We start from the raw sequence: 115,343 nt of genomic DNA, 5'->3' as shown, positions 1-115,343 counted from the left end.
GAGAAAATACTCGCCACTCCCGAAGTGTTTGTAGCTTTCGTTGTCCGCGGGAAGATTCACGGTAGGGTACAACAGCAGTTGTGCATCGATGGCTGCACCGCCGCGCTCGCGGGTCATCAGGCTGACTGACGCGCACAGGCAAGCGCCGGCGCTGTCGCCGGCAAGCAGCAGGGAGGCATCCGCTGATGCAAACTCGGCGCGGTTTTGCGCAGCCCACTGCACCGCTGCGTAGCAGTCCTCCGGTGCGGCGGGGAACGGGTGTTCTGGTGCAAGGCGGTACGCCACGGAAATGACCGCGCTGTCCAGCGTTTGGCACAGGCGGCGGCACAGGCCGTCATGGGAATCCAGCGTGCCCACTACAAAGCCGCCGCCGTGAAAGAAAACGGTCAAGCGGTTGCTGTGCTGGGACTGGGGCAGGTAGAGCCGCGCTTCCAGCGGGCTCTCGGCACCGGGAACCTGCAGCTCGCGGATTTCGCCGATCTCGACAGGTTCAACCGGTAGCGGGGTGTCGAAGATGCTCCGCATGGTGGCCGCATCCATGGAGCTGACGGGCGGGAGGGGCAAATCCCTGAACGCGGCAATGAAAGCCTGAATGGCGGGATGTAGCTGCGATGCCATGGTGATTTCCTTTTCTCAATTTCGGGTGATCCAACAGTCACTGCAGTCAAACAAGGTCTTTGCGGTAGGTCAGCGGCGTTACTCCCGTCCACATTTTAAATGCCCGGATGAAGGCGCTGGCTTCTGAAAATCCGGTTTTTTGCGCGATATATTCAATCGAATATTTTTTTCTGGCTAGGTGGTTGATGGCGATATCCCTGCGGAGCTGTAGTTTCAGGTCACTGTAGGTGAGGCCTTCATCATTCAGTAGCCGGCGAAGGCGTTTGGGGTTCTGCTCAAGTGTGCTGGCGATTTCTTCAAACGTGGGCAGTTTGCTCAGGTCACTGCCGATCAGCGCCTTTATGCGCTGGTGCCAACTGGTGGCCTGAAAGCTGTTCACCAGGAAGTTGTACAGTGGCTTGCGCAGAAACTCGGCCAGTGTGTCGGGTGTTTGCGCTACCGGCATTTGCAGCAACTTCCGGCTGAATACCAGCTGGCATTCCTGCGCGCCAAATTTGGCGGGCGCGCCGGCGAGCAGCGCACTGTATTCGCCAATATGCTCCGGCTCGGGATAGGGGAGGGCGACCCGTTGCAGCGGTATGTTCGACTTGGTCAGCCAGCACAGCTGCCGATGCAGGCTAAAAGCAAAGAGTTCATAGGCGAACGGGGCAGGGGGGGTAGCGTTTCCTGCTGCCGGGCGTATGGCCAGTATTGCCTCTTCATCGGCAATGGTCAGTTCCAGCAGGAAACTCTTCTCCACAATGGCGAAAAACAAGCTGCATCTCTTCAGCACCTGCCCAAGGTTCCGGCAGCGTATAAGCCAGTGGCACAGGGCTGACCACTGCCCGATGCGGCTTGGCTGGGGGCAGTAGCCGAGCATTTCATCACCCATCTCGCGCATGGTCAGCGTCTGCAGCCTTGCGTATTGCTCGGCGCTGACCCTGGCCTGGCTTCCCTGTAAAAGCCTCGGTGATATCCGGCTGCGGCGCAACAGCTGGCTGCTGTCCAGGCCGTATTGTTTCGCGTGCCTGATTACCGATTTGACGAAATACAGTGGTATTGAAATGTCCGCCATATTTTTTTCCGGTTTGGCTCAGATTACGCCTGGCTGGGCTTTAGGTTTTGCACATTTACCGCACCGTTTATCTTCGGAAACTACCTTGTACCCAAAATATCTATTTCTGTCCATTATCGTCATTGTTTTGCTGGTGGACGTGCAAGTTAATAGGTAAAAATGTTGAGTGCACCTGCCCGATAACAGGATCAGGAAAACACTTGATGAATGGCATGATGGTCTCGTTTTTCATTAAAGACCATGCAGGAGAAGGTTCTTTTTCAGGGGTCAACTTCATAGCCTTATGGCTAGGTAAATGTTGGCAATTAAGTGTTGTGTCTGCGTGCATGGAGCGTTGTTTCGGTCAGGTTGCTGGCCATTTTTTTTATGTGTCACTGTTGCCCGTTACTGTCAAAAAATCCCAACTCACCGTCGGAGTGGAGTCAGGCCAATGAGAACATTTGAAACCGTCGATTACCGCGTAGAAGAACGTGTGGCTTTGATCACCTTGAATCGCCCCCAGTCAAGAAATGCGTTGAACGCACAGTTGCGGGCCGAGCTGTATCAGGCCGTAACGCGAGCGAACAATGACCGGGACGTAAGGGTTGTTATTCTCGCTGGCGCCGGCCCGGGCTTTTGTGCCGGCGCAGATCTGGCGGAGCAGTACCCGGACGCCGACCAGGATGGGTTTATCACACAGCAGCTCAGAACCGAGTATCACCCCATTTTGCAGGGCATTATTGAATCGCCCAAGCCGTTCATCTGCGCCGTCAACGGTGCCGCGGCGGGCATTGGTGCGGCCATTGCCCTTTGTTGCGATTTGGCGGTGATGGCTGAAGACGCCTTTTTCTATTCTGCATTCGCGGCAATCGGGCTGGTCCCGGATGGCGGCAGCCACTGGTTCCTGAGCCGCTACCTGGGGGGCAAGCGGGCCTTCGAGATGATCGCCGAATCCCGCCGCCTGAGCGCATCGCGCTGCCTCGAGCTCGGACTGGTAAATCGGGTAGTTGCATCGCCGCACCTGCTTGAAGAAACCCTCGGTTGGGCAAAATCACTTGCGGAAAAGGCGCCGTTGGCAATGCAGTACAGCAAGCAGTTGTTGCGCGAGGTACCAGGTCTCAGCCTGGCCCAGACGATGGACCGGGAGGCACAGGTGCAAAATATTCACTACCGCAGTGAGGACTTCAAGGAAGGCGCCACGGCATTCTTTGAAAAACGGCAGCCGCGCTTTACCGGCAAGTAAGGCTCTCCCCACAGGAAGTTAACGCAAGGGCGTGACATGAAGACACGAATTACGGAACTCTTTGGCATTCGCTATCCCATTATCCAGGGAGGCATGATGTGGGTGGGGCGCGCGGAGCTGGCCGCGGCCGTGTCCAACGCCGGCGGGCTCGGGATATTGACCGCACTTACCCAGCCCACACCGGAAGCACTCAGGCAGGAGATAGCGCGCTGCAGGTCAATGACGGACAAACCGTTCGGGGTCAACCTGACACTTCTGCCCTCGATAAAGCCGGTTCCGGTTGATGAGTACGTTGCGGCGATCATCGACAGCGGTGTGACGATTGTCGAGACCGCGGGCCGCAGCCCCGAGCCGTATATGGCCGCATTCAAGCGCGCCGGAGTCCGTGTCATTCATAAATGTACTTCGGTTCGCCATGCACTCAAGGCTGAGCGGATCGGGTGCGATGCGGTGAGTGTCGATGGGTTTGAGTGTGCGGGTCATCCAGGTGAAGACGACATACCAAACCTGGTCCTGTTGCCGGTGGCATTCTCCCGGCTGAAGATTCCCATGGTGGCTTCTGGCGGTATCGGTACGGGGGCGCAGATGGCAGCCGTGATGGCGCTTGGTGCTGAGGGAATCAACATGGGCAGCCGCTTTGTGGCTACTGTGGAGGCGCCGGTTCACGAAAATATGAAGCGCGCGATGGTGGACGCGGACGAGAACCAGACCACGCTGATGCTGCGCAGCCTGAACAACACCTGCCGGGTCTTCAAAAACCCGATCTCGGCCGAGGTTACCAGTATCGAGGCGCGGCCGGGGCAGACAGATTTCTCTGATCTGCAGCCGCTGGTTTCTGGCCAGCGCGGGCGCGAGCGCTGCATTGAAGCGGGTGAAATCGACGATGGGATCTGGACCGTGGGCATGGTCATGGGCCTGATCGACGATATTCCCACCTGTGCCGAGCTGATTGAGCGTATGGTAGCGGAAGCGCGCGCCGCCTCAGCCAGGATTACTGAGGCGTTGCGCTGAGTTAGACGATTGATTTTTTGCGCCGGGGTGTCACGTCATCAATGGTGGTGACACCCGGGCGAGGAAGTCCTGTTCTTTTGTGCATTCTCCCGTCAGCGCGAAGCCCGCGATTTCGCCGTCCGTCTTTCTGAAGACCGCCTTTACTCCGGTTGGAGTGCTTTGTTCAATAACCCACTCACCAATGACCTGCTGCTCCGGCGGGCTTGTTACCACCGGGTAGAGCGTCGTTTTGATCGCGACCGGCATGGCGCCATAGCGAACTACCGTTGGTTCACCTGTGAGTGTGTGTGCAAGGGCGCGTGCACAGGCCATCAGCGGTGCCACATAGAGCCTGAGCTGCCCATCGACCTCGGCACAATCGCCGAGCGCAAAAATATCGGCATCGCTGGTCTGCAGCGTTCGGTCTACGCAGATGCCCCGGCGGGTCGCGAGCCCTGCCGCTGCGGCGAGCTCGACCCGTGGCCGCAAGCCGATCGCCGACAGCACAATATCGGCCTCAAGCAACTGACCGTTTGCCAGTCGGGCAAGCACGCCGCCACCATACGCGGGGCTCAACTTCTTCACGGTGGTGTTGAAGTGGAAGTGAGCACCGGCCGCTTCCATGGCGGCCTGCACCGACAACGCTGCCGTGGCTGGCAGCAGCCCGGACAGCAGGCCGGGCATTGGATCGACCACGTCAACCTCATAATCCGCAAGAGTCAGGTCATTGGCGTATTCGCACCCGATCAGGCCGGCACCGATGATGAGTACTTTCCTGGCACCCTTGATAGCCGCGTGAAAGTGACGGTAGTCCGTCAGGTCGTTGATCTGGTAAATACTGCCGATGGATTTTGCCGGCAGCGGCACCTCGACGGCAGCGGCACCTGTGGCCAGTACCAGCTTGCCGTAGGGGATGGATCTCGAACCGGCGACCACCAACCTCTGTTCGCGGTCGATAGCAATGACCTTGGTGAATGGCAGAACTTCGATATTCAGCTGCCGCGCCATCTCGTCTGCGGTGGCGGTGACCAATTCTGCGGGACTTTTGCCTTTGTGGAATGCGGTGGAAAGCTGTGGCTTATAGTAGAAACTGCCGTCGTCTGCGGTGATCAGCACAACCGGCAGCGCATTGTCGAGCTTGCGGATTTCCTTGGCCAGGTTGTACCCGGCGAGGCCGGAGCCGATGATGACAACGGGGCGTGCGGCTTCCGCTGCCTGGGCCTGGGCAGAAGTCTCCTGCTCGGTGGGTAGTGCTTCTGCTGGTGCGGAAGTGGCCACGATCACCATCTCGAAGTCCTGTTTACCGACACCGCAGTCCGGGCACAGCCAGTCATCGGGCACCTGTTCCCAGCGTGTTCCCGGCTCAATCCCATCCTCGGGCGAGCCTTTCGCCTCGTCGTAGACCCAGCCGCACACCAGGCACTCCCAAACCTTGTAATTCTCCATAGCGTCGCTCCGTCCTGTGCAATGTCGTACCGGGTTAGCCCTTCAGCATCTGTGCAATGGTTTTTTCGGTTTTTGCGTTAAACGGCGGGCTCATGCCGGTCATGGAAGCAACATCGAGCTTGGTCTGTTTGTAAATGGATCGGGCGTGGCTGAAACTCTTGAAACCATCAAAGCCGTGGTAGGCACCCATGCCGCTGGGGCCGACACCGCCGAATGGCAAGTCTTCCTGGGCTACGTGCATCAACACGTCGTTGATGGTCACACCGCCGGAATGGGTGCGATCGAGAATCGCTCTCTCTTCAGCGGCGTCATCGCCGAAATAGTACAGACCCAGCGGACGCGGTTTGCTGTTGATATAGCTGATGGCCTCGCCGAGCTGGCGATAGGTTTTCACCGGCATCAGGGGGCCAAAGATTTCTTCCTGCATGATCAGCATGTCATCGGTGGCGTCCAGTACCAGGGTCGGCGGGATTTTGCGGGCGGGCTGGTTGGCGAAGTCCTCTTCTGCCGGGTTGATTTCCACCAGGGTCGCGCCCTTGTCTACTGCATCCGCCATATATCCCTGCAAGCGCTGGTAGTGACGTTCGTTGATTACTGACGTGTAATCCGGGTTATCCAGTAATGTTGGCAGCATCCTGGTGGCCGCCGCGCGGAACCCATCGACGTACTCCTGCAGTTGCTCTTCCGGTACCAGGCAATAATCGGGGGCCAGGCAGATTTGTCCGGCATTGGTGATCTTCCCCCACATAATCCGGTCGCAGACCATTTGCGGGTCGGCACTGCGGCCAACGATCACCGGGGATTTTCCACCCAGCTCCAGGGTCACCGGTACCAGGTTTTTGGCCGCCGCGGCCATTACGTGACGGGCGATTGATGTGGCTCCGGTAAACACCAGGTGATCAAAGGGCAGGGCGCTGAAGGCCTGGCCGACATCCGCGCCGCCAGTAATCACGCAGATTTCTTCAGGCGCGAACGCTTCACTGATCAGCTGGCGCATTATCTCGGAAGTGGCCGGGGTAAATTCCGATGGCTTGATCATGGCCCGGTTGCCGGCGGCCAGTACCTGGGCCAGCGGGGCAAAGGCGAGATTCACCGGGAAGTTCCATGGGCTGATGATCCCGACCACGCCGAGTGGCTGGTATTCAATTCTGGAGCGCGCCCCGAACAGATTGAGCGGGAACATCGTGCGACGTCGCTCGGGCTGCATCCACTTGCGCAGGTGCTTTTTCGCATGTTGCAGCGGGCCAACGGCTGCGGCCACATCCATCAGCTTGCTTTGCTGGCAGGAGCGGTGGCCGAAGTCGGCGTGCATGGCTTCCACTAGGTCATCCTGGTAGTCCAGCAGCTGGCGGATCGCCCGATCAATACGCTCGATCCGGGTTTCAGCGCTGACGGGCCCTTCCTCGTTGAATGCCGCGCGCTGTGCGGCGAGGATCTTCTCGAGTTCAACGGCGAGGGTGGTTGTCCCGAGGTCAGTGGCGTTCATGGTGATATCCATCGAAGTTCCTCTCCCGTATCTGCGCTCAGGCGCGGCTCTTGTGAAGGGCGCCGAATGGTGCGCTTTGGCTGTTTTCAATCGTGGTACGACAGTCTATGGGAATTTAAAAATTAATAAAACAGGATGTACGGATTGTTTTATGCGGGGGCTTTTGGTAGCGTGAGATCGGGGCCGAAAATATGGCGCCTAATTGAACCTGGATGGGTTCTTATCAGAATAATGGGACGCAACGGTGCGGCTCCAGGGTCGAAATGCTTTGCACTACAACGACTGAAACGATTGAACGGAAGAGCTTGCTATGGACTTTTCATTGACCGAAGAGCAGGTACTGTTGCGCGACAGCATAGAAAAGTTTATTCGGGAACACTGCGACGTCGAGCGGCACCGCAGGCTGCTCAGGTCATCTCCGGGTTATGACCCGGAAACCTGGCGCACGTTTGCCGAGCTGGGCTGGCTGTGCATGCCATTCAGTGAGGCGCAGGGCGGCTTCGGCGGCGGCGCGGTAGACATCATGGTGATGGCGGAGGCCATGGGCAAGGGCCTGATTCGCGAGCCATTCCTGCCCACGGTGGTGACCTGCGGGGGCTTTTTGCAGTGTGCTGGGGATGAGGCGCAACAGGACCGCTATATATCGGGCATTATCTCGGGGCAGTCCCAGTGGGCCTTTGCGTTTGCGGAGCACGGTAGCGGTTACGATATGTCGCGGCCCGGTGTCAGGGCCGAATCGGGCAGCCCCGGCTATATCCTGAGTGGCACCAAGCTTTCGGTGCTGAATGGCGCCAGCGCTGACTTCCTGATTGTGACGGCGGCCACCGAGGCCGGGCCCAGCCTGTTTGTTGTCGATGCCAGCCAGCCCGGCGTGAGGCGTGAAAGCTTTATGGCGGTGGACGGCAGCTACGCCGCGCATGTCCATTTTGACCAGGTAGCGCTTGCACCGGAGCAGTTACTGGGGGTGGCGGGCGAGGCGAATAGCTATATCGACCAGGTGCTGGCGCGCACGATGGTCGCCATGGGGGCCGAAGCTCTGGGTGCGATGCAGGTGCTGCTGGATACCACGGTGGAATACACCCGAACCCGCGAGCAGTTTGGGCAGCCAATCGGCAAATTCCAGGCCCTGCAGCACCGCATGGCGGATATGCACCTGAAAATCGAGGAAACCCGTTCGCTGTTACTGAACGCCGCGATCCTGTTGGATGAGGGTAGCGAGGAAGCCGTCGCAGCCTGCCTGGCACTCAAGGTGAAGTTTGCGGAAACCGGGCGCCTGGTGTCGCAGGAGGCCGTACAGTTGCACGGCGGTATCGGTATGACCGACGAGTTGAGCGTGGGCCATTACTTCAAGCGCTTGATGTTGCTCGGTTTGCTGTACGGTGACGAGGATCACTGCCTGGAACGCTATATGGCGCTCACCGCGTAGGTCACCAGGGTTGGCCTGCGTAGGGCCTGGGAGTTGCCGTTTGCGGTGTTTGCCCGGCGGCAATGCCAAATAAAAAGGCCACCCTTGGGGTGGCCTTTTTGTGTTGGGGATAAATGACACTCAACGACTTTTCGAGTGCTGGGCAATGGCGCTCGGCCCGGTATCCGAAAAAATCTCTTCGAGGCGGTCGCCAAGGTAATCCAGCAGTCGCTTGACGCGCTTGTCGCGGTTCATGCCGAACTGGCCCACGGCCATACCTTCCATCAGGAATTTGGTGAGATCCATCGCCAGCAGGTAGAGCTCGCCGCGGTCCTCCCACTCGGCAAACATCTCTTTGTTGGAGTTGCGCACGTGCTCCTCGAAGCGGATGGTGGAGTCCTCAAGAATGGCGCGCAATTCCTCGTCGGTTCTGCCGGCGACGCACAGCTCGTGGTAGGCCACAAACAGGTCGCTGGTGAGGTGCTCCCAGTAGGCGTCGAGGCCGGCGCGGCGACGGTTCTTGCCCTTTAAGCGCGGCGAGATCTTGGAGACCCGCTCAGAGTAATCCGCCAGCAGTTTACCGTGCAGGTATTCCACCGCAGCCTGGATCAGCTCGTTCTTGGAGGGGAAGTGGTGCAACATGGCCCCGCGGGAAACACCGGCGAAATCGGCAATTTTCGCGGTGGTTACGTTGGTGTAACCAAGATTGATAAAGCAATCAATGGCGGCGTCGAGGATGCGGTCACGGGTAAGCGCACTCTTCTGCGACTGCCAGCTGGTGCCTTCCTCGGGTTTCGCCTTGGCCTTGCTCGTTTTTCTGGATTTGACCGCTACCATTTTATCTCTGGTGTCCTTCCTGAAATATAAAACAGTACTCACTGTTTTTTGAATGTAGGGGCGCATTATAGAAAAAACGCGCAACATGGAAAGGCCGATTTGCCCCGTGGTCGACGATTAAATCTCACCGAGGCTGTGCGGCTGCTCATTTCCGCCGGTGCTGCGCGCAATAAAATGCTCGAAAACGGGCGCGGTTCTCAAAATTCTTGGGCCTATTTTTGGCCCTATTCTTGGCTCAGAGTTAACGGTTTACGCCACCCAGGCACACATATTTAATTTCCAGATAGTCTTCGATGCCATATTTCGAACCTTCGCGGCCGATACCGGACTCCTTCATGCCCCCAAATGGCGCAACCTCTGTGGAAATGATGCCCTCGTTCACACCGACAATGCCGTAGTCCAAGGCTTCGCTGACACGCGACACTCGGCCGATATCACGTGCATAGAAATAGGCGGCCAGGCCATAGGGCGTAGCATTGGCGATACGTATGGCTTCTTCCTCGGTATGGAAGGTAAGTAGCGGGGCCACCGGGCCAAAAATTTCCTCGTGGCAAATATCCATCGCTTCATTCACATTGGCCAGTACGGTGGGGTAGTAATAGTTTTCCTCTGCACCGCGCGAACCTTCCCTGCCAATTAGTACCTCCGCACCATTTTCGACGGCGCAGTTGACGATGCTGCTCACCTTGTCGAGGGCGGCGCGATTGATCAGCGGACCGATGGTGACGCCGTCGTCCGCACCATTGCCGACCTTCAGTTCTGCGACCGCCTGTACAAGTTTTTGCGCGAAGGCTTCATATACCGACTCCTGCACCAGGATGCGGTTGGCGCAGACACAGGTTTGGCCGGCGTTGCGATATTTCGAGGCCATGGCCCCGCGCACGGCTTCATCCAGGTCGGCATCGTCAAACACGATAAACGGCGCATTGCCACCGAGTTCCATGGATGTTTTCTTGATGGTCTCGGCGCACTGCGCCAGCAGTGTTTTACCGATGGCGGTGGAGCCGGTGAAGGTCAATTTGCGCACGCTGGGATTGCCGGTCAGCTCCGCGCCGATTTCACTGGCCCTGCTGCCGGTCACCACACTGAATACGCCCGGGGGAATACCTGCGGCCTCGCCCAGTGCCGCCAGCGCCAGTGCGCACAGTGGGGTTTCCTTTGCTGGCTTCAGCACGATAGTGCAGCCCGCAGCGAGCGCCGGCGCCACTTTGCGGGTAATCATGGCGATGGGGAAGTTCCACGGGGTAATCGCTGCGACCACACCAACCGGCTGCTTGCGTGTGATGATGCGCTGGTTCGGATCGTTGGCATCAATGGTATCGCCATAGATGCGCCGGCCCTCTTCGGCAAACCACTCCACAAACGCCGCGCCGTAGTTGACCTCTCCCCGTGACTCGGCCAGCGGTTTGCCCTGTTCTGCTGTCATCAGCTGGGCCAGGTCTTCGCGGTGCTCGATGATCAGCTGGTACCAGCGCTTCAGTGTTGCCGAGCGCTCCTTGGCCGTCACCTTGCGCCAGGAGTCAAAGGCGGTTTCCGCTGCGGCGATGGCGCGCCGGGTTTCAACCGCGCCGCCATCGGCGATGTCGATGATTTTCGTGCCATCTGCCGGGTTGGTTACCGCAAACGTTTTGCCGCAGTCGGCGGCCACCCATTGGCCGTCGATATACAGTTGTGCGCGCAGCAAGTCGGTGTTGGCCAGTGTCGGCATGATCTTTTTCCCAGGGTTAGTCGAGTTGGGGCGGCGTGGCCGCCGAACGATTCAGTTTTCTGTGGCTTTGCGAATGGCGATGGGGACCGCACTCTGTTGGGCCATGCCGGAATACCTTTCCGGGCGATCCAGGTTGTTGATGAGGCGATTGGTGTTGGCGCCAATCTCGCGAACCCGATCATCCCCGGAGCCGTCCGGTGCCGCCCCCCAGCAGTGGGCCATGGATACCACGCCGCGCTTGATATCGGGGCTGGCCTGAACCACCGCCGGTATTTCGCCGTGTGCGGATGAAAGCAGTACGATTTCCCCATCCTTCACCTGCAGCGATTCGAGGTCGTCGGGGTGAATATAAGCGGGGTTGGTGGTGCCCTTGGAGGCGAGAAAACTCAGTTCCGGGCCGGTGGAATTGAAGGTGTTTTTCATCCGCCGGCTGATCAGCAGGAAGGGGTATTGGCGGCCCTGTTCCAGACTGGCATCGGCGTCCCGCGCTGTACCCTGCAGCTCATCGGCGAGGCCTTCCGGAAACAGGTCGAGGCGGCCGCGAGTGGCCGGATCCGCCGGCTGCACGATTACATCGGGGGCATCGAATACCCCACCGCCATCGCGCTGGTATATCTCCGCCAACGGCACGCGGGATCCCTTGGTCATCTTTTCCAGGATGTCGTACTTCTTGGGCTTGTTGACCATGTCCAGCGGCTGCTCGCGAATGCTCAGTTCCAGCCCCAGGCGTTTGCCGAGTTCCCAGAACAGCTCCCACTCCTCGATTACGTCGCCTTCGGCCTCGACAACGGTCTTGGTGTAGTGGCTGTACGGCTGCTCGTACCAGATGTCTGTGAGTACGGTCAGGTCGTCTCTTTCCAGGCACAGCTTGGAGCCGATTACATAGTCCGCGAGTTCGGCGGTTGCCGACATTTTGTAGTCGAGGCAGATCAGCAGATCGAGGTTTTTCAGCGCCTTGAACGCCTTTTCCTGTCCGGGCCACGCCAGCAGCGGGTTGCCGCCAACGCAGATCAGCGCACGGATCTGGCCGTCGCCCTCCATCAGGATTTCATCGGCGCAGACTGCTGTGGGCATTTCCTTGGTGGGGCCATTGGCGGTGAGCACGGTTACTTCGCCGATATCGTCAGACACCCGGCTGCGTACACCGGTGAGCCACTCGGGCTGAGGTGGGATCGCCTGCGCCGGGCGTGGCGTCGGCGGCGACAGCACGCCCGGGTTGGGAACCTTCTCGCCGGCGCGGTAGTGGCGCCCGCAAATGGCATTCAGCGTCTGTGCCAGGTGTTGTACCAGGTTGGGGTAGGGGCCCATTTCCGGTCCGGTACCAGTGGTGGCAGAGCCGCGCGGGCCTGCGGCAAACAGCCGCGCCGCGTCGATAATGTCCTGTTTGTCGATGTCTGTGCGCGCAGCGACGTAGTCCGGGGTAAACCCTGCGATGGCCGCTTTGAGCGCGTCTAGGTTGTGAATATTCTCCGCGCAAAACTCCGCGTCATGCAGGTTTTCCGCGAGGATGATATGGGCGAGGCCCGCCAGTAACACAGCATCCTGGCCGGGTTTCACCTGCAGGTGTATGTCTGCGCGCGCAGCGACTTCGGAGCGACGTGGATCCACACAGATGATCTTCAGGCCTCGTTTCTTGCCTTCGCGCAGCGCATTGCTGGGACTGAACGATGGGATACCGCCGGGGATCGAGAAGTGCGACACCAGGGTGTTGTTGCCGACGATCAGCGCCACGTTCGAATCCTGCCAGGTATGGTTGCCGGCCGCCCAGAAACCCATGCGCGCCTGACCGATGCCGACTTTGGCGGGCTGGTCGATGGTGATGCTGGTGTAGTAGGACGGCGAGCCCAGAGCTGTGTGCCAGGCCTTGGCCACCGGGTGGGTGGCGGAGTTCTGGAATGACACGGTGCCGTTATAGCTGGCGATACTGCGCGGCCCGTACTTCTGGAGAATTTCCCTGAGCTTTTCTGCGATCTCATCCAGTGCCTGGGCACTGCTGATTTCACTGTGGGAGCCGTCGGCATTCTTTTTCAGCGACGCCTGAATGCGCTCTGGCAGGTACAGCTGCTCGGGCATCTGCCGGCCCTTCAGGCACGTGTAACCGCCAAAAAGGGTGTTGTTGGTATCCGGTGCCAGGGCGATTACCCGGTTATCCCTGACCGTTACTTCCATCGGGCAGGTGGCATGGCAGAAACGACAGTAGGTTTTTACCTTTTTCTCGACGCTCTTCTCAGTCATGGGCCTGGCTCAGTTTTGAAGTGGAGGGGAATCAGCTGGTTGCCAGCGCTTCGGTGAAGAAATCTCCGCGCGGGTTACCTTCAGGGTCAAAAATCGGCTCCTCGAGCGCCACTTTGTACTTGGTAATTGAGGTGTCCAGGATGTCGTACTGGCCGAGGATTCCGAGCATGCGGCCGAAGCAGGGGCCTGCCAGATGTGCGCTCAGGTCGTCGGATGACACCCAGTTTTCATACACATAGATGCGGGTGGGGGAGGTGGGGTCGGCGGTCCAGGCATAGTGACGGCAGCCTTTTTGCGCGCGTATTTCATCCAGCGCTGCAGTTGCCGCGGCCAGGGCGGCATCGCGGTGATTGGCTGATACCTCGACGATTCCATTGATCAATACGGTCATGCTGGCCTCCTGGCAAAGGGCACTGCGCGCGGCGCATTAACACTGGGGGCCTGCAGTGCGGGGATTGGTTTTCGCCATCGACGTTAGCAAAGTTGCCACCTCAAAACAATCAGGTTGTACGGATTTTAATTACCCTGGGAGCGTACAGGCTGAAACGTGTCGTGGAGGCAGGGTGACGCAGTAATCAACCAAAAACAAACAAGGTTGACTGATTTTTATTGGGTGGATATATTCATTTCATAGCGATGGTTTCTGGCAAGGCGTTTCTGCGGAGATTGTCCAGGCGGGCGTTGTCCAGCCCCATATGAACAGCCTTTTATCCAGGCGTTGCAGCGCTGGGAATGGCGTCACAATACAGGGGGCCCTGCCACATGCGTGACCTTACCAACCGCCAGTACTACCTGGCATTCCGTCCCGATTCCTTACCCGGCCCCGAGCATGTGCCATGCCGCGATGTGCCGGTGCAGTTGCCTGGCGAGGGCGAGGCACTGCTGCGCAATATCTATATTTCGCTCGACCCGGCCATTCGTGGCTGGATGAGCGATGCCCATAACTATATTGCGCCAATCCCCATTGGTGCGCCCGTGCGCAGCACCGTTATCGGCCGGGTGATCCAGTCAAACTGTCGCTCCCTTGAAGAGGGGGATGTGGTGATGGCTGTGGGCGGTTGGGAGCAGTACACCACCGGGCCTGCCGCAGCCATGACCAAACTGGATGAGCACGCTGGCATTCCACTGAGCAGTTTTCTCGGGGCGCTGGGGCCGACCGGGCTTACGGCCCTGTTTGGCCTGATGGAAGTTGGCAAGCCCAGGCCGGGAGAGACCGTGCTGGTGAGCGCTGCGGCGGGCGCGGTCGGTTCGGTTGTGGGCCAGATTGCGAAGATGCAGGGATGCCGTGTGGTCGGCATTGCCGGTTCCGAAGAAAAATGCCGCTGGATCAAGGAGGACCTCGGGTTCGACGAGGCAATTAATTACAAAGCCTGCGGCGACCTCGAAGCCGCGATCCGCCAGGCCTGCCCGGGCGGCGTGGATGTCTATTTCGACAACGTGGGCGGGGAAATTCTTGATGCCGCGCTGTTGTGTCTGAACAAGTACGCGCGCGTTGCGGTGTGCGGTTGGATTTCCACTTACAACGAAAACGGGGCACCGGGCCCGCGCAACCTCTGGCAGCTGGTGGCGGAGAGCGTGACCATGCAGGGGTTTGTGGTGATCGATTACATGGATCGCTTCGCAGAAGGGGTCGACAAGCTGGCGCAGTGGCTGCTCGCAGGAAAATTGCAGTACCGCGAAGAGATCGTCGATGGCCTCGACAATATCCTGCCGGCATTCCTCAAGCTGTTTGATGGATCCAACCAGGGCAAATTGATCATTCGCATTCCCGAGTGAGGTGTTTGCCCGGGATCCCGGGTTGTCGCCAAAAACAAACCATCGGGATTGTTTTGTTTGTGCTGGAGTTGCTAGTATGGGCTCAGGTTCAGACCTCAGCGATGTACAGGCCTCCGGAAAATAACAAAGACGCAAGGAGTGTCACATGGATTTAAGTGCTTTTCCCTATCTGCAGGGGAATTACGCGCCAGTGTCCGAAGAGCGCGATTTCGGTCCTGATGAACTCAGGGTCGAAGGTGAGATCCCCGCAAACCTCGTCGGCGCATTCATGCGCGATGGCGCCAATACCGCATTCCAGCCCAATCACTACGTTTATCCGCTCGATGGCGATGGCATGATCCACGCTGTCTATCTCAAGGACGGCAAAGCGAACTACAAAAATCGCTGGGTCGAAACCAGTCACCTGAAAACCGAGCGAAAATTTGGCCGCACCATTTATGGCAGTGTCGGCAAGCTGCTGGAAGTGCCACAGGAAGTAATCGAAGCCGGTGGCGAACCGAATCCGGTGCGCAATACCGCCAATACCAATGTGCTCTACCACGGCGGCAAGCTGCTGGCGATGTGGGAGGGCGGCTTCCCGCATCTTCTGAACAATGATCTCAGCACCGTCGGCCTGTACGATTACGATGGCGCGCTGAAGCCGGGCGATGCCCTCACTGCACACCCGAAAATTTGCCCGGACTCCGGCGACCTGATCAGCTGTACCCAGCGCTGGGACAGCCCGAATTACTGGGTGCAGATATTCGACAAGCACGTGCGGCACAAGAAGACCATTCCGGTTGCCTTTGATCGCAAGGCGATCATCCACGACCTGCAGATTACCGAGAATTATGTACTGATTTTCCACGCGCCGGCGTTCCATGACGTGACCCGGGCCATGCGCGGGGAAAACCCGTTTTCCTGGGAAGCGGATCTCGGAACCCGGATCCTTGCCATCCCCCGTAACGGCTCAGATCCAATCATCACCTTCGAGACCGATGCGTTCTTCTCCTGGCATTTCTGCAATGGCTTCGAACGCGGCGGCCAGATCGTACTCGACTATGTATGGATCAATTCCATGCCGTTCACGCAGGCCCAGGGAACCGGCATTGAAAAGCAGCCCCGTCGCATGTACCGCATGACGCTGGATATCAACACCAAAACCGTTACCAACGAAAAATTCTCTGATGTCTTCTGCGAGTTTTCCCGCGTCGATGAGCGTCGCATGGGTAAGCCTTACCGCTTTGGTTTTGCGGCGTCCAGCAATCGCTCCTGGGGTGATGCCCATGGCTATAACTGCAGCGGCCGCTATGACTTCGATACCGGTGAAACCCTGCTGTGCGATTACGGACCGGAAGCGAGCGCGGGCGAACCAGTGTATGTACCGAACCCCGACAGCCCCAATGAAAAGGATGGCTGGCTCATGTGCTTCGTGCACAACCCCGGAGAGGGACAGTATCTCTCGATTGTTTCGGCCGGTGACTTTACCGCTGGGCCTGTCGCGAAGGTGTATGTACCGACGCGTATCCCCAACGGGTTCCACGGCAACTGGATGCAGGGACTTACCCTGTAAACAAAACTATTTAGCGGGCCTGCGGGCCCACCGCATCATCACTGAAAAAAATCGAGGCAGACCATGTCCATGGAAACCGATCAACTGCTCGAAGCCGGAACGGAACTGGAGCGCGGTGCGGCTACGCTCGATGCCGACCAGTTTCTCAAGGCCTACAAGACCATGCGCATGATCCGCTCTTTCGAGGAGCGGGTCAGCGAAGAATTCATGAAGGGAAATATTCCCGGATTTATCCACCTGTACTCAGGCCAGGAAGCCGTGGCTGCGGGTATATGCCTGTTGCTCGACGACAATGACTTTGTGGTGAGTACCCACCGTGGCCACGGCCATTGCATTGCCAAAGGCGCGGATGTCGGCGCCATGATGAAGGAAATCATGGCCCGCCAGGGCGGGCTCTGTGACGGCAAGGGCGGTTCCATGCACATCGCCGACATTGAGCGCGGCATGCTCGGAGCCAATGCCATTGTGGGCGGCGGGCCGCCCCTGATTGTGGGCGCGGCGCTGTCGGCCAAGACGCTGGGCACGGATCGGGTTGGTGTCGCATTTGGTGGCGATGGCTCGTCCAACCAGGGCACCACATTCGAGGCCATGAACATGGCAGTGGTGCTGAAGTTGCCGGCCATTTTCCTGTTTGAAAACAACGGTTACGGCGAAGGCACCCATGCCAGCTATGCGGTGGGTTCAAAAGATATCGCCGGGCGTGCGCAAGGGTTTGGGATGCCCGCCTACAAGGTGGACGGTACCGATCTCTTTGCCGTGTATGAAACCTGTAAAAAAGCCGTGGAGCACTGCCGCGCAGGCAAGGGCCCGGTCACCATTGAAGCGGAAGTGCCGCGTTTCCGCGGCCATTTTGAGGGCGACCCGCAGGCCTATCGCGGTGAAGGAGAGATCGAAAAACTGCAGGCGGAGAAAGACTGCCTGAAGATTGCCCGCGCCGCGGCGATCAAGATGAAGCTGGTGAAAGCAAAAGCGCTCGATGACATCGATCGTGAGGTAGCCGAAACCATCGCTGAAGTCACGGCGGCGGCACTGGCGGCACCTGCGCCGGCCGACGCGGAATTGTTAACGAATGTCTATAGCTCTGAATACTAGGAGCTGAACTGCCCGATTAATAAAGTTTGGAGTTTATAGCATGCCTGTCAAAACCTATCGAGAAGCGATCAACGAGGCTCTGCACCAGGCGATGCGGGAAGATTCCCGGGTCATCGTACTGGGTGAGGAAGTCTCCGGCGGTGCCGGCTGTGATGGTTCCCGCGACGCCTACGGCGGCGTAATGGGGGTAACCCGCGGTCTGTTGCCGGCCTACGGCGAAGAGCGGGTGATCGACACTCCGATCACGGAGTCCGCGATTATCGGTGCTGCGGCTGGCGCTGCGCAGACCGGTCTGCGGCCGGTGGCGGAACTGATGTTCATGGATTTTTTTGGGGTCTGCTTTGACCAGATCTACAACCAGGCCGCCAAGTTCCACTACATGTTTGGTGGCAAGGCAAAGTGCCCGATGGTGATTCGCTGTACCACCGGCGCAGGCTGGCGGGCGGGTGCGCAGCACTCCCAGAACCTTACCCAGATGGTGACCATGGTGCCGGGCCTGAAGGTGGTTTGCCCCACCAATGCCTACGATGCCAAGGGTTTGATGCTGCAGGCGATCAAGGACGACGACTGTGTCATCTTCGTTGAGGACAAGATTCTCTACGACACCAAATGCGAAGTGCCGGACGAAATGTACACCGTGCCTTTCGGCGAGGCGAAATTCTATCGGGAAGGCAGTGATGTCACCGTGGTGGCCATTTCCAACCCGATTACCAAAGTACTGGCTGTGGTTGATCGCCTGGCGAAGGAAGGCATTACCTGTGATGTGATCGACCCGCGCACAACCTCGCCCCTGGACGATGAAGCGATTCTGGAAAGTGTGGAATCCACCGGACGTCTTGTGGTGGTGGACGAAATGACACCGCGCTGTGGTCTCGCGGCGGATATTGCCAGTATCGCGGCAGAAAAGGCCTTCGGTTACCTGCGTGCGCCCATTCGCAAGGTCACCGCGGCACACTCCCCAGTACCTTTCGCCCCCAACCTCGAAGATGCATGGATGCCGCAGGAAGCGGATATCGAGGGGGCGATCCGTGAAGTGATGGAGTACGCCCTATGAGCAATTTACAAGCGTTGACCGTACCCAAGTGGGGTATGGAAATGGAAGAGGGTGAGATCACCGAGTGGCGTGTTGGCGTCGGCGATCAGGTTTCAAAGGGCGACGAGGTCGTCGATATCGAAACCTCGAAGATCATCAATACCGTGGAAAGTAGCTGCACCGGCACATTGGTGCGTATCGTTGCGCAGCCCGGGGAAATTCACCGGGTGGCCACGTTGCTCGGCGTTGTCGCGGTCGGCGACGCGAGCGACGAGGACATCGACGCGTTTATTGCGAACTTCAAGCCGGATGCGGCGGCCCTGTTGAACCGCTCGGGCAAGGACGAGCCCTCAAAGGCCAGTCCCGCCCCGGCGGTGAATACGCAAGCTGCTGAAGCGCCGCAAACCTCCGGGCAGCCGGCACCGGCGCGCGTGTCTCTCGCCGAAGGCCCTGACGATTCGGAAGTTAATGCATCCGTGGTCGCACGGCGGCTGGCCAGGGAAAACAACCTCAACCTGCACAATGTACGCGCTACCGGCCGACATGGCCGTGTTTCCAAGCGCGATGTGGAGCAGGCACTGGGGCTGAATTCGCAGCCGCGTCGTATGGCCATCTCCTCCGCTGCCGCGTCGGCAAGCGCCACCAGGTCCATCCAGGATGATTCGCGCATCGCGGCCACGCCAGTGGCGCGCAGGCTGGCGAAAAAACTCAACATCAACCTGCACGATATCCAGCCCACTGGCCGGCGCAATCGCGTCAGCAAAGAGGACGTTGAGCTGGCGGCGCGGGCGATCGCCGGTGCGGTGGATTATCACGAGGAAAGCCTGAGCAGTATGCGGCGCACCATTGCCGCGCGGCTCACGGAAACCAAACAGGCGGTGCCGCATTACCGCGTCAGTGTCGATATCGAAATCGACAGCCTGCTGTCGCAGCGCCGCTATATGAACACGGCGCTGGGCCAGCGGATCTCCGTCAACGATTTCATCATCAAGGCCTGTGGCGGTGCACTGTCTCGGGTGCCCCAGCTGAACGTGCAGTTTGCCGGCGACCGCGTCCGGCATTTTGCACAGGCCGACATCGCCGTTGCGGTGGCGGTGCCCGGTGGGCTGATCACACCGGTGATCCGCAACGTGGGAGGCAAAGGCCTGCCGCAGATCGCCGCAGAAGCCCGTGACCTTGCGGAACGCGCACGCGCGGGCAGGGTGGCCGCGGATGAGGTTCAGGGTGGCACCTTCACCATTTCCAATCTGGGCATGCATGAGGTCGATCAGTTCGACGCGATCATCAACGCGCCGCAGGCGGCCATTCTGGCGGTTGCCGCCGGGCGGGAAAAGCCGGTGGTGCGCGATGGGAAAATCGAGGTGGCAACGGTGATGCGGGTTTCGCTGTCCTGCGATCATCGCCTGATTGATGGTTCGGTCGCGGCTGAGTTTCTCGGTGCACTCAAAGGACTGCTGGAAAATCCGGCGTCCATGTTGATTTGATCGACGTTGATCTGAAAGAGGAAAAGCGCTTGGTAGCTCAGTCAGGACAACAGCAATTCGACCTGGTGGTGGTAGGCGCAGGCCCCGGCGGTTATGTGGCGGCGATCCGCGCCGCGCAATTGGGGATGCGCACGGCGATTGTCGAGCGGGAACATCTGGGAGGCGTTTGCCTGAACTGGGGCTGTATTCCCACCAAGAGCCTGCTCAAAAGTGCCGAGGTGTACCAGACACTGCTGAATGCCGATGCTTATGGCCTGGCATTCAGCGGTGCAGGGTTTGACCTGAAGCAGGTGGTGCAGCGCAGTCGCGACGTAGCGGCGCGCCTGCGCAGCGGGGTCGAAGGACTGATGGCGAAAAACCGGGTCCAGGTGTTCACCGGCAATGGCTGGCTGCAATCGCCCGGTGTTGTCGAAGTGACGCACGCCGATGACACCCGAAGCGTGCTGCAGGCCCCGCATATTATTTTCGCTACTGGCGCCAGCCCCCGGGAAATTCCCGGCGTTCGTGCGGATGGCAAGGTTATCTGGACCGCGCGCGAGGCGATGACACCGGAAGCTCTCCCTGAGTCCCTGCTGGTAATTGGTGCCGGTGCCATCGGCATCGAGTTTGCCAGCTTTTATCGCACTTTCGGTACCGCTGTTACCGTCATTGAATCACTGGACGCGATCCTGCCGCAGGAAGATGCGGATATCTCGGCGGCGGCACAGCGCTCGCTGAAAAAGCGCGGCATTTCCTTTCACACCGGTGCCCGGGTCGAAAGCGTGGACGTCTCGGATACGTCCGCAACCGTGTGCTGGACCGATTCAAGTGGCGAGTCCAGATCTGAACAATTTGACCGCGTGATTCTCGCGGTTGGCGTCGCGGCCAATACGCAGGGCCTGGGCCTGGTCGAGCAGGGCGTGAAACTCGAGCGTGGTCAGGTGGTCGTCGACGAGTGGTGCCGCACATCGGTGGATGGTGTGTATGCCATCGGTGATATGACTGCGCCGCCATTGCTCGCCCACAAGGCCAGCCACGAAGCGGTGATCTGCGTGGAAAAAATTGCTGGCGTCGCCGGCGTGGAACCACTGGATCCGATGAGCGTACCGCGCTGCACCTATAGCTCGCCGCAGGTTGCGAGCGTCGGTCTTACCGAGGAGCAGGCGCGCGCACAGGGCCTGTCGGTGAGGGTCGGCAAATTTGATCTCAGGGGGCTGGGAAAAGCCCACGCGGTAGGCGAAATGGACGGGCTGGTAAAGACCGTTTTTGACGACGACAGCGGGGAGCTGCTCGGGGCCCACATGATAGGCCCCGCCGTTACAGAACTTATTCAGGGCTATGTGGTGGCGAAGAATCTCGAAACCACCGAGCAGGAACTGATGGACACCGTGTTTGCGCACCCGACCCTGTCGGAAGCCATGCACGAGTCGGTGCTGGATGCCTTCGATCAGGCGATCCACGCCTGATGGCACTCCCGAACAATGGAGACAAACATGTCGGAAAGGAAACCTATTTGTCCAGGCCTGTTTACTTGGCCGTCCGCTGAACCCGCGCTGCTGGGAAGTCGCTGTCGCCAGTGCGGCGTTGCGGAATTCCCGCAGAAACTGAGCTGTCCTGCCTGTGGCAGCGAAGATGTCGGTGTGGAAGAACTGCCGCGGCGGGGCAAACTGTGGAGCTGGACCATCCAGGGGTTTATGCCGAAAACGCCTTACCGCTCAGATGAAACCCCGGAGACGTTCAAACCGTACGGTGTTGGCTATATCGAATTGCCGGGCGCGGTGTGCGTGGAAAGCCGGCTGCTGGAAAACACCCCGGAAGCCTTGCAGATCGGCATGGAAATGGAACTGGTGGTCGACACCTTCCGCCATGACGAGGCGGGCAATGAAATAGTCGGCTTTGCCTTCAAGGCGGTTTGAATTTAACGAAAAACTCGCGCGGGAAACTTGCTGGCAGCAGTGCCGGGCCAGTGACGCCGGGGAGGAGCACGAAATGGATGTAGCGATTGTTGGAATAGGGATTCACCCCTTTGGCCGCACTCCGGGCCGCAGCGGCCTGCAACAGGGCGCCTACGCCGCGCGCCAGGCGCTCAAGGATGCCGGGGTCGAGTGGAAGGACATGCAGTTTGGTTTTGGTGGCAGCGCCAGTGCCGGCAGCGCCGATGCGCTGGTGAACGAGCTGGGCCTGACCGGGATGCCGTTCATGAATGTGGCCAATGGCTGTGCCACCGGTGGCAGTGCCCTGATCTCCGCCTACAACGCGATCAAGTCCGGCGCTTACGACATCGGCATGGTCGCGGGGTTCGATAAGCATGACCGCGGCGCCTTCAATGCGGATCCGACCCAGCTCGGCCTCGGCGCCTGGTACGGTGAAACCGGGCTGATGCTCACCACGCAGTTTTTTGCCATGAAGATCCAGCGCTACATGCACCGCTACGGCATCAGTACTTCCACCCTGGCGAAGGTGGCGGAAAAGGCCTATCGCAATGGGGTGGACAACCCCAATGCCTGGCGGCGCGAGGCGTTGTCGGAAGCGGAGATAGCCAATTCGCTGATGATCAGCAATCCGCTCACCAAGTTCATGTTCTGTTCCCCGGGTGAGGGTGGCGTGGCTCTGATACTGTGCCGCGGCGACCGTGCCCGTGAATTCACCAGCAAGCCGATTTATTTGAAGTCCGCGGTGATGCGCTCGCGGCGCTACGGATCCTTCGAGGTGTTTGCGCCTTCCCAGGCGCTCGAAGAGGTCGCGGGCCCAACCATTGACGCTTCGCGCGCGGCGTTTGAAATGGCCGGTGTCGGTCCTAGGGATATCGACGTGATCCAGCTGCAGGATACCGAGTCCGGTGCCGAAATCATGCACATGGCTGAGAACGGTTTCTGTGAACACGGTGAGCAGGAGCAGTTGATACAGGCGGGCGAAACCGGCATTGGCGGCAAATTGCCGATCAATACCGACGGTGGCTGTATTGCCAGCGGCGAACCGATTGGTGCTACCGGTTTGCGGCAGGTGTATGAAACCTGCCTGCAACTGCGCGGTGATGCGGGCGTTCGACAGGTGCCGGGCAAGCCGCGCCTGGGTTACACCCATGTATACGGCGCACCGGGTGTGAGTGCGGTGACAATTCTACAAGGATAATCCAATAACCACAGGGCTTTGCTTATGACAGATCAGGTAAAAGATGCTCCGGAAAAGGTTGGCGCTCGCGCACCGGCGGACTCCTTCCAGGACTTGCTGAAAATCGAAACTGTCGAGGTGCCAGCGGCCTTGCTGGAAAGCACCGAGACCTATCTGGGATCGGAGGATATTTCGGTTGACCGCTATACCTCGCGGGAATTTTTTGATCTGGAGGTGGAGAAAGTCTGGCGCAAGACCTGGCAGGTTGCCTGTCGGGAGAACCGCCTGAAAAACCCTGGCGATTACTATGTGTATGACATCGTCAACGATTCCATCGTCCTTACGCGTACCCAGTCCGGAGAATTGAAAGGGTTTTACAACTCCTGCCTGCACCGCGGTCGCGCGCTGAAGCGCGGCGCCGGCAACTGCGACACCCTGCGCTGCCCCTACCACGGCTGGCAGTGGGAACTGGATGGCGAATTCAAGAGTGCCCCGTGCAAGTGGGACTTTCCCCATGTCGACAAGCAAAACGCCAGGCTGCCTGAAGTGCGGGTGGATACCTGGGGCGGCTGGGTGTTTATCAATATGGACGAGCGGGCCCCCTCGCTGAAGGAGTACATGGGGGTTTTGCCATCCCACATGGATCAGTGGAAGCACGAACAGCGCTACGTGTCCCTGCACATTGAAAAAGTAATCGCGTGCAACTGGAAAGTGGCCTTCGAGGCCTTCATCGAGTCCTACCACGCGATTGCCACCCATCCGCAATTGATGCCGTTCCAGGGCATCGACAATTCCCAGTACGACGTGTGGGGCGATCACGTGAGTCGCACCATCAGTGCCTACGGGGTTGCCAACCCGAGTCATGCGGATCTGTACACGGAGCAGCAGACACTGGATGCGATGATGGCACTGATTGGCGTTGAGAACGGGCCCAAGCTGGCTCCGGGGCAGACCGCGCGGGAAATGTACGCGGCGCTGAACCTGCCGGTGGCCAATGAGCAGGCTGGCGAGGACTTCGCCGGCCGCGCCACCATGTCGGAGCTTATGGACTCGACCCTTTACTCGCTGTTCCCGAACTTCGCGCCCTGGGCCGGTCATGGCACGGTGATCACCTACCGGCACCGGCCGAACGGTGACGACGTGGACAGCTGCATCATGGAAATTTTCCTGCTGACCCGCTATCCGGAGGGCAGCGAATCGCCGCCCGACGCGGCCACTTTCCGCCTCGGTATCGACCAGCCCTTCAGCGAGGCGGCCGAGGTCATGGGGGCCGGTTTTGCCAATGTGTTCAACCAGGATGGCGCCAACCTGCCGCAAGTGCAAAAAGGCCTGAAGGCTTCCAAAAAAGGTGCCGTCACCCTCGGCAATTACCAGGAAGTGCGCATACGCCACTTCCACCAGACCCTGGACAAGTACATCTACGCGCGCTGATACAGCGCAATGACAGCGCGCAATGGAATTCACGGAGAGGGAAGTATGAACACAAGTACACAGCCATTTTCCGTCGCAGGGAAAGTCGTTCTGGTTACCGGTGCATCGAGTGGTTTCGGCCAGCATTTCGCCGAGGTATTTGCCGAGGCCGGTGCCCGGGTCGTACTGGGGGCGCGGCGTGCTGAGCAGTTGCAGTCGGTGTGTGACGGGATTGTGGATCGCGGTGGTGAGGCGATTGCGGTGCCCATGGATGTCACCGACAGCCAGAGTATCAGGTCCGCGTTCGACGCCGCCGAAACACGTTTCGGCACGGTGGATGTGGTGGTCAACAATGCCGGGATCTCAATCCCGAAACTACTGCTCGACCTCACTGATGATGACTGGCGCGGGGTGGTCGATACCAATCTGAATGGGGTGGCCTTCGTAACCCGCGAGGCGGCGAGACGGTTGGTGGCTGCAGGTCGCCCGGGCAGCATCATCAATATTGCATCCATTACCGCCGAGCGGCTGCAGCGGGCACTCAGTAGCTATGCTGCGTCCAAGGCCGCCGTAGTACAGTTTACCAAGGCCGCGGCGCTGGAGCTGGCACCGCACAACATCCGCGTAAACGCCCTGAGCCCGGGTTACTTTGATACGCCACTTACCAGTGCACTGTTCAATAGCCCGGCAGGTAAGGCACTGATCGAGCGGGTGCCGACGCAGCGCATCGGACAATTGCACGAACTGGATGGGCCACTGTTGCTTCTCGCATCTGAGGCTGGCTCTTTGATGACCGGCGCCACAATTACCGTGGACGGCGGGCACGTGTTGTCGGAACTCTAGGCGCAAGCTACTCCGCTCACAGACACCACAATAATTCCAAGCGAGGGTGAAGATCGATGCACAATCCATTGACTCAAGAGCGCATTCGTCGAGACGGTTACCTGTGGTCTAATCAGACGGTCTCCGATTGCGCCTGGCGCAAAGCCAAGCAGACCCCGGATGAAGTTGCCATTTACCTGGAAGACGAGCCGGCGATCACCTTCGCATCGATCGCGGAGGAGGCGCGCAGGCTGGTGACCGGCCTGAAAAAACTGGGCTTGCAGCAGGGTGACGTTGTCAGCTTCCAGTTGCCCAACTGGCGCGAGGCCGTGGTGGTGGATATCGCCGCGTCTGCCCTTGGCCTCATTGTGAACCCGGTCATCCCGATTTACCGCGGACACGAGCTGCGCTACATCCTCAAAGATGCGCGCACCAAACTCATCTACATTCCCGAGCGTATCCGAAGCCTGGAATTCCCCGGCATGATTGCGGCGTTGCGGGCAGAGCTCCCGGAGCTGGAGCACGTGGTCACCGTCAGGGCGCAGGAATCCCACGAGGGGACACTGCGCTATGAAGATCTGGTGCAGAACACGCCGGTGGATTTGGCGGAACTTCCGCGCGTGGATCCGAATTCTGTCAAGACCATTCTTTACACCTCTGGCACTACCGGTAATCCGAAAGCGGTGCTGCACAGCCACAATACGCTCAGCCGGGTGGTACAGAATTCGGTGGACTTCTGGCGGCTGGATGCCAGCGACATTATGTTGATGCCGTCGCCGGTTACCCACATTACAGGGTACGGCTCGGGTATGGTGCTGCCGTTTATTTCCCCGGTGAAGTCCGCCTTGATGGCGCGCTGGGATGCCGATGCCGCGGTGGACTTTATTTCGCGGCTCGGCGCAACTGCGAGTGTTGGGGCAACACCTTTCCTGGTGGAATTACTGGAAGCGGCCAAGCGTCACAAAACCCGTCTGCCCAGCATGCGCCTGTTTGCCTGTGGCGGCGCTTCGGTGCCGCCACAGCTTATTCGCCAGTGCCAGCGTGACCTCGAGCGCTGCCGGGCTTTTCGCGTATACGGCAGCACGGAGACCCCGATCGTAACCCTCGGTTTTATCGGTGAAGGCGAACTGGAGCTCGCAGCCTCCACGGACGGCAAAATTTACGGTTACGACGTCAAGATCGTGGACGACGCAGGCAATGAAGTTCCGCCGGGTGCCGCAGGGGAAATTGCTGCACGCGGTGCCGGGATGATGCTCGGTTACGGCAATGCTGAACAGGATCGCGCCGCCCACGACAGCGAAGGCTATTTCCTAACCGGCGATATCGGTGTGCGCACAGAGGACGATGCCATCCTGATCACGGATCGCAAGAAGGACATCATTATTCGCGGTGGCGAGAACCTGAGTGCCAAGGAAATCGAGGATGTGCTGCATGGCCACCCGGAAATCCAGGAAGCCGCGGTAGTCAGCATGCCCCACGAAAGGCTGGGTGAGGGCGTCTGTGCCTTTATCATCCCGGTATCGGAATCACACGCCCTGGACCACGAAAAAGTTGCGCGGTTTGCCGACAAGGCGGGGCTCGCGCGTCAAAAAATTCCCGAGCATGTGGAATTTGTCACCAGCCTGCCAAGAACGGCCAGTGGCAAGGTGCGCAAGGATATCCTGCGCAAGGAAGTCGCCGCACTATTTGTGGACCAGTTCTAAGCGCGCTCTGTTCGACAACAGTGCCTGAAAACAAAACGGGAGCGTTTAGCCTATGAGCACTCTGAAGGGGAAAACCGCCGTCGTACTGGGTGCGTCCGGCCAGCAGAATTTCGGTACTGCCATAGCCCGGCGCCTTGCACGGGAAGGGGCAAATGTGGTCGTGGCTGCGCGCCGGGAGGAGCCGCTGGCGCGACTCGCCGGGGAAATCGGCGGTCTCGCCGTCGCCTGTGACATAACCGATGAGCATCAGCTTGAAGGACTGTTTGGGCGGGCGCGCGATCAATTTGGCAATGTGGAGATTGCGGTAAATTCTGCGGGGATGCACGCATCGGGCCGAATCGAGAATCTGAGTAGGGACAAGATACTGCCAACGCTGGAGGTGAGCTTTGTGGGTGCGCTGCTGTTTTTCAAACACGCCGCAGCAGCCATGGCATCTGGCGGATCGGTTATTACGATCTCTTCCCTCACAACCAGGTTGCCCGGTCCGGAGCTGGCGGTGTACTCCGGCGCGCGCGCCGGCATCGACCACGCGATCCGCGTTGCCGCGGTGGAGTATGCAGAGAAGGGAATTCGCTTCAACTCTATCGCCGCCGGTTTGATAAAAACGGATATGACCGACCCGATCTTCGGGATGGAACCGATAGTGGATGCCTATGTCAGGGAGACGCCAGCCGGGCGTCTCGGTACGCTGGATGACATGGCTGAAACCGCACTCTACCTTGCCGACAATACTCGCTCAGGATTTATCAATGGCCAGGTGATCGACCTGTCTGGCGGGCAGCAGATGGGCCATTTGCCGCGTTTTTAGTTTTACTGGGGAATCCCTCGTGTTGGCACTGCACAAGTAAACTGGAGGACTGTTGAATGGGCGAGCAACTCAAAGGCTATGATGATGTCACGATCTACACCCTTTCCGATGAGCGTGAGCAAGAGTTAATCAACAAGCAGATAGAGTGCAACTTTATCTGGACCAATAAAGAGGGGCATGGTCTCGGTGTGATCATGAACTATGTTGCGCGCAACGGCTCGATCTGGCTGACCGCCACCAGCCAGCGCCCGCGTGTCAAAGCGCTGCGAAGAGATCCGCGTGCGTCGGTAGTCATTTCTAGTATGGGTACGGATATGGGGCCGGGGAAGACGATCACCTACAAAGGTCGGGTGAACATTCACGAAGACCAGGCGACCAAGGATTGGTTCTATCCGGCCATGGCGAAGATCATTTCACCGTATCCTGCACCCACGGTTGAGGCCGCCATTGCGCACCTGGACACGCCGATGCGGGTAATCCTGGAGTTGGTGCCAGAAATGGCCATCAAGTTCGATGGGGATCGAATTTCAAAGTCCTCCTACGAGGGTACTATTCCCGGTACTGCTGACTGAGTCAGAAGTTCTGGGCAGGGATACCATCTGCTAAAAACAGGGCTTCAGCGCCTGATTTCCATTCGACCCCTTTTCCGTGGCCGTGTAGTGGTTGATCTACTGCGCGGCCTTGTTATTTGTTTGTTCTATTTTAATGCCCGGAAATAAAAAAAGGCGCCCACAGGCGGGCGCCAAACCACTGAGGATGTCTATTGCTCAATAACAATGGGGATTTCTTTCAAACCGCGCAGCAGCAGGTGCGGCATGTATTCCAGTTCGTCCGCGTTACACGCCAGACGGAAGTTTTTGCTGTTAGTCAGTAACTGCTCCCAGGCTATGTTCATTTCCAGCTTGGACAGGTGTTGCCCGATACACACATGGGAACCGAAGCCAAACGCAATGTGCCGGTTGAGATTCTTGCGTGTGATATCAAATTTCTGTGGCTGTTCGAACATGGCTTCGTCATGGTTCGAGGAGAAGTACTTGAGCAGCACCATGCTGTCCTTGGGTATATGTACCCCACCCAGGGTGTAGTCCGCTTTGGTCACACGCCACATATTGGATGTGGGGGTGGCAATACGCAGGGATTCCTCTACCAGGTTCGGGATCAGAGAGTGATCCTCGCGTACCTGCTTCTGAAGCTGCGGATTGAGGCACAGCTGACGCATGCCCTCTGCAAGGGTAGCGGTAGTGGTCTCGTTGCCCGCCACCAAAAACTGCGTGCAATGGGACAGCTGTTCTTCGATCGTCAGCGGCCTCCCCTCATAGGTGGCGTGGGCGATCAGGGTCAGAAGGTCATCCTGTGGGGATTTGCGGCGCTGCTCAAGGGCCTCCACAAACCAGTCGTATTCATCTTTGAGGCCAGCGTGTGCTGCCAGCAACGTTTCCTTGTCGCCAAGCTGCGAGAAGACAGTGACGTTGTCGACAGTCCACTTGAACGCCAGGTCACTCATTTCCTGCGGCATGCCGAGCACGTGCATGATCACCGAAAGCGGAAAGGCGCGAGTGAAGGTTTCGATGAAGTTGAACGGTTGTTGAGACGGAAGATTCTGCACCAGGGTGCTGGCCTGCTGGGTAATCCACGGCCGGTATTTTTCCAGGTTCTTGGCCAGGAAGAAGTCGCGCAGCTCGTCCCGGTAGATCTTGTGCTGCGGGTCGTCAATAGTGAGCAGGGTACCTTTGCCCAGGTCATAGGTGCGGGCCATGGCTGCGGCGATATCCGGATCTATTTCGTCCTGGGCACCTTTGGCCAGTGCGAAATCATTGGTAAATACATCCGGTTTTCGGTGGGCTTCACGCACCAGCTCATAAGTAGAGACGATGAATATGCCTGATTGCGGATCCCGGTAAACGGGTGCCTCACTGCGCAGCTTTTTATCAAAATGATACGGGCATTTCAGGGTTTCACTATCGAACAGCGGCATTTCCGCCAGGGGTTGGCTTTCTTCGAGTATTGCATCGGTCATAGCGCGTCTCCTGTATCAGTTGGCACCGATGATGCGTGATCCTAAAAAAACAGTCAAGATGTACTGTTTGTTTTGTTGATCCGGAAGATCGTCTCGGTAAAGGCTGTAATGGCCGGAAGCCCGGCTATGCCTGCTGCGGCTCCTGATCACTGCGTTGACCAGCATGGAGAAGTACCTGCGGGCTGTCAGTGTGGAAGCCCATCTGTGGTGTGCAGGTAGTGATGCCGGCGTCGATGGTCAGGGTGTGCCCGGTGACGTTGCGCGCTGCATCGCTCAGTAAATACAGTATTCCCCCGGCAATATCCTCCGGCATACAGGCAATGCCCAGTGGTGAGGCCGAGCGGATGGCTTCGCTGATCAATGCACTGTCACCACCGGTTAAGGCGGCCGTCATTGGGGTTACCGTACCTCCTGGGGCCACCGCGTTGACACGGATACCCAGTGCGCTCAGTTCGCTGGCAGCAGAGCGGGTGAGACCGATCACACCGTGTTTGGCCATGGTGTATGTGTGTGGCCCAAGTCCTCCCATCAGTCCGGCGATACTGCTTACCGAAACAATCGCACCTCCGCCGTGAGCTTTCATTGCCGTGGCGGCGTGCTTTATCCCGAGAAATACACTGCGGCAAAGCACCGCCATAGTTTGGTCAAAGGCTGTGACGGTGGTTTCCATAATGGAACCAACAGCGCCGATGACACCGGCGCTGTTTACCCAGCCAGTGATCGGCCCAAAGTGCCGCTCGGCAGTGGTAATCGCGGCGACGATATCTTCTTCGCGGGTAACGTCAGTTTTGCAGAAAAGCGCCCGGGGGCCGAGGGACTCGGCCAGGGCGATACCCGCTTCCTGTTGAATATCAGCAATCACCACATGGCTGCCCTGTGCAGTAAGGGCCTGTACAGTGGCGGCGCCTATACCGCTGGCGCCGCCTGTGACTACCACGCAATGGTCAGACAACGGAAGATTTCCATCCATGATCAGGTACCAGTATCGGGCTGGAACAGAAGTTATGCTTCGCTGGCGACCGCCTCAGAAGTCTTGTCGCGCATCACTGCGCCATCAAACTTGATGGTTTTTTCCGGAATGACTTCGATGATCACCCGGTTGTCCGTGTCGAGAAACTGCACGAAAAGCTCGGGCGTTGGCGCCGGGCTGACGGTGTGGCGGGCGAAATCGGGATAGAACCAGTCTTTGGTTTCTTGGTCCGTATGCAGAACAGCATGGCCCTTGAAGGTTATGGACTGACTGACGTCGATATCGGTTCCTGCGCTGGAAATAACCACGCTACAGCGATTGTCGCGCTTGAGTGCCTTGACTCTCACACGCTGGGAGGTGGCGGTGCACCAGATGCGGCCTTTGCGCCAGATATAGCTCATGGTCACACCGAGCGGGTGTCCTTCCTTATTGGCCCAGATAAAAGTCAGCTCGTTCTGCTTGCGCAGTAACGCCTCTTCCCGGTCGTTGGCCAGGCCGTAGATAGTCACATCATCATAATTTTTAACGTGTTCATCACTCATGATTATTGTTCTCCTGATGCGTAACGTGTGTGTTAAATGTATTTAACTGTCTTTACTGCAATTAATCCTTTCACGGCAGGTTGTAACTGTGCTCACTCACTCTATCACCAGGGATTTGCCCTGATACAAAGCAAATGTCATAAGAATGGGACTTTTTGGTGCAAATGGCGCAAAAATCATCCCCTGTGGGGCTTTGTTCTCTTTGCCGCCAGAGCAACCCGTGTCATTCTGAGCCTGACCGTAACCATTGGTTTATACCGGTTTTCTTAAAAACAGGATAGCTTGTCTTTTTTATAATTTGAAGTAAGATGGTGAAAAACCTGTGAGGCTGTCCAGATTTCCTGGCCTCACAGGCGCTTCCCGCAAGTGTCCAAAATAATAAGATTTTCGTGCCGCGGCGGTTTGCCTGCCGGCTGCCAACGCAGGGGTCAGCCACAGGCGGCCTTAGGGGTGCGGATCCTAACAGAGCGAGGATGAGAGATGGCGGAGGGACGCGTTCAAAATAAAGTGGCCGTTATCACAGGGGCGGCCTCTGGTCTCGGGCTTGCTGCTGCCAGGCGCCTGGCGGAAGAGGGGGCCCGGGTCATTATGGCTGATATCAATGCCGAAGCCGGTGCCGCCGAGGCCAGCCAGATTACAGGAGCGATCTTCGTTCAGCACGATGTGACAAGCGAGTCTTCCTGGCAGAGGCTCGTGGATGATGTCGTCAAGGATTTTGGTTCGCTGGATGTGTTGCTCAACTGCGCTGGAATCGTACAGCTCGCCAGTATCGAAGACACCTCCGACGAGCTCTGGAAAAAAATCAATGCGGTCGGTACTGATGGAACCTTTTACGGCTGCAAGCATGCCCTGCGGGTGATGAAGCAGCAGGGAGCTGGATCCATTATCAATATGTGCTCGACTGCCAGCATTCAGGGCGGCCCGTTTATTTTCGCCTATGCGGCGTCCAAGAGTGCTATTCGTGGCATGACCAAGTCCATTGCGTGCCTGTGTTCCCAGAAAGGTTACGGTGTGCGCTGCAACTCCATCCATCCCGGCAATATGGCAACCCCAATGCTTAAGAACATGTACGACATAGTGCGTGTACACGACCCGGTGACCGCGGATCAGATGGACGCGATGTGGGTCGGTGACCCCGGCGATGTGGCGAATATGGTTCTGTTCCTCGCCTCGGACGAGTCCAGGGCCGTTAATGGTGCAGAGATGGTGGTTGATAACACGGCAACCATTACGGAAGGATTTGTACCCAAGTAGCGCCTGCCACCCGGGTAGAGGGCGGCTCGCGTGGCTAGTCATCGAGTGGGATGGCGGCCGCTATCGGATAAAGGAAGGCAAGACGGAGAACGGCAATGGAAAGGCTTGACCGGTTGCAGCTTGAGGCGGATTTGCGGGCGAATTATTACCGCTACGCCGAGGGCCTTGATAACAAAGATTGGCAGCAGGTGCGGGATTGCTTCGCCGAAGAAGTCTTCCTCGATTACGGCCCGATCGTCGATCCAGGCGGGTCGCCGGACCAGCCGCGCCCAGCGGATGACTGGGTTGCCACCCTGCAAAGGAATATCGGGGGCTTTGACCTCACACGACATACGATCTGTAACCATCGGGTGGAAGTAGACGGAGAAAATGTCCGCTGTACCGCCTATTTGGTCGCGGATCACATCATATTGCAGGACTCTCAGATGCCCATCGCGGGGCCGGACAATATCGCCACCGTGGTAGGCGAGTACACCAATCAGTATCGGCATGTAGGGGGGGAGTGGAAAATATTTCGCTCCAGGCTCGATATCAAATGGTCGAGCGGAAATATTGCGCTCTTCCAGCAGGCGGCGGAGCGCTTCCTGATGGCTGATGTCATCCCGGAATCGGTATAACACGGCTCAGTCGCATAGCTGCCAGAGGAGCATAGAGCGCGAGCATCAGTCCCTGACTCCATCTGGCAAACAGAATTGGAACAATGAGCAGTACTTACTCTTAAACGGAGGTTTGGTATGGCTACGCGTCCTGAGATGGATCTTTCACGTTTCCCCTATCTGCAGGGAAACTATGCCCCGGTACTCACTGAGTCCACTTTCGACGAGGGTGAGGGTGGACTTCGTGTCGAAGGTAAAATCCCTGAAAACCTTACCGGGGCGTTCATGCGCAATGGGCCCAACGTGGCCTGGCAGCCGGACCACTACGTCTATCCGGTGGATGGTGACGGCATGATCCACGCCGTGTATTTCAAGGACGGGCGGGTACACTATCGAAACCGCTGGGTGCGCACGCGCTCCTTCCAGGTGGAAGAAAAGCTGCAGCGGGCGTGTTGGGGAAGCCATGGTCGTCCGCACCCCGTGGATCCCGAGGCTATAGCCGCCGGTGGCTCGCCAAACCCGATGAAGAATCCCGCCAATACCAGTGTGCTGTTCCATGGGGGCAAGCTATTCGCACTGTTCGAGGCGGGCTTTCCCCACCAGCTGCGTAGCGACCTTTCCACTGTTTGCGAATACGATTACGACGGCCTGTTGCAAGCGGGCGATGGCCTTACTGCCCATCCGAAGATATGCCCCCGCAATGGCGATCTCATCTCCAATACCCAGACCTTCACTGCACCTTATTTCACGGTTCAGATTTTTGACCGCAATGGGCGACACAAGCGCTCCATCCCGGTTCACGGTATGCATCGCCGGGCCATGATCCACGATATACAGCTCTGTGGTGATTATATCGTCGGCCTGTTTGCGCCGGCATTCCCGGATATCGAGGCGGCGATGAAGGGCGGGAATCCGTTTATCTGGGAGGCCGACAGGCCAACGCGTATTTTTGTCGTGCACCGTGATACTGCGGAGGTGTCCTGGTTCGAAGCGCCGACGTTCTTCAGCTGGCACTTCTGCAATGGATTCCAGAGCGGCAACAATCTGTACATTGATTACGTATGGATGAACAGTATGCCTGTATCCAATGAGCTTGGCTCCGGCGTGGAATCCCAGATGCGCAACATGCACCGGCTGACCCTGGATCTCAAGAGTGGTGTAGTCACAAATGAAAAAGTAGGGCCGACCTACTGCGAATTTTCCCGGGCAGATGAGCGTCGCTGCGGGCTGCGCTACCGCTACGGGTTTGCCGCGGCGGCCACGCACGCGTGGGGTGAAAGCCCCAATCACGCGTATAACGCGACCATTGCCTACGATATGGACACTGGCACCTCAGCGCTGTGGGATTTTGGCGAGGGTGCGAACGCCGGTGAGCCGGTACACATACCAAACCCAGACAGCGACCGGGAAGAAGACGGCTATTTGATGTCTTATGTCTACAGCCCGCAGGAGGGTGCGTATCTGTCGATACTGTCCGCCGGGGATCTCACGCGCGGGCCTTTGGCGAAAGTCTTTATTCCTGTGCGCGTGCCTAACGGTTTCCATGCAAGCTGGGTCAATGGTATGACCGTACAGTAGCACCGCACGCAAATTTCACAGTGCGAAATCCAGAGAGGGAGGGGTGATTATGAACCAAGTGGAATCAGGTGGGTGCCTGTGTGGCGAATATACGTATGAATTCCCACGCGAGGCGGTTTTGACCGCATTTCACTGCCATTGTCGCGACTGCCAGAAGTCCACGGGTACCGGCCGGGCGAGCGTAGTCCTCGTTCCCACAGAAGCCGTGGCCACCCGTGGCAACCTGAAGAATTTCACCGTAACCGGAACCAATGGTGCGCATGTGGCGCGCGGATTTTGTCCGCACTGTGGTTCGCAGGTAATGAGCCAGATCGAGGAGCTGCCCGCAGTACGCTTGATCAAGGCGGGAACCCTCGAGGACAGCAGCTGGCTGGAGATCAATTCCAGCTGCTGGAGCTGCACTGCGGTGCCCTGGTCGCCTGTAGACCAGACGGGTGTCATATTCGAACGCAACCCCGATTTATAGGTGGTTGTGTTCATCCGATTTTTCCCCTTTTTTATGAAATGGATTGTTGCGTTTACTCAAAGTTCGTCTGTAGTATAAACAGTATGTCCTGATTGTTTTGTGGTAGGGCAGGGTAGTTGTCGCTGGACAACAATAAAAGAAACCGGCGGCGTATCACTGTAGTTCCAATCAATCTCGGTAGGACAAAAGCCCGCTGTTCCCAGGCTGTCGTAAATTTCCCGCCGGACACCAATGCGATGCCATGGAGAGAGCCATGAAAAGAATAAATAGGATCAAGGGCGGTTTGATGTTGACGGGATCGGTAGCGGCACTGGCCGTATTGCCGGCAGCCATTCACGCTCAAACCCAGAGCGACGAACCCAAGGTAGCCCTGGAAGAGGTTACCGTAACTGCTCGTAAGCGCGTGGAATCCCTGCAGGACATTGCGGTTTCGGTAACCGCTATTTCCACCCAGCTGGAAAATGCTGCAGTGCGAAATATCCAGGATCTGAATAACTACGCGCCCAACGTCAATATTGACTTCGGGCCGGCAAGTGGTAACGGCGCGGCCATTTCGATTCGTGGTATCAGCCATCAGGACCCCGATAAAAGTATGGAAGCGCCCGTCGGTATGATTCTGGATGGCGTCTTCCTGGGTACGACCGCCGGTCAGCTGATGGACAGCTTCGACCTGGAGCGTGTTGAAATCCTGCGCGGCCCCCAGGGTACACTGTTTGGTAAAAACACCACTGGCGGTGCGCTGAATGTGATTCGGGCCAAGCCCACCAAAGAGCTTGGGGCGAAAATCCATGTGGGCGCGGGTGATTACGGCTTGATAGAAACCAAGGCTGTGATCAATACACCGCTGACAGAATCGGGCGGCTTCAAGCTGACGGCCAACAAGGTGCAGACCGACGGCTACTGGAAAAATACCACCACAGGTAAAGACGCCGGCGCTATTGACTACCAGCACTTGGGCGCGGCTGTGGCTTTCGACGTGACGGAAAACTTTGACATTTTATTCCGGTACGACCGCCTTGACGACGACTCTGAGCGCGGTGCCTTTGCCAATTTCAACGATGACTCCAGCCTCGCCTGTCTGGCCAGTATCGGTGGGCTTGAAATTCCCGGGGTCATTTCCGTTCCTGCAGATCCAACGAATCCGGCATTTGGCGCTGGCTGTATGAGTATGGATCAGGGCAGCGACGAAGATCATGTTTCAATGAATGGAAGCAATGACGCTTCAACCCAGGACGATTTCCTCAATCTGACGATGAACTGGGGTCTGGGTAACTGGCAGTTAACGTCTGTTACCGGATATCAGACCCGCGATGAAGAATTTGTGCATGAGTTCGATTCCAGCTCGGTGCGCATGCTGACCGTAACAGGTGGGCACGAGTACTCCCAGTTCACTCAGGAACTGCGAATCAATGGCGATGTGAATGACGCAATTAAACTGACAGCCGGTGTCTATTACTTTGAGTCGGACGTGCGCCAGTTCCAGGACAGCTTCGATATGTGGTACTACCTCGGATTTGGGCCCAACTTCGCAATCCCTGACGGCATGGGTGGAGCGATTCCATTCCCTTTAGCGCTTGACGACGTAAGTGCGAACCTGGACGGAACCGTGACGAACGAGGCAAGTGCCGTATTTGCCAGTATGGACTGGCAGCTTACGGATGACCTGTCGCTCAACCTTGGCGGTCGCTACACTTGGGAAGAGAAAGGCTTTGAAGGCGGCTCCGGTGGCTGGGACTCAAAGACTCTTGGCCAGGGCTTTATTCCTCCCGGTCCGGTACGGAAGCTAAAGGATGACTGGAAGGAGTTCTCCCCGCGTGTTGCCCTGCAATACAATATTTCCAACGATGTGATGGCATTTGCGTCTTACGCGAATGGTTTCAAGAGCGGTGGCTTCTTTGCCCGCACGCAAAACATCGCCGCAATTGCGTCATTTGATCCGGAATATGTGGACACATATGAAGTCGGTATGAAGAGTGAGTGGCTGGATAATCGCGTTCGCTTCAATGCCACAGCCTTTATGACCGATTATACGGACAAGCAGGAAGATATTCTGGTGCCTGAGGAAGGTGGTCAGGTGAACACTATTGTGCGCAATGCCGGTGAAGTGGAAGTCTCAGGGCTTGAACTCGAACTGCAGGCGGCGATTACCAGCAACCTGAGTGTCTATATGATGGCTGGTCTGCTTGATGCTGAGTACAAGGAATTTTTTGCCGATGTGGATGGTGAAGCCTACCCTGGGGAAGGCTTTATTCCCACTGACAACACCTACCTGAAATTGCGCAATACACCCGATAACACCTTTGGTGCAGGCTTTGATTACTATCGTGATATAGCGCTTGGGGAGTTCTCGGTTAACTACAGCTATCGCTGGTCCGACGAGTACGAAAGTGAGTTCTTCAATGATCCTCGCGGTCACGTTGACTCCATGGGTATGCACAACGCGAGTATGAATCTGACCTTCGACGAAAAATATAAGATCAGCGTTTACGGTCGAAACCTGACAGACGAGCGTTATGCACGCCTCGTCAAGATTGGGCCAATTTCTCAGATGGGTCAGTACAACCCACCCCGTACTTACGGCGTGCAGTTTACTGCCGATTTCTAAAAATTCCCGGTTTAAATAAACCGATTTCTTTCATCTTGCGATGTTATGGTGATTGCCCTCGTGAAAACGAGGGCTTTTTTGTTGTGCAGACAACCGCCTTGTCCAAATGTCACAATTTGTGGCGCATTTCCTTACACGTATTTTCTGGTTTTTCGCTTTATGGCCTGAAAGGCTGTTGCCTAGGTTCGCCATTGCTATGTAGTATAAACAGTATGTCCTGATTGTTTTGTTTTAGGGCTCTTGTGTGTCGCGGCTGAATTAAATCGATAAAAGCTGCTGCGTAACACTGTTGTTCAGATCGACTTCGGTAGGACAAGAGCCAGATTTTCAAGGCCACCTGCAGGTTGTCCTCCAGACATTAACGCTGCGATGGAGAGAACCATGAAAATAATAAACAAGGGTAAAGGACGGCAGATGTTTACAGGCTCGTTGGCTGCATTGGCAATTTTGCCGGCTGCTATTCAGGCCCAGACCAAGACAGATAACGATTCGCCGGCACTTGAAGAAGTGACGGTTACCGCGCGCAAGCGGGTTGAATCGATGCAGGATGTTCCGGTGTCGGTAACAGCGATAACCACCCAGCTGCAGAATGCGGCGGTGCAGAACCTGCAGGACATGCAGAACTATACCCCGAACGTAACCATTGAACATGTCACTGCCAACAATGGCGCTTCGATTTCTATTCGGGGTATTAGCTTTCAGGAAACCGACAAAAGTATGGATCCCCCCGCCGGTGTGATTCTCGACGGCGTCTACCTCGGGGTCTCCGCTGGTCAGCTGTTGAATAACTTTGATATAGAGCGGGTTGAAGTGCTGCGTGGGCCCCAGGGGACTCTGTTCGGAAAGAACACCATCGCCGGTGCAATTAATGTCATCCGAACTGCGCCCACCCGGGAATATGATGCAAAAATCAAGGTTGGCGGAGGCGACTGGAAGCGTCGTGAAGTCAATGCTGTGGTCAATACGCCACTTGGCGATAACGGTGGCCTGAAGCTCTATGCGAACAAGGTCGCTCACGACGGCTTCACGAAGAATGAGCTTCTGGGTGAGTATTTGGGCGACGTGGACTACCGTCAGGTTGGGGCGACCATCGCTTTTGATCCGCTGGATAACCTCGAGGTATCCGTCACTGCCGAACGTATCGAAGATAACTCCGAGCTCGGTGCCTGGTCTAACTTCAATCGCACTACCGACTCCATGGTTTGCTGGTCCACGCTCGGCCTGCCGTTTCCACCGTCATCCATTTCAGCTGATGTACCTCCTGGCTCGGGTTGTATGGAGTTTGATGATCAGAGCGGCGTTGGCAAGAGCTCGGTGAATGCGCCGAATACGTCACACGTGATCAACGACTACGCGAACGTCACGATGGCCCTCGGACTGGGGGACTGGACGCTTACATCCATTACCGGATATGTCGATCGCGAGGAAGATTTCCGTCTCGAATACGATGCATCGCGCGTGCCGCTGGTCACAGTACTTGCCGGCCATGAATACTCGCAGTTCAGTCAGGAGCTGCGGATGGATGGCCGTATTTCGGACACAATGGACCTGACCGTCGGGCTCTATTATTGGGAATCCGAGTTCTGGCAGACACAAACTTCCTACGACATGTGGTACTACTTTGGCATCGGGTTTGGCCCTGAGGGAGGGTTCAATCCCGGTGATATATCCCAGGGTTTGACTGGTGACGGAGACAATACAGCCTACTCCGCGTTTGCGAGCCTGGACTGGCAACTCACCGACAAAATGACGTTGAACCTGGGTGGGCGCTTTACCCATGAAGAGAAGACCTTTAATGGTGGTAGCGGCCCGTTTACTTATGTGCCTTTGAATATCGACATCGTGCCCTCGGGCCCGATAGCAAACATGAAGGACAGCTGGAGCGAGTTTTCACCGAAAGTGGCTTTGCAATATGATCTGGCCGACGACGTGATGGTATTTGCCTCTTATGCGAATGGCTTCAAAAGCGGAGGGTTTTTCGCGCGTACCCAGGATATTTACGGAATGCAGTCCTACGATCCGGAATACGTGGATACCTTTGAGCTTGGCTTGAAAAGTCAGTGGTTCAATAACCGTTTGCGCTTCAATGCGACGGCATTCACGAGTGATTACAAAGACAAGCAGGAGGATGTGATTGTTCCAAATGCGCAGGGTTCTGTCGGTACCGTTGTGCGTAACGCGTCAGATGCAAGCATCGAAGGACTTGAAGTGGAATTGACGGCGGCGCTTACCGGTAACCTGAGCCTTTCCGCAAATCTCGGACTTTTGGATACGGGTTACGACGAGTTTTTTGCGGATATTTCAGGCGATGGTGTCGCCACGGATAATTCTGGATTGGTAATTCGCAATGCGCCGGAAACGACTGTCGGGCTTGGTGTGGATTACCTGCGTGATATTGGGTTTGCCGAACTTTCACTGAACTACAACTATCGGTGGCGAGATGAGTATCAGTCGATTTTCGACAACGACCCGTTGGGAGTTGTTCCCTCTGCCGGTTTTCATAACGCCAGTCTAAGCCTGGATTTCAGTGACAAATACGAGCTGAGCTTCTACGGCAGAAACCTGACCGACGAGCGCTATTCACGCGTCATTCTTATTCCACCTGTGGCTAATTTTGGCCAGTATTCCCCGCCGCGTCATTACGGTGCCAGTTTTACCGCTAGATTCTAGGTTTAACAGGTTTATTTATATCGTCTAGCGAAGCTTGACCGGGTTCACTCTGCAAAGAGTGGCCCGGTCAGTCAGTTCAATTTGTACCCGGTAGTAGTGCGGGTTTAACCGCACGAGTCTAGTTGTACCTTGCAGTTTGCAGATATCCACGTAGTCAGGTCGGTCATTCGCAGTAGATCTGGAGGCAATAAGGAAGTTTCCTTTTTTCGAAACAAGCTAACCAGAAATGCGAGAGATGAGAAAATGATAAGAACAGTAGGGCGCTTGTTAACAGCGCTATTTCTTTCCACGTTGGGTGCGTCGGTCAATGCCGCCCCCTTGCCTGGCTACCAATCCTTTAACGGCGTCACCAATGATGTGGGGCCTGATCTGGCTTCCGTTATTGAACACGATGCAACCAAGGCGGCCTGTGATCAGTATCAGGCCGACCTCGACCAGTACCTGATTGATAACGATGCGGTGCTAAGCCAGCTCGATGATGCCGAAGCGAGTATGGCGGTTCTGTCAGAGCACGAGCAGTACATCGTCGATAACTTCGTCAATAATTACAATGAAGACGCGCTGCTGAAATGTGGCAAGTACCTGTTCTTCTACGGCACTTTTGACACCACTGGGCCGCCCAAGTCGATGATGCATTTCATGCTCAGGAACTTCGAGGGGTATTTCGGTCCGGGTTTCGCCAACTTTGGCATGTACCCGGATCCAAACCCGGTCTCTACCGTGCCGCCATCACCGTTTGATCCTACCGTTGGGCCCAAGCAGCTGCCTGTAGGTATAGCGGACAGTAGCGGTGTATTCGGCAGTTCGGTGCCGGTTTATGCGTTTACCTGCGCTGCCTGTCATTTCAAGCAGATGGATGATGGCAACTTTGCGGTGGGTGTCGGCAACACCGACTTTGATTATGCGCGCATGGTGTCTGTACAGGGGCAATTGCCGATGCAGTTCCTGTTCCAGGCGCCGAACCTGCCGGGCTATCCCGATGCGGATGCTGAGCAGATTCTTGCCGGGACTGTGTTGCCTAGTGTCCAGCAGGCGTTGAACCTTCCGGTTACGATGGCTCGCTACTTCACATACGGTGGTATACCCGAATTCCTTGCGTCCAATCAGGAAATACAGGCGGGCTCGACCCAGGAAGACCAGGATCGGATCGCGGCCAGCTTGCTGCAGCAGGCGCAGGGCTGGTCTACCTGGAGTGGCGTGATGGATTTTATGGTGCCGCCAATGCAGGACGACGGCACCTTTACCATTACCCGCATTCTCAACCTGGCGAATATCGTCACGGATGAAAATGTACAGAAGCAGAACGGATTCAAGTACAAGTCGGGTCTGGGTTGGCATGGTGGATCCTATGACCTGATGAACTTCATCCGCTCCGTAATTTCGCTCACGCCCAGTAATATCGACGATCCTGAATCGCGCGCGGAATACAATTACTGGGTGAACGAGTACCGGTTTATGCCGCTGGTGCGTTACCTGGAAACTTTTGATGAGCCCAACCTGCCCAGCGATCGCACCTTTGATACCCTGGCTGCCGAGCGGGGCGAGACGTTGTTCGATGCCAATTGCACCAGTTGTCACAATGGTCCCAGTGGCGAGACCAGCCGGCCCTATGGCCACGCGGAGGTGAATGTCGAACGGGGACACCAGGCGTTTATGAACCTGTACTGGGACAGCTCGCTGTTTGGCGGGCTGGGCGGGTTCGAGACCAATGTCACCGCGTTCCGCGAGCGTTTCCCTGCCGGCGAAACCGGTGTCTACACCATGGCAGTCAAGTCGCCGCGCCTGCTTTCCCTGTGGGACAACGACCGCCTGCTGCATAACGGGTCGGCCTGGGGACTTGACGAGCTCTTTACCTGTACCAGCGGGCGCGCCAGCCACGCGGATGTCAGTGACCTCGGGTATGTTCAGCAGGTGATCGCGTACACCACAGGCATGATGTATCCCATGGATGTACTGACCAATACCCAGTTCTCCAATCAGGGACACCAGTTTGGCTGTGATTTCTCCGCGGAACAGAAGGCCGACCTGAAAGCCTTTGTCGAGACCTTTGGCAGCAGCCGCAACCCGGGCAACCAGTACAATGGCCAGTGGGATTCAGCCTGTGCGGCCTCGCCGGGCAACAACGGCAAGTACACGGTGAACAGCATTACCATCTCCAAAGGCAAGCGTATGGAGCTGCTGGTCAAGTTCTACAGTGATGCCAATTGCCAGACGCTCGACACGTCGGTGGTAAACAATCCGCGCTCCCTGTTTTCCTGGGGCATGCAAGTGGGCGATTCGTTTGTCAATTCCCGCGGTTACCAGTCACATCATGTGACCTACACCAAACCGGACGGCACCACGGATGACGATGTCATTGCCATCGAGGATGGCCAGCTGGCCACGGCAACCGAGGGTGATCCCCAGCCCAGCGGTATGTTTATCAAAACCAAAACAGACTACCCCGGGCTGAACGGTTTCTGGTTGAATGACCAGTGCAGTGCCTCGAACACTCGCGAGATGGTAGTGATCTGGGACGGCGTGCGTGTGAACAAGACCGTAAGTTACCGCGCCCCGGGTTGTACTGGCGGTGCCAGCCGCGTGGTCAACGACAGCGCTTGGAGTTTCGCGGATCCGGCCTGGACGCCGGTGATCTCGCCCGCGGATGATGCTCCCAAGTACAACATGCAGATGGTGATGAGTAACCAGGCGGATGGCAGTAACTTGACTCAGTATGTCAATGTCACGGATACCACGCTAAGCACCTCTGCGGACAATAATTTCGCAGCGAGTGCCAGTGTCAGTGGCTCGCACTACACGCGTATCTACAAAATCAATACGGCAAACTGAATTTATCGAGCGTTGTGTTTCGGCGGTGGGCTTGCCCATCGCCATTTTTTTACGGATCAATAGCTGACTACTCGGTTTATGGTTGGCAAAAATTGAGAATTATCAAATTGTTCCGTGGGTTGGATTTTTACTGCCGATATTCTGGTGATTCTTGGCGCCGGTTCTGGTAATTTCTGTGGAAGCGTTTGCGAGGTATCCGAAGACACGTTTTGCCGGCATTGCCATGGTTTTGGGCAAGTTTCACGGAATTGGCCGTGAAGCGGCAGAACAATCCAATTCCCACAAAGTATGCAGGATTGCGTATGAGTGAAGGTAAACCCGTAATCGGGATCTTGGGGGGTACTGGCGGCCTTGGTACGGGGCTTGCGCGCCGTTGGCTACAGGCCGGTTATCAGGTCATTATCGGTACCAGAGACGCCGACAAAGGCCTCTCTGCTGTTGCCGATCTCCAGCGGGTAATGGCCGAACGCGGTGTTGGCCCGGTAGAGGTCAGTGCCCTGGATTATGCTGGTACTGCCAGTGCTGCAGACATTGTGGTGCTCTCGGTGCCTTTCAGTCATCAGGCGGACGTACTGACCTCGGTACGCGAGCAGCTACAGGGCAAAGTCCTGGTAGATACCACGGTGCCCCTGCGGCCACCCAAGGTTTCTCTTGTGCAACTTCCGGAATCCGGGTCTGCCGGGCAAATTGCCCAGGACTTGCTCGGCGAGGGGGTGCACGTCGTTTCCGCTTTTCAGAATGTTCCCGCCCCCAGGCTTAAAGAAGACGCGCCGCTCGAGTGCGATGTGCTGGTGTGTGGCAATAACAAAGATGCGCGCGCGCAGGTCATTAGGCTGGTAGAAGCCGCCGGTATGCGGGGGTTACATGCGGGCCAAATCAACAATGCTGCCGCCGTGGAGGCGCTGACTTCCGTTCTTATTTTCATCAACCGTCAATTCAACAGTCACGCGGGTATCGGTATCACCGGACTCGACGCGTAGTACAGCCAGGATTTGCCGTATGGCCGAACGCCTTGAGATGTATGCGCTCCCAGAATTTCCCCTGATTCAACCGGGGGACGATATTTGCACTCTCATCACTGCGGCACTGGAGCGTGCCGACATCACTCTGGCGGACGGGGATATTCTCGTCATCGCCCAGAAAATTATTTCCAAAGCGGAAGGGCGTTACGCCCACCTGAATCGCGTTGAGGTGGGTACCAGGGCGCGAACCCTGGCCGAGCGCGTGGATAAAGACCCCCGGCTGGTGCAGTTGATCCTGGATGAATCCGTCGAGGTTCTGAGAACCCGGCCGGGTGTCGTGATTGTGGAACACCGGCGGGGTTATGTGCATGCGAACGCAGGCATCGATCAGTCGAATATCCAGTCCGATGCGAAGGATCCGCGGGTGTTGCTGCTCCCTGAGGATGCCGATGCGAGTGCGGCGGCGTTACGCCGATCGCTCAGGCAGGTTACCGGCGTGGAGGTAGGGATCATTATCAACGACAGCGCCGGCCGGGCCTGGCGCAATGGCACCGCCGGATTTGCGATCGGCACCGCGGGCTTTACGCCGGTCGTGGATATGGTGGGGCAAGGGGATCTGTTCGGACGCAAGCTGGAAAGTACCTCGGTCGCAGTTGCTGACGAACTTGCTGCCGGTGCCTCCTTCCTGATGGGGCAGGCGGCAGAGGGCACACCTGTGGTTCTGGTGCGTGGCGCGCGTTTACCGGTGGCCGAAGTCGGCTCTGAAAGCCTGATTCGTGCGCGGGAGTACGATCTCTTTCGCTGAAAATTGGTCGCGCGTGCTATTGCGCTTTCGCTACATCAGTGAATGGCCGCCGTTTTGGCGGATAGGGGGAGATGGATTTTGTCTGGCTTTTCTAACAAGGTTTTGGCGCTGTCCGGCGGTGTCGGCGGCGCCAAGCTCGCGCTTGGATTGCAGCATTGCCTTGCCGAAGGTCAACTCACGGTAGTCGCCAATACGGGCGATGACTTTGAGCACCTGGGCCTGAACATCTGCCCGGACATCGATACGTTGCTGTATACGCTGTCGGGCATTGGTGATCAGGAACGGGGCTGGGGGCTCGCCGGGGAAACCTGGCAGTGTCTGGGCGCGCTGGAAGCGCTCGGAGGTGACACCTGGTTCCAGCTTGGCGACCGCGACCTGGCCACACACTTGCTGCGTACCCAGCTGGCGGCGGCCGGCAAAAACCTGACCGACATTACCGCATGGATTGCGCGGCGCCTCGGTATCGCCACGCGGATACTGCCCATGTCGAATGACCCGGTACGCACACTGGTGCACAGTGAAATTGGCGTGTTGGCATTCCAGGAGTATTTCGTGCGTGAACGCTGCCGTCCGGCGGTGTCCGGTATCGAGTTCGCCGGCATTGAATCCGCGGTGTTGAATCCCCAGGCGCAGGCTGAACTTCAGGACAGCGCGCTGGATGCGGTCGTGGTCTGCCCGTCGAATCCTTTTTTGAGTGTGGACCCGATCCTGGCGTTGCCCGGTTTTCGGGATGCGCTGGTGCGCACACCTGCGCCGGTGGTCGCGGTATCGCCAATTGTTGCTGGCAGCGCGATCAAGGGGCCGACGGCAAAAATGATGGCCGAGCTGCAGATGCCTGTGACCTGTAACGCGGTAGCAGATTACTACCGGGGCTTTGTCGACGGATTTGTGATTGACGAGCGCGATGTTGCGCAGGCCAGGGACATCGAGGCGATGGGGCTCCGGGTTCTGGTTACAAACACGTTGATGCGCTCGCTGGATGAGCGCATCACCCTGGCCAGGGATGTGCTGCAGTTTGCGCAGTCTTTGCACTAGTTTTCTATGGAGGGAGGAGTGCCACCATGTGGGCGTTATTACCCTTGAAGCGGGCCAACGAAGCCAAGCAGCGGCTGGCATCGGTGCTGTCTGCAGAGGAGCGGCGCGAACTGTTTTTGGCAATGGCTGGCGATGTGCTGGCGGTTTTGCAGGCGCACCCGGACATTGACAATGTCCTCATTGTTAGCGACGACCTTGATGCGACCCGCCTGGCGGGCCACTACGGTGCCGAGCGGATACCGGAGCCTGAGACCGGAGGCCTGAACCAGGCTGTTCGGGCCGGCGTTGCCGAGCTGGGCCGCCGCGGCATCCGGGAGGTGATCGTCGTGCATGGGGACTTGCCCATGATTGAGGGTGCAGAGCTTTCCGAGTTGATCCGCGTATCCCGCCAGCAGGGCGCACTCGGTGATGCTGCCGTAACCGGTCTGACCCTGGCGCCCGACCGTCATCACAAGGGCACCAATTGCCTGATCTGTGATCCGGCTGCCGAGCTGAGCTTTCACTTTGGTACGAACAGTTTTGCCGCGCATGTGCGTGAGGCGAAACAGTGCGGACTGGAGCTGCAGCTGGTGTTTGCGCCAGGACTGTCGCGGGATATCGATTCCCCTGAGGATTTATTGACGCTCGCCCGCTGTGAACGTGAAGGTGTTGCCTCGCAGTCGAGGCAGTACCTGCAAGCCAGTGGTCTGCTTGATCGCTTGTTGCCATCGGGAATTGCGCGCTGGCGAAATCTGGAACAGGCGCTTAACCGTGTCGGTTAACGAGGGTAGACATGTGAACAGCACCGCTTTTTTTGAATCCGGGTTGCCGACCGATGGGGCTGCGCTCGACCTGGCTGCAAATACGGATACCGCGAGCCTGATGGCGCGGGCCCGCGCCATACGCGACCAACGCTACCGCAATCTGGTGACGTATTCCCGCAAAGTATTTGTGCCGCTGACCCATTTGTGCCGGGATGTTTGTCACTACTGCACCTTTGCCCAGACCCCGCGTCATGTAGAACAGCCATACATGTCAGTGGATCAGGTGCTGGCATCAGTGCGGCAGGGAGAGGCGCTCGGTTGCAAGGAAGCCCTGTTTACACTGGGGGAACGGCCGGAAGACCGGTATTCCGCTGCCCGAGATGCGCTGCGGGAAATGGGATTCGCTTCGACCCTGGAATATGTGGCTCACGTTGCCGGCCGCGTGCTCGAAGAGACCAGCGTACTGCCGCACATCAATGCAGGGTGCATGAGCCTCGAGGAATTGCGCATGTTGCGGCCGGTATCGGCGTCCATGGGGTTAATGCTGGAATCGTCCGCGCAACGCCTGTGTGATAAAGGCATGCCGCACTATGGCTCCCCTGACAAAGTGCCCGCCCGCCGGTTGGAAACCATTCGCCTGGCGGGAGAGGCGCGGGTGCCTTTTACCACCGGTATCCTGATTGGTATCGGTGAGACACGCCGGGAGCGGATCGAGTCGCTGTTGGCGATCCGCGCGCTGCACCACCAGTACGGCCATATTCAGGAAGTGATCGTGCAGAACTTCCGGGCCAAGCCGGACACAAAAATGGCGCAGTCCCCGGAGCCTGATCTGGAAGACCTGCTGTGGACCATCGCCGTAGCGCGCCTGATTTTCGGTGCCGATGTCAGCATCCAGGCACCGCCCAATCTGAGCCCTGGTGTATTGCCGCAGTTAGTGAATGCGGGCATCAACGACTGGGGTGGGGTTTCGCCGCTGACGCCGGATTTTGTCAATCCAGAAGCGCCCTGGCCGCATGTGGATCAGCTTGAACGGGAGTCGGCCCTGGCTGGCAAGATCCTGCAGCAGCGACTGACCATTTATCCGGAATATATTCAGGCGGGGGATTTCTGGCTCGACGGCAAACGCTATACCGATGTGCTGCGCTTGAGTGACGCCGAAGGGTATCCGCGCACCGACGACTGGCTTTCAGGCCGCAGTGGCGATGCCCCATCGCGCCACACTGCAGGCGAGTCCGCCTCCGGCTCTGCCCGGCTCGTTGCGGAGGATCTGCGCGCGATCGTTGCCAGGGCGGCAGATGGCGAGACCCTTTCCGAACCAGAGGTTGTGCGGCTGTTCCAGGCGCGCGGACCGGAAGTGGATTTTGTGTGCCGGGCCGCAGACAAACTGCGTCAGGCGGTCAATGGCGAGCGGGTACACTATGTGGTGAACCGCAATATAAACTATACGAACGTCTGCTATTTCAAATGTCAGTTCTGCGCGTTTTCCAAGGGGAAACTGAGCGAGAACCTGCGCGGCCGTCCTTACGATTTGGATCCGGCGGAAATCCGCCGGCGCACGGCGGAAGCCTGGAGCCGGGGCGCAACCGAAGTCTGCCTGCAAGGGGGTATACACCCGGAATATACCGGCCAGACCTATCTGGATATCCTGCGCGAGGTGAAGTCGGCCGCGCCGGCCATCCATGTACATGCGTTCTCGGCACTGGAAATCTGGCAGGGAGCCAAGACCCTGGGCATCCCGGTGTCGGACTTCCTGCGGCAATTACAGGACGCCGGTCTCGGCACGCTCCCGGGCACTGCCGCCGAAGTGCTCGATGATGAGGTGCGTGCGATCCTCTGTCCCGACAAGATCAATACCCGCGAGTGGCTTGAGGTGATCGAGGCCGCGCACAATGTGGGACTTCGCACCACTGCGACCATTATGTTTGGGCATGTAGATCGGCCCATACACTGGGCGCGGCACCTGTTGCATATCCGCGCGTTGCAGGCGCGTACCGGCGGCTTTACCGAGTTTGTACCGCTGCCATTTGTCGCGCAGGAATCGCCGCTGTACCGCAAGGGCAAGGCCCGTTCGGGCCCCACTTTTCGCGAAACCCTGCTGATGCATGCGGTGGCGCGACTCGCGCTGCATACGCTTGTCGACAATATCCAGACATCCTGGGTGAAAATGGGCGAAGCTGGCACCGCGGCCTGCCTGAACAGCGGGGCGAATGACCTTGGGGGCACTCTGATGAATGAAACCATCACACGCTCGGCGGGCGCGACCCACGGCCAGGAAAGAACGCCGGCGATGATGGAGGCCTCCATTCGATCCATGGGGCGCATACCTCGACAGCGCACCACCATGTACGGCGAGGTCCCGGCGGAGCGGGTTGCCGCATCCCACGGTGCTGAGCAACTGGCGGAAGTGGTGAATACACCACTGAGTGCCCGGGGCAGCCGTTGTGGGGAGCGGGTGGAACTTATCCGATCTACGGTAGAAGTGGACCTTGGCGAGCCGGCAACGGCCTGAACCCACTGGCAATATTAGCGGGTGAGGGATAGGAAGTGCGGCCGGGTTGCGGCCGCACAACCAGTGTTAATCAATGCGGGTTAACACCTTGCACTGGTGGCTTGGGGTTTTCAGCTCTTCGAACGCGTAGGGCAGCTCTTCCAGCGGCACTATGTCGGTAATCATCGGCGTCACATCAATGCGTCCGCTCGCGAGCATCGCAATGGCGGTTTCAAAATCGTCCTTGGTATAGGCGATGGCAAACTGAACGCTCAGCTCCTTGATCAACCCGAGGAAGGGCATGAAGCTGTCGGGTTGCTCGCACACGCCCACCGGTACAATTTTGCCGCCATATGGAGCGATTTCCATGCATTGCTGCAGCAGACCCGGTGCGCCCACACATTCGAAGATGATGTCCGGGGCGGCGCCACTCAGGTCGCAGACCTGTTCCAGCAGCGCTGCCGCGCCTCCCGCCAGATCAGGCTTGATCACATGGGTGGCCCCCATGGTTTCGGCCAGCTTGGCCCGCGAAGTTGCCAGCTCGCTGACAATCACATCCCTGGCGCCAAAAAACTTCGCCCACAAGGCGACGGTCAGGCCGATGGGGCCTGCACCCATGATCAGCACCCGGCTGCCCGCTTTCAGCCCGGCTACGCGTACCGCGTGCAGGCCGACTGCAAGGGGCTCAACCAGCGCGGCCGTCTGCAATTCAAGTTCATCCGGCAACACAATGGTTTCCAGGCCGCCGGTGGTCACGTACTGGGCAAACCCGCCCTGGTCGTCGACACCCGATACTTTCTTGTTCATACACTGGAAAAACTGGCCGCTGACGCAGGCGACGCACCTGCCGCAACCGATAAACGGCAGGGCGCACACGCGGTCGCCGACCTTCCAGTTTCCAGCCGCTTCACTGCCAACTTCGGCAATCTTGCCAACAAATTCATGTCCCAGGATCCTGCCGCAGCAGGCGGTGGTCAGGCCCTCGCGGGTGGCATGCAGGTCGGTACCACAGACTCCGCAATAGGCGACTTCGACAACCAGTTCATTGGGTTCGGGTGTGGGGTCTTCCACGGATTCGACACTGAGTGGCTGACCAACTTCCTTGAAAATCGCGGCCTTCATGATGTGCTCCCGTTGCATGTGAGGGTGGCAGGCGATCCCTGTTACGGGCCAGTTGCATTGATAGCCGGCGGGCGTGAACAGGGCCAGTTCAGCCAGATTATCCCCCATAAAACAAACAGTCAAATCTGATTGTTTTATGGGGTGGGGTTTGGTACCTTCAGTTGAAAATGCCCAATTGATGATCAGGGAATGCGTGGTTGCGTGCGCCCGACAGCGCGAGCAGGCCGCTTCCTTCACAACAAGGAGATCGCTATGGACCTCGGACTTTCCGGAAAGAAAGCGGTGATTACCGGTGCAACGCGCGGTATCGGCCGCGCAATTGCAGACCAGTTGGCTCGCGAGGGTGTTGACCTTGCGATTTGCGCGCGCAACCAGGAGGAGGTTGATAAAGCGGTTGCGGCGCTCGCCGGGCACGGTGTCCGTGTTACTGGTGCAGTGGTGGATGTCGCCGACAAGGCGGGCTATCAGGAGTGGGTGGCCCGCGCCGGTGATGAACTGGGTGGCATCGATATCTTCGTACCGAATGTGAGCGCCGGCGGTGGTGTCATGTCGGATGAAGGTTGGATCAACAACCTGAATATCGACGTGCTGGGCACGACCCGCGGCATTGAAGCGGCGATGCCATTCCTGGAAGCTTCCGATGCGGCTTCAGTGGTCATTATTTCGAGCACTGCAGGTGTTGAAACCTTTATGGGACCGCAGCCCTACAATGCCATCAAGGGCGCGCTGGTGATCCACGGCAAGCAACTCAGCCAGTCGCTGGCGCCCATGGGCATCCGCGTGAATTGCGTGTCGCCGGGCCCGGTCTATTTCGATGGCGGTGCCTGGGAATACATCAAGGAAAATATGCCGGAACTGTATGACGGCACCCTGGCGCAGATTCCCCAGGGGCGCATGGGCAGCCCGCAGGAAATTGCCAATGCGGTGGTATTCCTCGCCAGCCCGGCAGCGAGCCTGATCACCGGCGTCAACCTGGTTGCCGACGGCGGCTTTACCAAGCGCGTACAACTCTAGGCCTGCGCAAGCGGGCCGCCCTCACCGGTATTGCTGGCCGTCCGCCGCATCGCTTGTCTCGTTAACAACCTTTGCGGACATGAATCATGGGAAAAAGTGATCGCATCGATGTATACCTGGTGGCCGGTGGCAAATACCACAATATTGACCATGCCCGGCTGGAAATTCTCAAGTTGCTGGCCGAGCAGCCGCGGATCAAGGTGCGGGTAGGGGAGGATTACAGTGATATCGAGGCCATCTGTGCTTCGGATTTCATCATTACCTATACCTGCGACGTGATTCCCTCTGCGGAAGAAACCCGACGCCTGTGTGACTACGTGCGCAGTGGCCGCAAGTGGTTTGCCCTGCACGGCACCAACTCGATCCTGCGTTTCCTGGTTAATGACGGCGATTTTATTGTCGATTGCCCGGAAGAGAACGTCCCCTTTGCCCATCTCCTGGGCAGCCAGTTTATGGCGCACCCGCCTATTCACGAGTACGACGTGCTGGTGACTGAACCGGAACACGAACTGGTGAAGGGCATCCCATCGTTCAAGGTGGATGATGAACTTTACCTTAGCAAGTTTCACGGTGAGTACCAGACGCTGTTGCATACGCACTGGTCAGAACCGGTGGCAAACTTTACCAGTACCGAATGGATGAAGAAGGACGATATACAGCCAGTGATGTATATCCATCCCTATGGTGACGGCCAGGTGCTGTACCTGACGCTGGGGCATTGCCGCGGTAAATACGACATGCAGCCGGACATCGAAGAGTACCCGGTACCGGAAGAGGGCGCCTGGCGCTCCGAAGAGTTCTATGAATTATTGCGCCGGGGTATCCAGTGGGCCATGGAACCGGTGCCCGGGACTTCCTGCGAGCCGGTAACGGTGCAGCCGGCTGAAACCGCAGTGGCCGAGAGCTAACGGAGTTTACGATGGATTTTTCCTTTAGCCCCGCCGAGATCGAATTCCAGCGGGAAGTGCGTCAGTTTCTAAAACAAAATCTGCCGCAACATATCGTTGAAGCAACCAGAAACAGCAGCAGCGTATTTGTAGAGAAAGAAATAGCGCTGGAATGGCAGCGTATTCTGGCAGAAAAAGGGTGGGCGGCACCGCAGTGGTCGGTGGAACATGGCGGTACAGACTGGACGCCGGTGCAAAAGTACCTGTTCAGCAAGGAATGCTATAAAGCCGGCGCGCCGATGCTGATTCCACTTGGGTTGCTGATGCTGGCACCGGTCATCATGGCCTTTGGCAGTGATGAGCAGAAAGCCGAGTTGCTACCGAAGATCCTGAACGGCGACCACTACTGGTGCCAGGGGTACTCGGAGCCGGGAGCAGGCTCGGATCTCGCGAGCCTGAAGCTGAAGGCGGTCGCCGATGGCGATGATTACATCGTCAACGGTACCAAGATCTGGACCACTCACGCCCACCTTGCCGACCATATCTTCTGCCTGGTGCGCACCGACAGCGACTGCAAGCCACAAAATGGAATCAGCTTCCTGCTGATCGACATGAATACACCGGGAATCACCGTTGAGCCGATCATTACCATGGCCGGCCAGCACGAGGTCAACCAGGTATTCTTCGACAACGTCAGGGTGCCGCAGAAAAACCGCATTGGCGAGGAAAACAAAGGCTGGACCTATGCCAAATACCTGCTGGAGTTTGAGCGCGGCGGTGCGTTCAGTAGCGACCGTATCGAACAGGAACTGTTGCACCTCCGCTCGCTGATGGAGGATGCGCGCAGGGAAAATCCCGGGTTTGATCGCAGTGGCAATCTGGCGCGCCGCCTGGCGAGGATCGAAATCGATCTCAAGGCGCTGCAGATTACCGAACTCAGGATCCTGTCCACCGTGAGCGCCGGCGGTAACCCCGGCGCGGAGTCCTCTACGCTCAAGCTGTTCTACACCCCGATCGAGCAGGCCATCAACGAGCTTGCGGTGCAGGTGCTGGGGTACCGGGCGGTGGCTTTGGATGTGCCTGCAAACGGTAGTGGTGAGCATGCGGATTATGTTTCATCGATTGTTCCGCGCTACCTCAACAACCGGGCAGCTTCCATTTTCGGGGGCTCGCTGGAGGTGCAGCGCAATATCGTGGCCAAGTGGGCGCTCGGGCTTTGAGTTTGATCCGGAGTCAAACGCGCGATTCGCGCGAAGTATGGACAACGGTGGTTTTGAACCAGAACTACTGACGGAGAGCATGTATGCAACGGGATGACCTGGTACAGGAAATCAAGACGCTGATGGATCTGGTGGAGCGGAATACCACCACCCTGGCTGACAGCGTGATGGAAATAGACGTTAATGAATATACCGACTCGGCGCAGTTCGAGCGGGAAAAAACAGCGTTGTTTCGGGATTATCCCCAGTTTGTAGGCCCCAGTTGCCTGATACCGAAACCCGGTGACTACTTTGCGTTCGATGATACCGGCATACCGATTCTGGTTGTGCGGGCTGCCGACGGTACCCTGAATGCCTTCGTAAATATCTGCTCCCACCGCGGCGCACCCCTGACGGATTGTGCCAGCGGCCAGGCGCGCCGCGGAAAAATGTTTTCCTGTCCTTACCACGGTTGGAGTTACAACCTGGAGGGCGACCTGGTGGGGATTCCCTTCGGCAAGGAGGGTTTTCCCGGGCTGGATCGCAGCAAGCTGGGCTTGCGCAAGCTGCAGGTCGAGGAAAAATACGGGATGATTTTCGTGATGCCCAACCCGGATTTGCGCTTTGATATCGACGAGGTCCTGAGCGGGATACAGGAGCGTGTATCCGGTTTCGGATTCGAAGATCACCACTATCTGGGGGTGAAGCAAGTCCATACTGACTTCAGCTGGAAGCTCAATATGGATACCTTCCACGAGTTCTATCACTTTGAATATCTGCACCCGCAAAGTGTGGGGGCGATGGCTTACAGCAATGTGGCCAATTACAAACAGTACGGGCGCAACCATTCACTGGGATCGGCAACCCTGCAGATCAATGACCTGAAGCAGGTGCCTGAGCAGGACTGGCAGCCGCGGGAATACAGCTCCTATGTGAATTATATTTTCCCCAATACCGTCATTTTTGTGGTCAACGACCACTTCCAGACCTGGCGCGTGTATCCGATCAGCCCGGATCGCTCTGTGGTGTACCACAGCATGTTCATTCCCCAGGCGCCCAAGGACGAGGCGGAGCAGCAGGCGTTTGAAGACTACTTCCAGATGATCAACGACATCGCGGTTGCGGAAGATTACGGCCTGGTGGACAAGGTACATCGCGGGTTGCAGTCGGGGCTTGATCGCAAGGTGGTGATTGGTCGCAATGAACCGGGTGTGCAGAACATGCACCGCCAGATCAAAGAGGTACTTGCCTGATACTTCGCAAGCAGGGCTGGTCGAGTGCGCTCGGCCAGCCCGAATGTGTCAGGCCAGAATTTCCAGAATGCTGGAGAAATCCTTTCTGCCATCCCCCGCCGCCTGCTTCTGCCGGAACAGGGATTCCGCCTGTTCTCCCAGGGGAATCTTGCTTCCGGTCGCGCGTGCGTTGGCGGTAGCCAGGCCGAGATCCTTGGTCATAAGGTCGACCATAAAGCCCGGGGTATAACCGTTGGACGCCGGGCTGTCCATGACACCCGGGTAGGGGTTGTAGAGCTCCAGAGACCAGTTGCGGCCCGAGCTTTTCAGCATGATCTCGGAGAGGACTTTCGGATCCAGCCCGCACTTAACACCCATTTGCAGCGCCTCGCTGGTGCCGATCATATGGATCGCGAGCAGCATGTTGTTGCACTGCTTGGCTACCTGACCCGCGCCGTGGGCGCCCGCGTGGAAAATATTCTTGCCCATATCCGCCAGTATCGGCTGCGCGCGCGCGAAGGCTTTATCGCTGCCGCCACACATAAAGGTCAGGGTTCCGGCCCTGGCCGCCGCCACGCCGCCTGAAACCGGCGCATCGAGCATGTCGATGCCCCTGAATGCACAGGCCTGCGCGACTTTATTCACCGTTTCCGTGTCGATCGTCGAGCAGTCCAGCACCAGGGTGCCGTAGGGGAGTTTATCCAGCACGCCGTCGGTAGTTTCAGTGCCGAGATAGACATCGGCGACATGTTTGCCTGCAGGCAGCATGGAGATTACGACCTCGGCGCCTTCGACGGCGTTCAGTGGGGAGCGCGCGGCAGCTCCGCCAAGCGCCTGGAGCTGTTTCAGTGGTTCTTCCAGCAGGTCGTAGGCCCGCACTGTGTGGCCTGCCTGAAGCAGGTTTGCCGCCATGGGGCCGCCCATATTACCGAGTCCGATAAACGCGATTGAAGCCATTGCCGGTTTCCTCCTGCAAGTGGTGATGTTCTGGCGAAGGCGCCGGCCTTTTCGATTGGAAAAGCCCGCGCCTGTAGCTTGTTCAGTTGACCAGATAGCTGTATCGATCCGATAACAGCTGACGGGATACGATCATGCGCATGACTTCGTTGGTGCCCTCGAGAATACGGTGCACGCGCGCATCGCGGAAGTAACGCTCCACGGCGTATTCGCGGATATAACCGTAGCCGCCGTGCAGCTGGATGGCGTCGTCGCAGATCGTAAAACAGGTGTCGGTGGCGAAGCGCTTGGCCATGGCGCAGAAGCTGGTTCGATCCGCGTCGCCACTATCGAGTTTGCTGGCGGCGAGCCTGACCATCTGCCGTGCGGCAATCAGCCCGGTGGCCATGTCGGCCAGCTTGAACTGGGTATTCTGGAAGTCGGCAATCGCGCGCCCGAACTGCTCGCGCTCTTTCACATAAGCCGTGGTGCGATCCAGGCAGGCGCGGGCGGCACCGAGTGAACAGGCGGCGATATTGATACGCCCGCCATCCAGGCCCTCCATGGCCAGCTTGAAACCGTCTCCCTCTGCGGCCAGCAGGTTGCCTGCCGGCACCCGTACATCATCAAACGTGACGGTGCGGGTCGGCTGGCTGTGCCAGCCCATTTTTTCCTCTTCCTGACCGTAGCCGATGCCGGGTGAGTCCGCCGGTATCGCCAGGCAGCTGATGCCTTTTGCCCCGGGGCCGCCGGTGCGCACCATGGTGATCAGGAGATCCGTCGAGCCCGCGCCGGAAATAAAACACTTGCTGCCGTTGACGAGGTATTCGTCGCCCTGGCGTTCGGCGCGGGTAGACAGCGCCGCGGCATCGGAACCGGCTCCGGGTTCGGTGAGGCAATAGCTGGCCAGCTTGTGGCCGAATGCGAGCGGCTCACACCACTGCTGTTTCAGCGCGGTTGTGCCGTAGCGCGCGAGCATATTTGCGGCCATGTTGTGGATGCTGATATACGCCGCGGTCGATGTGCAGCCGGTGGCCAGCGCCTCGATGATGATCGCGCTGTCCAGCCGGCTGAGGCCGACGCCGCCATCCTGCTCGGGCATATACAGGGACATAAACCCGAGCGCTCCGGCTTCGACGAGTGTCTCGCGCGGAAAAATATGTTCGCCATCCCACTGGCCGGCGTTTGGTGCCAGCTGCGACTCGGCAAACTTCTGCGCACTGTCCTGCAGGGCGAGCTGGTCGGCACTGAGTTGGTATTGCATGGTTCCTCCCGCTTAGAGGTAATGCGCCCTGGTGTTCTATTTCATTGCGATGGTCATGTTCGGGGCCGATACCCTGGTGGCCTTCCAGGATGCCGTGACCGTCTTGGTTTCGGTATAGAAGCGCACGGCCTGTTTGCCGTACGCGTGCAGGTCGCCCATAAAGGATTTTTTCCAGCCGGTGAAAGAGAAGAACGGCAGCGGTACGGGAATGGGAATGTTGACTCCGACCTGACCCACTTGCACTTCGTGCTGGTAGCGCCGGGCGTGGATGCCCGATGTAGTGAAAATCGACGTGCCGTTGCCGTAGGGGCTGCTGTTGACCAGTTCCAGCGCAGCGTCGAGGGAATCCGCGTGCATGCAGCACACTACCGGGCCAAAAATTTCCTGCTGGTAAATATCCATTTCCGGAGTGACATCGGTGAACAGCGTTGGGCCGAGCCAGTTGCCATCCGGGTAGCCTTCAACCTCGATCCCGCGGCCGTCGAGCACACAGGTTGCACCCTGGTCGATACCACTTTGTACCAGGTGCTGCACGCGCTCCAGGGCGCTCCGGCTGACGAGCGGCCCGTAGGCGGCGTTGGCATCGCTCCAGACCCCGGGGCGCACTTTGGCAAGGCGCTCGGCCAGCTCGCCGGCCCATTCGATGGTATCGCCCACAAACACGATGACACTGATCGCCATGCAGCGCTGGCCGGCCGCACCTACGGTGGCACCCACCAGGGTATTCATGACCGTCTCGCGATCCGCATCGGGCATGACCACCATATGGTTCTTGGCACCCGCAAAACACTGGGAGCGTTTCAGCAGGTTGGTGGTCGAGCGGTATACATGCTCGGCAACCGGCACGGAGCCCACGAATGAAGTTGCGACAATGTCCGGATGCTGGATCAGTTGATCCACCTGCTCTTTGCCGCCGTGAATCATCTGCACAATACCCGCGGGCGCACCCGCCTGCTGGAACAGCTCGAGGAGTCGTACGGTGGCGAGCGGCACCTGTTCGGACGGCTTCAGGATCATCGCGTTGCCACAGGCCACCGCCATCGGAAACATCCACAGCGGGATCATCGCGGGGAAGTTGAATGGGGTAATCCCCAGGGTCACCCCAATGGGTTGCACCAGGCTGTAGGTGTCCACGCCGGATGCCACATTTTCCACAGTTTCCCCCATCAGCAGCGAAGGCACATTGCAGGCGTGCTCAACCACCTCAATGCCCCGCCATACATCGCCCATGGCGTCTTCCAGGGTTTTGCCGTTGTCTTCGGCGAGAATCTCTGCGATTTCCTGCTGGTGTTCCTTCAGCAGTTGCTGGTAGCGCAGCATCAGGCGCGCACGCACGGGCACCGGCGTGTTGCGCCATTCCTCGAAGGCGGCCTTGGCGCCGGCCACTGCAAGGTTGATTTCTTCTGCGGTGCAAAAGGGCACCTCAGCCAGCACAGACTGGTCCGCAGGATTGATTACAGGTTGCCGGGTGGTTGAGTTGCTCTGGATAAACTCGCCGTTCATGAGAATCGGAACTTGTCTGGTCATTTCGCTGGCTCCTGGCAGTGCAAGGGGAACACCCTATGAGATTCTGTGCATCGACTTCTGCCCGGGGCTCATTGCCGGCGGGCAGGCATGGCGCACGAGTGTTTATGTGCTGAAAAATACTTTACTCTGATCAAGCGGTTGCAACAGAGCACAAATTGCGTCATATATGGACGATATTGCGGTGTAACTATCACTGGCCCCAGAGCGAGACCCTATGAGCGAGCCATCTTCCTGGCCTCTTACGGAAAAGGGACTGCGTTTTCTTGCCCCTAAATTCATTCTCGATCACCTGCGCGAGAATGTGCTGACCCGCGAGTGCTACCCGACAGCGATCGGCTATTACCCCAACGCCGCCGGCCATGCGATGCGCCGGGATAATCACGACGACTATCTGCTGCTGTATTGTGAGGATGGGAAAGGGCAGGTATCTACGGCTGATTTCAGCAGTGTCGTGCAAAAGGGCGATGTGCTGATCCTGCCGCGGGGTATGGCACATGAATACTGTGCCGATCACAACACCCCCTGGACTATCTACTGGTGCCATTTTCGCGGGCAGCTGGCACAGGCTTTCCTTGACCATATCGGACTGGATCAGCAACGGCCGCTTATCGGTGGCATCGCGGCTCCCGCGCTGCAATCCAGTTTCAAATCGCTTATGAGCATCGCCAGAACGGGATATGGCAAGAAGGCATTCGTGCATGCGGCCAATCAGTTGCGGCAGCTACTCACGCTGTTGGCGCGTTTGCAGAAGGAGCGTCGCGGTATCGATGGGAGTTTCGAATACGAATTGATTCGAGGCTATATGCAGGACAATATCGACCAGGGCGTGAGTCTTGAAGAACTGGCCTCTATCTGCAACCTTTCTAAGTATCATTTTTCCAGAAAATACAAAGAGTTAACCGGCTATTCACCACTGCAGCATTTCACTCACCTGAAAATTGAGCACGCCTGCGCACTGCTGGATAGCTCCGGCCTGAGCGTGGGCCAAATTGCCTTTCAACTTGGTTACGACGACCCTTTGTATTTTTCTCGTACCTTTAAGAAGATCACCGGGCTATCTCCGGCGAATTATCGACGTTCCGACCGCCGTTAACTCCAGTCCTTCAAAAAAAAAGCCCCGGGAAGTGATTTCCCGGGGCTTTTTTATGGGCTGCATGGCATTTTATTGTGGAGGGCTGGCCGGTGTTCCTCCTGTGATGCGTCCCACTAGGTTCTGCTTCAGCCTGGCGGTAGCGGTGCTGATATCCACCCCTATACCGTAAAGGGCGGGGACGAGCAGGAGAGTGACGAAGAACGCAACGAATACCCCGAACGCCAGCGCGACCACAATCGGTTGGAGGAATGCGGCCTGGATACTCCGTTCCAGCATCATTGGCAGCAGGCCGACAATCGTGGTGACAGTGGTGAGCAGGATCGGGCGGAAGCGGGAGACGCCGGCCTCCACGACGGCCTTTAATGGTTCCATTCCGCGATCGCGCAGGCGATTGCACTGATCCATCAACACCAGGTTATCGTTCACCACAACCCCGGCTGCTGCGGCGATGCCAAAGTAGCTGAAGATGGCCATGGTCATTCCCATGGCGGCATGGCCAAGAATGGCGCCGACAAAGGCAAACGGAATGGCCACCAGGATCAGGATGGGTTGTGCGTAGCTGCGGAACGCCACGGCGAGCAAACTGTACATGGCAAAGAAAGCCATGGTGTAGAGCCCGAGCACTTCCTGGACAAAGCGCTTTTCACCTTCCGCCTGGCCGATTGCGCCGCGAATGATACCTGGGTAGCGCTTTTCCCAGTCCGGGAAGAAGTTCTCATCCAGGTCTTTCATGATCTCGCCGCGCACATCGTCTTTCAGGTCTGCCATGACCCGGGCGGCGCGGTTGCCATTCCAGCGCTGGATACGCTTGATGCCGGGGGCGTATTCGAGATCTGCCACGGCCAGCAGCGGCACCTCGTGACCGTCACTGGTGCGCACGCGAAAATCTTTCAGGCTTTCAATGGAGCGACGGGCCTCCAGCGGGTAGCGCACCATGACCTTCACATCCTGGCCGGCTCTGGGCAGGCGCTGTACCTCTTCACCGAAGTAGGCCTGGCGTACCTGGCGGTTGACCTCGGCCAGGGTCAGGCCGAGCTTGGTGGCACCGGGCTTCAAGTCGATGCGAATTTCCTCTGAGGCTCCTTCGAGGTTATTGCGAATATCGTACAGGCTCTCGTAGGTACGCAGTTTCTGTTCGAGATCTGCAGTGGCTGCACGTAACACGTCGAGATCCGGGTGACGAATCGAAAGCTCAAATCCGGGTCCGTTGTTGTTGAATGAGTACTGCACGGAAACTTCCTTGGCATCCGGAATATCGCCGAGCAGTTCCCGCAAGCGCAGAGCTGCTTCTTTTGCGGTCATGTCGCGCACTTCCGGTGGTGCGAGCTGGACGATGGCCATCACGCTGTCGCGGCGCGAACGGGTATACCAGTTTTCGATCAGGGCACCTTCACCGTTGGTGCGCTGGTTTACTTCTTCTTCAAGGCGCTTTTCCGCATCCTGTAGCTGGGCCAGTACTTCCAGTGCACGGCTATAGGGCGCACCTTCCGGCATGACCACATTGACGATCACCTGGTCCGATTCGATATCCGGCATAAAGCTTTTCTTTACCCAGCCATTGCCGAACATTCCGAAACCGATCATGAGCACTGCGACGAAAATGCTCAGGGTGAGGTAGCGGCGATCCACTGCCCACTGTCCAATACGTCGGTAGTGGTTCTGCGCAAAGTGCACGATACCGTCGGCGATACGCTTCTGGATGCGTCCAAAGCGGCCGAGCTTTGTGCGCGGTTTCAGGTTGCTCAGGTGTGCCGGAAGAATGAACAGCGATTCAATCAGGGAGAACAGCAGGGCAAGGATGACAACCCAGGTGATGTGCCGGGTGAAGTCGCTGGTGGAGCCGCTGATAAAAATCCACGGCAAAAAAGCGAGGATCGTAGTGACAACGGCAAATACCACAGGCTTGGCTACCAGCTGGGTGCCGATTACGGCCGCATTCAGGCGGCCCCCTGGGCCCTGGTGTTCGGGATTGTGGGATTCGGTATGGATACTTTCTCCGACGACTATTGCATCGTCCACGACGATCCCCAGAACAAGAAGGAAGGCGAAGGTCGACAGCATGTTCAGGGAGACACCGACGCTAGGCAGCAGCACAAACGCACCCGCATAGGCAGTGGCGATGCCCATTGCAACCCAAAGGGCTACTTTCGGTCGCAGGCTGAACAGCAATACCAGCAACACCAGGATCAGGCCCTGGAATGCAGAGCTGCCGATGGTTTCCAGGCGGCCTTTGAAGTCTTCTGCGTTGTCGGTCCACAGGGTGAGCTTGGCACCGGCGGGCAGTGTTTCACTGCGCTCTTCAATCCATTTGCGAATGGACGCCGAGGCGGTGACGATATCCATGGTCTCGGTGCTCATCACCTGCAGCAGCACGGCCGGCTCGCCGTTCAGGGTGGCGAGGATTTCGTTGTCTTCGAAACCGTCCACGATGGTAGCGACATCGCCCACACGAATGTTGCCGCCGTCTGCGGTCTCGCGCACGATGATCTTGGCAAACTCCTGTTCAGTGTCCGCCTGGTTGCGTACCTTCAGCTGGTAGGTGCCGACTTCAGTGCGCACGGCACCGGCGGACTGGTTCAGGGAGTTTGCGCGAATGGCGTCGGCTACTTCCTGAAAGGTCAGCCCGTAGCGACGCAGGGCGACCTCGCTCACCTCAATGGAGACTTCCTCCATGCGCGTGCCGAACAGCTCCACGATGGAAACCGCGGGCAGGGTCGCCGCTTCGCGTCGCAATTGCTCCGCCAGCCGTTTGAGCGCCCGCTCACCGAGGTCACCGTGTACCGCCACGCGGATGAACTCCTGCCGGTTGACCCACTGGTGTACCTGTGGCGGTTCGATGTCACGGGGGAAAGACGAGATGCCGTCGACGCGTATTTTCACATCGTTCATAAAACGGGCGAAATCCACGTTCGATTCCGCGAGGATATACACCTCGCCCTGGCTTTCGCCGGATGAGGATCGTACCCACTCTATGTTGTCGAGGTCGCTGACGGCTTCCTCGATGCGCGACACGATCTGCTCTTCCACTTCCTGTGGTGCGGCACCGGGCCAGGAGACGCGAATTTCCAGCCCGGGGAAGCGTACCTGCGGATCCATCTCCCGTTCCATACTGCCAAAACCGATAAGGCCGGCAACGAAAATCCCCACCATGGCGAGGTTGGCGGCGACGCTGTTGCGAGCCCACCATGCAATCAGACTGTTCATGGTTTGCTCCCTTACTTGCGGGCCAGCTGGGTAATCGGCTGGACTTCCATGCCATTGACGACGTTGGCGATGGCAGAGGTAACAACGCGTTCACCATCTTCAATACCGGAGGCAATTACCACCCGGTTTTCGGAAGTGGAAAGTATTTTTACCGTGCGGATATCCAGACGATTGTCATCGTCGATGACATAGACTTTGTCGGCGCTGCGCAAAGCCTCCCGTGGCACAACGAGTGCATTTTGCTCCTGCTGTCCTTCCGCTTCAGCGGTGACAAACAGGCCCACAGCGAGCGGTGCGCCGTTGCTGGCGCCTTTGCCATAGGGATCCTGCACTTCCGCCACCGCGTAAATCAGCCGGGTTTGCTGGTCCACCGCAGCCTGGGTGCGCACAATGCTTCCTCGCCACTGGCGCTCCTGCGCGCCAACCTGGGCAGACAGCGTAACCTGTGGGCCGGGATTCTCAGCGGAGGCGACAAAGCCCATGGGTAGCGCCAGTTCCTGCAGCTGGGAATCGGTGAGGGGCAGGCGAATTTCTACCCGATCGGTAGCAAAAACGCGGCCCAGGGAAGTGCTTGCGGTTACGTACTGGCCGACACCGACCTGCCGGCTGACCACTCGGCCGCGGAAAGGTAGTTTGATTTTGGTGCGGGCCAGGTTCAGTTCTGCATCCGCCAGTTCGGCGCGGGCGGAGCGGAGGTTGGCTTCTGCCTCGGCCACTTGCGGCTTGTTGACCTGCAGCGGGGTGGGCTCCTTGTTGGGATTGAGCGCCAGCCACTGCTGGCGTTTGACGGTCGCCGCCGCCTCGGCCTGGAGCAACAGGACTTTCGCCTGCTCGACGCCAGCCTGGGCGCGCGCAACCGCGAGGCGGAAATCGGCATCGTCCAGCTGAATCAATGTTTGCCCGGGTTCAAAGCCCGCACCTTCGGCGAAGTTCTCCGCGATCGAGACCACGCGGCCGGAGACCTGCGGTGTCAGGTCAATTTCAGTGTGCGCGCGGACCTCCCCCTGGGTGGAAACTGCAAGGTGAACCGCTTCCTCCCGAGCTTCGGAGTAGAGCAGCGACACCGGGCGCTGTTCCTCTTCTTTTTTCTCGGGCGCAGGCTTGGTTGCGGCCATCATTTGAACTACCCCAAACCCCAGTGCGATCACGGCAACCGGAGCGGCCGCTTTCAAAAATTTGTTTTTCATTTGTCTCTTCTTGCCTGGATTGCGGAACTCGCCATTGCAACGACTGATCAGGATCGGAATTCATGGAATCACGGAAGTCCGACCGCTGGCTACGTGCCAGGCGTCGGAACGAGCCGGATCAGCGTCGAATGTCATTTTTGCCAGTCAGGGTTATGACTACGGCGGGGAAGAATTTGGATGCGGCGCTGAGAAATATTTTTATTGGAACGGGCGTGCTCAATTCATTGCCCGGCTCGCGAATGGCGAGGGGCGGTAGGTTGCTCGTAGCGGGCGCCTACCCGCGCAAAGTCATTCCCGACTAAGCGTGAAGAGATTTGCCAGCGATACAGCAACTTCTCTGGCTAGGCGCCGTGTGCACAGGTGTGCCGCAACATGGCACATGAAACGGCTGCGGGGATTGTGGTGTCTTGCATGACATTCGTTGGCAAGCATTGCGCGATACCTTTGCTGGCGGCACAAAATGTCAATTTCTGTCCGTGGATGTGCTTGTTGCCCGTAGTTACACCACACCATAATGCATAAAAGGTTCATATTTGCTGCCAGAGGTCATGGCGCTGTCTGTTTATGGGCTCCGTACAATCGGACAACTACAGGAAATAGCGATGACTCACACTGCCTATATCTATGACGCCCTGCGAACCCCTCGGGGTAAGGGCAAAAAAGATGGCTCCCTGCACGAGGTGAAGCCGGTCGCTTTGGGCGCCGGGCTGTTGCGCGCTTTGCAGCAGCGTCATGATCTCGATACCAGCCGCGTGGATGATGTGGTCATGGGGTGTGTATCGCCGGTGGGTGAGCAGGGTGGCGATATTGCCAAGACCATGGTTCAGTTTGCCGACTGGGATGAAAGTGTCGCCGGTGTGCAGCTGGATCGTTTCTGTGCTTCCGGACTTGAGGCGGTCAACATCGCAGCGATGAAGATTGCCTCGGGCTGGGAAGACCTGGTGGTGGCTGGCGGTGTGGAGTCCATGTCGCGGGTGCCCATGGGGGTTGCCGGCGGAGCCTGGATCAATGATCCGGAGGTCAATGTACACGGCGGTACTGTGCCCCAGGGGATAGGCGCCGATACCATCGCCACCATTGAGGGCTGGAGCCGCGAAGCGGTGGATGCCTACGCGCTGGTTTCGCAGCAGCGTGCGGCGGCGGCCCAGGCCCAGGGTTTTTTTGACCGCTCGGTAGTTCCGGTTGCCGACCTTAATGGCATGACCATCCTGGAAAAGGATGAATTCATCAAACCGAATACCACCATGGACATACTCGGGCAGTTGAAACCGTCGTTCGCGGCTATGGGCAGCATCGGTTTTGATGACCTGATGTTGCGTAAATACCCGCATCTGCCGGCAGTAAATCATGTGCACACACCGGGCAATTCTTCCGGGATCGTCGATGGTGCCTCGGCCGTATTGATTGGCAGCGAGCAGGCTGGCAAGGATCTGGGTCTCACTCCCCGCGGCCGTATCGTCGCCACCGCGGTGCTTGCCACTGATCCCACCATCATGCTCATAGGCCCGGGGCCAGCGGCGAAAAAAGTGCTTGCCAAAGCCGGCATGACCACCAGTGACATTGACCTGTTCGAAATCAATGAGGCGTTTGCAGCGGTGGCACTGCGCTTCATGAAAGACCTCGATATCTCCCACGAAATTACCAACGTCAACGGCGGCGCCATCGCCATGGGCCATCCGCTCGGCGCTACCGGCGCGATGCTGGTTGGCACGATGCTGGACGAGCTGGAGCGGCGCAACCTGAAACGCGGGCTGGTCGCTTTGTGCGTGGGTGGCGGGCAGGGCATCGCCACCATTATTGAACGCGTGTGACCGGTTACGGACGATCAACAAAAAATTCAGAGCGGGTGAGAGCAATGGCTGACAAATTCCACGGATTTATCTACGACAAAGACAGCGACGGCATAGTGACGGTCACCATGGATATGGATGGCCCGGTCAATGCCATGAATGAACAATACCGCGCCGCAATGGCGGAAACCCTGGATCGACTCGAGGTCGAGGACGGACTGACCGGGGTGGTGCTTGCCTCGGGCAAAAAGACCTTTTTTGCCGGTGGCGATCTTAAGGCGATGCTGGTGGTGCCTAAAGGTGAAGAGGCGCAGCAGTTCGACATGATAGAACTGGGTGTGAAACAGCCACTGCGCCGGCTGGAAAAATTGCCGGTACCGGTAGTGGCCGCGATCAACGGCGCGGCCCTTGGTGGCGGCCTGGAAATCTGCCTGGCGTGTAATCACCGCATCGCCTGGAATTCGCCCAAGGTATCCATTGGCCTGCCGGAAGTGACACTCGGCCTCCTGCCGGGCGGCGGTGGGGTGGTGCGCTCGATCCACATGCTGGGTCTGGAAAAGGCGCTGCCGATTTTGCTCGAAGGCAAGCACATGCAAGCGCCCGAAGCGCTGGCGGCGGGACTGGTGGATGAACTGGCTGAGGATACCCAGGATCTGGTCTCGGCGGCGAAGCTGTGGATCCATGCCAACCCGGATGGGGGTGAGCAGCCATGGGATAAAAAAGGCCACCGTGTGCCCGGCGGCGATATCTGGAATCCCAAAGTGACCGGCATCCTTGCCGCTGCACCCGCCATGTTGTTCAAGAAAACCCGGGGATTGTTGCCGGCGCCGGAGAAAATTCTCGATGTCGCTGCACAGGCGGTAACCGTGGATTTCGAAACGGCGTTGCGCTATGAGTCCCGTGCACTGGCATACCTGATTACGACACCGCAGGCCAAGAACCTGATATCCACCGGTTTTTTCCAGATGAACAGCGTCAAGAGCGGCGCCAGCCGGCCCAAGGATATCGCCAGGTCGGCGGTGAAGAAGGTCGGCATTCTCGGTGCGGGCATGATGGGGCAGGGTATCGCCTACGCCAGCGCGCGCGCAGGAATTGAAGTCGTATTGAAAGACATTAGTGTGGAAGCAGCGGAAAAGGGCAAGGCCTATTCGGCCAAGCTGCTGGACAAGCAGATCGAGCGTGGCAAGGCCACGGAAGCCGACAAGCAGCAGCTGCTGGGACTGATCAAAGCCACAGATCAGCACGGGGATCTGAGCGGATGCGACCTGATCGTGGAAGCGGTATTTGAGAACATTGAGCTCAAGGCCAAGGTAACCCAGGAAGCGGAACCCTGCCTTGTTGAGGGTGGTATATTCGGCTCCAACACCTCGACCTTGCCAATTTCCCAGTTGGCAGAAGTGAGCCGGAATCCGCAGAATTTTATCGGTATCCATTTTTTCTCGCCGGTAGACAAGATGCCGCTGATCGAGATCATCTGCGGCGCACAGACCAGCGATGAAACCCTGGCAAAAGCCTTTGACTATGCGCAGCAAATTCGCAAGACGCCAATAGTGGTCAACGACTCCCTCGGCTTCTTTACCTCGCGGGTATTCAGCACTTACCTCGATGAAGGTGCACGCCTGCTGGTTGAAGGGCTGGATCCGGTTCTGATTGATGCCATGGGCAAACAGGTGGGGATGCCGGTGGGGCCGCTGGCAATTCAGGACGAAGTGAGTCAGGAACTGACCCGTAAAGCGGCGGAGACCCATCGCGATATGGGGGTGCTCGGAAGCAAGGGCGATAACAGCTGCAATATCGCGGTGTGCGAGCGCCTGATCAGCGAATTCGGCCGCGGCGGCCGCTACCATGGTGGCGGCTACTACGAGTACGCGGAAGACGGCAGCAAGAAAATCTGGCCGAAGCTTTACGAACTCTATTTCAACGCCGAGGCTGAAATGTCGCAGGACGATATCAAGGATCGCCTGCTGTTCCGGCAGGTGGTCGAGAGTCTCAAATGTCTGCAGGAAGGTGTACTGCGCAGTGTGGCCGATGGCAATGTCGGTTCCCTGCTGGGGATTGGCGCACCGGCGTGGACCGGAGGCTTTATCCAGTTTGTGAACAGTTACGGTCTGGAGCAGTTTATCGCGCGCGCGAATGAACTGGCGAGCCGCTACGGTGACCGCTTCCTGCCGCCGTCGATTGTTGCGGATACCTTCGCAGCAGGCGAGACCTTCCGCTGATCAACCGTTCGCGACGAGATCGGGGCCGCTCGCCTGTGCGACCTGCCCCGCGACAATAATAATTACAGTCGAGTGATGCGCGTATGTTGAAGAGAAACTTCACCGAAGAACAGGTGATGTTCCGCGATGCCTATCGGAAATTTCTGCATGAGCAGATAGTGCCTTATATGGAAGCGTGGCGTGAAGCGGGCATTGTCGACCGCCAGGCATTCCGCCGCGCTGGGGAGATGGGCTTTCTGATGGTGTGGCCAGACGAGGCGTTCGGTGGTCTCGGTGATGACGATTTCCGCTTTGAACAGATCATCATTGAGGAAAACCAGTATGCCCTGACCGGCGACTGGTACGCGACGCTTCACAGCCGTCTTGTAGGCCCCTACCTGAAACGATTCGGCACGCCGGAACAGCAGCAACGCTTTTTACCGTCCTGTGTCACCGGCGACACCATCCTTGCCATTGCCATGACGGAACCGGATGCCGGCAGCGATCTTGCCGGTATGCGGGCCACAGCGATCGACCAGGGTGACCATTTCCTGCTGAACGGCAGCAAGACGTTCATTTCCAATGGTATCAATGCCGATCTCATCATCGTTGCCGCCAAGACGGATCCGCAAAACAACCCGCGCCAGATTGGCCTGTTCCTGGTTGAACGGGGCATGGAGGGGTTCGAGCGCGGCCGCAACCTGAAAAAAATGGGCAAAAAAGCCCAGGATACCGCCGAGCTGTTTTTTACCAATGTGCGAATCCCCAGGGAAAATGTGCTCGGTGATCCGGCCAAAGGCTTTTCCTACCTGATGGAAGCGCTTGCCGAAGAGCGCCTGATCGCGGCGACTGAATTTATCGCGGCGGCCCAGAAGGCGTTTGATCTGACCGTCGACTTCGTGCGCGAGCGCAAGATGTTCGGCAAAACCCTGGCGGATTTCCAGAATACTCAATTCAAGCTTGCGGAACTGCGCGCGGAACTGGATATGCAGCAGGTGTATATCGACCAGTGCGTGGCGGCGGTTAATGCCGGTGCACTGACGGCCATCGACGCGGCCAAGGCAAAGCTGGTCACCAGTGAACTGCTATGCCGGGTGGTGGATGAGGGCGTGCAGCTGCATGGTGGATCCGGGTATATGGATGAATACCCGATCTCCCGCATGTACACGGACGCGCGAATTACCCGTATTTACGCCGGCACTTCCGAGGTTATGAAACTGCTGATCAGCCGCGATTGCCTGCGTGAAGATGTAGAACCTTTTGTTGACCGGATGTAACTCACCAATCCTGAAACCAGAATAAATTCGAGGGACAGAGCGATGGATATCAAAGGTAAAACAGCGATTGTGACAGGCGGCGCTTCCGGGCTGGGCCGCGCCACTGTGGAGCGATATATCGCCGATGGCGCCAATGTGGCCATTTTTGACCTGGATGAAAAAAATGGACTTGCGCTGGCAGAGGCTCTGGGCGAGCGCGCGATTTTCTGCAAGGTGAATGTGGCCGAGGAGGAATCCGTGGCCAGTGGCATTACCCGGGTAATCGAAACCTTTGGCGCCCTGCATATTCTCAATAACTACGCCGGCATAGGCCCCGCCTGTAAAACCTATGGCAAAAAGGGCCCGCACCCGTTGGATCTCTACATGAAGGTGGTGATGGTCAACCAGGTGGGAACTTTCAATGTGGCACGCCTCGCTGCCGAGCGCATGGCGGCGAATGAGCCAGTGAATGATGACGGCGTGCGCGGTGTGATCATCAATACTGCGTCCGTAGCAGCCTATGAGGGACAGGTTGGTCAGGTTGCCTATAGTGCCACCAAGGGCGCGGTGGTCGGCATGACCCTGCCAATGGCCCGGGAACTCGCGAGCTATGGCATTCGGGTAAATACCATCGTGCCGGGCCTGATCCACACGCCACTGTTTGAAACAGTGGAAGAGTCTTATTACAAATCCCTTGAAGCTTCGACAGTCTTTCCTCAGCGGCTCGGTAAGACCAGCGAAATCGCCGCGCTGTCGGCGCACATCGTGGAAAACGATTATATCAATGGTGAGTGCATCCGGATGGATGCGGCGATCCGCATGCAGCCGCGCTGAGTGAAGCATTTTCTAACGACTGAATGGTGGAGGCGGGTATGGGTGTCTTGAGCGGATACCGCGTCATTGAACTTGTGGGCATGGGGCCCTGCCCCATGGCGGGGATGTTGTTTGCCGATATGGGGGCAGAGGTCATCTGTGTCGACCGCAGCCTGAAAGCGGATCCCATGTACGTGAAGGATATGAGTAGGCGCGGCAAGAAGTCAGTCGTACTCGACCTGAAAAGTGACCGCGGACGCGAGGCGTTCCTGAAACTGGTGGCCAGTGCCGATGTGGTGATCGAGGGGTTCAGGCCCGGTGTGATGGAAAAACTCGGTATAGGCCCGGATGCGTGTCTGCAGGCCAACCCGAGACTGGTTTACGGCCGTATGACCGGCTGGGGCCAGGAAGGTCCGCTTGCAAACAATGCTGGCCACGATATCAATTACATTGCACTGACCGGAGCGCTACATGCTATTGGCCGGAAAGGAGAGCGGCCGGTTGTACCACTGAACCTCGTTGGGGATTTTGGCGGTGGCACCATGTTCCTGGTAACCGGTGTGCTGGGGGCACTGCTGGAAAGCAAAACGTCGGGCAACGGGCAGGTCGTCGATGCGGCCATGATCGATGGCGTGGCAAACCTGATGTGGATGTGTCACAGCTTCCATGCAGCGGGACTTTGGGATCTTTCCGAACGGGAAAACAATTTGCTCGATGGAGCTGCCTATTTTTACGATACCTATGAAACGAAAGACGGCAAGTACCTTGCGCTTGGCGCTATCGAACCGCACTTCTTTGCGCTGTTTGCTGAGCGGGCGGGACTGGATCCATCCCGGTTCACGGCAGCGGCGCAAGCGGATCGCAGCCAGTGGCCGGTACTGAAAGCGGAACTGGCTGAATGCTTTCGACAGAAAACACGCGACGAATGGAGTGCTTTGCTGGAAAACAGTGATGCCTGCGTTTCGCCGGTGCTGTCTGCGGACGAAGCCCCGCAACACCCGCACAACAGCAGCCGCGACAGTTACCTGCCCATCGACGGCTATCTGCAGCCGGCGCCAGCGCCGCGCTTCAGTCGAACCCCGTCAGTGGTGTTGCACGGCCGTCGCCAGCCGGGGGCGGATACCCGGGCTGTATTAATGGGGCTGGGATACTCCGAGGCTGAACTTCAGTCCCTGCAGGAACAGGGCGTGGCCGAAACATCCCCGGCAGCGGAATCCGTTTAAGCTGTTTGGAACTGACGAAAATAAATAACCAAAAATGTTCTGCAGAGGCAGTTTGGTTCTGCATGAACCCGTCTGAAAGAGGAACGCGCGATGGAAGCATTTGAAACGGTGCAGTATCAGGTGGATGACCAAGTGGCGACAATCACTTTGGATCGACCACAGGCGCGGAACTCGCTGAACCAGCAGCTGCGCCTGGAGTTGCGCCAGGCCGTAGAAAAAGCCAGTGCGGACGACGACGTACGCGCGGCGGTTATCACCGGTGCGGGCTCCGGTTTCTGTGCCGGTGCCGACCTGACAGAGCGATTGCCAGGTGCGGAGGAGAATGGCTTTGTCACCCGTATCCTGCACGAGGAATACCACCCGCTGATTTTGGCAATCCGCAACGCGCCCAAGCCATTCATCAGTGCGATCAATGGTGCAGCCGCTGGTGTCGGCGCTTCATTGGCCATGGCCTGCGACCTGATGCTGATGGCCGAAGACGCGTTCCTGTATTCGGCCTTTGGGCAGATCAGCCTGATTCCTGATGGGGGCTTTCACAAAATGCTGCTGGATCAGCTGGGGAGCAAGCGCGCCTATGAGATGATCGCGCTGTCGCAAAAGCTGGACAGTAATCGCTGCCTTGAGCTGGGGCTGGCCAACCGTGTTGTGCCGGCGGAACTGCTGCAGGAGGAAGCGCGAAGCATCGCGCTTAGCTTGTGCGCAGCGGCGCCTCTGACTCTGCAATATTCAAAGCAGGTGCTTCGTGACGCCCGCACCTTTGATCTCGAATCCGTTATGACACTGGAGGCGGAAATCCAGAATCAGATGTTTCGCAGCCAGGACTTCCGTGAAGGTGCCACGGCCTTTTTCGAAAAACGCAAGCCGGTGTTTGAAGGCTGCTGATGGACTCGGCTTAGGCAGCGTTACAGGGGCGTGGCCCAACTCCAAATTTTTCGAAATCTGTACTCCCTAAAGTGCAAGCAGCCCTGATGTCCGGCGCTGCCAGCACTCTCGCGACTATTTCCTTGAGGTGCTGGTGCGGGCCAGTGCCCGGGTCATGGTATGGTGTTTAAACTGAGGCTGCGGCTTCCGCGCAAATTTCCACTGCCGTTCGCGCGAGTGGTTGCACCAGCTCCCCCAGTTGTCGGGCTTTATCGCTGGAGGCATTACCGTCCAGTGCGCGCTTTTTGACGCCCTGCAAAATGGCGGCGAAACGGAAAAAACAGAAGCTCAGGTAAAAATTCCAGTGTGGGATGCTCTCGAGCTGCATGCGGTCGCAATACCAGCGTACATAGGTTTGTTCCGATGGCAGGCCTACTCGTGCACGGTTGATATTCCCGAGTCCGGCGAGGGCGCTGTCGTGGGGCATGCGGAGCTGCATGCACTGGTAGGCGAGATCAAACAGCGGATGACCGAGGGTGGATAGCTCCCAATCAACCACGGCCAGTACTTTAGGCTCGGTGGGGTGGAAGATCATATTGTCGAGGCGGAAATCCCCGTGCACCAGGGTGACCTTGCCATCATCTTCTGGCAAATTGAACTGCAGCCAGTCGATCAGGTAGTCCATGTCTGGCAACGGCTCTGTCTGTGACGCACGGTACTGGTCGCTCCAGCGTCTGATCTGGCGTTGATAGAAGTTGCCCGGACGGCCGAAATTTGAGAGATCCACTGCGGCCACGTCAACCGAGTGCAGGGCGCTTAACACCCGGCTCATTTCCTGATAAATGGCGCCGCGTTGCGGCTCAGACAATTGCGGTAGCGCCGGATCCCAGAAAATGCGTCCCTCGACGTATTCCATCAGATAAAAAATACTGCCTATTACTGACTCGTCTTCGCACAGGTGATACACGGCCGCTACCGGCACCTCGCTGCGGGCGAGGGCGGAAATCACCCGGAATTCCCGATCCACAGCGTGGGCGGATTTCAACAGTTGGCCCGGCGGTTTGCGGCGCAGGACATAGCGGCCACTGGCCGCTCGGATCAGGAATGTGGGGTTTGACTGGCCGCCGGCAAATTTCTCTGCCTGCAGGGGCCCGCGGAATCCCGGCACCTGATGTTCCAGGTAGGTGGCGAGTCTGTGCTCGTCGAAGTGAAAGTCCCGATGCTCCATCGTGTGATCCCCGCTGCCGGTGCCTACTCTGCGTACTGACCGATGATCTGTTTGCCCAGCGCCATCTGGTGTACCTGATCCGGGCCGTCCGCCTGGCGACACCAGCGCGCGTAGTTGAACGCTTCAGCCATAAAGTAGTCTTCGGTAAGGCCGCCGGCACCGTGCATCTGCATGCAGCGGTCGAGAATTTCCTGCACCATTTTGGGAACGCTGATCTTGCTTGCGGCGATCATATCGCGGGCCTCGCGTGCACCCACTTCGTCCATCTTGCGACAGGTGTCGAGCACCAGCAATCGAGCCATCTGTATCTCGGCAAAGCTGCGTGCAATATCTTCGCGCACGGATTGATGCTGGCTGAGTTTACGGCCGAAAGTCGTACGTGACTCCACACGCCGGCAGGTTTCTTCCAATGCGCGCTGTGCGGCGCCAATGAGACGCATGCAGTGATGAATGCGGCCTGGTCCCAGGCGCCCCTGGGCAATCTCGAACCCTCGTCCCTCGCCGAGCAGCACATTTTCAGCGGGCACGCGCACATCGTGAAAGCGGATTTCGGCGTGGCCGATGGGGGCATCGTCATAGCCCAGCGTGGTGAGTGGCCGTACCAGGGTGATGCCGGGAGTATCTTTGGGTACGAGTACCTGGGTTTGCTGCTTGTGGCGGTCGCGATTATGCGGATCAGACTTGCCCATCACGATCAGGATGCGGGTGCGCTCATACATAGCGCCGGTGATAAACCACTTGCGGCCATTCAGTACCCATTCGTCGCCTTCGCGCCGGATCTGCAGCTCGATGTTGGTGGCATCCGAGGAGGCCACCTGCGGCTCAGTCATTGCATAGGATGAGCGAATCTCGCCATTTAGCAGTGGCGTGAGCCACTGTTTCCGCTGTGCATCGGTAGCGTACTTCATCAGGACTTCCATATTGCCGGTATCCGGTGCGTTGCAGTTGAACACTTCCGGCGACCAGAGGACGCGTCCCATCTGTTCGGCCAGCGGGGCATAGTCCAGATTGCTCAGCCCGCCAGTCTCGCTGTACTGCGCATGTGATTTGGGAACAAACAGATTCCACAGGCCGGCTGCGCGGGCACGCTGTTTGAGTTCATCCATCAGGGGCAGGGGGGCGAAGCGGTTTTCAGCCTGGTTCAGTTGCTCGCGGTAGTGGTGTTCATTGGGGTAGATGTGTTCCTGGAAAAAATCCGAGAGCCGGGCCTGCAGGGTCATGGACAAATCGCTGAATGCGAACATGGGATTCTCCCGTATCGCCAATGAGACGGTGAAATACATTGACAGGGTCTGGGGAGAACTATAAAAAAACGGGCAGGATCAGCCTAATTTATTCGGGTGATCACCCTGCATAGATAAAAATGATACCGCGGTGTTGCAGTGCCTATCCTGGCCGGTGGAGGGAAACATGCGTCTGGATAAAGTCGATTTGAACCTGTTTGTGGTCTTCGACGCGCTCTACCGGGAGCGCAGCGTCACCAAGGTGGCGCAATTGTTGAGCCTGACCCAACCGGCGGTGAGCAATGCGCTGGGCCGGCTGCGCCAGACATTTGACGACCAGCTGTTTGTGAAGACCCGGGAGGGAATGACCCCTACGCTGGTAGCGGAAAGCGTGGTAGCGGATGTGCGCGAGGCCCTGGGGTTACTGGGGCGCAGTGTCGGCGTCAACGCACGGTTTGAACCGGCTCGTTCAGAGCGGGTGTTCCGTCTCGGAATGAACGACCTGGCCGAGTCGTTACTGCTGCCGCGACTGCACGAGGCGGTGCGGAAAGTGGCGCCGGGTGTCGGGATCACCAGCTATTACGTGGAGCGGGAAGCGGCTACCGCGGATCTCAAGGCCGGCAGCATCGATCTGCTGCTGGATGCTCCCGCGGTCAATGCCCGCGAGCTGGGCGTGCTGCCACTGGGCGACTTGCCCTACGTGATTGCGATGCGGGATGCGCACGCTTTTGCCGGGGAGGCTGTGTCACTAGAGCGCTACCTCGCGGCGGAACACCTGCATGTCTCCAGTCGGCGCAAGGGCCGCGGACATGTGGATATGGCGCTGCATGCACAGGGGCTTCGTCGCGATGTTGCCATGCGGGTACAGAATTATCTGGTTGCCGCACAGATCACCGCGGGCACCGATCTGTTGTGGACGGTGCCGCGTGTATTGGCGGAAGCCCTGCCACTGGCGATCTCTGAGCTTCCGCTGGCGGTGGAGCCGCTGCGCTGGAATTTATATTGGCACAGGAATGCGGAAAGTGATCCCGCCAACCAGTGGATGCGCAGCATGGTGGAATCGGTTGCGCAGTCTGTATTGCAGCGCCAGGTTTTTTCTGTCCGGTGAATTGCAGGTTGTGTGCTTGCATCACGACAATTCCCGCCAACATCACGCGTTGCCTTCGCAGGCACAATCGCATAATTTTCTTTGCTGTAATAATTCATAACGTAACGGGTGTATTCGATGGCTTTAAAGCAACTGCGCAAAATTTTGACGGCATCATTAATCGTGGTTTCTTCGCCACTGCTGGCGAACCAGGCCGACGATGCCAAATTCGCCATTGCCATTCATGGCGGCGCCGGCACAATCGAAAAATCCCGCATGACACCGGAAAAGGAGCGCGCTTACCGGGCCAAGCTCGAAGAGGCGATCAATGCGGGTTACACCATCCTGGAGAAGGGCGGGGCCAGCCTGGATGCGGTGGTGGCCGCGATCAATGTGCTAGAGGATTCGCCGCTGTTCAATGCGGGCAAGGGTGCGGTGTATACCTATGAAGGCGCGCATGAACTGGATGCGTCGATTATGGACGGACGCAATCGCCAGGCCGGCGCGGTAGCTGGCGTCAAGCGCATCGCAAACCCGATCAACCTTGCGCGCATGGTGATGGAGGATTCTCCCTTCGTGATGCTGTCTGGTGCCGGTGCAGAATCTTTTGCCGAAAGCCGCGGTGTGCCACTGGTCGACAACAAGCTTTTCGACACTGATGAGCGGCGTCAACAGCTGGATAAGGCAAAGGAGAAGCTCGATCGTGAGAACCGGCAGGACAAGGACTACCGGGCGGCGGTTGAGTCGCTGCCGGTGCCGTTCCGAATGGGCACTGTCGGCGCTGTGGCGCTGGACAAGGCCGGCAACCTGGCCGCGGGAACCTCCACCGGAGGCATGACGGCGAAACGCTATGGACGTATCGGTGATGCACCGGTGATCGGGGCTGGCACTTTTGCCGACAACCGCTCCTGCGCGGTATCGGCCACCGGGCACGGTGAGTACTTTATCCGTTACAACGTCGCTGCGGATATCTGCGCGCGTGTGCAATACCAGGGTAAGTCGATCAGTGACGCGGCCGATGAAGTGATCAACGGCGTGCTGTTGCCAGTAGGCGGCACCGGTGGGGTCATCGTACTGGATGTGAACGGCAATATTGCGCTCACGTTCAATACCAAAGGCATGTACCGCGGCAGCCGAACGTCCAACTCGCCAGTGAATGTGGCGATATTCGGCGATAACTGATTGCGCTATTTCAGCAGGCGTTCAATCGCCTTGGCAGCGGCGACAAAGCCGAAGGTGCCGGTCACCATTGTGGCGGCACCGTAGCCGCCGCTGCAATCCAGCTTTACGCCATCCTGCATGGCACTTTTCTGTTGACACACCTCGCCATCCGGTTGTGGATACACCATAGGCTCACCGGAAAATACCGCATCCACTCCAAACTGCCGCTTGCTGGACTTCTGGAAGTTGTGGAAGCGATACAGGTGCTGACGCACTTTGGCGAGCATGGGGTCGTTGTGGGTGCGCCCGAGGTCGGCAGTGGTGATTTCTGCAGGGTTTTTCTTGCCGCCGGCGGAGCCCACGGTAATTACACGCAGCTTGCGCGCTTTACAGTAAGCGATCAGTGCCGCTTTGACACGGGCGTTGTCGATGGCATCAATGACGATGTCAATCGGTTGCTGTTCCGGATCCAGCAGCGTGGCGAAATTGTCACTGGCGATAAAGTCTTCGTGCGTTGTAACGCGGATCTCCGGGTTGATTTGCATCAACCGGTTGGCCATCTCCGCAACCTTGATTTCGCCAACTGTGCCAGCGAGGGCGTGAATCTGGCGGTTGGTATTGGTGATACAGATATCGTCCAGGTCAATCAGGGTAAGGTGACCGACGCCACTGCGAGCCAGTGCTTCGGCGGTCCAGCTGCCGACGCCGCCGATCCCGATCACCACCATGTGGGCACCAGCCAGTTTTTCCAGTGCTGAAGCACCGTACAGCCGGCCGATGCCGCCAAAACGTTGCAGGTAGGTATCACTCAAACTCATGGGATTGCAGATCCGTAATCTCTTCCAGAAACCATTGTTGTTCACGGGTGGTCGGCAGGCGGCATGCCGGTGGCCGGCCGAACAGCCGGTAGCGGTTTTGCGCCACCAGGTCGTAAATCCTGTCGCGCAAGGTGACCGGCAACAGGCCAAATACCCGCATCCAGCGCCAGGGCGCTGGCAGTTGCGCGATGACATCGAGCGCCGCCTCGCTGCGAAAGCGGGGCTCCCAGCCGTGCGCGCCGCGCACTAGATAAATCATGCTCAGGTAATTGTCCAGAGGCTGATCCAGTTTGCGCAGTAAATACTGTCCCGCAGGTGACTGGGCGCGGCACAGGGTAAATTGGTGGTGTTGGTCATGCCGAAGGATAAATCGGCTCCAGCCATTGCACAGGTTGCACTGACTGTCGAACAGAATAAGGTGGTTGGGAATCATGTTGGCTGCCGCAGGTCGCGGGCAATCCGGTAAGCTGTGGGGTAATTCGGAAGATGTTCGGTTCGCGGAGCAGCACAGGCTGCTCCGCGATGTCCTTTAGTGGACGTGACCGTGGTCGATCTCTTCCGGGGTGGCTTCACGCACGGAAACCACTTCCACGTCGAAGTGCAGCTCAACGCCGGCCAGCGGGTGGTTGCCATTGATGGTAACCTGGTCGCCGTCGACATCGATGACTTCAACTTCGATCGGGTGACCTTCGGTGCTCTGTGCACGGAATGCCATGCCCACTTCCAGCTTCTCCACGCCGCCGAAAGCGCTGCTCGGCAGAGTCTGGATCAGCTCGGGGTTCTGCGGGCCGTAGGCCTCTTCCGGAGCAATCACCACGGAGAACTTGTCACCTGCGCTCTTGTCCAGCATTTCCTTTTCCAGGCCCGGGATGATGTTGCCCACGCCCTGCAGGTACTTCAGCGGCTGTCCGCCTTCAGAGGTATCGATCACGGTACCTTCGGCGTCTTTCAGGGTGTAGTTGATCTCCACAACACTGTGGTTGGCAATTTTCATTGGCAGTCTCTTGTTTCTTGAGAATGTTTGGTAGCGCTTACCGCTTACAGACAGGAAGGCAAACGGGGGAATAAGGCTGTGTGAGCGGCCATTGTAGGGGTGGGGTTGGTCGCTCGCAACCGACAGCGCCAGAGAGTGGTGGGGATGTGGCCGGAAACCCGCCCTGTTCGGGATGGATGTACGGGGCATCTGGGGATGCCCGCGCCCTGAATCTGCAGTCTCTGGCCGTAGGGCTGGGGTGATTGCGCGATCGACCCCAGTCACAGGCTTAACCGGACTCAACTGGCCATGGATAGTGGCTCGTCACAGTTCTCATACAGTTCGCCGACGGTGCGCACCAGTTTGTCACTGAGGTCGGGGCTCATCTCCAGTTCTTCCAGACGCGCTTGTAGGTACTCGAGAAGCGCTTCAAACAAAGCGGGGTTCAAGCCTTGGGCAAGGAAGCTGGCGCGAGAGCTATATACCGGCTCCGGCTGGGCGGACAACGCGTGGCTCAGAAACTGAACCTGGCGGCTGTTTTGCTTGGCGTGATCACTGCTATCTGAAGGTGCGAGGTGCTTACCGATGGCTTGGTAAAACTCGCATACGGTGCGGTGAACAAACTGATGTCCCCCCATTTCATCCAATAGGCTGCTCATAATGTCCCCCTGAGACAGGTGTTTTTTGTATATCCGTATCTTTTATGTGGCTATCGCGGGTTGATTCGGCGACCAAGCACGTCGCCAATGCCTGAATGTTTAAGTTTTGATATGCACCGTGAGTGCCAAGTCTGGAACCCAGTTGTTCCGGGGAGGTTGTACACCCAGATGCCGATAGCAGGCGGCCCGATAGCCTGTCTCGTCACATGGGCGGCAAGAGTACGGGATGCCCAAGGAAGTGCCAATGACCGGCCATAAATTTGTCACGGACTTCCTCGGGTAGCATGATGTTGTGTAATAGGGCGCAAGCGCTGGCAGCGAATGCTTCCGCTGACTGATTGGCCACTGTTAGACTAGTCGAAAATCAGCGTCCGGCATCCTAGGGTGATCGGCGTACTTTTTCCGCCAAACACTAATATCCGAGGGAATACATGGCGAGCATCTTCACCAAGATCATTAACGGAGAACTACCTGGTCATTTTGTGTGGCGCGATGAGGTGGCTGTGGCGATTATGACGATTGCGCCGGTCCAGCCTGGTCACTGCCTGGTGATTCCAGTAGAGGAAATCGATCACTGGGACGATGTGCCCGCTGATATCTCCGCCCACCTGATGTCAGTGGCGCGGAAGGTGGCGAAGGCACAAAAGAAGGTTTACCAGCCGAAACGCGTTGGCATCATGGTTGCGGGCCTGGAAGTGCCCCACACCCACTACCACCTGATTCCGGCGAACGAGATCACTGATCTGGACTTTGCCCTGCAGCAGCCCGCAGAAGCGGAGGCGCTGGCAACCGAGGCGGCCCGGCTGCGCGAGGCGCTTGCCGAACTGGGGTACGCCAGCGCTGAAGAATGATTGCGCACGGAAACATTTCTTTGCCTCCGGTGCATCCAAATCGCGCACTTGCCACATCATACCGGTATACGACAACACAGGAACGCAGCATGTTCAGCAAAGCCCGATTCGCCGCCTTACTTGCGGCATTCATAATGTTGGTTGCCGGGGTGGCTCAGGCCGATGGCGCGAGCAATAGCTCCTCGCGAAGTTTTCCGCTTGAGGGATTCACGGCGATTGCGTTGAAAGGTAGCTCTGACCTGGTGGTGGTTCAGGGAGATCACTTCGCGGTGACTGCGAGTGGGCCTGAAGATGCCATGCAGTTCGCCAAGGCGGTAGTCGACGGTGATACCCTGAAACTTTCGGTTGAGGCAGAGAAAAAATTCCTATTCGGGGTGGTTACCGTGAGCTCGGAGCCAGAGGTGCGGTTTCAGGTAACGCTGCCAAAAATTTCAGCACTGCGTGTTACCGGCTCCGGCGAAGCGAGCGCGGATGCACTGGAAAGTGAGCGCCTGGAATTAAGTGTTACCGGTTCAGGAGTCATCCGTATTGACCGGGTGGCGGCTGAAGAGCTCGATACAGCGGTAACCGGTTCAGGCGATTTGCTGGTCGGTACGGTCCTGGCGGTACGCGGTGCGGCAGGGATTACCGGGTCTGGCGACTTGCGAATCGATAATTTTGTCGGTGAGCAGCTGGCAGCGCAGATCAAGGGTTCCGGTGACATGGTGATCGGCGGCAAGGTGGTTGACTTTGATATCACCATAATGGGATCCGGCGACTTCGTCGGCCGCACCCTGAGCGCGCAGAGTGCCGGTGGTACCGTGATGGGATCTGGAGACATCGTGCTGCGGCGCCCGGCTCGCGAATCCTTCTCGGTCATGGGCTCTGGTGACATTGCACTGGTTGAGTAAGCCAGCCCTGATCTCTGTGGAGGGAGCGGTGGGTAATAAACATCCATCGCGCCAATCTTCCCGGAGATTTCGCAAAACGCGAGCCCCAAGGGCTCGCGTTTTTTTTGTCTCTACGGATGGCTTTGGCCTGTGGAGGCGCTAAGGCTAGACTTGTTGGGAATAAGCGGTCACAGTCAATTCAGTAGTGCCTGCAGTGCGCGGTGGCCGCCGACGCCTGCTGGCGTGCAAGGCGCAGTGACTTTCAGCAGTAGAGAGCAAGGATAATGAGCAGTGATAACGGTGAGCAGGGACGACTCGGGAAAATTCGCTCCGGTTGGCGGCGTTTGCGTCGCGAGGCCGCAGACAAGTCTCATTGGGCGGCAGAGCGCTTGCTGGATCGGCGGATATGTATTGGTATCACCGGCCTTAGTGGTGCCGGTAAATCCACGCTGCTGACCAGTCTTATTTATCAGCTAAGTCACCCCGACCGGGCTCAGCTTCCGGGATTTGCGCCTGCGCTCAACGGGCGCCTGCTTGGGGCGGAGCTGCATCCCGCGCTGGATACAGGGCTGCCGCCATTCGAGTACGAGCGCTGCCTGGATGCCCTGAAAGCAGTGCCACCGCGGTGGCCAGGTTCAACCCGGGATCTCTCTGCGATGGAGTTGCATTTACATCTGCAGGGGCGTCGCCTTGGCAGGGATTTTCGCCGGACTGTGGTTCTCGAGCTGCGGGATTACCCCGGTGAATGGCTGATGGATCTGCCGCTATTGAACCTTTCTTATGCTGAATGGTGCCGTCACCAGGGCAGTTTGCTCGAAGGTGAACTGCGGTCGAGCCTGGCTCCGGAATTGATTGGGCGTTTGCAGGCCCTGGAACCTGGTGCCATCGTGGACAGCCGGCTGCTGGATTCGTTATGGCAGGATTACCGGCAGTTTTTACGGGATTGTCGCAGTATCCATAAATTAAGTTATCTGCAGCCGGGGCGCGCGCTGCTGGAAGATGCACCATACGGCGTACTGCCTTTACCTGGTGCGGGGCGCCTTTCTGAAGGAGCCTTGGAAGCGCTGCCAGAAACCAGCGTCTACAAGGTGCTAGCGGAGCGCTATCGGTCCTATGTTGATGAGCAGGTCGCCCCTTTTGTTGAGAGTCATTTCCGCCACCTGGATCGCCAGCTGGTGCTGGTGGATCTGATCAGTACCCTGTTTGCGGGTGAGTCTTCTCTGGATGATATGCGTTTGGCATTCCGCCATATTGCAGATACTTTTCGTTACGGTAATACGGGGCTGTTGCGAAAGTTGTGGCGGCCGCAAATCGATCGACTAGTGTTTGCCGCCACCAAGGTGGATCAGGTGCTGGCCGCGGATCACGACGCCCTGCGACAACTGCTGGGGCAGCAGTTGCAGCAGGCGTTTTCCAGTGCGCGCCATCGCGGATTGCCGTTGTATTGCGAGGCGATTGCCGCAGTGCGTTGTTCCAATGAAAGTCAGAGAGATGGCCGCCGGATACTTGTCGGGCACGATATGGACGGACGCAGACTCGGGTTTGAAAACGCAGAAATCCTGCCGCACTCGCCGGATGAACGCGACTGGCAGCATTACGCCGGGGGCTTGCCACCCCAGCTGCGCCCTCCGCAGGGAATCGGGCGCGAAGGCTACATACCGCATATCCGTATGGATGCACTGTTAAATCTATTGCTTGGAGACAAGGTGTGACTGAGCCTGACGAGTCGCAACGTGGGGTGAGCAGCGGGGAAGGATCCGGAGTCGACAACACGGCGAAGGCGAAGAAGGTGGTTCCACGCCGCCAGACCCGGATTGAGAACCTGGAACCGGAGCTGGAGGCGCACCGGGCGCGCGCGCAAACCCGCGTAGAGCCTTTGGGCGACGAAGAGGATCAGCTCCCCCGATCCATTACTACCGGAGAAACGCTCCCGGACAAAATTTCGTTTTCAGAATTGCGGCTCCCGGCTTTCCGCTTGCGCCTGTGGAAGCCGGCGCTAGTGGCGGCGCTGTTACTGGTGTTTGGCGCCGTATTCTGGGAGTTGCGGCAGTTTTTTTACTGGGCTGCGGATATGCACTGGAGCCTGGGATTACTGGCGGCAGTGATCATTGGCACTCTGACACTGACCATGGCCAGCGCAGTTTGGGAGTACTTTCGTGCGGGGCGTCCACTGAGAAAGCTGCAGAAGACCCAAGAGCTTGCAGCGGAGGTGCGCGACAGCCGCTCGACGGATGCAGTGGAGCCGCTGAATGAGCAGCTTAGGGAGTTGTTTGACGGCAAGCCGCAGGGTGCTTTGCTCGCGCGGGTTCAGGGCGAAATGCCAGACTACTATGACAACAGTGAACTGTTGCGGCATCTGGAAATCAATTTTTTCGAGGCCCTGGATCAGGAGGCTCTACGACGAATTGTTCGGCATGCCTCGACCACAGGCGCATTAGTGGGATTGAGCCCATTTACGACGCTCGATGTATTGGTCTCACTTCGCCAATCCATGCGGATGATTGACGATGTGGCGCAAATATATGGCGTACGCCCATCGGTGGTGGTGCGCTGGCGATTGTTCAAGAAGATCCTTGCCCTGGTCGCGTATAGCGGTGCAAGCGAGTATGCCGTGAGTGAATTGTGGCCTGAGTTGGTAGGCGACAGTGTGTTGAGTACGGTATCCGCGCGCTTGGGGCAGGGCATGGGTGCCAGCCTTTTTATGGCGCGAATTGGGTTGGCGGCCGTGCACAGCTGCCGGCCGATCCCGTTCTCTGAAAAGCAGCGCCCGCGGCTTGGTGCACTTACCAAGAGAATCGCGGCAAGCCTTAAGGAACGGTTACTGGGGCGTGAGGATAAGATGCCGTTCGTTGCTACCGGGGCAAACGCAGAAAGGAGTGGTGTTGAACCGGAGAGCAAGAAAGGCTAGGCCGGATCAGTGATCCGGCTTGCCGGGATTGCAGGGTATATTTGGTGATCCTGATCCTTACTGGAACTGCTTTTTCATCAGCATTCTGGTGTGATGTTGGTCAACGAGTCTTGCCAGGGTGTCAAAGCGGCTCTTGATGAAGGGGCGAGGGTTGTTGGTGCCGGTTTCATCCGGATATTCAACGCCTTCCCGAACCAGTTGCAGCTCTTTCGCCAGTGCTTCTATCGCTACAAAGATATCCTGTGTGCTTTCTTCGCTATAGAAGATGTGACTTTCACCGGTGTCTAGCAGGTAGTCATTGCACTCCTTCAGCCACGCCGAGCGTTGCTCCAGGAAGTTGATTGTATTGCGGATGCCCCCTTTGTATTCGGGCTTGAAGTTGTCGTTGACGTACTTGCCCAGGCTGCGCATCCCGGAGTCTACGAACTGTTCTACTACGCTGTCACAGTAGCTGGTATTCAGGTAGGACGGATGTGTTTTCGCGAGGGAAAGGCTGCTAGCCAGGAGCAGGCTGATCACTACTGCGGTTTTGGTGATTAAGCGGTTGAAGATGTGTGTTTCTGTATTGGTGGACGATTTCATTTTGCGTGCCCTGCTGTTGTTTTTTTCGCTATCAGGCTTTTATTTGTGATAAACATCACATGAATATAGAAACAGTATTCTAATGTCAATGGCTTTTGTGGGTAGATTGTCACTAAAGTGCCAATTGCGGATCTAAAGCACAGTTATTTACGGTTTACATTGCCAAAAATGGTGGGCAAGTTGCGTCACTAGACCGAAACCGTTGCGGATACGAGCCGTTTCGGTAGTGCCCGTTGGTTGGCTTGATCGACGCTTAACTTCAGATATTGGGAGAGAATTTTGTCTGAATACGATTTTGACCTGTTTGTCATCGGAGCGGGCTCCGGTGGTGTTCGCGCATCCAGAATGGCCGCAGCGAGCGGCATGCGTGTAGCCGTGGCTGAAGACCGGTATATGGGGGGCACCTGTGTCAATGTCGGTTGTGTGCCCAAGAAACTGTTTGTCTATGGCAGTGGTTACAGCGAATCCTTCGAGGATGCCAGGGCTTACGGATGGGAAGGGCAGGGTGCTCATTTCAATTGGGCAACACTGAGAGACAATACGGCGAAAGAAGTTGCCCGGCTCAATGACATCTACCGAAATCTATTGAGTAATAGTGGTGTAACGGTTATTGGTGGTCGAGCGACCTTAATCGGGCGTCATGAGGTTCGTGTGGGAGAAGATACCTACACGGCAGAAAAAATATTGGTGGCAACTGGTGGTTGGCCAACTGTTCCCGACTTTCCGGGCAGTGAATTCGCCATTACTTCCAACGAGGTTTTTTCGCTGGAAGTTTTTCCTCAGAGAATCCTGGTCGTGGGTGGTGGCTATATCGCCGTGGAGTTCGCCGGTGTATTTGCGGGGCTTGGCGCAGAGACGCATCTGTCATACCGGCGAGACCTGTTTCTGCGCGGGTTTGACAAGGATGTAAGGACATTTACCCGCGATGAGATGGGTAAAAAGGGTGTGCAACTGCGATTCAACCACCAGGTCACGGCCATTGAAAAGCAGGATGACGGCAGCCTCCTGGTGCGTGATGACACAGGCGATATTTTGGTGGTTGATGCAGTACTCTTTGCTACTGGCCGAAATCCCAATACAAAGGGATTGGGTTTGGAAAAGCTCGGTGTAGTTTTGCACAAGGACGGCACTATCGGTGTTGATGACAATTTCCGTAGTAGTGTGACCTCGATCTACGCCCTGGGTGATGTTACCGGTGGGCCGGAATTGACCCCGGTGGCCCTGGCCGAAGCGATGGCACTGGTTAAACACTGGCAGACCGGGAAGACCGCTGAGATCGATTACAACAATATTCCCACGGCCGTTTTCTGCCAGCCGAACATCGGGACGGTCGGACTGACAGAGGAGGAGGCCCGTCAAGCCGGCATCACCGTGGAAATCTACAAGTCCGACTTCCGCGCAATGCGGCATACCGTGAGTGGGCGGGATGAGCGAACCCTGATGAAACTGGTTGTCGACAAATCGTCCGACAAGGTTGTAGGGGCGCATATGGTCGGCCCTGATGCGGGGGAAATCATTCAAGGGATTGCCATCGCCATGAAGGCAGGCGCGACCAAAACCGTCTTTGATCAGACGATCGGGATTCATCCTACGGCAGCCGAAGAGTTTGTGACCATGCGCACTCCGGTGACGCAGTGATACCGTTTACGCCTGCTCTTGGGCGGGGGTGAGTACCGGCTTGTTTGGCAAGGCGGTATCAGCAATAAAAGAAAAGGCGATGGACTCAAGGGTCCATCACCTTTTTTGTATACGCTGCCTGGTTGTGGGCAGTGCAAAAGTTAGCCTAAAAAATGGTTAATAATTGCTCAACTAGTGCCTGGTTAGTCCTCTATCTCAACTTCTTCGGCCATCTCGGGAAGTTGATAGCGCCGTGTTTTTCGGCGATCACCACGTTCTTTCAGGCAGCGCTCGGCAGAGTTAAACGCCGCGTTGACTGCGCGGTGGATGGAGTCGCTCTCATTGGTAATGGTTACCGGGTTGCCGCTCAGGGCAAGCTCCACTGAGGCGCGGTACTGTTTGCCTTTGTGTTTGTGATTGTGGGGGGCTTCTAGAACCACACGGCTTCGTATGATATCGCCACAATAACGTTCCAACTTGTGTAGCTTTCTGGACACCGTGTCTGCCAGGGCGGCAGATTTGTCTAAGTCGCGGAACACAATGTTATCGTAAGGCGCTGATTTCATGGGCACATACCTCCGGTTATAAAGGATCCATGCAGGCCGCGAGATGCGGTTTGCAGGTAGAAGGTAGGGCGCCCTTAGGGAGTCTCGCTTAGTTGGGAATCAGGTCACCAGAGGTCGCATATTTGAGTTGCTGATCGTGTCTCAGCTTTCGGGTGTTTTGCGCCTGGTCTGGAATTCCCAGCTAGGTTCGAATTGTCTCCCTGTAACCCATAATGCGATTCTCAAAAAAAAAATCAAGCTCTCTGTGCGATTAAATGTCATAAAAAATTGCTAGGGCTTGAGGGGCCTTTTGCGGAGGTTGAAGCATGGCGGGAATCACGCCCGGTCATCATTTGTGTCCCGATCTGTTTGGCATGGTCATTGCTGCGTTCCTTTGTCTGGGTTACATTGTGGGGATATGCGCCTAGCCGGTTCCATGCCGGGATGATTAGTGCGCATGACATCCTCAGATCTTGAAGTAAAAAATCAATTAACGGACTTTTGGCTATGGCGGTAAACCGTGGTTGCTCGCTGCTATTTGCGGGCTTGTTGGGGGCAATGAGTGTAGGCGTTATCGCGCAATCGTCGGCATCGCTGACGGCGGAGCAGAACAAGCTTGCTCGAATTGAACAGACTCTGGAAAACCGGCTGGTAGAGCTGGAAGAGGTAGAAAACGAGATTCTGGGTTACGACTACAAGCTTGAGCGGGCCGAAAAGTCCCTGGCGGATGCCCGCAAGCACTATGACGAGAGCCTGCGTGAGCTCAAGGCGGCAGAGCGGATGCAAAAGACCTCTCCTGGTGCGGATTCCGAGCGCGCCTTGCACAAGGCCAAACATGCATTTTCCATGGCTGAACGAGGCGTGGACAGTCGCAGCCGCCGGGTCGAGTTCATACAGACCAATTATGCTGAGTTGCAGGCCCGCCTGAATAAATCCCAGGCGGCAGTCGAGGATGCTAAGGCGCGCCAGGCTTCGCAGTCGAAATTAGTGGATGGCATGGTCAAGTCCATGCTGGTGAAGGCGGAGGAAAACCGTAAGGCTGCAAACGCTGCAGCGGCTAAAGCCCGTATGGAGCCAAAGCCCGCAGCCAAGCCCGTGATCGAGCAGCCGGAGATTCCGGCGCCGACTATGGCGTCTCTGGCTCCGGCGGCGGAGTCGGCAAAATCTGCCGAAGCTAGCGCGGAAGAGCGCGAGGTCGATGCCGACTTGCTGGAGTATGTGAAGGGCGAGCAGGAGCGCCTGGATCAGTTGCTGGCGGATACGGATGAGAGTGAGAAGGGCAAGCAGACCTTCCGCAATCTGTCACTGCGAATGACCAATGGAGAGTCTCTGGAGTTTGAGTTCCTTGGTCACGATCAGTATCGCCTGGTGGCTCCGGTAGAGTCCGGTCGCCAGACCTATAAGATCAATACCTGGAAATTCCGTCGTACCATCCCTGCCGATGATGACGGTACCCGCTACGTGTTCGTGCTGGATGCCCGGCGCCTGTCTCGTCCGCGACTGGTCATGTACCCGGAATACGTACTCTCCCGCCTGGATTGAGTGCCCCGAATCTGACTATAAAAAAGCCCGCTTTCGCGGGCTTTTTTTGTTTCAGCTGCCAACCAATTGGAACTTGGCCAGGGGAGTGTACTGGCTCCCTCCGGGCGCGAGCAGGCTGTGGTAGAGGGTGAGGTTGTTCAGCAGGCAGTAGTGTTGTGTCGGTAGTGGCGGGAAGCGGGCAAAGCCCAGGCGACATCTTGCCAGCGTGAAGTGAGGTCGGTAGCTGTTGCTTTCTGGGCGCATACCGAGATCAAGCATAAGTTGTCGGCAATTCTGGTGGAGGTGATCGAGTTCAGGTGTGGGCAGGAGCTCTGTCGCGAGCAGTTTGGCCCTGGGGCCCGGAAACGGGTGCGTGCTGACTGCCTGGACATAAATCTCCGGTGTTTCTTGGGCGATGGTGCTTAGCCGGGATTCAATGTGCTCAACGTTTTCGGCAGCGGTTTCACCAAGAAAGGCAATCGTCAGGTGTCGGTTGTTATGGCTGAGCCAGCGTGTACCGCGCGGCAGTCCGCGTTGTCGGCACGCATTGGCTGTGGCGTCCAGGAAGCGCTGGGTAGTAGCGTCCGGCTCAATGCCGATAAAAAGTCTCAGGGAGTTTGTGTCGCGATCCTGCATCATGGGCTCCATGCTATCTGGCGGCGGGGGCGAACGGTTTCCCCGATATTATCCGGAGCCGCCTGTCGCCCCAATACTGATCACGCAGGGAAAAAATTTGTTTTTGGGGGTTGAAAGCGTCTGACTGACCCATATCTATGTTTGTGAGGGGGCAGGCTCGGCAGAGCTGCCCATCTCTGTCCCCGGTAAACCGATTTTCCCGGGGGCTTAACCGCCCGGTCGTCGACGGGCTCCAAATATTGCTCTGAATTGAGGATATGTTTATGCGTAGTTTAGATCTTTCTCCCCTTTACCGCTCCGCTATCGGCTTTGATCGTCTGGCAAGTTTGCTGGACTCGATGGCTGCGACCGAACAAAACCAGCCGGCGTACCCCCCTTACAATATTGAATTGACAGGTGAGGATGCCTACCGAATCTCAATGGCTGTCGCCGGATTTGATGAAGCCGAACTGGATATCCAGCTGGAGCAGAACCGCCTAACTGTAAGCGGGCAAAAGCCGGCAAACAATGATGCAAATCGTAATTTCCTGCACCGGGGGATTGCTGCGCGCAATTTCGAGCGCCGATTCCAGCTCGCGGATCATGTACGGGTCACAGATGCGCAACTGGTCAATGGCTTGCTTCACATCGATCTGGTTCGGGAGATTCCCGAAGCGATGAAACCGCGCAAGATTGAAATTTCCAACGGAAAGCTGCTGTCGGCAGACAGGGGCGTAAAAGCTGACGTGCAAGGCTCCGAGAGTGACAAGGCAGCCTGATAGCACACGCTGTCCGCTGTGCCGCGGTGCGGCACAGCCATATCATCAAGACAAGTTTCGAAGCTACAATCAGTGCGCAGAGTGCGCACTGGTTTTTGTGCCTTCGGATTTTTGGCTGTCAGGGGATGACGAAAAGGCCTATTACGATCTTCACGAAAACAGCGAGTCGGATGCCGGGTACCGGAAGTTTCTGAATCGCTGCGCAGAGCCACTTTTGGCTGTGCTACCTCCCCACGCATCCGGTCTGGACTTTGGTTGTGGCCCAGCTCCGTTGCTGGCTCAAATGCTGTCCGATGCCGGCCACAGCGTGTCTGTATATGATCATTTTTATTGCAATGATGCCGCCACACTTGAGGGTCAGTATGACTTCGTTGTCAGTACCGAGGTGGTTGAGCATCTCACTCAGCCGCGGGTCGAGTTGGAGCGTCTGTGGGGCTTGATCAAGCCGGGTGGCTTGCTCGCATTAATGACCAAGCTGGTGATTTCCCGCGAGCGTTTCGCAAACTGGCACTATATTCGCGACCCAACCCATATCATTTTTTTCAGCGAGACAACATTTCGCTGGTTGGCAGCAGCGTTCGGGGCAGGGTTGGAATTTGCAGCGCCCGATGTGGTTTTTCTGCGCAAGCCCAAAAGTCACGAGGGCTAGGTATTTACGCGAAACAGTTTTGCCCTGACCGTCGTGCGGTATTCGCTTGGTGTGGTGGCGAGAAATTTCTTGAACAGCGCCGTGAAATGCCCCATGTCCTGATATCCGACTTTTTCGGCAATTTCATTCACTGAAAGGTTGCTCGACTGTAACAATTCCCTTGCCATATCAACGCGTACGTTTTGCAGGTATTGCAGCGGCGTTTGTCCGGTAGCCATTTTGAAGCGTCGGTTAAATGAGCGAACGCTCATATCAAAATGTTTGGCAACTTCGCTCAGTTTCACATCTTCACTGCAATGCTGTTTTAGCCAGGTTTGTGCCTGGACGATATCCTCGTCGGGGTGAAGGTGGACAGCGCCTTCCGAATAGGCGATCTCCTCGAAAGGCCGGCGGATCTCATGGGAAAAGTTGCGCTCGACGTGGCTGGCTACCGCCGGACCGTACAGTTGCCGAATAAGGTGGACGGTTACATCCGCCAGAGCATTCACGCTCGCAGCGCAGAAGAGTTTGTCGGCCTGGGTGATAAAGTACTGGCGTTTGAGTTTTACCTGGGGGTAGTCCGCGGCAAATTGGTCAAAGTAATGCCAGTGTGTCGTGGCAGGTTTGCCGTCGAGTAATCCGGCTTCCGCCAAAAAGCAGACCCCGGTGCCTACTGCGGAAATCGCTGCCCCCATGTCCGCCTGTTTCTTTAGCCACTCGAGCAGGGGGGCACTGCGGCGCAATGCCGGGCGGGGATTGCGCCAAAGTGCCGGTAAATAAATGATGTCGCTGTCGGGTGCGTCGGCGAGTGCTACGTCAGGCGTTAGCTGGAAGCCGGAGCGAGATTTGACGGGGGCCCCGTCAATACTGGCCGTTACCAGCTTCAGGGATGAGCGTTCGCCGCTCGCGCGGGCCCGGCTTTCTGCACCCCGTAACATCTCCAGTGGCAATATGGTGCCGGTGGAAAGCATTTGGTCGACCAGCATAAATGTAATAGTGCGCATGGGTAACTCTCGCTGCCGGATGGGCCTCCGGGCCCGATCCTGATCACGCTCGGTGGGAGATCGGGCACAAAATGGCCAGAAGCTCAAAATTGCTGGCCAGTATGCCCATAACGAGGCCGATTCGCCAGCCCCTAAACTGACTCTCCATCGAATTCATACTCAGTTCCAGGCAGGAGGTCAGGATGCAGCGCCTACCAGTTATTACCGCTTTTGGGGGATTCAATCCCGCAGGTCGCAGTTCTTTTCATCGCGGTTATAAGCGTTTGGTCCTGGATAACTTAAGTCTGGCTGAGCGGAATGACACTCTGTCGGATCTTGCGGCTCTGATGGGTCTGCGAACCGGTGCCGATGCACATGGGCCGCTGGAAGCTGAGCTTGAGCGAAAGGTGCTCGACAGTACCCTGGTGCGTGAGCTTGAGGCGCGTTACTACGATTACCGGAACTGCCATTTTCATCAGCCGGCACAGTTGAGCAGCGACAATGGTTTTACCTTTGAGATGTCTGTGCGGCAGCTTCCTGTGCCATTGCCTGAAGGTTGGGAGGTAGAGTCCCTCGATGGTGGCAAGGTTCGGGTTAAGTGTTCGTCCCTTTCGGTCATGCTGGATAGCCATCGAGAAATCTCCGTGGCGTCTGCGGGGCAGCTACCCACCGGTTTTGAACCAGGGGAGCAATACAACTCACGCTTCCATCCCCGCGGCTTGCAGCTTGCCATTCTGGGTGCGTCCGACGCGGTGCAGTCTCTCGGGATAGATTGGGAGCGTGTGGTTGCGAAGGCGGGTCCGGAGAATATTTCCGTGTATGCCAGCTCTGCCATGAGTCAGCTAGACCCGAATGGTAATGGCGGACTGCTGCAGTCTCGACTGCGTGGCGGGCGGGTAAGTTCCAAGCAGCTGGCGTTGGGGCTTACCAGTATGCCGGCGGACTTCGTCAACGCCTATGTGCTTGGCAGCGTGGGCACTACCGGTGCAGTGGCGGGCGCTTGCGCCACCTATCTCTACAATTTACGCGCCGCCGTGGAAGATATTCGCTGCGGCCGTGCCCGCGTGGCGGTGGTTGGCGCTGCCGAGGCTCCACTGGTTCCCGAGGTGGTCGATGGTTACACCACCATGGGTGCTTTGGCGAATATTGAGGGGCTGCGCAAAGTTTTCGGTGGGGAAATCGATTTTCGCCGTGCCAGCCGTCCCTTCGGGGATAACTGTGGCTTCACTCTGGGTGAGGGCAGCCAGTGGGCAATTTTGATGGACGACGCGCTCGCCCTGGAACTGGGCGCTCCCATTCACGGCGCAGTTGCGAATGTGTTTGTTAATGCGGATGGTCCCAAGAAATCAATTTCCGCCCCGGGGCCCGGCAACTATCTCACCGTCGCACGCGCGATGGCAGAAGCCCGGGCGATTCTCGGCGAAGAGAGCCTGCAGCAGCGTAGTTTTGTCCAGGCCCACGGTTCGAGTACGCCGCAAAACCGGGTCACGGAGTCCGCTATTTTCGACCAGCTGGCTGCGGCTTTCGGAATAGAATCGTGGCCCATATGTGCCGTGAAGGCGTATCTGGGGCACACGGTCGCGGCGGCCAGCGGTGACCAGCTGGTTACCAGTCTGGGCATTTTCGCTCGTGGCATACTGCCGGGGATCACCACAATCGATCGCATCGCGGATGATGTGCACCACAATAACCTCATGTTGTCCATGCAGCATGTTGAGCGGGCGCCGGAATCTCTGGATGTGGCATTCCTGAACTCCAAGGGGTTCGGGGGGAACAACGCGACGGCAAGCGTGCTGGCGCCGCATGTGGTGGAGCGCATGCTTGGCAAGCGCCACGGAGCGAAAGCTTTACTGGACTACAAAAAGCGCAACGAAGAAGTTGTGTTGAAGGCTGCCGCGTATGATGAAAGCGCGAGTCGTGGAGACCTCAAGGCGATCTATCGATTTGGTGAGGGCCTTATTGATGAGTCTGGTATCACATGTGATAGCGAACGCGTTACATTGCCGGGCATCGGCGGTGAAGTAACCTTACCGTGTGAAAACCCTTATGGCGACATGGTATAAGGCTGCACCGTTTTGCCCTTCGTAGGGTGCTCTATGCGGCGTTTATAAGTGATCGCGGCATCCTTTTCTTCTGCTATTTCCTGACACGCAGGGCCGAATCCCGGCCCTGCGGCCTCACCGGCATTTAATGCCAAGCCGAAATCATTCGTCGGGGCGGTGATTGGTTCGCCCCCGCTTGTGAGCAGGGCTACTATTGCTGGGTTGTAAGACTCACCGGGTTCTGTTCTAGTGTTTGCCTATCCCGTCCGCAATTCTGTGTAAAGTTTGATCGTTTTGTGCGCGTCTGTGCTAAAGCGGACACTGGATATGGTAGAAATGGTATTCAAACGCATGTTTGAATCTGGCTATACTAGGTTTCGTTGACTGCGCCAGCTGCCGTTGTCACTGAACCGTGAATACCGTGTCGATGTCAGAGCAGCAGTCATATTCAAACCCCGACCCCCCGGACCGGTTTACATTCTGGCGTCAGAGCCCGGTCATCAAACAACGAGGTCAATAATGTTATTTAGTGGCAAAGCACTTTCAGTGCAGATGTTGGAAAACGGCATCGCGGAGCTGAAGTTCGACCTGGAAGGCGAATCCGTCAACAAATTCAATCGTCAGACTGTATCCGAATTCGCTGAGGCGCTGGATGCGATTGAGAAGGCTGGCGACATCAAGGGCCTGCTGCTGACCAGCGGCAAGGGCGTTTTCATTGTCGGTGCGGACATTACAGAATTTGGTGATGCCTTCTCAGCGGGCCCGGAAGGGATCGCAGGGCTCATGAACAAGAACAATGAAAACATCAACCGCCTGGAAGATCTGCCGTTCCCTACGGTGGTTGCCATCAACGGTTACGCCCTTGGTGGCGGATTCGAGGTATGTCTGGGTTGTGATTTCCGCGTGATGGGGGATCAGGCCAAGGTAGGGCTGCCGGAAGTGAAGCTGGGCTTGATCCCGGGCTGGGGCGGTACCGTGCGTCTGCCTCGCGTGATCGGCGTGGACGCTGCGGCTGAGTGGATCGCGGCAGGTAAAGAGCAGCGTCCAGACGCTGCTCTGGCGGCGCACGCGGTTGATGCGGTTGTGGCAAATGACCAGCTGAAAGCGGCTGCCCTGAAACTGCTGGGGCGCGCGATTGCCGGCGAGATTGACTATAAGGAACGCCGCGAAGTCAAGAAATCCCCGATTCCCCTGAATGATACTGAAGCCCTGATGGCCTTCTTTACCACCAAGGCGTTTGTCGGTCAGCAGGCGGGCAAGAACTATCCGTCCCCGGTCAATGCGGTTACCTCTATCGAGCAGGGCTATAAGGTGGGTCGCGATGAGGCGCTGCAGATTGAGCAGCAGCAGTTCATAGCGAGCGCTCAAACCGGTACAGCTAAATCCCTGGTTGGCCTGTTCCTGAATGACCAGAAAGTGAGCAAGGTTGCCAAGGGCTGGGAGAAGAAAGCCGACAAGCAGATCGAGCGCGCAGCGGTGCTTGGTGCGGGCATCATGGGGGGCGGTATCGCCTACCAGTCTGCCTATAAAGGCACCCCAATCAAGATGAAGGATATCGACCAGAAGGGTATCGACCTCGGCTTGAATGAAGCGAACAAGTTGCTCGCCAAGCTGGTGGATCGTGGCCGCCTGACCGCCTCCAAAATGGGTGAGGTTCTGAACCGGATCGAGCCGACCCTGAGCTATGACGGTTTCGATAACATCGATATCGTGGTGGAAGCGGTGGTCGAGAACCCCAAGGTCAAGCAGGCAGTTCTGAAAGAAGTTGAGTCGAAAGTCACTGACGACACTGTGATTGCTTCCAACACGTCCACCATCTCTATTGATCACCTTGCTGAGCCGCTGGCGCGCCCGGAAAACTTCCTGGGGATGCACTTCTTCAACCCTGTGCACAAGATGCCATTGGTCGAAGTGATTCGCGGAGAGAAAACCTCCGAGACCGCGATTGCCCGTGTGGTTGCCTATGCGAACAAAATGGGCAAGAAGGCGATTGTTGTGCGCGACTGCCCCGGATTCCTGGTGAACCGCGTACTGTTCCCGTACTTCGCCGGTTTTGCAATGCTGGTTCGCGATGGTGCTGACTTCCAGGAAGTCGACAAGGTTATGGAGCGTTGGGGTTGGCCGATGGGCCCTGCCTACCTGATGGATGTTGTGGGTATCGACACCGGTGTGCACGCAGAGCAGGTTATGGCGGAAGGATTCCCGGATCGGATGGGTAAAACATTCACCGCAGCATCCGATGTCATGTACGAAGCTGGTCGCTATGGCCAGAAAAACGGCAAGGGCTTCTACAACTACGAGGAAGACAAAAAAGGTCGACCCAAGAAAGTGGCGTCCGAGGAAGCGTACGAGCTGCTCAAGCCGCATGTGGCTGACCGCCGTGAATTCGAGAAAGATGAAATTATCGAGCGCATGATGGTGCCGATGGCGACCGAACTCGCCCGCTGCCTGGAAGAGGGTATCGTGGAGTCTCCGGCAGAAGCCGATATGGCTCTGATTTATGGTATTGGCTTCCCTCCGTTCCGCGGTGGCATCTTCGCCTGGTTGGACAGTATCGGTATCGACAACTTTGTGAAGATGGCCGAGAAGTATTCCGACCTCGGCAAGCTTTACGAGCCTACCGAAGGCATGCGTGAAATGGCCAAAAATGGCACCACCTACTACGGCGACAAGTAAGGAGAGTTTCGATGAGTCTGAATCCTAGAGATGCCGTAATCGTCGACTATGCGCGCACAGCCATGGGGCGTTCCAAGAACGGTGTATATCGCAATGTGCGAGCGGACGACATGTCCGCGGAGCTGCTGAAAAAGTTTCTTCAGCGCAATGACAAACTGGATCCGAAAGAAATTGATGACCTGATCTGGGGCTGTGTAATGCAGCGCGATGAGCAGGGGTTCAACGTGGCGCGCATGATCGTGCTGCGTGCGGGCTTGCCGCACACGATTCCGGCGCAGACCGTGAACCGCCTTTGTGGCTCATCCATGTCTGCGCTGCACACGGCTGCTGCAAATATTCAGGCCGGCGTGGGTGATGTCTACGTGGTAGGCGGCGTTGAGCACATGGGCCACCTGAATATGATGGAGCATGTGAGCCCGAACCCGATGATGGGACGCTATATGGCCAAGGCGGCCGGTTCCATGGGTATGACGGCTGAATACCTTGCGATGATGCATGGTATCCAGCGCCAGCAGATGGATGAGTTTGGTGCGCGTTCGCACCAGCGCGCGGCGGCGGCAACTAAAGAAGGTAAATTCAACCGGGAAATTATCGCGATTGAAGGTCACGATGATGATGGTGTGCCGTTCCTGGTGGAAACTGACCAGACGATCCGTCCGGATACAACCGTGGAAGGGTTGGCGCAGTTGCGACCGGCGTTCGATCCCAAGCACGGTCAGGTGACTGCGGGTACTTCCTCCCAGATCACTGACGGTGCGTCAGTCATGTTGGTTATGTCTGCAGAGCGCGCTAAGGCTCTTGGTTTGACGCCAATCGCCAAGGTTCGCGAAATGGCTTTGGCCGGCGTGGATCCGTCCATCATGGGTTATGGCCCTGTGCCTTCTACCCAGAACGCGCTTAAGCGTGCGGGCCTGACGATCGGCGATATCGACAAGGTTGAATTGAATGAGGCCTTCGCGGCGCAGGCGTTGCCGGTGCTGAAAGATCTCAACCTGCTCGATAAAATGGACGAAAAGGTCAACCTGTATGGCGGCGCTATCGCGCTTGGTCACCCGTTCGGTTGTTCTGGTGTGCGTATTACCGGTACTTTGTTGAGCGTGATGCAAAACGAGGGCGGTAACCTGGGTGTCTCTACCATGTGTATCGGCCTGGGGCAGGGGATCACCACGATCCTGGAACGCGTGTAACTGCGGTTCCGGCAGAGAAAACAAGGCGCCTTCCGGGCGCCTTGTTGCATTTTTGGGCGGCGCGCTAATTAGTCTTGCAGCTTATGTTGAAGCGCCGTTCATGCTGTGGCACAATCTGCTCCCCTCGTTGGAGCTCGCTATGGTTTCTTTGTAAAAATACATGGAAATCAATAGGTTAGAGAGTATCGAGGTGATGGGGACGTGGTGAAATTGGTAGACACGCCAGATTTAGGTTCTGGTGCCGCAAGGTGTGGGAGTTCGAGTCTCCCCGTCCCCACCAATCTGGAATTTTATAGTCCGTGCCTGGTAGGCGAACCACTGTTCCCGGTGGCCCCTGACCCAAGTTGGCGCGGGCTGATTGTATTTGGCGGCCGGCCAATTGATGCCGGCAGTTCGCTGATCGCTGGCGCTGCGGCGTAACTTATTTACGGCCCGGTGCGATTGTAGAGAAGAGTCTCACGAGGATTATCATGCAGGTTTCTATCGAAACAACTTCCGGCCTGGAACGTCGTTTAACCGTCAATTTGCCGGCGGAGATCGTAGAAAAGGAAGTTGACAAGCGCCTTCAGCAGGCTGCCAAAACTGTTCGCATCAACGGCTTCCGTAAAGGTAAAGTGCCGATGAGCGTTGTTCGTCAGCGCTTTGGCGCTGGTGTTCGCCAGGAAGTTCTCGGTGAAGTGATGAGCCGTTCTTTCTATGAAGCGGTACAGAAAGAGCAGGTTAAGCCGGCAGGGCAGCCGAGCATTGAAGCGAAAAACGTTGCTCCGGGTGAGAACCTTGAGTATGTGGCAACTTTCGAAGTGTACCCGGAAGTAGAGCTGACCGACCTTGCCACCGTTGAGGTTGAGCGTCCGGTCGCTGAAGTGACTGATAAAGACGTCGATAACATGATTGACGTACTGCGCAAGCAGCAGTCTTCCTGGAAGGAAACCAAGCGCAAAGCGCAGAAAGGTGACCGGGTCACTATCGACTTCGTTGGTCGTAAAGACGGTGAAGAGTTTGAAGGTGGCAAGGCCGAAGGTCACAAGCTGGTACTTGGTTCCGGTAGCATGATTCCCGGTTTCGAGGATGGCATTATCGGCATGAAGCCGGGTGAAGAAAAAGACGTCGAAGTTACTTTCCCGGAAGATTACCAGGCTGAAAACCTGCGCGGTGCAGCCGCGGTGTTTACCATCAAGGTAACCGCTTCAGAAAAGCCTGAGCTGCCGGAGCTGAACGATGAGTTTTTCGCTGCCTACGGCGTAGAAGCGGGTGGCGAAGAGAAGTTCCGTGAAGAAGTTCGTGCAAACATGCAGCGTGAGCTGAAGAATGCGGCGCTGAACAAGGTCAAGACCCAGGTTATGGATCAGCTGTTCGAGAAGCATCAGGTGGAGATTCCTTCTGCACTGGTTGCCAGCGAAGTGAATAGCCTGCGCGGTCAGATGATTCAGCAGTTCGGTGGTCAGATCAAAGCGGAAGATGCGGCTCGCATGCTGCCGGATGCAATGTTTGAAGATCAGGCGAAGCGTCGCGTGGTTCTGGGTCTCGTAGTGGGCGAAATCGTCAAAGAGAACAAGATCAACGTCGATAGCGATCGTGTGAAGGCTAAAGTAGAAGAGCTGGCTTCCACTTATCAGCAGCCTGAAGAAGTAGTTGACTACTATTTCAGCAACCGTGAGTTGCTGGCAGGTGTGGAGTCTGTGGTTCTGGAAGATCAGGTAGTCGACTTTGTTCTTGATAAGGCGAAAGTCAGCGAAGTTGAGAGCAACTACGACGACGTCATCAAGCCTCAGAAGCAGAGCTAAGTTGATGTAAAGGCCACCGCAAGGTGGCCTTTTTTTCGAATGTATAAAACGCCCGCAAAATCCAAGGCCCTCTCCGGGCTAGTGCGGTGCGCGGAATTTCTCCCGTGGTTTAACCTGCCTTAGACTCGCTGGCTTTATCGCTCATGACCAGTTAAGCTCAGATTGACTGAGTTTTTGGGGGTTGCAGCTATCGCTGACCCTGTTCCCGCCAAATACGCCAAAAAAAGGAAGCACCGTATCCATGGCATCTTTTGACTACTTCTCAAAAAATAGTGACACGCTGGCCACTGGTGGCCTGGTTCCAATGGTTGTGGAGCAAACCGCTAGGGGTGAGCGCTCTTTCGATATTTATTCCCGGCTACTGAAAGAACGCGTGATTTTTTTGGTGGGGCCCGTGGAAGACCATATGGCCAACCTGGTCGTGGCTCAATTACTGTTTCTGGAAGCAGAAAACCCGGATAAAGACATTCATCTCTACATTAATTCGCCTGGTGGATCGGTGACCGCAGGCATGTCCATTTATGACACCATGCAGTTTATCAAGCCGGATGTCAGCACTATGTGTATTGGCCAGGCTTGTAGCATGGGCGCGTTCCTGCTGACTGCGGGTGCAGAAGGCAAAAGGTTCGCGACGCCAAATTCACGGGTGATGATTCACCAGCCGAGCGGTGGCGCACAGGGGCAGGCATCCGATATTCACATTCATGCCCAGGAGATCCTGAAGATTCGCTCCCGCCTGAATGAGCTGATGGCGCATCATACCGGCCGCAGCGTCGCCGATATTGAGCGCGACACTGAGCGGGACAAGTTTCTCAGCGCTGATGAGGCGAAAGAGTACGGTCTGGTTGATGAAGTGATCTCCCGGCGCCAGGCGGTGAGTAAGTAATCGTAGTTTTGTGGCAATACATGACGCATCAAGACTCTTCTTGGCGTTGTCGTTAGTCCAGTTTTCCGGGTAGATCCGGCTGGTGAGTCACAATGGTTGTAGTAGAGAGTCCCGCTCAATTCCAGGGTGGGGCTGTCTCCAAAAGAAAAAAGCTTGAAAAACATGCCAAAAGGCCGCATCTTGCTTATGAACCCTATTTGCCACCGCGTTTCGGCTGGCTGTTAGACCACGGAGTACATTGATGACTGACCAGAACAGCGGAGAAGAAAACGGCAAGCTCCTTTACTGTTCCTTCTGTGGCAAAAGCCAGCAGGAAGTGCGCAAATTGATTGCCGGTCCATCGGTCTATATCTGTGATGAGTGTGTAGAGCTGTGTACCGATATCATTCGCGAAGAGGTACAGGACTCATCCGACGGTGATGATAGCCGCCTGCCGACCCCGCAAGAAATTACCGATATTCTTGATCAGTATGTGATCGGGCAGAGGCGTGCGAAGAAAGTGCTCGCGGTGGCTGTCTATAACCACTACAAACGTCTTCGCAGTGGCAAAAGCGTCAAGGGTAAAGAGGACGTTGAGCTCGGTAAATCCAACATCTTGCTCGTGGGCCCCACCGGTAGCGGTAAGACGCTTCTGGCAGAGACACTGGCACGCCTGCTGAATGTGCCCTTCACGATCGCTGATGCTACTACCCTGACAGAAGCTGGGTATGTCGGTGAGGATGTAGAAAACATTATTCAGAAGCTGTTGCAAAAATGCGATTACGACGTTGAAAAAGCACAGCAGGGCATTGTTTACATTGATGAGATCGACAAGATTTCCCGTAAGTCTGACAACCCCTCGATTACACGTGACGTATCGGGCGAGGGTGTTCAGCAGGCACTGTTGAAGTTGATCGAGGGTACCGTGGCCTCTGTTCCACCCCAGGGTGGGCGTAAGCATCCCCAGCAGGAGTTCTTGCAGGTCGATACTTCCAATATCCTGTTCATCTGCGGTGGTGCGTTTGCCGGCCTGGATAAGGTTATTCGGGATCGGTCAGAGAAGGGCGGCATCGGCTTTGGTGCCGAAGTGAAGTCCAAAGATAGCGGTAGTAACTTTGGTGAGGTTCTGCTCGATCTGGAACCGGAGGACTTAGTGCGCTACGGTCTCATTCCAGAGTTTGTTGGTCGACTGCCTGTCACCGCAACCCTTGAAGAGCTTGACCGAGCTGCGCTGGTGCAGATCCTTACCGAGCCTCGCAATGCGCTTACCAAGCAATATGGCAAGCTGTTCGAGATGGAAGGTGTGGAGCTGGATTTCCGTCCTGATGCGTTGGATGCCGTGGCAACCAAGGCTATGGAGCGCAAAACCGGTGCCCGTGGGCTGCGATCCATCATGGAATCGGTTCTGCTGGAAACAATGTATGACATCCCGTCGATGGATAATGTCGCCAAAGTTGTCATAGATGAGGCGGTAATCAAGGGGGAGTCGGCGCCATTGCTGGTGTATGAGCAGGCAGAAGCGCAGCAAAAGGCCGCGCCAGAAGAGTAACTCCACGGTCTCGGGTGGTTATTGTGAGCCAGTATCCCATTCGCACCGTATAAAAAGCCCCTTAAGGGGCTTTTTTTATGTGTGTATATCGGTGTGTGGCGGAATATTGGCGTTAACTTCGCCAATCTTCGAGGTTTTGACGCCATGATGATTTTTTCCGGCCGGCGTTCTGGCGCAGCGCGCTATGTTTTCCAGGCCGTTTTGAAGTGCCTAAATTAAACTTATTTTGCAGCCGAGCCCGGCAGAGACTTGTTATTCTGCGGGCTGCCCCCAATTAAGGCCTGTAATGGCAATGAATTACAGTGATGTGCTTCTGGTGCACCGCTGGCCAGAATGCCAATAATCCGGTGGTGGAATTCCGCCGAGAGGGCCGAGAGGAGTTTTATGGACCAGCCATCCGATACCCTGAACGAATACCCCCTGCTGCCGCTGCGTGATGTAGTGGTCTATCCGCACATGGTGATCCCCCTGTTTGTAGGCAGGGAGAAATCTATTGATGCGCTCGAAGATGCCATGCGCAGTGACAAGCAGGTGTTGCTGGTGGCTCAACGCCAGGCATCCGAGGATGACCCTGGTGCCGATGATGTCTATCGTGTAGGCACGGTAGCCAGCGTGCTGCAGTTACTGAAACTGCCTGATGGCACTGTAAAAGTGCTGGTAGAAGGCGGTCACCGAGTGAACATTGAAGAGATCAAAGAAGGTGATGGGCATTACCGTGCTACGGTCACTGAACTCGCGACCGAGGAGCTGCCGGAGGCGGAATCTGAGGCATTGGTGCGCTCAGCCATGTCTCAGTTCGAGCAATACGTGAGTGTCAGTAAAAAGGTGCCAAATGAAGTCATTACTTCGCTCTCGGGCATCGATGAGCCCGGGCGCCTGGCGGATACCATCGCGGCCCATATGTCCCTGGATCTCCCCCAAAAACAGGAGCTGCTGGAGACAGTATCAGTAAAAGAGCGGCTGGAGCATCTCCTTGGCCTGATGGATTCCGAAATCGACCTGATCCAGGTTGAGAAACGGATTCGCGGGCGTGTGAAAAAACAGATGGAGAAGAGCCAGCGTGAGTACTACCTGAATGAGCAGATGAAAGCCATTCAGAAAGAATTGGGCGAGATTTCTGAGGAGCCCAATGAAGTAGAAGAGCTGGAGAGAAAAATCGCTGAGTCAGGTATGTCCGCTGAGGCGGAGAAAAAGACTCGGGCCGAGCTTGGCAAGCTGAAAATGATGTCACCAATGTCCGCAGAAGCCTCGGTGTTGCGCAGCTACATCGATTGGATGCTCAGCGTGCCATGGAAAAAGGCCAGCCGGGTTCGCCACGACCTGATCAAGGCGGAAGAAATACTCAATAAAGATCACTACGGCCTGGAAGAGGTTAAAGAGCGGATACTTGAGTATCTGGCTGTGCAGAAGCGCGTCAAGAAAGTCAAAGGCCCGATTCTCTGCCTGGTTGGCCCACCCGGTGTCGGTAAGACATCTTTGGGTGAGTCCATTGCCCGTGCAACCAACCGGAAATATGTGCGGATGGCGCTCGGTGGCGTGCGCGACGAAGCAGAGATCCGTGGGCACCGTCGAACCTATATTGGCTCTTTGCCTGGAAAGCTGATCCAGAAAATCTCCAAGGTTGGTGTGAAGAATCCGCTGTTTTTGCTCGATGAAGTCGACAAGATGGGGATGGATCATCGCGGTGATCCGGCATCCGCGCTGTTGGAGGTTCTGGACCCGGAGCAAAACAAATCCTTTAACGATCACTACCTGGAAGTGGATTACGACCTTTCCGATGTGATGTTTGTTTGCACCTCGAATTCGATGAATATTCCCGGCCCGCTTTTGGATCGTATGGAAGTGATTCGAATCCCGGGCTACACCGAAGATGAGAAGCTCAATATTGCGCAGCGTTATCTTGTGCCGAAACAGCGCAAGGCCGCGGGCTTGAAAGCGGATGAGCTCGAGCTTAAGGATGATGCGGTTCGGGATATTGTGCGCTATTACACGCGGGAAGCTGGCGTGCGCGGGCTGGATCGTGAAGTGGCGAAAATTTGTCGAAAAGTAGTTACCGAGCATGTGCGCAAGTCGACGAATCACAAGGTGGTTGTGGACCCTGAGCAGCTGGAAGAATTGCTCGGTGTGCGCAAGTTTGATTACGGCCGTGCGGAAGAGGAAAACAAGATCGGGCAAGTTACCGGGCTCGCCTGGACCGAGGTCGGTGGCGAACTGCTTACGATCGAGTCTTCTGCGGTGTCGGGTAAGGGGCGTGTGATTAAAACGGGCTCACTCGGTGATGTCATGCAGGAGTCTATTCAGGCTGCGCTGACGGTTGTGCGGGCGCGGGCACAGGCACTTGGTGTTGCGCCGGATTTCCATGAAACCCGGGATATTCACATACATGTGCCCGAAGGTGCCACACCTAAGGACGGTCCTTCTGCGGGCATCGCGATGTGCACTGTATTGGCATCGGTGCTGACGAATATCCCCGTGCGCTCGGATGTTGCCATGACTGGCGAAATTACCTTGCGCGGAGAGGTGTTGCGGATCGGTGGTCTCAAGGAAAAGCTGTTGGCTGCGCATCGTGGTGGCATCAAGACGGTCCTGATTCCAGCGGATAACGAGCGTGATCTCAAAGATATTCCGGATAACATCCAGCAAGACCTGGTGATCAAGCCGGTCAAGTGGATCGATCAGGTTTTCGAGTATGCCCTGGAGCGTATGCCCAGTCCCCTGAGCGATGAGGAGTACTCCGCGTTGCAGAAGCAGGCGGAGGAGCGCTCGCAAAAATCTATCCAAACTCACTGACCAAACTGCAAATAACCGGCTGGCTGGAGCGGTCACGGGTCGGATCCGGTCGGTAAACTTTGCTTGCCTGCCATTGGCTGGGTCGCGTACAGTACGCGGCCCGGCCATTGTTCAGCTTAAAAAATGAGCTTGCCGGGTAAAGCCTGAGCAAGGGCGCTCTAAATTTGTCCAACTCCTCGCAAAGCCGCATGGTTCCTTGACCCGCTAACGGGCAGTTGGTATAAAACGGGCCTTATTGCGCTGCGGTGAGTGCCGCAGGCGATTAAAAACCGTGTGCAAAATGCATGAAAAGATGTCCCCAAAGAGGGGCATTTGAAACTAGATACATACCTAGAAAAGAACAGAGGGATATAGCGTGAATAAGTCCGAACTGATCGAAGCCATTGCCGCATCTGCTGACATTCCGAAAGCAGCCGCAGGCCGTGCTTTGGACGCCATGGTAGAAAGCATTACTGACGCACTGAAAAAGGGCGACCAAGTAGCGCTGGTTGGCTTTGGTACTTTCGCTGTTAAAGAGCGTGCGGCTCGCACTGGTCGCAACCCGCGCACCGGCGATCCGATCGAAATCGCAGCAGCTAAAATCCCGAATTTCAAAGCCGGTAAAGCTTTGAAAGACGCGGTGAATTAAGAAGCGTCGTTTATACCGAGCTTCAAAGGGGCGTATCAGTTCGATGCGCCTTTTTTATTTCTGCATTATTGTAGTTCTCAGTCTTGAATCGGGCCTGAAAGGCTAAATATTTCACTTGTGCTCAGGTGGCTTCCTGAAGCGGTGAGCCAAAAATAATCAATGATTCTTGAGCGTTCTAAGTAAGAGTTAATTTCGGAGCTGAATATGCTTCAGTCCATGCGTGACAACCTGAAGGGAACCGCGGCGGTGATCGTTGCGGCATTTTTCGGATTTATCATGGTGATCGGTGGGATCGATTTTTTCACCGGCGCCAGTGGTGGCTCAGCGGACAAGGTCGCTGAGGTCAATGGTGAAAAGATTTCCAATCTGGATCTCCAGCGAGCGATCCAGAATCGCCGTAGTATGATCGAGAGCCAGTACGGCGACAGTGTGCCTGCGGAGCTGCTGACCGATGAGCAGCTCAGGGCGCCAGTGTTGCAGCAGCTGGTGAATACCTCTGTTATGCGCCAGGCGGCCCAGGACAGCGGCATGGTGATGAGTACCGAGATCGTAGACCGGGACATCGCGCAAATGGCTGGTTTCCAGGTCAACGGCAAGTTTGACGCGCAGATGTATCGCGACGGACTGCGTCGCATGGGATACAGCCACTCTGGGTTCCGTCAGTTGCTCGAGCAAGATATGGTGATGCAGCAATATGCTGGCAGTGTTGCGGATAGCGCGTTCACCACGCGTACCGCTGCAGAGCAGGTCGTTGCGGTTTCCATGGAGGAGCGTGATTTCGATTACGTGACGCTACCAGTTGCGCCGCTGTTGTCAGATGTCTCCGTAGCGGATGACGAAGTGCAGAGCTACTATGACGCAAACCAGCAGGCGTTCCAGCGTGCGGAGCAGGTGGCGGTAAACTACATCGAGCTCACTCCGGAATTGTTTGCGGCCAACATTGATGTTTCTGAGCAGGATATACGCTCGCAGTATGAGCAGGAAGCGAAGAACTTCGCGGCCGAGGCTCGTCGCCATGCGGCGCATATCCTGATCGAGAATGGCGCTAGTGACGAAGGTAAAGCCAAGGTTTCTGAGGTGCAGGCCAAGCTCGCGGCAGGGGAAGATTTCGCGGAACTCGCCAAGCAGTTTTCTGACGATGTCGTATCCCGTGAAGAGGGTGGTGATGTTGGTTTTACCAGCGGTGACGTTTTCCCGGAATCTTTTGAAGAAGCTCTTTCTGCGCTGAATGTTGGGGAAGTTTCTGGCCCGGTGGAAACCGATTCCGGTATCCATTTCATTAAGTTGCTGGAAGTGGCTGACGCGGAACCTCCGACTTTCGAAGAGCGTAAAGCGGCAATTACAGCGCGTCTGCGTAACGCAGAGGCCGAGCGTGAGTTTGTCGAGGCTATGAGCCGCCTTGCGGATCTTGCGTACAATGCCGAGAGTCTTTCCGGGCCCGCTGAAGAGCTGGGAGTTGAAGTCAAGCAGTCCCCGTTGTTTTCCCGTACTGGTGGTGCAGGCATTACTGGCGACAGCAAAGTAATTGCTGCGGCCTTTTCTCCGGAAGTACTGGAAGACGGTATGGCATCCGAAGTGCTTAACCTGAATGAAAACCATGTCGTTGTACTCAAGCTTGCTGAGCACAAACCGGCTGGGGTGAAGCCTCTGGACGAGGTCCGGCAGGAAATAGTGGATCGCCTGAAGCGGGATAAGGCGAGCGAGCAGCTGGCTGCCCAGGCCGAGGAAATTCAGAGCAAGCTGACCAATGGCGAAGCGTTTTCAGACGTCGCCAGCGCTGAAGAGTTGACGCTGGAAACCAGTGACAATACTCGCCGCGGAGGTTTCGGAGCGCGTGGGCAGATCGTAAGCCACGTGTTCGGTCTTGAAGTGCCAAAGCCGGGAGCGAAAGTTGTGGAGCATTTTGCTTTGCAGAATGGCGATCAGGTGGTTGTCCAGTTGCGCGGGGTTCGGGCTGGTAAGTTGTCGGGTCAGAGTGCTGAGCAACGCGAAGCCATGATGCAGCAGCTCGCTTCAATGCAGGGTGCGTCGGAGCTGGCAGCGGTGCAAAAATATCTGTCGAGTAAAGCGGATATCGAGATGGCCGAAGCCAAGTAAATCGGCAAGCGCGTCTAGCAAATAAAAAAACCGGCTTAAAGCCGGTTTTTTTATTTGCGCAGTTCAGGCTTGGTGAGTGCTTAGCCGCTTGCAGCGGTATCGACAAACAGGGTAAGGCGCTGACCTGGCTGCAGGTAGCCCTTTTTACTGATTTTATTCCAGCGCACGATGTCGCTGATATCGATGCGGAACTTGCGCGCTATCCGATACAGAGAGTCGCCACTGCGAACCCGGTACGAGACTTTGCGCGTGGTTCTGCTGTTGTCGGGTTCTGCGGAGTTGCCGCTTCCGGAGTAGGCGACCAGTTTTCGGCCCGGGCGCAGGGTGTCCCCGGGAGCCATACTGTTCCAGCTTGCGAGCTCGCGCACTTTAACGTCGAGTGAACGTGCAATACCCCACAGGGTGTCGCCGGGGCGAACGGTGTAAGAGGTCTTGCTGCCTTTTCCGGAAGACTGTCGGCGCTGCATGCGCTGGTCAATCGAGTAAGCGTACTGTGCGTCCGGTCCGGAAGCGCTCGGGATTAGCAGGGTCTGTCCAGCACGGATACTGGCGCCGCGAAGCTTGTTGGTTTGTTGAATGGCTGCAACGGTGGTTTCGTAACGCCGGGCAATCACGGAAAGCGAGTCGCCACGGGCGACCTTGTAGCGCTGCCAGCTCACTCGCTCTTCCGCGGGTAGCTTGCTTAGTGCCTCGCTGAACTGCTGGTGCTTGTCCGCCGGGATTAACAGGCGGTGGTTGCCATTGGGGTCGGTAGCCCAGCGGTTGTAGCCGGGGTTCAGGAGGTAGAGTTCCTCGATTTCGACACCCGCCAGCTCTGAGGCCTGGGCCAGGTCTATCTGGCTGCCAACATCGACAGCGGCGTAATACGGCGTGTTGTCGACATCGAAGAGTGGCACCCGATACTTTTCAGGATGCGCAACGACTTCGGCCAGAGCGAGTAGCTGGGGCACATAGCGACGGGTTTCCCGTGGCAGCTTCAAGTCCCAAAAAGTGGTTCCCAGGCCGCGCTTCTGGTTTCGCTCGATCGCTCGGCGCACAGTTCCCTCGCCGGCGTTGTACGCCGCCAGAACAAGCAGCCAGTCGTTATTAAATTTGTTGGCAAGGTAGTTGAAGTATTCGGATGCGGCGCGGGTCGATTCCACCACATCTCTGCGGCCGTCATACCACCAGTTCTGGTGGAGGCCGAATGAACGGCCAGTCGCGGGGATGAATTGCCACATTCCGGAGGCTTGGGCATGGGAATAGGCGAACGGATCGTATGCGCTTTCCACGATTGGGAGCAGGGCGAATTCGGCGGGAACGTTCGCTTGCTCTAGCTGCTCTGCGACATGGAAGATGTAGCGTCGGGAGCGTTCGGTAACTCGGGACATGTATCCCTGGTTGGAAGAGAAGTATTGGATGTAATCCTGGACTTTTTCCCTGCCAATCTCTCGCTCGAGGGAGAATCCACGTCGAAGGCGCTCCCAGACGTCACTCGGCGGGAGTGCGGGATCGGCAGCCTCGAGTATATTGCGGCTGATATCCTCAGCATGGCTTGTGGCGTTGGCGCCCACTATCGGTTTCTGTTGGGAGGCGGATGTTTCCGGCGCAGTTTCGATTTGTGCGCAGGCCCCCACTGCCGCCGCCAATACGGCGACGGCAAATTTTTTGTATACCATGCTGGTGTCCGCGAGTCAGTCGTTATCTTTCTACCCAAACACTTATGCGATTTCGTTATTTCGAACGCGCTTGAGCTTTGATTTGTAATTGTCTGATTCTAAAGACGAGCATTGGTTCCGGTCAATGCAATCTGGTCAAAAAGTATCCTTCCACTGGCGCAAAGTGGCGAAAATTTCAACAGCGCTTGCCTGCTCGGCAGCGCCGCGGCGAATTGCCTGCGCCCGAACGTCCGCGGTATTGCAGCGAAGGAAGGGGTTGGTTTCAATTTCCAGCTGGATATTGGAGGGAAGTGTGGCTTTTTTCTGGGCGCGCAGTACTTTTGTCTCTTCCTGCCGGTGCTGAATAGCGGGATTTTCCGGTTCCACGGCAGCAGCAAAAGCCAGATTGGCCTGGGTGTACTCATGCGCGCAGTAGACAAGAGTTTCGGCCGGCAACTGGCGCAATGTCTCAAGTGACGTGTACATCTGCTCTGGGGATCCCTCGAACAGTCGTCCACAGCCTGCCGCAAACAGGGTATCACCACAGAACAAATGGAGCCCCTCGGGCGTGCGAAACAGGAAAGCGATATGGTCCAGGGTATGTCCGGGTACGGCCATGACCGTCGTTTCACATCCCAGAACGGTGAGGCGATCCCCATCTTTAACTGGCTGGGTGACGAGTTCAATCGACTCGGGGCCGATTACGGGGCAGCGATATCGCTCAGCGAGCTCGGCGATGCCGCCAGTGTGGTCAAAATGATGGTGGGTGACGAGAATCCCGGTCAATGTCCGCGAACCGAGCGTTTCGATCGCCGGGCGGGCGTCGCCGGGGTCTACGACCCAGTGTTCGCTACCCTGTTCAATGTGCCAGATGTAGTTGTCGTTAAATGCTGGGATGGGGCTGATTGTGATCATTGCTGCCGGCCGTTACTCTAGGGTCAGTGCATGTTGTTTTGTGGCTACCTTAACATAGCAATCTGCCAGTGAACGCAATTGCGTCGGGTGGTATTGTTCTAGCTGAATGGCTTGCATAAGCACAGGAAATTAATCCAAGGGAGGCCTATGGAACGCAGAGCGTTATTCAGCCGCCGTCGTGAGGAACTGCCCTCTTTGGGGCAGGCAACTCCGGCAGTGGCAGACTGGTTTTCCAGCGGTCTCGGCCAGGAGATCCTGTCCCAGCAGTTGGCGCTTGCTCAGCCAGTGGTGGAGCGCCTGTTTGGATACCACCTGATGCAGGCCAGTGTCGTGCCGCAGGTGGACTTTGCGGCCTGTAGCAGGATTAATCATCGTTTCCGCCTGAGCGCCTCGATGGGTGAGGGGGCTGCAGTGGTTGAATTCGAGCAGTTGCCGCTGCCGTCGGAATCCATAGATGTGGTGTTGTTGCACCACATGCTGGATTTTGCACCTCATCCCCATCAGGTTTTGAGGGAGGCTGCGCGTGTTTTAATACCGGGTGGTCACCTGGTTCTGATCGGCTTCAACCCCTTTTCGTTGCTGGGGCTTTCGCGGCTGTTCCGATCCGCAAGCCCTTATCAGCGTGGTAATCAATTGCGCGCTGCGCGGCTCGCTGACTGGATGCACCTGCTGGATTTACAGGCCGGTACGGTGGAGCGGGGCTTCTTCCGGCTGCCAATCCAGCACCGTGAGCTGCTGGCGAAGACGGCCTGGATGGAGCGGCTGGGATCCCGCTGGCACTTGCCCTGGGGGGGCTTTTACATCATAGTCGCGCGCAAAGAAGTGGTGCATATGCGCACTATCAAGATCAATTGGAGCGGGGAAAAGAGGCCGGCATTGACCGCGGTTTCAAGCGCTCCGCGGGTGGCAGCCAGAGGGCGTCATCGCCGGGATTGATCTCCTCCCGCATGAGCCCTTTACCCTTTGGAAGGAATACTCCGATCCTGGAGTCCCTTTCGGGGGTGTGGCGGCTACCGGATATGAATCGAAAAATCCAAGAGCCAGATTTGAAACAAGTAACGATCTATACAGACGGCGCTTGCCGGGGTAACCCCGGTCCGGGCGGCTGGGGTGCATTGCTGATGAGTGGCGATGCGCAAAAGGAACTCTGCGGTGGTGAACCCCTCACCACAAATAATCGAATGGAGCTTATGGCGGCAATTCGCGCTCTGGAGGCGTTAAAGCAGCGCTGCCGGGTGGACCTGCATACGGATTCCCAATATGTGAGGCAGGGAATTACTGGGTGGATTCATAACTGGAAGCGGAATGGTTGGAAGACCGCCAATAAAAAACCGGTTAAGAATTCGGATCTGTGGCAAACACTTGATGCGGCGATAGGTAACCACGAGGTGCATTGGCACTGGGTGAAGGGGCACGCCGGTGATCCCGGCAATGAGCGCGCTGATGCGCTGGCCAATCTCGGAATTGATTCACTGGGGGAGTAACATCGTGCGTCAGGTTGTTCTAGATACGGAAACCACGGGCCTGGATCCAAAGTCCGGCCACAGAATTATTGAGATCGGCTGTGTTGAGTTGGTCAATCGCAAGCTCACGGGCCGTCACTACCATCAGTACATCAACCCTGAACGAGAAGTGGATAACGGTGCGATAGAGGTGCACGGTATCACTAACGAGTTTCTGGTGGATAAGCCCGTCTTTTCGCAAATAGCTGATGAATTCATGGCTTTTTGTGAGGGCGCTGAACTTGTGATTCACAATGCGGCGTTCGACGTCGGCTTTATTGATGCCGAGCTGAAGCGCTTGCGTAGCCCCCGCTGGAAGTCAGTGGCTTCGCATTGCGGGGTTCTAGATACACTGGCGCTGGCGCGAGAAAAGCACCCCGGACAGAAAAATAACCTGGATGCGCTGTGCAAACGCTATTTTGTTGACAATTCACAGCGGGATTTGCACGGCGCCTTGCTCGATGCGGAAATTCTCGCTGACGTATACCTGGTAATGACCGGGGGGCAGACCGATCTTGCCCTGGCCGGTAATGACGGCAGTGGAGACAGTGATGAGGAAGGGCAGCCTCAGGCGCAGACTGAGGCGGGTGTCATTCGTCGCTTGACCGCTCAGCGAGCGCCGCTAAATGTCCTGCGTGCATCGGCTGAAGAGGCCAGTGCGCATGAAGAGATGCTGGCGCTTTTGGAAAAGTCCGCCGGAAAGCATTTTTGGTGAGAGCGGTATTCAGGCCCGCGCTCTAAATATTCAGTAGCGCGTACGAAAAAAGGGGCCCTTGGGCCCCTTTTTTGTTGAACAGTGGAGCAGTGATGCCCCGTATGGCTGGGTGTTCGGCTCAGGTTAAATCGCGTACACCACGCAGGTTAGAGCTACAACACTGAGGACGATGGTGTAGGGCAGGGCCATTAACACCATGCGGCCATAAGACAGCCTGATTAGCGGTGCCAGTGCGGATGTCAGCAAGAACAGGAATGCCGCCTGACCATTCGGGGTGGCAACGCTGGGCAAATTGGTTCCAGTATTGATCGCGATGGCCAGTTTCTCGAAATGCTCGCGGGTGATGTCTCCTGCGGTGAGTGCGGCCTTTACTTCATTTATATAAACCGTTGCCACGAAAACATTGTCGCTGATCATGGACAGGATGCCGTTGGCGAGAAACAGCATGCCCGGCTGCTGCTCTGGCTCCAGTCCCAGAACGAAATGCGTCACCGGTTCGAAAAGGTGCTGTTCATGGATGACTGCGACAATGGCAAAGAATACAACCAGCAAAGCGGTAAACGGCAAGGCTTCCTCGAAGGCATGCCCAATCCGGGCCTCCTGGATTACACCGTTGAAGGCTGTCAGGAGAACGATGATCATCAGGCCGATAATCCCGACCTCGGCCACATGGAAAGCGAGAGCCAGAACCAGGATTACTGCGGCAACGCCCTGAATCCAAAGCTCGATAATGTCGTTTTGGGTGCGTTTGAGCTCTTCTTCTTGCGCAAAGCTGGCCAGTACTTTACGTACCGCTACGGGTAACTTTGCGCCGTAACCAAAGCTGGCAGTTTTTTCCAGCAGTATGCAGGTCAATAACCCAGCAGCAAAAGCCGGCATGGTGACTGGCGCCATGTTGCGGAAGAAATCCAGGAAGTTCCAACCTGCCTTTTCCGCGATTAGCAGGTTCTGCGGTTCGCCGACGAGCGTGCATACGCCGCCGAGCGCGGTGCCCACGGCGCCATGCATGATCAGGCTACGCAGAAAAGCGCGAAACTGATCGAGATCATCTCGGTGGTATTCCACTACGTGGTCGTCAGAGGAGTGATCGTGATCATGTTGGGTTTGCCGGTTTGAAGCGACCTTGTGGTAGACCGCATAGAAGCCGACAGCCACGCTGATGAGAACGGCGGTAACCGTCAGGGCATCTAGGAATGCCGAGAGGATGGCGGATACACCGCAAAAAAGCAGGGAGAGTGCGGTTTTTGACTTGACCGAAATCAGCAGCCTGGTAAATACATGTAGCAGTAACTTCTTCATGAAGTAGATGCCTGCGACCATGAACATCAGTAGCAGGATGACTTCGATATTTTCGTTTACTTCGTGATAAACCGCATCGCTGCTGGTCATGCCCAATAAAACGGCTTCAATGGCCAGTAAACCGCCGGGCTGTAAGGGGTAGCACTTTAGCGCCATTGCCAAAGTGAATATGAATTCGCCGATAAGCACCCATCCGGTAAAGAAAGGGTTTGTGGTGTAGACCAGGATGGGGTTTATGATCAAAAAAGCAGCAATTGTAAGTTTGTACCAGCTTGGTGCTTCCCCCAAAAAATTCTCGGTAAAAGCGCGGCCAAAGCCAGTGCCACTGGCAGGTATGCTGTGATTGATAGCATTCATTATTGGATACTTCCTTGACTTTCTATGAGCCCGCACGTATCGCAGCGTGAAAGAGGTCGTTAAACGCTACTCAGTTCTCGGCTAAAATTCAATTCATTTTATCAGTGCTACGTTATGAATTGGTTTTGTCGATTGATCGGTGGAAATACCGCACAGAAAGGTGGACTCTTTAACGGTTTGGTATAAATTGCCCTGTTCCGCGATAATTTGTACGGCAGGCGCTTACGAATACTACGGGACTTATAAAAAGACAATTGCAGTGGTGTAGCAATGACGGAATTGCGCGAAATTAACCTGACATCAGTCAGTCTTGTCAAAGAAGAGTTGGTGGCGAGTATCGAGACTGCTACGGGCCATCTCGATCAGTTCGCCGCAGATCATGCAAACAAGGCTGCACTGGAGCAGTGTATCCAGGGCCTGCGGCAGGTCGCCGGCGTCCTGCAGATGGTTCAGCTTAAAGCAGCAGAGCTGCTTGCTCAGGAAATGCTCACGGCAATGGGGGATGTGCTCCAGGAGCGTCAGCCATCACCGGATGAGTTGCTCGAGGCTGTGGGAACCGCCTTTTATGTGCTGACCCGCTACCTCGATTTTGTACAGAATCGCGCGACGGCGCGGCCGGAGCTGTTGATTCCCTATATCAACAGTTTGCGCCTTGCCAGGTCACAAGCGCCCGTACCCGAAAGCCATTTTCTGCGCTGTAGGCCGGACGCCTCAGTTCCAGGCGCGGTTTCTTCGGCTGTAATGTCGGAAGATCTAAAGGTATTTGTGCGGCGGTTCCGTCACATGTACCAGGTTGGGTTGCTGGCCCTGTTGAAGGGCAAGCCCCGGCGGCCGGCTTATACCATGATGGCGCGTGCATTGCAGCGGATTGCCAGTGTTGCTGCAGGGCGGCCGAACGGCAAACTCTGGACTGTGGCAGGGGCAGCCCTGAATGGGATGGCCGAACGGGAAATGCTGGTCAACCGTTCACGGGTGATGGTGCTCAGTATGCTGGATCGGCGATTACGTGTGATCGGCCGAGACGGTGATGTTGCACTGGATCAGCCGGCGCCACCAGTGCTTATTAAAGAGTGTCTGTACTGGCTGGCTTTGTCCGGTGTCGGTGGGCACAGTGCCAAGCTGCTGCAGGCTTTCAGTGTGCGGGAGCTGTCCTATCGCGAGCCGGAACTGGAGCGGGATCGGGCGAGCCTCGGAGGTCCTGGTGCCACTGCGATTGCTGCGGTGGCCAGTGCGCTGGATGAGGAGCTGTCTGGCGTACGGCGTATGCTGGACGATGCCGAAGTCATTGGCGTCTCGGGCCTGGAGGAGGACGGTGGTCTCGCCGATACTTTGAAACGTATTGCCAATACTCTCAAACTCCTGAACTTCAAGCGCATCGGCGATGGCCTGAGTGCGGCGACGGCGCAGTACCAGAGTATGGCTTCCGCTGGAGGTCACCAGGCTGAACAGGCTTTGCAGCAACTCACCAGCCAGGTATTGACAGTGGACAGTACCATTCGAGCGCTGAAGCAAAGTGCCAGCATTGAAGTGGATGAATCCGGCCATGCGGATATCGCCCTGGAATTGAGTCAGTTGGCGGAAGCTGAGTTGGCGGTGCTGAAAGAAGCGGAAGCCGGATTGTCGCTGATCAAGCGCGCGTTGGCGTCCTACGCCGATTCCGGTTTTGACCACGGCCATATACGTAACGTCGCAACGACACTGAACAGTGTGCGTGGCGGCATGATCGTACTGAGCCTTAAGCGGGCGGCGGCGGTGGTTGAGCGCCTGACCCACTTTGTTGAGGCTGTCATCGATCAGAAAACGGTTGCGCCAGGGGTTGACCAACTGTTGGAGAACTTTGCTGATGCCATCATCAGCCTCGAGTACTATTTGGGCGAGGTTAAGCTGCACCGCAAGGCGGATATGCAGTCATTAGACCTCGCTGTTGAAAGTTTGGAAGCATTGGGATATCCGGTTGAAGTCGCCTGACGAAGATGTTGTTGCCGCTGTAACTACAAAAGCGGTTACCTCTGGGGGCAAAAAATCGCCATGACAGAGTTCCAGGTCGCCGGCAAACTGTGGCCGTTGCCGGCATTGCACAGACATATTGTGATCGCCGAGGGTGAGATACTCTGGA

General features: G+C 57.0%; 93 protein-coding genes and 1 tRNA gene (2 of these 94 cut by a window edge). 64 read left to right on the top strand and 30 right to left on the bottom strand.

Annotated elements, in window-relative coordinates; all coding sequences use genetic code 11:
- A protein-coding gene (locus tag ACNKU7_RS12075) for an alpha/beta hydrolase (RefSeq protein ID WP_418297242.1) crosses the window boundary here: on the bottom strand, positions 1-618 show its 5' portion. Its footprint begins 300 nt before the window's first position; only the first 618 of its 918 coding nucleotides appear in the window; the start codon lies at positions 616-618; the stop codon falls past the left edge of the window.
- A 46-nt stretch (positions 619-664) separates the two neighbouring features.
- Positions 665-1,672, bottom strand: coding sequence for an AraC family transcriptional regulator (locus ACNKU7_RS12070; protein ID WP_418297241.1), 1,008 nt, complete (start codon positions 1,670-1,672; stop codon positions 665-667).
- 430 nt (positions 1,673-2,102) lie between these two features.
- On the opposite strand from ACNKU7_RS12070, the gene ACNKU7_RS12065 reads away from it, so the two are divergent.
- Both ACNKU7_RS12065 and ACNKU7_RS12060 read left to right on the top strand, forming a co-directional pair.
- Positions 2,103-2,894, top strand: a complete 792-nt coding sequence (locus ACNKU7_RS12065) for an enoyl-CoA hydratase/isomerase family protein (RefSeq protein ID WP_418297240.1) — start codon at positions 2,103-2,105, stop codon at positions 2,892-2,894.
- Between the two features lie 36 nt (positions 2,895-2,930).
- Entirely contained in the window at positions 2,931-3,905 is a 975-nt protein-coding gene (locus ACNKU7_RS12060) for an NAD(P)H-dependent flavin oxidoreductase (protein ID WP_418297239.1), read from the top strand.
- Positions 3,906-3,935: 30 nt separating this feature from the next.
- Here the strand turns inward: ACNKU7_RS12060 and ACNKU7_RS12055 are convergent, their stop codons facing one another.
- Positions 3,936-5,330, bottom strand: coding sequence for an FAD-dependent oxidoreductase (locus ACNKU7_RS12055; RefSeq protein ID WP_418297238.1), 1,395 nt, complete (start codon positions 5,328-5,330; stop codon positions 3,936-3,938).
- A gap of 34 nt (positions 5,331-5,364) precedes the next feature.
- The gene (locus ACNKU7_RS12050) at positions 5,365-6,828 is read right to left on the bottom strand and encodes a coniferyl aldehyde dehydrogenase (RefSeq protein WP_418297237.1); all 1,464 of its coding nucleotides are present in this window, start codon (positions 6,826-6,828) and stop codon (positions 5,365-5,367) included.
- Between the two features lie 298 nt (positions 6,829-7,126).
- Here ACNKU7_RS12050 and ACNKU7_RS12045 point away from each other — a divergent pair, with 298 nt between their 5' ends.
- Positions 7,127-8,242 carry an acyl-CoA dehydrogenase family protein gene (locus tag ACNKU7_RS12045; protein WP_418297236.1) on the top strand — a complete coding sequence of 372 codons (1,116 nt, stop codon included), beginning with the start codon at positions 7,127-7,129 and terminating at the stop codon, positions 8,240-8,242.
- A 120-nt stretch (positions 8,243-8,362) separates the two neighbouring features.
- On the opposite strand, the gene ACNKU7_RS12040 is transcribed toward ACNKU7_RS12045, so the two are convergent.
- The 4 genes from ACNKU7_RS12040 to ACNKU7_RS12025 all read right to left on the bottom strand — a co-directional run bounded on the left by ACNKU7_RS12040 (position 8,363) and on the right by ACNKU7_RS12025 (position 13,392).
- A complete protein-coding gene (locus tag ACNKU7_RS12040) occupies positions 8,363-9,058 on the bottom strand; it encodes a TetR/AcrR family transcriptional regulator (protein WP_418297235.1) in 696 nt (231 codons plus the stop codon).
- 241 nt (positions 9,059-9,299) lie between these two features.
- Positions 9,300-10,766 carry an NAD-dependent succinate-semialdehyde dehydrogenase gene (locus ACNKU7_RS12035; protein ID WP_418297234.1) on the bottom strand — a complete coding sequence of 489 codons (1,467 nt, stop codon included), beginning with the start codon at positions 10,764-10,766 and terminating at the stop codon, positions 9,300-9,302.
- Positions 10,767-10,817: 51 nt separating this feature from the next.
- On the bottom strand, positions 10,818-13,001 hold the full coding sequence (locus ACNKU7_RS12030; protein ID WP_418297233.1) for a molybdopterin-containing oxidoreductase family protein: 2,184 nt from the start codon (positions 12,999-13,001) through the stop codon (positions 10,818-10,820).
- A gap of 31 nt (positions 13,002-13,032) precedes the next feature.
- Entirely contained in the window at positions 13,033-13,392 is a 360-nt protein-coding gene (locus ACNKU7_RS12025) for a putative quinol monooxygenase (protein ID WP_418297232.1), read from the bottom strand.
- 371 nt (positions 13,393-13,763) lie between these two features.
- Here ACNKU7_RS12025 and ACNKU7_RS12020 point away from each other — a divergent pair, with 371 nt between their 5' ends.
- From ACNKU7_RS12020 to ACNKU7_RS11960, 13 genes are all read left to right on the top strand, one after another.
- Positions 13,764-14,777, top strand: a complete 1,014-nt coding sequence (locus tag ACNKU7_RS12020) for an NADP-dependent oxidoreductase (RefSeq protein ID WP_418297231.1) — start codon at positions 13,764-13,766, stop codon at positions 14,775-14,777.
- A 145-nt stretch (positions 14,778-14,922) separates the two neighbouring features.
- Positions 14,923-16,329: a carotenoid oxygenase family protein gene (locus tag ACNKU7_RS12015; protein WP_418297230.1), complete on the top strand. Its 1,407-nt coding sequence runs from the start codon at positions 14,923-14,925 to the stop codon at positions 16,327-16,329.
- 63 nt (positions 16,330-16,392) lie between these two features.
- Positions 16,393-17,421 carry a thiamine pyrophosphate-dependent dehydrogenase E1 component subunit alpha gene (locus ACNKU7_RS12010; protein ID WP_418297229.1) on the top strand — a complete coding sequence of 343 codons (1,029 nt, stop codon included), beginning with the start codon at positions 16,393-16,395 and terminating at the stop codon, positions 17,419-17,421.
- 40 nt (positions 17,422-17,461) lie between these two features.
- Complete coding sequence (locus tag ACNKU7_RS12005) at positions 17,462-18,475, top strand: alpha-ketoacid dehydrogenase subunit beta (protein ID WP_418297228.1); 1,014 nt, start codon at positions 17,462-17,464, stop codon at positions 18,473-18,475.
- On the top strand, positions 18,472-19,938 hold the full coding sequence (locus ACNKU7_RS12000) for a dihydrolipoamide acetyltransferase family protein (RefSeq protein WP_418297227.1): 1,467 nt from the start codon (positions 18,472-18,474) through the stop codon (positions 19,936-19,938). Before ACNKU7_RS12005 ends, ACNKU7_RS12000 begins: the two co-directional genes overlap by 4 nt.
- Positions 19,935-21,383, top strand: coding sequence for a dihydrolipoyl dehydrogenase (gene lpdA, locus ACNKU7_RS11995; protein WP_418297226.1), 1,449 nt, complete (start codon positions 19,935-19,937; stop codon positions 21,381-21,383). Before ACNKU7_RS12000 ends, lpdA begins: the two co-directional genes overlap by 4 nt.
- Positions 21,384-21,410: 27 nt before the next feature.
- Positions 21,411-21,833: a Zn-ribbon domain-containing OB-fold protein gene (locus ACNKU7_RS11990; protein WP_418297225.1), complete on the top strand. Its 423-nt coding sequence runs from the start codon at positions 21,411-21,413 to the stop codon at positions 21,831-21,833.
- A gap of 73 nt (positions 21,834-21,906) precedes the next feature.
- Positions 21,907-23,049 carry a thiolase family protein gene (locus tag ACNKU7_RS11985; protein WP_418297224.1) on the top strand — a complete coding sequence of 381 codons (1,143 nt, stop codon included), beginning with the start codon at positions 21,907-21,909 and terminating at the stop codon, positions 23,047-23,049.
- Positions 23,050-23,073: 24 nt separating this feature from the next.
- Entirely contained in the window at positions 23,074-24,459 is a 1,386-nt protein-coding gene (locus ACNKU7_RS11980) for an aromatic ring-hydroxylating oxygenase subunit alpha (protein WP_418297223.1), read from the top strand.
- Positions 24,460-24,504: 45 nt separating this feature from the next.
- Positions 24,505-25,281 carry an SDR family NAD(P)-dependent oxidoreductase gene (locus tag ACNKU7_RS11975; RefSeq protein ID WP_418297222.1) on the top strand — a complete coding sequence of 259 codons (777 nt, stop codon included), beginning with the start codon at positions 24,505-24,507 and terminating at the stop codon, positions 25,279-25,281.
- Positions 25,282-25,337: 56 nt separating this feature from the next.
- Positions 25,338-26,963, top strand: coding sequence for an AMP-binding protein (locus ACNKU7_RS11970; RefSeq protein ID WP_418297221.1), 1,626 nt, complete (start codon positions 25,338-25,340; stop codon positions 26,961-26,963).
- Between the two features lie 52 nt (positions 26,964-27,015).
- Entirely contained in the window at positions 27,016-27,771 is a 756-nt protein-coding gene (locus ACNKU7_RS11965) for an SDR family NAD(P)-dependent oxidoreductase (protein ID WP_418297220.1), read from the top strand.
- Positions 27,772-27,827: 56 nt separating this feature from the next.
- A complete protein-coding gene (locus tag ACNKU7_RS11960) occupies positions 27,828-28,343 on the top strand; it encodes a pyridoxamine 5'-phosphate oxidase family protein (protein WP_418297219.1) in 516 nt (171 codons plus the stop codon).
- Positions 28,344-28,531: 188 nt separating this feature from the next.
- Here the strand turns inward: ACNKU7_RS11960 and ACNKU7_RS11955 are convergent, their stop codons facing one another.
- The 3 genes from ACNKU7_RS11955 to ACNKU7_RS11945 all read right to left on the bottom strand — a co-directional run bounded on the left by ACNKU7_RS11955 (position 28,532) and on the right by ACNKU7_RS11945 (position 31,300).
- On the bottom strand, positions 28,532-29,788 hold the full coding sequence (locus tag ACNKU7_RS11955) for a cytochrome P450 (RefSeq protein ID WP_418297218.1): 1,257 nt from the start codon (positions 29,786-29,788) through the stop codon (positions 28,532-28,534).
- Between the two features lie 124 nt (positions 29,789-29,912).
- Positions 29,913-30,758 (bottom strand): SDR family oxidoreductase, encoded by an 846-nt coding sequence (locus ACNKU7_RS11950; protein ID WP_418297217.1) that lies wholly within the window; start codon positions 30,756-30,758, stop codon positions 29,913-29,915.
- A 32-nt stretch (positions 30,759-30,790) separates the two neighbouring features.
- Entirely contained in the window at positions 30,791-31,300 is a 510-nt protein-coding gene (locus ACNKU7_RS11945; protein ID WP_418297216.1) for a pyridoxamine 5'-phosphate oxidase family protein, read from the bottom strand.
- Between the two features lie 480 nt (positions 31,301-31,780).
- Between ACNKU7_RS11945 and ACNKU7_RS11940 the strand changes: the two genes are divergently transcribed.
- The 12 genes from ACNKU7_RS11940 to cofH all read left to right on the top strand — a co-directional run bounded on the left by ACNKU7_RS11940 (position 31,781) and on the right by cofH (position 49,352).
- A complete protein-coding gene (locus ACNKU7_RS11940; protein ID WP_418297215.1) occupies positions 31,781-32,554 on the top strand; it encodes an SDR family oxidoreductase in 774 nt (257 codons plus the stop codon).
- A gap of 95 nt (positions 32,555-32,649) precedes the next feature.
- Complete coding sequence (locus tag ACNKU7_RS11935) at positions 32,650-33,171, top strand: nuclear transport factor 2 family protein (RefSeq protein ID WP_418297214.1); 522 nt, start codon at positions 32,650-32,652, stop codon at positions 33,169-33,171.
- Positions 33,172-33,288: 117 nt separating this feature from the next.
- Positions 33,289-34,728, top strand: a complete 1,440-nt coding sequence (locus tag ACNKU7_RS11930; protein ID WP_418297213.1) for a carotenoid oxygenase family protein — start codon at positions 33,289-33,291, stop codon at positions 34,726-34,728.
- Between the two features lie 49 nt (positions 34,729-34,777).
- A complete protein-coding gene (locus tag ACNKU7_RS11925) occupies positions 34,778-35,194 on the top strand; it encodes a GFA family protein (protein ID WP_418297212.1) in 417 nt (138 codons plus the stop codon).
- Positions 35,195-35,447: 253 nt separating this feature from the next.
- Entirely contained in the window at positions 35,448-37,799 is a 2,352-nt protein-coding gene (locus tag ACNKU7_RS11920) for a TonB-dependent receptor (protein WP_418297211.1), read from the top strand.
- 381 nt (positions 37,800-38,180) lie between these two features.
- Complete coding sequence (locus ACNKU7_RS11915) at positions 38,181-40,469, top strand: TonB-dependent receptor (RefSeq protein ID WP_418297210.1); 2,289 nt, start codon at positions 38,181-38,183, stop codon at positions 40,467-40,469.
- Positions 40,470-40,712: 243 nt separating this feature from the next.
- The gene (locus tag ACNKU7_RS11910; protein ID WP_418297209.1) at positions 40,713-43,298 is read left to right on the top strand and encodes a hypothetical protein; all 2,586 of its coding nucleotides are present in this window, start codon (positions 40,713-40,715) and stop codon (positions 43,296-43,298) included.
- Between the two features lie 302 nt (positions 43,299-43,600).
- The gene (npdG, locus tag ACNKU7_RS11905) at positions 43,601-44,278 is read left to right on the top strand and encodes an NADPH-dependent F420 reductase (protein WP_418297208.1); all 678 of its coding nucleotides are present in this window, start codon (positions 43,601-43,603) and stop codon (positions 44,276-44,278) included.
- Positions 44,279-44,297: 19 nt separating this feature from the next.
- Positions 44,298-45,065: a coenzyme F420-0:L-glutamate ligase gene (cofE, locus tag ACNKU7_RS11900; protein ID WP_418297207.1), complete on the top strand. Its 768-nt coding sequence runs from the start codon at positions 44,298-44,300 to the stop codon at positions 45,063-45,065.
- Between the two features lie 78 nt (positions 45,066-45,143).
- On the top strand, positions 45,144-46,100 hold the full coding sequence (gene cofD, locus ACNKU7_RS11895; RefSeq protein WP_418297206.1) for a 2-phospho-L-lactate transferase: 957 nt from the start codon (positions 45,144-45,146) through the stop codon (positions 46,098-46,100).
- Positions 46,101-46,126: 26 nt separating this feature from the next.
- A complete protein-coding gene (gene cofC, locus ACNKU7_RS11890) occupies positions 46,127-46,861 on the top strand; it encodes a 2-phospho-L-lactate guanylyltransferase (RefSeq protein WP_418297205.1) in 735 nt (244 codons plus the stop codon).
- 13 nt (positions 46,862-46,874) lie between these two features.
- Entirely contained in the window at positions 46,875-49,352 is a 2,478-nt protein-coding gene (gene cofH / locus ACNKU7_RS11885; protein ID WP_418297204.1) for a 5-amino-6-(D-ribitylamino)uracil--L-tyrosine 4-hydroxyphenyl transferase CofH, read from the top strand.
- Between the two features lie 66 nt (positions 49,353-49,418).
- On the opposite strand, the gene ACNKU7_RS11880 is transcribed toward cofH, so the two are convergent.
- The gene (locus ACNKU7_RS11880; RefSeq protein ID WP_418297203.1) at positions 49,419-50,453 is read right to left on the bottom strand and encodes a zinc-binding dehydrogenase; all 1,035 of its coding nucleotides are present in this window, start codon (positions 50,451-50,453) and stop codon (positions 49,419-49,421) included.
- 252 nt (positions 50,454-50,705) lie between these two features.
- On the opposite strand from ACNKU7_RS11880, the gene ACNKU7_RS11875 reads away from it, so the two are divergent.
- From ACNKU7_RS11875 to ACNKU7_RS11860, 4 genes are all read left to right on the top strand, one after another.
- The gene (locus ACNKU7_RS11875) at positions 50,706-51,467 is read left to right on the top strand and encodes an SDR family NAD(P)-dependent oxidoreductase (protein ID WP_418297202.1); all 762 of its coding nucleotides are present in this window, start codon (positions 50,706-50,708) and stop codon (positions 51,465-51,467) included.
- A gap of 86 nt (positions 51,468-51,553) precedes the next feature.
- The gene (locus tag ACNKU7_RS11870; RefSeq protein ID WP_418297201.1) at positions 51,554-52,375 is read left to right on the top strand and encodes a ThuA domain-containing protein; all 822 of its coding nucleotides are present in this window, start codon (positions 51,554-51,556) and stop codon (positions 52,373-52,375) included.
- An 11-nt stretch (positions 52,376-52,386) separates the two neighbouring features.
- Positions 52,387-53,574, top strand: a complete 1,188-nt coding sequence (locus ACNKU7_RS11865) for an acyl-CoA dehydrogenase family protein (RefSeq protein WP_418297200.1) — start codon at positions 52,387-52,389, stop codon at positions 53,572-53,574.
- An 83-nt stretch (positions 53,575-53,657) separates the two neighbouring features.
- Positions 53,658-54,806, top strand: coding sequence for an aromatic ring-hydroxylating oxygenase subunit alpha (locus ACNKU7_RS11860; RefSeq protein WP_418297199.1), 1,149 nt, complete (start codon positions 53,658-53,660; stop codon positions 54,804-54,806).
- Between the two features lie 48 nt (positions 54,807-54,854).
- Here the strand turns inward: ACNKU7_RS11860 and mmsB are convergent, their stop codons facing one another.
- From mmsB to ACNKU7_RS11845, 3 genes are all read right to left on the bottom strand, one after another.
- Positions 54,855-55,742 (bottom strand): 3-hydroxyisobutyrate dehydrogenase, encoded by an 888-nt coding sequence (gene mmsB, locus ACNKU7_RS11855; RefSeq protein WP_418297198.1) that lies wholly within the window; start codon positions 55,740-55,742, stop codon positions 54,855-54,857.
- Between the two features lie 82 nt (positions 55,743-55,824).
- On the bottom strand, positions 55,825-56,985 hold the full coding sequence (locus ACNKU7_RS11850) for an acyl-CoA dehydrogenase family protein (protein ID WP_418297197.1): 1,161 nt from the start codon (positions 56,983-56,985) through the stop codon (positions 55,825-55,827).
- A gap of 36 nt (positions 56,986-57,021) precedes the next feature.
- Entirely contained in the window at positions 57,022-58,512 is a 1,491-nt protein-coding gene (locus ACNKU7_RS11845) for a CoA-acylating methylmalonate-semialdehyde dehydrogenase (protein WP_418297196.1), read from the bottom strand.
- Positions 58,513-58,726: 214 nt separating this feature from the next.
- Between ACNKU7_RS11845 and ACNKU7_RS11840 the strand changes: the two genes are divergently transcribed.
- Positions 58,727-59,605 (top strand): helix-turn-helix domain-containing protein, encoded by an 879-nt coding sequence (locus ACNKU7_RS11840; protein ID WP_418297195.1) that lies wholly within the window; start codon positions 58,727-58,729, stop codon positions 59,603-59,605.
- A 69-nt stretch (positions 59,606-59,674) separates the two neighbouring features.
- Here the strand turns inward: ACNKU7_RS11840 and ACNKU7_RS11835 are convergent, their stop codons facing one another.
- A complete protein-coding gene (locus tag ACNKU7_RS11835) occupies positions 59,675-62,809 on the bottom strand; it encodes an efflux RND transporter permease subunit (protein WP_418297194.1) in 3,135 nt (1,044 codons plus the stop codon).
- Positions 62,810-62,820: 11 nt separating this feature from the next.
- Positions 62,821-63,996, bottom strand: coding sequence for an efflux RND transporter periplasmic adaptor subunit (locus tag ACNKU7_RS11830; RefSeq protein WP_418297193.1), 1,176 nt, complete (start codon positions 63,994-63,996; stop codon positions 62,821-62,823).
- A 602-nt stretch (positions 63,997-64,598) separates the two neighbouring features.
- Here ACNKU7_RS11830 and ACNKU7_RS11825 point away from each other — a divergent pair.
- From ACNKU7_RS11825 to ACNKU7_RS11800, 6 genes are all read left to right on the top strand, one after another.
- Positions 64,599-65,807, top strand: a complete 1,209-nt coding sequence (locus tag ACNKU7_RS11825; protein WP_418297192.1) for an acetyl-CoA C-acetyltransferase — start codon at positions 64,599-64,601, stop codon at positions 65,805-65,807.
- A gap of 44 nt (positions 65,808-65,851) precedes the next feature.
- A complete protein-coding gene (locus tag ACNKU7_RS11820; protein WP_418297191.1) occupies positions 65,852-68,005 on the top strand; it encodes a 3-hydroxyacyl-CoA dehydrogenase NAD-binding domain-containing protein in 2,154 nt (717 codons plus the stop codon).
- Positions 68,006-68,088: 83 nt separating this feature from the next.
- Positions 68,089-69,261, top strand: coding sequence for an acyl-CoA dehydrogenase family protein (locus ACNKU7_RS11815; RefSeq protein WP_418297190.1), 1,173 nt, complete (start codon positions 68,089-68,091; stop codon positions 69,259-69,261).
- Between the two features lie 42 nt (positions 69,262-69,303).
- Positions 69,304-70,074 carry an SDR family NAD(P)-dependent oxidoreductase gene (locus tag ACNKU7_RS11810; RefSeq protein ID WP_418297189.1) on the top strand — a complete coding sequence of 257 codons (771 nt, stop codon included), beginning with the start codon at positions 69,304-69,306 and terminating at the stop codon, positions 70,072-70,074.
- 38 nt (positions 70,075-70,112) lie between these two features.
- Entirely contained in the window at positions 70,113-71,276 is a 1,164-nt protein-coding gene (locus tag ACNKU7_RS11805; RefSeq protein ID WP_418297188.1) for a CaiB/BaiF CoA transferase family protein, read from the top strand.
- A 90-nt stretch (positions 71,277-71,366) separates the two neighbouring features.
- A complete protein-coding gene (locus ACNKU7_RS11800) occupies positions 71,367-72,158 on the top strand; it encodes an enoyl-CoA hydratase/isomerase family protein (RefSeq protein ID WP_418297187.1) in 792 nt (263 codons plus the stop codon).
- A 166-nt stretch (positions 72,159-72,324) separates the two neighbouring features.
- Here ACNKU7_RS11800 and ACNKU7_RS11795 read toward each other — a convergent pair whose 3' ends face one another.
- The gene (locus ACNKU7_RS11795; protein ID WP_418297186.1) at positions 72,325-73,365 is read right to left on the bottom strand and encodes a phosphotransferase; all 1,041 of its coding nucleotides are present in this window, start codon (positions 73,363-73,365) and stop codon (positions 72,325-72,327) included.
- Between the two features lie 23 nt (positions 73,366-73,388).
- Positions 73,389-74,609, bottom strand: coding sequence for an acyl-CoA dehydrogenase family protein (locus tag ACNKU7_RS11790; RefSeq protein WP_418297185.1), 1,221 nt, complete (start codon positions 74,607-74,609; stop codon positions 73,389-73,391).
- A 166-nt stretch (positions 74,610-74,775) separates the two neighbouring features.
- Here ACNKU7_RS11790 and ACNKU7_RS11785 point away from each other — a divergent pair, with 166 nt between their 5' ends.
- Entirely contained in the window at positions 74,776-75,696 is a 921-nt protein-coding gene (locus ACNKU7_RS11785) for a LysR family transcriptional regulator (protein ID WP_418297184.1), read from the top strand.
- A 117-nt stretch (positions 75,697-75,813) separates the two neighbouring features.
- Positions 75,814-76,857 (top strand): isoaspartyl peptidase/L-asparaginase family protein, encoded by a 1,044-nt coding sequence (locus ACNKU7_RS11780; RefSeq protein WP_418297183.1) that lies wholly within the window; start codon positions 75,814-75,816, stop codon positions 76,855-76,857.
- Positions 76,858-76,862: 5 nt separating this feature from the next.
- Here the strand turns inward: ACNKU7_RS11780 and tcdA are convergent, their stop codons facing one another.
- The 4 genes from tcdA to ACNKU7_RS11760 form a co-directional block, all read right to left on the bottom strand.
- Positions 76,863-77,654: a tRNA cyclic N6-threonylcarbamoyladenosine(37) synthase TcdA gene (gene tcdA / locus ACNKU7_RS11775; RefSeq protein WP_418297182.1), complete on the bottom strand. Its 792-nt coding sequence runs from the start codon at positions 77,652-77,654 to the stop codon at positions 76,863-76,865.
- A complete protein-coding gene (locus tag ACNKU7_RS11770; RefSeq protein WP_418297181.1) occupies positions 77,641-78,087 on the bottom strand; it encodes a thiol-disulfide oxidoreductase DCC family protein in 447 nt (148 codons plus the stop codon). Before ACNKU7_RS11770 ends, tcdA begins: the two co-directional genes overlap by 14 nt.
- Before the next feature lie 96 nt (positions 78,088-78,183).
- Positions 78,184-78,648 carry an FKBP-type peptidyl-prolyl cis-trans isomerase gene (locus ACNKU7_RS11765; RefSeq protein ID WP_418297180.1) on the bottom strand — a complete coding sequence of 155 codons (465 nt, stop codon included), beginning with the start codon at positions 78,646-78,648 and terminating at the stop codon, positions 78,184-78,186.
- Between the two features lie 278 nt (positions 78,649-78,926).
- Positions 78,927-79,286, bottom strand: a complete 360-nt coding sequence (locus ACNKU7_RS11760) for a globin family protein (RefSeq protein WP_418297179.1) — start codon at positions 79,284-79,286, stop codon at positions 78,927-78,929.
- Positions 79,287-79,717: 431 nt separating this feature from the next.
- Here ACNKU7_RS11760 and ACNKU7_RS11755 point away from each other — a divergent pair, with 431 nt between their 5' ends.
- The 4 genes from ACNKU7_RS11755 to ACNKU7_RS11740 all read left to right on the top strand — a co-directional run bounded on the left by ACNKU7_RS11755 (position 79,718) and on the right by ACNKU7_RS11740 (position 83,914).
- Positions 79,718-80,137, top strand: coding sequence for an HIT family protein (locus ACNKU7_RS11755; RefSeq protein WP_418297178.1), 420 nt, complete (start codon positions 79,718-79,720; stop codon positions 80,135-80,137).
- 89 nt (positions 80,138-80,226) lie between these two features.
- Complete coding sequence (locus ACNKU7_RS11750; RefSeq protein ID WP_418297177.1) at positions 80,227-81,027, top strand: GIN domain-containing protein; 801 nt, start codon at positions 80,227-80,229, stop codon at positions 81,025-81,027.
- 263 nt (positions 81,028-81,290) lie between these two features.
- The gene (locus ACNKU7_RS11745) at positions 81,291-82,718 is read left to right on the top strand and encodes a YcjX family protein (RefSeq protein ID WP_418297176.1); all 1,428 of its coding nucleotides are present in this window, start codon (positions 81,291-81,293) and stop codon (positions 82,716-82,718) included.
- Positions 82,715-83,914 carry a TIGR01620 family protein gene (locus ACNKU7_RS11740; protein WP_418297175.1) on the top strand — a complete coding sequence of 400 codons (1,200 nt, stop codon included), beginning with the start codon at positions 82,715-82,717 and terminating at the stop codon, positions 83,912-83,914. Before ACNKU7_RS11745 ends, ACNKU7_RS11740 begins: the two co-directional genes overlap by 4 nt.
- Before the next feature lie 57 nt (positions 83,915-83,971).
- Here the strand turns inward: ACNKU7_RS11740 and ACNKU7_RS11735 are convergent, their stop codons facing one another.
- Positions 83,972-84,496, bottom strand: coding sequence for a hypothetical protein (locus ACNKU7_RS11735; RefSeq protein ID WP_418297174.1), 525 nt, complete (start codon positions 84,494-84,496; stop codon positions 83,972-83,974).
- A 279-nt stretch (positions 84,497-84,775) separates the two neighbouring features.
- On the opposite strand from ACNKU7_RS11735, the gene gorA reads away from it, so the two are divergent.
- A complete protein-coding gene (gorA, locus tag ACNKU7_RS11730; protein WP_418297173.1) occupies positions 84,776-86,134 on the top strand; it encodes a glutathione-disulfide reductase in 1,359 nt (452 codons plus the stop codon).
- A 182-nt stretch (positions 86,135-86,316) separates the two neighbouring features.
- On the opposite strand, the gene ACNKU7_RS11725 is transcribed toward gorA, so the two are convergent.
- Positions 86,317-86,679 carry an HPF/RaiA family ribosome-associated protein gene (locus ACNKU7_RS11725; protein WP_418297172.1) on the bottom strand — a complete coding sequence of 121 codons (363 nt, stop codon included), beginning with the start codon at positions 86,677-86,679 and terminating at the stop codon, positions 86,317-86,319.
- A gap of 486 nt (positions 86,680-87,165) precedes the next feature.
- Between ACNKU7_RS11725 and ACNKU7_RS11720 the strand changes: the two genes are divergently transcribed.
- Positions 87,166-88,200 carry a hypothetical protein gene (locus ACNKU7_RS11720; protein ID WP_418297171.1) on the top strand — a complete coding sequence of 345 codons (1,035 nt, stop codon included), beginning with the start codon at positions 87,166-87,168 and terminating at the stop codon, positions 88,198-88,200.
- Between the two features lie 51 nt (positions 88,201-88,251).
- Here the strand turns inward: ACNKU7_RS11720 and thpR are convergent, their stop codons facing one another.
- A complete protein-coding gene (gene thpR / locus ACNKU7_RS11715) occupies positions 88,252-88,815 on the bottom strand; it encodes an RNA 2',3'-cyclic phosphodiesterase (protein ID WP_418297170.1) in 564 nt (187 codons plus the stop codon).
- Positions 88,816-89,078: 263 nt separating this feature from the next.
- On the opposite strand from thpR, the gene ACNKU7_RS11710 reads away from it, so the two are divergent.
- Together ACNKU7_RS11710 and ACNKU7_RS11705 are read left to right on the top strand one after the other, a co-directional pair.
- Positions 89,079-89,573 carry an Hsp20 family protein gene (locus ACNKU7_RS11710; RefSeq protein ID WP_418297260.1) on the top strand — a complete coding sequence of 165 codons (495 nt, stop codon included), beginning with the start codon at positions 89,079-89,081 and terminating at the stop codon, positions 89,571-89,573.
- Entirely contained in the window at positions 89,557-90,222 is a 666-nt protein-coding gene (locus ACNKU7_RS11705; RefSeq protein ID WP_418297169.1) for a class I SAM-dependent methyltransferase, read from the top strand. Before ACNKU7_RS11710 ends, ACNKU7_RS11705 begins: the two co-directional genes overlap by 17 nt.
- Here ACNKU7_RS11705 and ACNKU7_RS11700 read toward each other — a convergent pair.
- Positions 90,219-91,205 carry a GlxA family transcriptional regulator gene (locus ACNKU7_RS11700; RefSeq protein ID WP_418297168.1) on the bottom strand — a complete coding sequence of 329 codons (987 nt, stop codon included), beginning with the start codon at positions 91,203-91,205 and terminating at the stop codon, positions 90,219-90,221. The two genes, ACNKU7_RS11705 and ACNKU7_RS11700, sit on opposite strands and share 4 nt — an antisense overlap.
- Before the next feature lie 182 nt (positions 91,206-91,387).
- Between ACNKU7_RS11700 and ACNKU7_RS11695 the strand changes: the two genes are divergently transcribed.
- From ACNKU7_RS11695 to ACNKU7_RS11650, 10 genes are all read left to right on the top strand, one after another.
- Positions 91,388-93,247, top strand: a complete 1,860-nt coding sequence (locus tag ACNKU7_RS11695) for a beta-ketoacyl synthase (protein ID WP_418297167.1) — start codon at positions 91,388-91,390, stop codon at positions 93,245-93,247.
- Between the two features lie 498 nt (positions 93,248-93,745).
- A complete protein-coding gene (gene fadB / locus ACNKU7_RS11690; protein WP_418297166.1) occupies positions 93,746-95,902 on the top strand; it encodes a fatty acid oxidation complex subunit alpha FadB in 2,157 nt (718 codons plus the stop codon).
- A gap of 11 nt (positions 95,903-95,913) precedes the next feature.
- The gene (fadA, locus tag ACNKU7_RS11685) at positions 95,914-97,089 is read left to right on the top strand and encodes an acetyl-CoA C-acyltransferase FadA (RefSeq protein ID WP_418297165.1); all 1,176 of its coding nucleotides are present in this window, start codon (positions 95,914-95,916) and stop codon (positions 97,087-97,089) included.
- Positions 97,090-97,284: 195 nt separating this feature from the next.
- Positions 97,285-97,369: transfer RNA gene (locus ACNKU7_RS11680), tRNA-Leu, on the top strand.
- Between the two features lie 190 nt (positions 97,370-97,559).
- Entirely contained in the window at positions 97,560-98,873 is a 1,314-nt protein-coding gene (gene tig, locus ACNKU7_RS11675; protein WP_418297164.1) for a trigger factor, read from the top strand.
- A 241-nt stretch (positions 98,874-99,114) separates the two neighbouring features.
- Positions 99,115-99,759 carry an ATP-dependent Clp endopeptidase proteolytic subunit ClpP gene (gene clpP, locus ACNKU7_RS11670; RefSeq protein ID WP_418297163.1) on the top strand — a complete coding sequence of 215 codons (645 nt, stop codon included), beginning with the start codon at positions 99,115-99,117 and terminating at the stop codon, positions 99,757-99,759.
- A 241-nt stretch (positions 99,760-100,000) separates the two neighbouring features.
- Entirely contained in the window at positions 100,001-101,287 is a 1,287-nt protein-coding gene (gene clpX, locus ACNKU7_RS11665) for an ATP-dependent Clp protease ATP-binding subunit ClpX (protein WP_418297162.1), read from the top strand.
- A 384-nt stretch (positions 101,288-101,671) separates the two neighbouring features.
- Positions 101,672-104,077 (top strand): endopeptidase La, encoded by a 2,406-nt coding sequence (gene lon, locus ACNKU7_RS11660; protein WP_418297161.1) that lies wholly within the window; start codon positions 101,672-101,674, stop codon positions 104,075-104,077.
- 355 nt (positions 104,078-104,432) lie between these two features.
- Positions 104,433-104,705, top strand: a complete 273-nt coding sequence (locus ACNKU7_RS11655; protein ID WP_160153901.1) for an HU family DNA-binding protein — start codon at positions 104,433-104,435, stop codon at positions 104,703-104,705.
- Positions 104,706-104,909: 204 nt separating this feature from the next.
- Positions 104,910-106,802, top strand: a complete 1,893-nt coding sequence (locus tag ACNKU7_RS11650; protein WP_418297160.1) for a SurA N-terminal domain-containing protein — start codon at positions 104,910-104,912, stop codon at positions 106,800-106,802.
- A gap of 80 nt (positions 106,803-106,882) precedes the next feature.
- On the opposite strand, the gene ACNKU7_RS11645 is transcribed toward ACNKU7_RS11650, so the two are convergent.
- A complete protein-coding gene (locus ACNKU7_RS11645; RefSeq protein ID WP_418297159.1) occupies positions 106,883-108,460 on the bottom strand; it encodes a LysM peptidoglycan-binding domain-containing protein in 1,578 nt (525 codons plus the stop codon).
- 135 nt (positions 108,461-108,595) lie between these two features.
- Entirely contained in the window at positions 108,596-109,354 is a 759-nt protein-coding gene (gene gloB / locus ACNKU7_RS11640) for a hydroxyacylglutathione hydrolase (RefSeq protein WP_418297158.1), read from the bottom strand.
- Positions 109,355-109,501: 147 nt separating this feature from the next.
- Here gloB and ACNKU7_RS11635 point away from each other — a divergent pair, with 147 nt between their 5' ends.
- The 3 genes from ACNKU7_RS11635 to dnaQ all read left to right on the top strand — a co-directional run bounded on the left by ACNKU7_RS11635 (position 109,502) and on the right by dnaQ (position 111,571).
- A complete protein-coding gene (locus tag ACNKU7_RS11635; RefSeq protein ID WP_418297157.1) occupies positions 109,502-110,290 on the top strand; it encodes a class I SAM-dependent methyltransferase in 789 nt (262 codons plus the stop codon).
- A gap of 83 nt (positions 110,291-110,373) precedes the next feature.
- Positions 110,374-110,838 (top strand): ribonuclease HI, encoded by a 465-nt coding sequence (gene rnhA, locus ACNKU7_RS11630; RefSeq protein ID WP_472439832.1) that lies wholly within the window; start codon positions 110,374-110,376, stop codon positions 110,836-110,838.
- A gap of 4 nt (positions 110,839-110,842) precedes the next feature.
- Positions 110,843-111,571 (top strand): DNA polymerase III subunit epsilon, encoded by a 729-nt coding sequence (gene dnaQ / locus ACNKU7_RS11625; RefSeq protein WP_418297258.1) that lies wholly within the window; start codon positions 110,843-110,845, stop codon positions 111,569-111,571.
- A 123-nt stretch (positions 111,572-111,694) separates the two neighbouring features.
- Here the strand turns inward: dnaQ and nhaB are convergent, their stop codons facing one another.
- Positions 111,695-113,227 carry a sodium/proton antiporter NhaB gene (gene nhaB, locus ACNKU7_RS11620; RefSeq protein ID WP_418297156.1) on the bottom strand — a complete coding sequence of 511 codons (1,533 nt, stop codon included), beginning with the start codon at positions 113,225-113,227 and terminating at the stop codon, positions 111,695-111,697.
- Positions 113,228-113,497: 270 nt separating this feature from the next.
- Here nhaB and ACNKU7_RS11615 point away from each other — a divergent pair, with 270 nt between their 5' ends.
- Together ACNKU7_RS11615 and nudC are read left to right on the top strand one after the other, a co-directional pair.
- Positions 113,498-115,195, top strand: coding sequence for a FimL-related protein (locus ACNKU7_RS11615; RefSeq protein WP_418297155.1), 1,698 nt, complete (start codon positions 113,498-113,500; stop codon positions 115,193-115,195).
- Positions 115,196-115,255: 60 nt separating this feature from the next.
- Positions 115,256-115,343: the start of an NAD(+) diphosphatase gene (nudC, locus tag ACNKU7_RS11610; RefSeq protein WP_418297154.1), read on the top strand. It continues 731 nt past the right edge of the window; 88 of the gene's 819 nt are visible here — the first part of the coding sequence; the start codon lies at positions 115,256-115,258; the stop codon falls past the right edge of the window.

Origin of the sequence: Microbulbifer weihaiensis (assembly GCF_048323715.1) — a bacterium.
In the GTDB taxonomy this organism is placed as follows: domain Bacteria; phylum Pseudomonadota; class Gammaproteobacteria; order Pseudomonadales; family Cellvibrionaceae; genus Microbulbifer.
Note: the sequence above shows the minus strand (reverse complement) of the source record. Positions and strands in the feature narration are given on the sequence as shown.

What these genes read in the sequence shown, in the direction of transcription:
- ACNKU7_RS12070 (WP_418297241.1), bottom strand. Translation starts at nt 1,672, where the DNA reads ATGGCGGACATTTCAATACCACTGTATTTCGTCAAATCGGTAATCAGG.
- ACNKU7_RS12065 (WP_418297240.1), top strand. Translation starts at nt 2,103, where the DNA reads ATGAGAACATTTGAAACCGTCGATTACCGCGTAGAAGAACGTGTGGCT.
- ACNKU7_RS12060 (WP_418297239.1), top strand. Translation starts at nt 2,931, where the DNA reads ATGAAGACACGAATTACGGAACTCTTTGGCATTCGCTATCCCATTATC.
- ACNKU7_RS12055 (WP_418297238.1), bottom strand. Translation starts at nt 5,330, where the DNA reads ATGGAGAATTACAAGGTTTGGGAGTGCCTGGTGTGCGGCTGGGTCTAC.
- ACNKU7_RS12050 (WP_418297237.1), bottom strand. Translation starts at nt 6,828, where the DNA reads ATGGATATCACCATGAACGCCACTGACCTCGGGACAACCACCCTCGCC.
- ACNKU7_RS12045 (WP_418297236.1), top strand. Translation starts at nt 7,127, where the DNA reads ATGGACTTTTCATTGACCGAAGAGCAGGTACTGTTGCGCGACAGCATA.
- ACNKU7_RS12040 (WP_418297235.1), bottom strand. Translation starts at nt 9,058, where the DNA reads ATGGTAGCGGTCAAATCCAGAAAAACGAGCAAGGCCAAGGCGAAACCC.
- ACNKU7_RS12035 (WP_418297234.1), bottom strand. Translation starts at nt 10,766, where the DNA reads ATGCCGACACTGGCCAACACCGACTTGCTGCGCGCACAACTGTATATC.
- ACNKU7_RS12030 (WP_418297233.1), bottom strand. Translation starts at nt 13,001, where the DNA reads ATGACTGAGAAGAGCGTCGAGAAAAAGGTAAAAACCTACTGTCGTTTC.
- ACNKU7_RS12025 (WP_418297232.1), bottom strand. Translation starts at nt 13,392, where the DNA reads ATGACCGTATTGATCAATGGAATCGTCGAGGTATCAGCCAATCACCGC.
- ACNKU7_RS12020 (WP_418297231.1), top strand. Translation starts at nt 13,764, where the DNA reads ATGCGTGACCTTACCAACCGCCAGTACTACCTGGCATTCCGTCCCGAT.
- ACNKU7_RS12015 (WP_418297230.1), top strand. Translation starts at nt 14,923, where the DNA reads ATGGATTTAAGTGCTTTTCCCTATCTGCAGGGGAATTACGCGCCAGTG.
- ACNKU7_RS12010 (WP_418297229.1), top strand. Translation starts at nt 16,393, where the DNA reads ATGTCCATGGAAACCGATCAACTGCTCGAAGCCGGAACGGAACTGGAG.
- ACNKU7_RS12005 (WP_418297228.1), top strand. Translation starts at nt 17,462, where the DNA reads ATGCCTGTCAAAACCTATCGAGAAGCGATCAACGAGGCTCTGCACCAG.
- ACNKU7_RS12000 (WP_418297227.1), top strand. Translation starts at nt 18,472, where the DNA reads ATGAGCAATTTACAAGCGTTGACCGTACCCAAGTGGGGTATGGAAATG.
- ACNKU7_RS11990 (WP_418297225.1), top strand. Translation starts at nt 21,411, where the DNA reads ATGTCGGAAAGGAAACCTATTTGTCCAGGCCTGTTTACTTGGCCGTCC.
- ACNKU7_RS11985 (WP_418297224.1), top strand. Translation starts at nt 21,907, where the DNA reads ATGGATGTAGCGATTGTTGGAATAGGGATTCACCCCTTTGGCCGCACT.
- ACNKU7_RS11980 (WP_418297223.1), top strand. Translation starts at nt 23,074, where the DNA reads ATGACAGATCAGGTAAAAGATGCTCCGGAAAAGGTTGGCGCTCGCGCA.
- ACNKU7_RS11975 (WP_418297222.1), top strand. Translation starts at nt 24,505, where the DNA reads ATGAACACAAGTACACAGCCATTTTCCGTCGCAGGGAAAGTCGTTCTG.
- ACNKU7_RS11970 (WP_418297221.1), top strand. Translation starts at nt 25,338, where the DNA reads ATGCACAATCCATTGACTCAAGAGCGCATTCGTCGAGACGGTTACCTG.
- ACNKU7_RS11965 (WP_418297220.1), top strand. Translation starts at nt 27,016, where the DNA reads ATGAGCACTCTGAAGGGGAAAACCGCCGTCGTACTGGGTGCGTCCGGC.
- ACNKU7_RS11960 (WP_418297219.1), top strand. Translation starts at nt 27,828, where the DNA reads ATGGGCGAGCAACTCAAAGGCTATGATGATGTCACGATCTACACCCTT.
- ACNKU7_RS11955 (WP_418297218.1), bottom strand. Translation starts at nt 29,788, where the DNA reads ATGACCGATGCAATACTCGAAGAAAGCCAACCCCTGGCGGAAATGCCG.
- ACNKU7_RS11950 (WP_418297217.1), bottom strand. Translation starts at nt 30,758, where the DNA reads ATGGATGGAAATCTTCCGTTGTCTGACCATTGCGTGGTAGTCACAGGC.
- ACNKU7_RS11945 (WP_418297216.1), bottom strand. Translation starts at nt 31,300, where the DNA reads ATGAGTGATGAACACGTTAAAAATTATGATGATGTGACTATCTACGGC.
- ACNKU7_RS11940 (WP_418297215.1), top strand. Translation starts at nt 31,781, where the DNA reads ATGGCGGAGGGACGCGTTCAAAATAAAGTGGCCGTTATCACAGGGGCG.
- ACNKU7_RS11935 (WP_418297214.1), top strand. Translation starts at nt 32,650, where the DNA reads ATGGAAAGGCTTGACCGGTTGCAGCTTGAGGCGGATTTGCGGGCGAAT.
- ACNKU7_RS11930 (WP_418297213.1), top strand. Translation starts at nt 33,289, where the DNA reads ATGGCTACGCGTCCTGAGATGGATCTTTCACGTTTCCCCTATCTGCAG.
- ACNKU7_RS11925 (WP_418297212.1), top strand. Translation starts at nt 34,778, where the DNA reads ATGAACCAAGTGGAATCAGGTGGGTGCCTGTGTGGCGAATATACGTAT.
- ACNKU7_RS11920 (WP_418297211.1), top strand. Translation starts at nt 35,448, where the DNA reads ATGAAAAGAATAAATAGGATCAAGGGCGGTTTGATGTTGACGGGATCG.
- ACNKU7_RS11915 (WP_418297210.1), top strand. Translation starts at nt 38,181, where the DNA reads ATGAAAATAATAAACAAGGGTAAAGGACGGCAGATGTTTACAGGCTCG.
- ACNKU7_RS11910 (WP_418297209.1), top strand. Translation starts at nt 40,713, where the DNA reads ATGATAAGAACAGTAGGGCGCTTGTTAACAGCGCTATTTCTTTCCACG.
- npdG (WP_418297208.1), top strand. Translation starts at nt 43,601, where the DNA reads ATGAGTGAAGGTAAACCCGTAATCGGGATCTTGGGGGGTACTGGCGGC.
- cofE (WP_418297207.1), top strand. Translation starts at nt 44,298, where the DNA reads ATGGCCGAACGCCTTGAGATGTATGCGCTCCCAGAATTTCCCCTGATT.
- cofC (WP_418297205.1), top strand. Translation starts at nt 46,127, where the DNA reads ATGTGGGCGTTATTACCCTTGAAGCGGGCCAACGAAGCCAAGCAGCGG.
- ACNKU7_RS11880 (WP_418297203.1), bottom strand. Translation starts at nt 50,453, where the DNA reads ATGAAGGCCGCGATTTTCAAGGAAGTTGGTCAGCCACTCAGTGTCGAA.
- ACNKU7_RS11875 (WP_418297202.1), top strand. Translation starts at nt 50,706, where the DNA reads ATGGACCTCGGACTTTCCGGAAAGAAAGCGGTGATTACCGGTGCAACG.
- ACNKU7_RS11870 (WP_418297201.1), top strand. Translation starts at nt 51,554, where the DNA reads ATGGGAAAAAGTGATCGCATCGATGTATACCTGGTGGCCGGTGGCAAA.
- ACNKU7_RS11865 (WP_418297200.1), top strand. Translation starts at nt 52,387, where the DNA reads ATGGATTTTTCCTTTAGCCCCGCCGAGATCGAATTCCAGCGGGAAGTG.
- ACNKU7_RS11860 (WP_418297199.1), top strand. Translation starts at nt 53,658, where the DNA reads ATGCAACGGGATGACCTGGTACAGGAAATCAAGACGCTGATGGATCTG.
- mmsB (WP_418297198.1), bottom strand. Translation starts at nt 55,742, where the DNA reads ATGGCTTCAATCGCGTTTATCGGACTCGGTAATATGGGCGGCCCCATG.
- ACNKU7_RS11850 (WP_418297197.1), bottom strand. Translation starts at nt 56,985, where the DNA reads ATGCAATACCAACTCAGTGCCGACCAGCTCGCCCTGCAGGACAGTGCG.
- ACNKU7_RS11845 (WP_418297196.1), bottom strand. Translation starts at nt 58,512, where the DNA reads ATGACCAGACAAGTTCCGATTCTCATGAACGGCGAGTTTATCCAGAGC.
- ACNKU7_RS11840 (WP_418297195.1), top strand. Translation starts at nt 58,727, where the DNA reads ATGAGCGAGCCATCTTCCTGGCCTCTTACGGAAAAGGGACTGCGTTTT.
- ACNKU7_RS11835 (WP_418297194.1), bottom strand. Translation starts at nt 62,809, where the DNA reads ATGAACAGTCTGATTGCATGGTGGGCTCGCAACAGCGTCGCCGCCAAC.
- ACNKU7_RS11830 (WP_418297193.1), bottom strand. Translation starts at nt 63,996, where the DNA reads ATGAAAAACAAATTTTTGAAAGCGGCCGCTCCGGTTGCCGTGATCGCA.
- ACNKU7_RS11825 (WP_418297192.1), top strand. Translation starts at nt 64,599, where the DNA reads ATGACTCACACTGCCTATATCTATGACGCCCTGCGAACCCCTCGGGGT.
- ACNKU7_RS11820 (WP_418297191.1), top strand. Translation starts at nt 65,852, where the DNA reads ATGGCTGACAAATTCCACGGATTTATCTACGACAAAGACAGCGACGGC.
- ACNKU7_RS11815 (WP_418297190.1), top strand. Translation starts at nt 68,089, where the DNA reads ATGTTGAAGAGAAACTTCACCGAAGAACAGGTGATGTTCCGCGATGCC.
- ACNKU7_RS11810 (WP_418297189.1), top strand. Translation starts at nt 69,304, where the DNA reads ATGGATATCAAAGGTAAAACAGCGATTGTGACAGGCGGCGCTTCCGGG.
- ACNKU7_RS11805 (WP_418297188.1), top strand. Translation starts at nt 70,113, where the DNA reads ATGGGTGTCTTGAGCGGATACCGCGTCATTGAACTTGTGGGCATGGGG.
- ACNKU7_RS11800 (WP_418297187.1), top strand. Translation starts at nt 71,367, where the DNA reads ATGGAAGCATTTGAAACGGTGCAGTATCAGGTGGATGACCAAGTGGCG.
- ACNKU7_RS11795 (WP_418297186.1), bottom strand. Translation starts at nt 73,365, where the DNA reads ATGGAGCATCGGGACTTTCACTTCGACGAGCACAGACTCGCCACCTAC.
- ACNKU7_RS11790 (WP_418297185.1), bottom strand. Translation starts at nt 74,609, where the DNA reads ATGTTCGCATTCAGCGATTTGTCCATGACCCTGCAGGCCCGGCTCTCG.
- ACNKU7_RS11785 (WP_418297184.1), top strand. Translation starts at nt 74,776, where the DNA reads ATGCGTCTGGATAAAGTCGATTTGAACCTGTTTGTGGTCTTCGACGCG.
- ACNKU7_RS11780 (WP_418297183.1), top strand. Translation starts at nt 75,814, where the DNA reads ATGGCTTTAAAGCAACTGCGCAAAATTTTGACGGCATCATTAATCGTG.
- tcdA (WP_418297182.1), bottom strand. Translation starts at nt 77,654, where the DNA reads ATGAGTTTGAGTGATACCTACCTGCAACGTTTTGGCGGCATCGGCCGG.
- ACNKU7_RS11770 (WP_418297181.1), bottom strand. Translation starts at nt 78,087, where the DNA reads ATGATTCCCAACCACCTTATTCTGTTCGACAGTCAGTGCAACCTGTGC.
- ACNKU7_RS11765 (WP_418297180.1), bottom strand. Translation starts at nt 78,648, where the DNA reads ATGAAAATTGCCAACCACAGTGTTGTGGAGATCAACTACACCCTGAAA.
- ACNKU7_RS11760 (WP_418297179.1), bottom strand. Translation starts at nt 79,286, where the DNA reads ATGAGCAGCCTATTGGATGAAATGGGGGGACATCAGTTTGTTCACCGC.
- ACNKU7_RS11755 (WP_418297178.1), top strand. Translation starts at nt 79,718, where the DNA reads ATGGCGAGCATCTTCACCAAGATCATTAACGGAGAACTACCTGGTCAT.
- ACNKU7_RS11750 (WP_418297177.1), top strand. Translation starts at nt 80,227, where the DNA reads ATGTTCAGCAAAGCCCGATTCGCCGCCTTACTTGCGGCATTCATAATG.
- ACNKU7_RS11745 (WP_418297176.1), top strand. Translation starts at nt 81,291, where the DNA reads ATGAGCAGTGATAACGGTGAGCAGGGACGACTCGGGAAAATTCGCTCC.
- ACNKU7_RS11735 (WP_418297174.1), bottom strand. Translation starts at nt 84,496, where the DNA reads ATGAAATCGTCCACCAATACAGAAACACACATCTTCAACCGCTTAATC.
- ACNKU7_RS11725 (WP_418297172.1), bottom strand. Translation starts at nt 86,679, where the DNA reads ATGAAATCAGCGCCTTACGATAACATTGTGTTCCGCGACTTAGACAAA.
- ACNKU7_RS11720 (WP_418297171.1), top strand. Translation starts at nt 87,166, where the DNA reads ATGGCGGTAAACCGTGGTTGCTCGCTGCTATTTGCGGGCTTGTTGGGG.
- thpR (WP_418297170.1), bottom strand. Translation starts at nt 88,815, where the DNA reads ATGCAGGATCGCGACACAAACTCCCTGAGACTTTTTATCGGCATTGAG.
- ACNKU7_RS11710 (WP_418297260.1), top strand. Translation starts at nt 89,079, where the DNA reads ATGCGTAGTTTAGATCTTTCTCCCCTTTACCGCTCCGCTATCGGCTTT.
- ACNKU7_RS11700 (WP_418297168.1), bottom strand. Translation starts at nt 91,205, where the DNA reads ATGCGCACTATTACATTTATGCTGGTCGACCAAATGCTTTCCACCGGC.
- ACNKU7_RS11695 (WP_418297167.1), top strand. Translation starts at nt 91,388, where the DNA reads ATGCAGCGCCTACCAGTTATTACCGCTTTTGGGGGATTCAATCCCGCA.
- fadB (WP_418297166.1), top strand. Translation starts at nt 93,746, where the DNA reads ATGTTATTTAGTGGCAAAGCACTTTCAGTGCAGATGTTGGAAAACGGC.
- fadA (WP_418297165.1), top strand. Translation starts at nt 95,914, where the DNA reads ATGAGTCTGAATCCTAGAGATGCCGTAATCGTCGACTATGCGCGCACA.
- tig (WP_418297164.1), top strand. Translation starts at nt 97,560, where the DNA reads ATGCAGGTTTCTATCGAAACAACTTCCGGCCTGGAACGTCGTTTAACC.
- clpP (WP_418297163.1), top strand. Translation starts at nt 99,115, where the DNA reads ATGGCATCTTTTGACTACTTCTCAAAAAATAGTGACACGCTGGCCACT.
- clpX (WP_418297162.1), top strand. Translation starts at nt 100,001, where the DNA reads ATGACTGACCAGAACAGCGGAGAAGAAAACGGCAAGCTCCTTTACTGT.
- lon (WP_418297161.1), top strand. Translation starts at nt 101,672, where the DNA reads ATGGACCAGCCATCCGATACCCTGAACGAATACCCCCTGCTGCCGCTG.
- ACNKU7_RS11650 (WP_418297160.1), top strand. Translation starts at nt 104,910, where the DNA reads ATGCTTCAGTCCATGCGTGACAACCTGAAGGGAACCGCGGCGGTGATC.
- ACNKU7_RS11645 (WP_418297159.1), bottom strand. Translation starts at nt 108,460, where the DNA reads ATGGTATACAAAAAATTTGCCGTCGCCGTATTGGCGGCGGCAGTGGGG.
- gloB (WP_418297158.1), bottom strand. Translation starts at nt 109,354, where the DNA reads ATGATCACAATCAGCCCCATCCCAGCATTTAACGACAACTACATCTGG.
- ACNKU7_RS11635 (WP_418297157.1), top strand. Translation starts at nt 109,502, where the DNA reads ATGGAACGCAGAGCGTTATTCAGCCGCCGTCGTGAGGAACTGCCCTCT.
- rnhA (WP_472439832.1), top strand. Translation starts at nt 110,374, where the DNA reads ATGAATCGAAAAATCCAAGAGCCAGATTTGAAACAAGTAACGATCTAT.
- nhaB (WP_418297156.1), bottom strand. Translation starts at nt 113,227, where the DNA reads ATGAATGCTATCAATCACAGCATACCTGCCAGTGGCACTGGCTTTGGC.
- ACNKU7_RS11615 (WP_418297155.1), top strand. Translation starts at nt 113,498, where the DNA reads ATGACGGAATTGCGCGAAATTAACCTGACATCAGTCAGTCTTGTCAAA.